98 protein-coding genes and 5 pseudogenes (2 of these 103 cut by a window edge) are annotated in these 115343 nt (G+C 60.9%); 60 read left to right on the forward strand and 43 right to left on the reverse strand.

The window, feature by feature from the left end; genetic code table 11:
* A protein-coding gene (locus E0F99_RS02240; RefSeq protein ID WP_083355613.1) for an O-acetylhomoserine aminocarboxypropyltransferase/cysteine synthase family protein crosses the window boundary here: on the forward strand, positions 1 to 130 show its 3' portion. 1148 nt of this gene lie to the left of the window's left edge; only the last 130 of its 1278 coding nucleotides appear in the window; its start codon lies off the left edge, out of view; it ends in the stop codon at positions 128 to 130.
* Here the strand turns inward: E0F99_RS02240 and E0F99_RS02245 are convergent.
* Both E0F99_RS02245 and E0F99_RS02250 read right to left on the reverse strand, forming a co-directional pair.
* On the reverse strand, positions 116 to 841 hold the full coding sequence (locus E0F99_RS02245; RefSeq protein WP_083355614.1) for a DUF4123 domain-containing protein: 726 nt from the start codon (positions 839 to 841) through the stop codon (positions 116 to 118). The genes E0F99_RS02240 and E0F99_RS02245 overlap by 15 nt on opposite strands.
* Before the next feature lie 15 nt (positions 842 to 856).
* Complete coding sequence (locus E0F99_RS02250; RefSeq protein WP_083355615.1) at positions 857 to 2875, reverse strand: type VI secretion system Vgr family protein; 2019 nt, start codon at positions 2873 to 2875, stop codon at positions 857 to 859.
* 139 nt (positions 2876 to 3014) lie between these two features.
* On the opposite strand from E0F99_RS02250, the pseudogene E0F99_RS02255 reads away from it, so the two are divergent.
* A pseudogene (locus E0F99_RS02255) lies at positions 3015 to 3224 on the forward strand (DUF2165 family protein); the annotation flags it as partial.
* Positions 3225 to 3306: 82 nt separating this feature from the next.
* Here E0F99_RS02255 and putP read toward each other — a convergent pair.
* Positions 3307 to 4791, reverse strand: coding sequence for a sodium/proline symporter PutP (gene putP, locus E0F99_RS02260; RefSeq protein WP_083355616.1), 1485 nt, complete (start codon positions 4789 to 4791; stop codon positions 3307 to 3309).
* Between the two features lie 460 nt (positions 4792 to 5251).
* Between putP and putA the strand changes: the two genes are divergently transcribed.
* Together putA and E0F99_RS02270 are read left to right on the forward strand one after the other, a co-directional pair.
* Positions 5252 to 9205, forward strand: a complete 3954-nt coding sequence (putA, locus tag E0F99_RS02265) for a trifunctional transcriptional regulator/proline dehydrogenase/L-glutamate gamma-semialdehyde dehydrogenase (RefSeq protein WP_083355617.1) — start codon at positions 5252 to 5254, stop codon at positions 9203 to 9205.
* 214 nt (positions 9206 to 9419) lie between these two features.
* Positions 9420 to 11222: an acyl-CoA dehydrogenase gene (locus E0F99_RS02270; protein ID WP_083355618.1), complete on the forward strand. Its 1803-nt coding sequence runs from the start codon at positions 9420 to 9422 to the stop codon at positions 11220 to 11222.
* Here E0F99_RS02270 and E0F99_RS02275 read toward each other — a convergent pair.
* Both E0F99_RS02275 and E0F99_RS02280 read right to left on the reverse strand, forming a co-directional pair.
* Entirely contained in the window at positions 11219 to 11512 is a 294-nt protein-coding gene (locus E0F99_RS02275; protein ID WP_083355619.1) for a cell division protein ZapA, read from the reverse strand. The genes E0F99_RS02270 and E0F99_RS02275 overlap by 4 nt on opposite strands.
* Positions 11509 to 11739, reverse strand: coding sequence for a hypothetical protein (locus E0F99_RS02280; protein WP_012721849.1), 231 nt, complete (start codon positions 11737 to 11739; stop codon positions 11509 to 11511). Before E0F99_RS02280 ends, E0F99_RS02275 begins: the two co-directional genes overlap by 4 nt.
* 293 nt (positions 11740 to 12032) lie before the next feature.
* Here E0F99_RS02280 and E0F99_RS31010 point away from each other — a divergent pair.
* The 5 genes and pseudogenes from E0F99_RS31010 to selO all read left to right on the forward strand — a co-directional run.
* Positions 12033 to 12788, forward strand: a pseudogene (locus E0F99_RS31010) (MCP four helix bundle domain-containing protein); the annotation flags it as partial.
* Positions 12780 to 13643 (forward strand): methyl-accepting chemotaxis protein, encoded by an 864-nt coding sequence (locus tag E0F99_RS31015; RefSeq protein ID WP_371923633.1) that lies wholly within the window; start codon positions 12780 to 12782, stop codon positions 13641 to 13643. The pseudogene E0F99_RS31010 and the gene E0F99_RS31015, both read left to right, overlap by 9 nt.
* Before the next feature lie 229 nt (positions 13644 to 13872).
* Positions 13873 to 15615 (forward strand): potassium/proton antiporter, encoded by a 1743-nt coding sequence (locus E0F99_RS02290; protein WP_130908691.1) that lies wholly within the window; start codon positions 13873 to 13875, stop codon positions 15613 to 15615.
* Positions 15616 to 15671: 56 nt separating this feature from the next.
* Entirely contained in the window at positions 15672 to 19010 is a 3339-nt protein-coding gene (gene mscK / locus E0F99_RS02295) for a mechanosensitive channel MscK (RefSeq protein ID WP_083355622.1), read from the forward strand.
* 48 nt (positions 19011 to 19058) lie between these two features.
* Positions 19059 to 20522 (forward strand): protein adenylyltransferase SelO, encoded by a 1464-nt coding sequence (selO, locus tag E0F99_RS02300; RefSeq protein ID WP_083355623.1) that lies wholly within the window; start codon positions 19059 to 19061, stop codon positions 20520 to 20522.
* Positions 20523 to 20527: 5 nt separating this feature from the next.
* On the opposite strand, the gene E0F99_RS02305 is transcribed toward selO, so the two are convergent.
* A complete protein-coding gene (locus E0F99_RS02305; RefSeq protein ID WP_083355624.1) occupies positions 20528 to 20929 on the reverse strand; it encodes a helix-turn-helix domain-containing protein in 402 nt (133 codons plus the stop codon).
* The gene (locus E0F99_RS02310; protein ID WP_083355625.1) at positions 20926 to 21222 is read right to left on the reverse strand and encodes a type II toxin-antitoxin system HigB family toxin; all 297 of its coding nucleotides are present in this window, start codon (positions 21220 to 21222) and stop codon (positions 20926 to 20928) included. Before E0F99_RS02310 ends, E0F99_RS02305 begins: the two co-directional genes overlap by 4 nt.
* A 235-nt stretch (positions 21223 to 21457) precedes the next feature.
* Here E0F99_RS02310 and trxC point away from each other — a divergent pair, with 235 nt between their 5' ends.
* Positions 21458 to 21892 (forward strand): thioredoxin TrxC, encoded by a 435-nt coding sequence (gene trxC, locus E0F99_RS02315; RefSeq protein ID WP_083355626.1) that lies wholly within the window; start codon positions 21458 to 21460, stop codon positions 21890 to 21892.
* A 137-nt stretch (positions 21893 to 22029) separates the two neighbouring features.
* Here trxC and E0F99_RS02320 read toward each other — a convergent pair whose 3' ends face one another.
* On the reverse strand, positions 22030 to 22800 hold the full coding sequence (locus E0F99_RS02320) for a ParA family protein (protein ID WP_083355627.1): 771 nt from the start codon (positions 22798 to 22800) through the stop codon (positions 22030 to 22032).
* A 348-nt stretch (positions 22801 to 23148) separates the two neighbouring features.
* Here E0F99_RS02320 and E0F99_RS02325 point away from each other — a divergent pair, with 348 nt between their 5' ends.
* The 20 genes from E0F99_RS02325 to E0F99_RS02420 are packed head-to-tail and all read left to right on the forward strand — an operon-like array spanning position 23149 to position 40439.
* On the forward strand, positions 23149 to 23868 hold the full coding sequence (locus tag E0F99_RS02325) for a beta-ketoacyl synthase chain length factor (RefSeq protein ID WP_083355628.1): 720 nt from the start codon (positions 23149 to 23151) through the stop codon (positions 23866 to 23868).
* A complete protein-coding gene (locus tag E0F99_RS02330; protein ID WP_083355629.1) occupies positions 23844 to 24656 on the forward strand; it encodes a lysophospholipid acyltransferase family protein in 813 nt (270 codons plus the stop codon). The genes E0F99_RS02325 and E0F99_RS02330 overlap by 25 nt, the downstream gene beginning before the upstream one ends.
* Positions 24634 to 24903 carry a phosphopantetheine-binding protein gene (locus E0F99_RS02335; RefSeq protein ID WP_083355630.1) on the forward strand — a complete coding sequence of 90 codons (270 nt, stop codon included), beginning with the start codon at positions 24634 to 24636 and terminating at the stop codon, positions 24901 to 24903. Before E0F99_RS02330 ends, E0F99_RS02335 begins: the two co-directional genes overlap by 23 nt.
* 9 nt (positions 24904 to 24912) lie before the next feature.
* A complete protein-coding gene (locus tag E0F99_RS02340) occupies positions 24913 to 25167 on the forward strand; it encodes an acyl carrier protein (RefSeq protein WP_003187949.1) in 255 nt (84 codons plus the stop codon).
* Positions 25164 to 25709: a COG4648 family protein gene (locus tag E0F99_RS02345; RefSeq protein ID WP_083355631.1), complete on the forward strand. Its 546-nt coding sequence runs from the start codon at positions 25164 to 25166 to the stop codon at positions 25707 to 25709. Before E0F99_RS02340 ends, E0F99_RS02345 begins: the two co-directional genes overlap by 4 nt.
* The gene (locus E0F99_RS02350; RefSeq protein WP_083355632.1) at positions 25706 to 27376 is read left to right on the forward strand and encodes an acyl-CoA synthetase family protein; all 1671 of its coding nucleotides are present in this window, start codon (positions 25706 to 25708) and stop codon (positions 27374 to 27376) included. Before E0F99_RS02345 ends, E0F99_RS02350 begins: the two co-directional genes overlap by 4 nt.
* Positions 27377 to 27401: 25 nt before the next feature.
* The gene (locus E0F99_RS02355; protein ID WP_083355633.1) at positions 27402 to 28136 is read left to right on the forward strand and encodes a glycosyltransferase family 2 protein; all 735 of its coding nucleotides are present in this window, start codon (positions 27402 to 27404) and stop codon (positions 28134 to 28136) included.
* On the forward strand, positions 28133 to 29068 hold the full coding sequence (locus E0F99_RS02360; RefSeq protein ID WP_083355634.1) for an LpxL/LpxP family acyltransferase: 936 nt from the start codon (positions 28133 to 28135) through the stop codon (positions 29066 to 29068). Before E0F99_RS02355 ends, E0F99_RS02360 begins: the two co-directional genes overlap by 4 nt.
* Positions 29052 to 30593: an HAL/PAL/TAL family ammonia-lyase gene (locus E0F99_RS02365; protein WP_083355635.1), complete on the forward strand. Its 1542-nt coding sequence runs from the start codon at positions 29052 to 29054 to the stop codon at positions 30591 to 30593. The genes E0F99_RS02360 and E0F99_RS02365 overlap by 17 nt, the downstream gene beginning before the upstream one ends.
* Positions 30586 to 31011, forward strand: coding sequence for an acyl-CoA thioesterase (locus E0F99_RS02370; RefSeq protein ID WP_083355636.1), 426 nt, complete (start codon positions 30586 to 30588; stop codon positions 31009 to 31011). The genes E0F99_RS02365 and E0F99_RS02370 overlap by 8 nt, the downstream gene beginning before the upstream one ends.
* Positions 31008 to 31598 (forward strand): outer membrane lipoprotein carrier protein LolA, encoded by a 591-nt coding sequence (locus tag E0F99_RS02375; protein ID WP_130908692.1) that lies wholly within the window; start codon positions 31008 to 31010, stop codon positions 31596 to 31598. Before E0F99_RS02370 ends, E0F99_RS02375 begins: the two co-directional genes overlap by 4 nt.
* Positions 31582 to 33900 carry an MMPL family transporter gene (locus E0F99_RS02380; RefSeq protein WP_083355637.1) on the forward strand — a complete coding sequence of 773 codons (2319 nt, stop codon included), beginning with the start codon at positions 31582 to 31584 and terminating at the stop codon, positions 33898 to 33900. The genes E0F99_RS02375 and E0F99_RS02380 overlap by 17 nt, the downstream gene beginning before the upstream one ends.
* A gap of 33 nt (positions 33901 to 33933) precedes the next feature.
* Complete coding sequence (locus tag E0F99_RS02385; protein WP_130908693.1) at positions 33934 to 35181, forward strand: NAD(P)/FAD-dependent oxidoreductase; 1248 nt, start codon at positions 33934 to 33936, stop codon at positions 35179 to 35181.
* Positions 35178 to 35912: a class I SAM-dependent methyltransferase gene (locus tag E0F99_RS02390; protein ID WP_083355639.1), complete on the forward strand. Its 735-nt coding sequence runs from the start codon at positions 35178 to 35180 to the stop codon at positions 35910 to 35912. The genes E0F99_RS02385 and E0F99_RS02390 overlap by 4 nt, the downstream gene beginning before the upstream one ends.
* Complete coding sequence (locus E0F99_RS02395; RefSeq protein ID WP_083355640.1) at positions 35909 to 36391, forward strand: hypothetical protein; 483 nt, start codon at positions 35909 to 35911, stop codon at positions 36389 to 36391. Before E0F99_RS02390 ends, E0F99_RS02395 begins: the two co-directional genes overlap by 4 nt.
* A complete protein-coding gene (locus E0F99_RS02400; protein ID WP_083355641.1) occupies positions 36388 to 37554 on the forward strand; it encodes a beta-ketoacyl-[acyl-carrier-protein] synthase family protein in 1167 nt (388 codons plus the stop codon). Before E0F99_RS02395 ends, E0F99_RS02400 begins: the two co-directional genes overlap by 4 nt.
* Complete coding sequence (locus E0F99_RS02405) at positions 37551 to 38012, forward strand: hotdog family protein (protein WP_083355642.1); 462 nt, start codon at positions 37551 to 37553, stop codon at positions 38010 to 38012. Before E0F99_RS02400 ends, E0F99_RS02405 begins: the two co-directional genes overlap by 4 nt.
* Positions 38009 to 38737: a 3-oxoacyl-ACP reductase FabG gene (gene fabG / locus E0F99_RS02410; RefSeq protein ID WP_083355643.1), complete on the forward strand. Its 729-nt coding sequence runs from the start codon at positions 38009 to 38011 to the stop codon at positions 38735 to 38737. Before E0F99_RS02405 ends, fabG begins: the two co-directional genes overlap by 4 nt.
* Positions 38737 to 39963, forward strand: coding sequence for a beta-ketoacyl-ACP synthase (locus tag E0F99_RS02415; protein ID WP_083355644.1), 1227 nt, complete (start codon positions 38737 to 38739; stop codon positions 39961 to 39963). Before fabG ends, E0F99_RS02415 begins: the two co-directional genes overlap by 1 nt.
* Before the next feature lie 26 nt (positions 39964 to 39989).
* Positions 39990 to 40439, forward strand: a complete 450-nt coding sequence (locus E0F99_RS02420; RefSeq protein ID WP_083355645.1) for a hypothetical protein — start codon at positions 39990 to 39992, stop codon at positions 40437 to 40439.
* Between the two features lie 794 nt (positions 40440 to 41233).
* Here E0F99_RS02420 and E0F99_RS02425 read toward each other — a convergent pair.
* Entirely contained in the window at positions 41234 to 42127 is an 894-nt protein-coding gene (locus E0F99_RS02425) for a LysR family transcriptional regulator (protein WP_130908694.1), read from the reverse strand.
* A 144-nt stretch (positions 42128 to 42271) separates the two neighbouring features.
* On the opposite strand from E0F99_RS02425, the gene E0F99_RS02430 reads away from it, so the two are divergent.
* Positions 42272 to 43519 (forward strand): MFS transporter, encoded by a 1248-nt coding sequence (locus E0F99_RS02430; protein WP_408003430.1) that lies wholly within the window; start codon positions 42272 to 42274, stop codon positions 43517 to 43519.
* 68 nt (positions 43520 to 43587) lie between these two features.
* On the opposite strand, the gene hemE is transcribed toward E0F99_RS02430, so the two are convergent.
* The 10 genes and pseudogenes from hemE to pilM form a co-directional block, all read right to left on the reverse strand.
* Positions 43588 to 44655, reverse strand: coding sequence for a uroporphyrinogen decarboxylase (hemE, locus tag E0F99_RS02435; protein ID WP_083355648.1), 1068 nt, complete (start codon positions 44653 to 44655; stop codon positions 43588 to 43590).
* Between the two features lie 242 nt (positions 44656 to 44897).
* Complete coding sequence (locus tag E0F99_RS02440; RefSeq protein WP_003187920.1) at positions 44898 to 46316, reverse strand: FAD-dependent oxidoreductase; 1419 nt, start codon at positions 46314 to 46316, stop codon at positions 44898 to 44900.
* A gap of 32 nt (positions 46317 to 46348) precedes the next feature.
* Entirely contained in the window at positions 46349 to 50794 is a 4446-nt protein-coding gene (gene gltB, locus E0F99_RS02445) for a glutamate synthase large subunit (protein WP_083355649.1), read from the reverse strand.
* A gap of 348 nt (positions 50795 to 51142) precedes the next feature.
* Positions 51143 to 52699 carry an SPOR domain-containing protein gene (locus E0F99_RS02455; RefSeq protein WP_083355650.1) on the reverse strand — a complete coding sequence of 519 codons (1557 nt, stop codon included), beginning with the start codon at positions 52697 to 52699 and terminating at the stop codon, positions 51143 to 51145.
* A gap of 10 nt (positions 52700 to 52709) precedes the next feature.
* Positions 52710 to 53810: a 3-dehydroquinate synthase gene (aroB, locus tag E0F99_RS02460; protein WP_083355651.1), complete on the reverse strand. Its 1101-nt coding sequence runs from the start codon at positions 53808 to 53810 to the stop codon at positions 52710 to 52712.
* A gap of 123 nt (positions 53811 to 53933) precedes the next feature.
* A complete protein-coding gene (gene aroK / locus E0F99_RS02465) occupies positions 53934 to 54452 on the reverse strand; it encodes a shikimate kinase AroK (protein ID WP_083355652.1) in 519 nt (172 codons plus the stop codon).
* Between the two features lie 4 nt (positions 54453 to 54456).
* A pseudogene (locus E0F99_RS02470) lies at positions 54457 to 55713 on the reverse strand (type IV pilus secretin PilQ); the annotation flags it as partial.
* A gap of 138 nt (positions 55714 to 55851) precedes the next feature.
* Positions 55852 to 56823, reverse strand: a complete 972-nt coding sequence (locus E0F99_RS02475; RefSeq protein WP_083355654.1) for a pilus assembly protein PilP — start codon at positions 56821 to 56823, stop codon at positions 55852 to 55854.
* On the reverse strand, positions 56820 to 57371 hold the full coding sequence (locus E0F99_RS02480; protein ID WP_083355655.1) for a PilN domain-containing protein: 552 nt from the start codon (positions 57369 to 57371) through the stop codon (positions 56820 to 56822). The genes E0F99_RS02475 and E0F99_RS02480 overlap by 4 nt, the downstream gene beginning before the upstream one ends.
* Positions 57368 to 58024 (reverse strand): type IV pilus assembly protein PilM, encoded by a 657-nt coding sequence (pilM, locus tag E0F99_RS02485; RefSeq protein ID WP_083360319.1) that lies wholly within the window; start codon positions 58022 to 58024, stop codon positions 57368 to 57370. Before pilM ends, E0F99_RS02480 begins: the two co-directional genes overlap by 4 nt.
* A 231-nt stretch (positions 58025 to 58255) precedes the next feature.
* On the opposite strand from pilM, the gene E0F99_RS02490 reads away from it, so the two are divergent.
* Positions 58256 to 60718, forward strand: a complete 2463-nt coding sequence (locus E0F99_RS02490) for a penicillin-binding protein 1A (RefSeq protein ID WP_407022267.1) — start codon at positions 58256 to 58258, stop codon at positions 60716 to 60718.
* An 87-nt stretch (positions 60719 to 60805) separates the two neighbouring features.
* Here the strand turns inward: E0F99_RS02490 and E0F99_RS02495 are convergent, their stop codons facing one another.
* From E0F99_RS02495 to rpmE, 3 genes and pseudogenes are all read right to left on the reverse strand, one after another.
* Positions 60806 to 62074 carry a malic enzyme-like NAD(P)-binding protein gene (locus tag E0F99_RS02495; RefSeq protein WP_083355657.1) on the reverse strand — a complete coding sequence of 423 codons (1269 nt, stop codon included), beginning with the start codon at positions 62072 to 62074 and terminating at the stop codon, positions 60806 to 60808.
* A gap of 187 nt (positions 62075 to 62261) precedes the next feature.
* A pseudogene (locus E0F99_RS31020) lies at positions 62262 to 62348 on the reverse strand (thermonuclease family protein); the annotation flags it as partial.
* Positions 62349 to 62362: 14 nt separating this feature from the next.
* Positions 62363 to 62593 (reverse strand): 50S ribosomal protein L31, encoded by a 231-nt coding sequence (rpmE, locus tag E0F99_RS02505; RefSeq protein WP_017738861.1) that lies wholly within the window; start codon positions 62591 to 62593, stop codon positions 62363 to 62365.
* A 230-nt stretch (positions 62594 to 62823) separates the two neighbouring features.
* Between rpmE and E0F99_RS02510 the strand changes: the two genes are divergently transcribed.
* The 10 genes from E0F99_RS02510 (at position 62824) to E0F99_RS02555 (ending at position 75756) form a co-directional block, all read left to right on the forward strand.
* Entirely contained in the window at positions 62824 to 65043 is a 2220-nt protein-coding gene (locus E0F99_RS02510; RefSeq protein ID WP_083355658.1) for a primosomal protein N', read from the forward strand.
* A 189-nt stretch (positions 65044 to 65232) separates the two neighbouring features.
* Positions 65233 to 66969, forward strand: a complete 1737-nt coding sequence (argS, locus tag E0F99_RS02515; protein WP_083355659.1) for an arginine--tRNA ligase — start codon at positions 65233 to 65235, stop codon at positions 66967 to 66969.
* Position 66970: 1 nt separating this feature from the next.
* Positions 66971 to 67672 (forward strand): SPOR domain-containing protein, encoded by a 702-nt coding sequence (locus E0F99_RS02520; protein WP_083355660.1) that lies wholly within the window; start codon positions 66971 to 66973, stop codon positions 67670 to 67672.
* Positions 67673 to 67929: 257 nt separating this feature from the next.
* Positions 67930 to 68460 carry an ATP-dependent protease subunit HslV gene (gene hslV / locus E0F99_RS02525; protein ID WP_064450299.1) on the forward strand — a complete coding sequence of 177 codons (531 nt, stop codon included), beginning with the start codon at positions 67930 to 67932 and terminating at the stop codon, positions 68458 to 68460.
* 37 nt (positions 68461 to 68497) lie between these two features.
* A complete protein-coding gene (hslU, locus tag E0F99_RS02530; protein WP_083355661.1) occupies positions 68498 to 69835 on the forward strand; it encodes an ATP-dependent protease ATPase subunit HslU in 1338 nt (445 codons plus the stop codon).
* Positions 69836 to 70021: 186 nt separating this feature from the next.
* Positions 70022 to 70399, forward strand: coding sequence for a gamma-butyrobetaine hydroxylase family protein (locus tag E0F99_RS02535; RefSeq protein WP_083355662.1), 378 nt, complete (start codon positions 70022 to 70024; stop codon positions 70397 to 70399).
* A gap of 249 nt (positions 70400 to 70648) precedes the next feature.
* Complete coding sequence (phaC, locus tag E0F99_RS02540) at positions 70649 to 72328, forward strand: class II poly(R)-hydroxyalkanoic acid synthase (RefSeq protein WP_083355663.1); 1680 nt, start codon at positions 70649 to 70651, stop codon at positions 72326 to 72328.
* A 163-nt stretch (positions 72329 to 72491) separates the two neighbouring features.
* Entirely contained in the window at positions 72492 to 73337 is an 846-nt protein-coding gene (phaZ, locus tag E0F99_RS02545; RefSeq protein WP_083355664.1) for a poly(3-hydroxyalkanoate) depolymerase, read from the forward strand.
* 88 nt (positions 73338 to 73425) lie between these two features.
* A complete protein-coding gene (phaC, locus tag E0F99_RS02550; protein WP_083355665.1) occupies positions 73426 to 75108 on the forward strand; it encodes a class II poly(R)-hydroxyalkanoic acid synthase in 1683 nt (560 codons plus the stop codon).
* A 27-nt stretch (positions 75109 to 75135) separates the two neighbouring features.
* The gene (locus tag E0F99_RS02555; protein ID WP_083355666.1) at positions 75136 to 75756 is read left to right on the forward strand and encodes a TetR/AcrR family transcriptional regulator; all 621 of its coding nucleotides are present in this window, start codon (positions 75136 to 75138) and stop codon (positions 75754 to 75756) included.
* Positions 75757 to 75759: 3 nt separating this feature from the next.
* On the opposite strand, the gene E0F99_RS02560 is transcribed toward E0F99_RS02555, so the two are convergent.
* On the reverse strand, positions 75760 to 76455 hold the full coding sequence (locus tag E0F99_RS02560) for a response regulator transcription factor (RefSeq protein WP_232000111.1): 696 nt from the start codon (positions 76453 to 76455) through the stop codon (positions 75760 to 75762).
* Between the two features lie 302 nt (positions 76456 to 76757).
* On the opposite strand from E0F99_RS02560, the gene E0F99_RS02565 reads away from it, so the two are divergent.
* The 6 genes from E0F99_RS02565 to E0F99_RS02590 all read left to right on the forward strand — a co-directional run bounded on the left by E0F99_RS02565 (position 76758) and on the right by E0F99_RS02590 (position 83238).
* Positions 76758 to 77336 (forward strand): fimbrial protein, encoded by a 579-nt coding sequence (locus tag E0F99_RS02565; protein ID WP_083355667.1) that lies wholly within the window; start codon positions 76758 to 76760, stop codon positions 77334 to 77336.
* Positions 77337 to 77414: 78 nt separating this feature from the next.
* Complete coding sequence (locus E0F99_RS02570) at positions 77415 to 78191, forward strand: fimbrial biogenesis chaperone (RefSeq protein ID WP_083355668.1); 777 nt, start codon at positions 77415 to 77417, stop codon at positions 78189 to 78191.
* Positions 78192 to 78199: 8 nt separating this feature from the next.
* The gene (locus E0F99_RS02575) at positions 78200 to 78967 is read left to right on the forward strand and encodes a fimbrial biogenesis chaperone (RefSeq protein ID WP_083355669.1); all 768 of its coding nucleotides are present in this window, start codon (positions 78200 to 78202) and stop codon (positions 78965 to 78967) included.
* Between the two features lie 146 nt (positions 78968 to 79113).
* Positions 79114 to 81735 carry a fimbria/pilus outer membrane usher protein gene (locus E0F99_RS02580; protein ID WP_083355670.1) on the forward strand — a complete coding sequence of 874 codons (2622 nt, stop codon included), beginning with the start codon at positions 79114 to 79116 and terminating at the stop codon, positions 81733 to 81735.
* A complete protein-coding gene (locus E0F99_RS02585) occupies positions 81735 to 82691 on the forward strand; it encodes a fimbrial protein (protein WP_083355671.1) in 957 nt (318 codons plus the stop codon). Before E0F99_RS02580 ends, E0F99_RS02585 begins: the two co-directional genes overlap by 1 nt.
* 19 nt (positions 82692 to 82710) lie before the next feature.
* Positions 82711 to 83238 carry a fimbrial protein gene (locus E0F99_RS02590; protein WP_083355672.1) on the forward strand — a complete coding sequence of 176 codons (528 nt, stop codon included), beginning with the start codon at positions 82711 to 82713 and terminating at the stop codon, positions 83236 to 83238.
* 71 nt (positions 83239 to 83309) lie between these two features.
* On the opposite strand, the gene E0F99_RS02595 is transcribed toward E0F99_RS02590, so the two are convergent.
* From E0F99_RS02595 to E0F99_RS02605, 3 genes are all read right to left on the reverse strand, one after another.
* Positions 83310 to 84251, reverse strand: coding sequence for a phasin family protein (locus E0F99_RS02595; RefSeq protein WP_083355673.1), 942 nt, complete (start codon positions 84249 to 84251; stop codon positions 83310 to 83312).
* A 12-nt stretch (positions 84252 to 84263) separates the two neighbouring features.
* Positions 84264 to 84686: a phasin family protein gene (locus E0F99_RS02600; RefSeq protein ID WP_083355674.1), complete on the reverse strand. Its 423-nt coding sequence runs from the start codon at positions 84684 to 84686 to the stop codon at positions 84264 to 84266.
* A gap of 105 nt (positions 84687 to 84791) precedes the next feature.
* Positions 84792 to 85067: a polyhydroxyalkanoic acid system family protein gene (locus tag E0F99_RS02605; RefSeq protein WP_083355675.1), complete on the reverse strand. Its 276-nt coding sequence runs from the start codon at positions 85065 to 85067 to the stop codon at positions 84792 to 84794.
* A gap of 144 nt (positions 85068 to 85211) precedes the next feature.
* On the opposite strand from E0F99_RS02605, the gene ubiE reads away from it, so the two are divergent.
* The 12 genes and pseudogenes from ubiE (at position 85212) to E0F99_RS02660 (ending at position 95295) form a co-directional block, all read left to right on the forward strand.
* Complete coding sequence (ubiE, locus tag E0F99_RS02610; protein ID WP_003171186.1) at positions 85212 to 85982, forward strand: bifunctional demethylmenaquinone methyltransferase/2-methoxy-6-polyprenyl-1,4-benzoquinol methylase UbiE; 771 nt, start codon at positions 85212 to 85214, stop codon at positions 85980 to 85982.
* Positions 85982 to 86605 carry a ubiquinone biosynthesis accessory factor UbiJ gene (locus E0F99_RS02615; RefSeq protein ID WP_083355676.1) on the forward strand — a complete coding sequence of 208 codons (624 nt, stop codon included), beginning with the start codon at positions 85982 to 85984 and terminating at the stop codon, positions 86603 to 86605. The genes ubiE and E0F99_RS02615 overlap by 1 nt, the downstream gene beginning before the upstream one ends.
* Positions 86602 to 88206, forward strand: a complete 1605-nt coding sequence (gene ubiB, locus E0F99_RS02620) for a ubiquinone biosynthesis regulatory protein kinase UbiB (protein ID WP_083355677.1) — start codon at positions 86602 to 86604, stop codon at positions 88204 to 88206. Before E0F99_RS02615 ends, ubiB begins: the two co-directional genes overlap by 4 nt.
* 41 nt (positions 88207 to 88247) lie before the next feature.
* Entirely contained in the window at positions 88248 to 88640 is a 393-nt protein-coding gene (gene hisI, locus E0F99_RS02625) for a phosphoribosyl-AMP cyclohydrolase (RefSeq protein WP_065899886.1), read from the forward strand.
* 2 nt (positions 88641 to 88642) lie between these two features.
* Positions 88643 to 88975: a phosphoribosyl-ATP diphosphatase gene (locus E0F99_RS02630; RefSeq protein ID WP_083355678.1), complete on the forward strand. Its 333-nt coding sequence runs from the start codon at positions 88643 to 88645 to the stop codon at positions 88973 to 88975.
* 25 nt (positions 88976 to 89000) lie between these two features.
* A complete protein-coding gene (locus tag E0F99_RS02635; RefSeq protein ID WP_003171180.1) occupies positions 89001 to 89279 on the forward strand; it encodes a twin-arginine translocase TatA/TatE family subunit in 279 nt (92 codons plus the stop codon).
* 10 nt (positions 89280 to 89289) lie between these two features.
* Positions 89290 to 89691 carry a Sec-independent protein translocase protein TatB gene (gene tatB, locus E0F99_RS02640; protein ID WP_083355679.1) on the forward strand — a complete coding sequence of 134 codons (402 nt, stop codon included), beginning with the start codon at positions 89290 to 89292 and terminating at the stop codon, positions 89689 to 89691.
* Entirely contained in the window at positions 89688 to 90479 is a 792-nt protein-coding gene (gene tatC, locus E0F99_RS02645; RefSeq protein ID WP_083355680.1) for a twin-arginine translocase subunit TatC, read from the forward strand. The genes tatB and tatC overlap by 4 nt, the downstream gene beginning before the upstream one ends.
* Positions 90476 to 91183 carry a 16S rRNA (uracil(1498)-N(3))-methyltransferase gene (locus E0F99_RS02650; RefSeq protein ID WP_083355681.1) on the forward strand — a complete coding sequence of 236 codons (708 nt, stop codon included), beginning with the start codon at positions 90476 to 90478 and terminating at the stop codon, positions 91181 to 91183. The genes tatC and E0F99_RS02650 overlap by 4 nt, the downstream gene beginning before the upstream one ends.
* A gap of 117 nt (positions 91184 to 91300) precedes the next feature.
* Positions 91301 to 92359: pseudogene (locus tag E0F99_RS31025) on the forward strand (methyl-accepting chemotaxis protein); the annotation flags it as partial.
* Between the two features lie 144 nt (positions 92360 to 92503).
* Positions 92504 to 93217 carry a methyl-accepting chemotaxis protein gene (locus E0F99_RS31030; protein ID WP_408003432.1) on the forward strand — a complete coding sequence of 238 codons (714 nt, stop codon included), beginning with the start codon at positions 92504 to 92506 and terminating at the stop codon, positions 93215 to 93217.
* Between the two features lie 170 nt (positions 93218 to 93387).
* Positions 93388 to 95295 carry a methyl-accepting chemotaxis protein gene (locus E0F99_RS02660; RefSeq protein WP_083355683.1) on the forward strand — a complete coding sequence of 636 codons (1908 nt, stop codon included), beginning with the start codon at positions 93388 to 93390 and terminating at the stop codon, positions 95293 to 95295.
* 4 nt (positions 95296 to 95299) lie between these two features.
* On the opposite strand, the gene E0F99_RS02665 is transcribed toward E0F99_RS02660, so the two are convergent.
* The 17 genes from E0F99_RS02665 to E0F99_RS02745 all read right to left on the reverse strand — a co-directional run.
* A complete protein-coding gene (locus tag E0F99_RS02665) occupies positions 95300 to 96034 on the reverse strand; it encodes an amino acid ABC transporter ATP-binding protein (protein WP_083355684.1) in 735 nt (244 codons plus the stop codon).
* The gene (locus E0F99_RS02670; protein WP_083355685.1) at positions 96027 to 96986 is read right to left on the reverse strand and encodes an amino acid ABC transporter permease; all 960 of its coding nucleotides are present in this window, start codon (positions 96984 to 96986) and stop codon (positions 96027 to 96029) included. The genes E0F99_RS02665 and E0F99_RS02670 overlap by 8 nt, the downstream gene beginning before the upstream one ends.
* Positions 96987 to 97059: 73 nt before the next feature.
* Complete coding sequence (locus E0F99_RS02675; RefSeq protein ID WP_083360321.1) at positions 97060 to 97857, reverse strand: transporter substrate-binding domain-containing protein; 798 nt, start codon at positions 97855 to 97857, stop codon at positions 97060 to 97062.
* Positions 97858 to 98076: 219 nt separating this feature from the next.
* On the reverse strand, positions 98077 to 98877 hold the full coding sequence (locus E0F99_RS02680; RefSeq protein WP_083355686.1) for a transporter substrate-binding domain-containing protein: 801 nt from the start codon (positions 98875 to 98877) through the stop codon (positions 98077 to 98079).
* Positions 98878 to 99062: 185 nt separating this feature from the next.
* Positions 99063 to 101633: a glucans biosynthesis glucosyltransferase MdoH gene (mdoH, locus tag E0F99_RS02685; protein ID WP_083355687.1), complete on the reverse strand. Its 2571-nt coding sequence runs from the start codon at positions 101631 to 101633 to the stop codon at positions 99063 to 99065.
* Complete coding sequence (locus E0F99_RS02690) at positions 101626 to 103392, reverse strand: glucan biosynthesis protein G (RefSeq protein ID WP_083360322.1); 1767 nt, start codon at positions 103390 to 103392, stop codon at positions 101626 to 101628. The genes mdoH and E0F99_RS02690 overlap by 8 nt, the downstream gene beginning before the upstream one ends.
* Positions 103393 to 103658: 266 nt before the next feature.
* Positions 103659 to 104096: a D-aminoacyl-tRNA deacylase gene (dtd, locus tag E0F99_RS02695; protein WP_083355688.1), complete on the reverse strand. Its 438-nt coding sequence runs from the start codon at positions 104094 to 104096 to the stop codon at positions 103659 to 103661.
* On the reverse strand, positions 104093 to 105064 hold the full coding sequence (gene pip, locus E0F99_RS02700; protein ID WP_083355689.1) for a prolyl aminopeptidase: 972 nt from the start codon (positions 105062 to 105064) through the stop codon (positions 104093 to 104095). The genes dtd and pip overlap by 4 nt, the downstream gene beginning before the upstream one ends.
* Before the next feature lie 104 nt (positions 105065 to 105168).
* Positions 105169 to 106098: an alpha/beta hydrolase gene (locus E0F99_RS02705; protein WP_083355690.1), complete on the reverse strand. Its 930-nt coding sequence runs from the start codon at positions 106096 to 106098 to the stop codon at positions 105169 to 105171.
* A 169-nt stretch (positions 106099 to 106267) separates the two neighbouring features.
* Positions 106268 to 107215 carry a choline ABC transporter substrate-binding protein gene (gene choX, locus E0F99_RS02710; RefSeq protein ID WP_083355691.1) on the reverse strand — a complete coding sequence of 316 codons (948 nt, stop codon included), beginning with the start codon at positions 107213 to 107215 and terminating at the stop codon, positions 106268 to 106270.
* A 137-nt stretch (positions 107216 to 107352) separates the two neighbouring features.
* Complete coding sequence (hutG, locus tag E0F99_RS02715; protein ID WP_083355692.1) at positions 107353 to 108153, reverse strand: N-formylglutamate deformylase; 801 nt, start codon at positions 108151 to 108153, stop codon at positions 107353 to 107355.
* A gap of 29 nt (positions 108154 to 108182) precedes the next feature.
* The gene (gene hutI / locus E0F99_RS02720) at positions 108183 to 109388 is read right to left on the reverse strand and encodes an imidazolonepropionase (RefSeq protein WP_083355693.1); all 1206 of its coding nucleotides are present in this window, start codon (positions 109386 to 109388) and stop codon (positions 108183 to 108185) included.
* A 15-nt stretch (positions 109389 to 109403) separates the two neighbouring features.
* Positions 109404 to 110813 (reverse strand): amino acid permease, encoded by a 1410-nt coding sequence (locus E0F99_RS02725; protein WP_083355694.1) that lies wholly within the window; start codon positions 110811 to 110813, stop codon positions 109404 to 109406.
* A 150-nt stretch (positions 110814 to 110963) separates the two neighbouring features.
* Positions 110964 to 112502 (reverse strand): histidine ammonia-lyase, encoded by a 1539-nt coding sequence (gene hutH, locus E0F99_RS02730; protein WP_130908695.1) that lies wholly within the window; start codon positions 112500 to 112502, stop codon positions 110964 to 110966.
* Between the two features lie 32 nt (positions 112503 to 112534).
* Complete coding sequence (locus E0F99_RS02735; protein ID WP_083360324.1) at positions 112535 to 114058, reverse strand: HAL/PAL/TAL family ammonia-lyase; 1524 nt, start codon at positions 114056 to 114058, stop codon at positions 112535 to 112537.
* Positions 114059 to 114194: 136 nt separating this feature from the next.
* On the reverse strand, positions 114195 to 115019 hold the full coding sequence (locus E0F99_RS02740; RefSeq protein WP_083355695.1) for a quaternary amine ABC transporter ATP-binding protein: 825 nt from the start codon (positions 115017 to 115019) through the stop codon (positions 114195 to 114197).
* Positions 115016 to 115343, reverse strand: partial view of an ABC transporter permease gene (locus tag E0F99_RS02745; RefSeq protein ID WP_083355696.1) — the final stretch only. 524 nt of this gene lie beyond the right edge of the window; only the last 328 of its 852 coding nucleotides appear in the window; its start codon lies off the right edge, out of view; its stop codon occupies positions 115016 to 115018. The genes E0F99_RS02740 and E0F99_RS02745 overlap by 4 nt, the downstream gene beginning before the upstream one ends.

The following is a 115343-nucleotide window of genomic DNA, read 5'->3' on the forward strand; positions in this document are numbered from 1 at the left end:
GCAGATGAATGAGCAGGAGCAGGCCAAGGCCGGCGTGAAGCCCGAAATGATTCGCCTGTCGGTGGGCATCGAGGCAATTGAAGACTTGATCGAGGATCTGCAGCAGGCGCTGGGTTCAACTCAACTCTGAGGTCAAATAGTCGGCCAGCGCCCCATGACTGACATCCGCCCCGCGCACGAAGTAGGCGACCTTGTGCTGCAAGGTCACAGGCTTGAAGGCGGTGTACAGGTCGGGGCGTTGTTCTTCGAGCCATTGCAGCAGGTTATTGATCAACACCTGGGGTGATTGCGCGGCCAGATGCTCCAACACCACGGCGGGCACGCGCCACCATGGGCTGGTTTTGGCGGCAGCCACCGGGCCTGTCGCAACCGTCAGCGGTTGGCGGTTGATCAGGTAACGCTGAAATACCGGCAACACCTTCCCCGCCTCGTCGCCCAATTTCTGCACAATCGGCAGAAATTGGCCGCCATCCCAAAAGCGCAAAAACACGTCCTGGCCCTCGGGCAGCAACACCTTGGTCAGGCTTTGCAGATGCGCGACCACTGTTTCCAGCGGGCTGGACGACACTGCCAACCACCCCCAATCCGTTGCTTCGGTGGTTGCGATCCAGTCGAGGAAGGGGCTGCCTGGCTCGATGATGCCAACGTAAGGCATCACCTCATTCCACTGCGCATAGGCCGTGCCTGCCCAGACTGGTTGGGGCGGCATTGCACCGGCCTTCGCTTGCCAAGCGGTAAACGGCTTGGCGTCGCTGGCACTGCCCAGCACGGCGAAAATCTGCTCATTGGCGAGCAAAGGGTATTGGTCCAGCCAGGCATGAGGTTCCAAAGGCTGAGGCATAAGGGTTAACTCCTTTTAAGGTCGAGCCTGGAGATGTTCGGCAATATCACACTGACCGTTCTTGCAGCGCTCACACTCTTCGCAAAACGGTGCACTGCGTTTCAGGCTGGCCACTTGCACGCGGCTGAGCGGGGCGGGAATAACCGCCAGCAGCTTTTCCTTGATGCCCGGCATTAAGGGCACAGCGGCGGCAGCCGGCGCGCCGCCCAGCTGAATCGGCACGCTGCTGAATATGCCGCCCGCCGAAAGCGTGATCGACTGCCCGCCCGCCTGGATCGTCACGCTGGCACCGGCGTCAATGACGATGCTTTGCCCTGCTCCGATCTGAATGGTTCGCCCCGCGCGCATATGCTGCGAACCACCGACCATCAGATGGTCATCCTGCTTGAGGTCGGTGAGGCGGTTGCCATGGGTGATGCGCTGTTCTTCGCCTTGCAGCTCATGGTGCGACTCGCCGCCCACCGTCACCCGGCGCTGGTTATCCACTTGCACCTGCTGGTCATGCAGGACGTGCTGGGTCCAATCCCGCTGAGCGCGCAGGTAGATTTCCTCGGCGCCCTTGCGGTCTTCAATGCGCAGCTCGTTGTAGCCGCCACCACCGGGGCTACTGTGGCTGCGCAAGATGCTGCGGGTCTTGTCCGCCGGCAGGTCGAGGGGCACGGGGTTGGCCGCGTTGGGCAGGCAGCCCATCACCAGCGGCATGTCCACGTCACCGTTGGCGAAGCCCACCAGGACTTCCATGCCGACTCTGGGAATCAGTACCGCACCATAACGGTCATGAGCCCAGGCACTGGCGACTCGCAGCCAGCAGCTGGAATGGTCGTTATGCTCGCCGTCGCGGTCCCAGGCCAGCTGTACCTTGACCCGGCCGTATTCGTCGCAGTGGATCTCACTGTCGGCGGGGCCTGTGACCACCGCGTTCTGGTAGCCGGATATCTGCGGCCGCGAGAGTAGTTGGGGCGATCGAAATGGCACCTCCCAAGGCGTTGCAAAAAAATCGTTGTCGTAGCCCTGAGTTAACATGTCTTCATATCTTTCTGGGGCAGACTCCTCCAGCACTTGAGGCTGATGCCCCACATGGTGCACATGGGTGACCAACCACAAATCATTCCATTGCTGACGTGGGTGCCCGGCCATCTTCAGGAACTGCCCAGTGACTAAGGCCGGTTGGTTGCTGGAACCGCTGGCCTGGCGATAATCGCTGCGATGCCGCTCCAACCGGCGCTGCGCCAGGTACTTGCCATGCTCACGATCCGTGAAGTGCCCGGGGTAGCGCTGCTCGCTCAGGGTGGGGCGCTGCCCACCGGAGACTGCGCTTTGCAATGCCAGGCTCGGTTTCTTGAAATCGTAGTCGCGCAGGTTCACACCCGTGGTACGGGTCTCCAACCGCAGGCTGAAGCGCTTGATCGCAGGCGTATCGGCCACCATCCCGGTGCCAGGCGAGTACGGGGTGGTTTGATCGTGCTGGGCAAACACGCTTTGATCATCGCCAAACACCAACAGGTGGCGCTCGGGGCTGTGCTGGAAGTGGTAATGAATGCCCGACTCGTCACATAAGCGCTGAATAAACTCCAGATCGTTTTCGCCGAACTGAACACAATATTCACGCTCGGGGTACTTGCCACTGAGTTGAAACGTGAAAGTGTCGGCGTGGATCGCCTGGGCTTCCAGCACCCGCGCAATGATCTGGGGCACGGTCTTTTTCTGGAAAATCCGCTGGTGCGTACTGTGGTGCAGATAAGCCAGCTGCGGCACCAGGCTGATCTGGTAACGGGTAAGACGCTTGCCCGCATCGCCCTGGGCCACTTGATAGACCAGGCCGTGAATACCATGGCCATTCGCGTCAAACGCCAGGAAAGCCTGCCGGTGCATCAGGCTTTCGAGGTCCAAGTCGGCCTGTTCGCTGACCAGTTCAAGGTCAAAGCGAAAAGGCAGGCTAATGAACTCATCACCTGTGAACCCGTGAACCTTGAGATCGCTGGGTTGCCCATCAAGGGTCAGGTTAAAAGCACTTTCGTTGGCAGGAGCGAACATCCGGTGTTTCTCTGCGAGGGGTGAGCGAGCGATTCTGCACCAGCTTTTTACCTTCCTGAGCACTACACGGCTGAATCAGTAAGTTCCTACACCAAGAGTGCCAAACTCTTCATGTTCCCCGCGTCGAAAGCCATGGCACGCTAGCAGTGTCGACTTTAACCGCGCCAAAGCACGCGCAACCACCGGCCTCGCCCTCGGCTTTTTGGTGTGGTTTTTTGGCTTTATGGTGGTGGGCGGGGAATGGTTTCTGATGTGGCAATCCCATCGGTGGAATGGCCAGGAAGCGGCGTTCAAGTTCTACATGGCGATTCTGGGTGTACTGATTTTTCTCAATCAGCCGGATACCGACCGAACCGGCCATAAAAAAGACCCGCCATCCTTAGGACGCGGGCCTTTTTTCTCAACTCAACGGGTGCTCAACACCCGACGAATTACTTGTTGAGGTTGTAGTCTTTTTCCGCAGCATCAAAGCGCTCGACCATGCTGGCAGTCGGTGCCCCCATCTTGCTGACGAAGTAGATCGCCAGGCTGGCAAAGATGAAGCCTGGGATGATTTCGTACAGGCCCAGCAACTCGAAATGCTTCCACACGATCACAGTGACTGCACCGACCAGGATGCCGGCCAGTGCGCCGTTGCGAGTCATGTGTTTCCAGATCACCGAAATCAGCACCACAGGACCAAACGCGGCGCCGAAACCGGCCCAGGCGTAGCTCACCAGGCCCAGCACGCGGTTGTTCGGGTTGGCCGCCATGGCAATAGCGATCAGGGCCACCAGAAACACCATCGCACGGCCGACCCACACCAGTTCAACCTGGGAGGCGTTTTTGCGCAGGAAGGTTTTGTAGAAGTCTTCGGTCAGCGCGCTGGAGCACACCAGCAGCTGGCAGCTCAGGGTGCTCATCACCGCCGCCAGGATCGCGGACAGCAACACGCCGGCAATCCACGGGTTGAACAGCAGCTTGGCCAGTTCGATGAACACACGCTCGTGGTTCTCATTGACCGGGCCGGCCACTTCCGGGTGCGCCGAAAAGTACGCGATGCCGAAGAAGCCCACAGCCACGGTGCCACCCAGGCACAGGATCATCCAGGTCATGGAGATACGACGTGCCTTGGCAATCGATTTCACCGAGTCCGCCGCCATGAAACGCGCGAGGATGTGCGGCTGGCCGAAGTAGCCCAGGCCCCAGCCCATCAGCGAGATGATGCCGATGAAGCTGGTGTTTTTCAGCATGTTGAAGTTGTCGGGGTTCTTGGCTTCAATCGCCAGGAAGGTGGTGTCAATGCCACCGGTGGCCAGCAGCACGATGATCGGCGTCAGGATGAGCGCGAAGATCATCAACGTGGCTTGTACGGTATCTGTCCAGCTGACTGCCAGGAAACCACCAACAAAGGTGTAGGCAATCGTCGCAGCAGCACCGGCCCACAGCGCGGTCTCGTAGGACATGCCGAAAGTACTTTCAAACAGACGGGCGCCAGCCACGATGCCGGAAGCGCAATAAATGGTGAAGAACACCAGAATCACCACCGCAGAGATAATCCGCAGCAGGCCGCTTTTATCTTCGAAGCGGCTGGAGAAGTAATCCGGCAGCGTCAGGGCGTCGCCGTTGTGCTCGGTCTGCACCCGCAGGCGGCCGGCCACGAACAACCAGTTCAGGTAGGCGCCGACGATCAGGCCGATGGCGATCCAGCTTTCCGACAGGCCGGACATGTAGATGGCGCCCGGCAGGCCCATCAGCAACCAGCCGCTCATGTCCGAAGCACCGGCCGACAAGGCGGTGACCACGCTACCGAGGCTGCGACCGCCGAGGATGTAATCGGAGAGGTTGTTGGTGGAGCGATAGGCCATTAAGCCGATCAGCACCATTGCTGCGATGTAGATCACAAACGTGATCAGGGTGGGATTGCTAACGCTCATAAGAGTGACGCCCTGGCATTGTTTTTATGTAGCGACGGTCTGTCAGACGGCCACCCGTGGATAACGGGTAGACGAAACGGCGTGCCGCGCATTTATGACTGACGTTTCCCCAGGAAAGCCGCCAGCCGATGAACCAAACCCTTCAGGTGGTTGCACCTTGGGCACGAATGCTATTCAACAAAGTAAATAAGGTGCAACCAGTTTCTGGAGAATAAGTTGTACCCGGGTGTGTTTTGACCAAAACAGTGGTTTTTTGCTCCTTTTCGGAGCAAGAACAGCCAATGTCAGAAGCAAATGCACCACGCTGAAGCGGATTTGGTCGAGGGCCGAATTTTTTCCCGATCACGATCGAAAATTTCCTGAACAATTTGGGTTGCACCCGGTTGCACCTCTGGATGCGCAAAGCTAATCTTGCCACCAGCAGATGCCACGCAGTAGTGGCACCCATGAGGATAAAAAGATGGCTACGACCACCCTTGGGGTCAAACTCGACGACCCAACCCGCGAACGCCTCAAGGCGGCCGCGACCTCCATTGATCGCACGCCGCACTGGCTGATCAAGCAGGCGATTTTTAATTACCTGGAGAAACTCGAGGGTGGTGCAACCCTGACCGAGCTCAATGGCTCGGGCAGCAAGGACGCTGAAGACGCAGGCGAAGTCCAGCCGGACCACGCACACCAGTGCTTCCTGGAGTTCGCCGAGAGCATCCTGCCGCAATCGGTACTGCGCGCCTCGATCACCGCCGCCTATCGCCGCCCGGAACCGGAAGTGGTGCCGATGCTGATCGAGCAGGCGCGCCTGCCGCAGCCAATGGCCGACGCCACCAATAAGCTGGCCGCTTCGATTGCCGAGAAGTTGCGCAATCAGAAGAGCGCCGGCGGCCGTGCCGGTATTGTTCAGGGCCTGCTGCAAGAATTTTCCCTGTCGTCTCAGGAAGGCGTGGCACTGATGTGCCTGGCCGAAGCATTGCTGCGTATCCCGGATAAGGGCACCCGCGATGCACTGATCCGCGACAAAATCAGCACCGGCAACTGGCAGCCGCACCTGGGCAACAGCCCTTCGCTGTTCGTCAACGCCGCCACCTGGGGCTTGCTGCTGACCGGCAAACTGGTCGCCACCCACAACGAAGCGGGCTTGACCTCGTCCCTGAGTCGCATCATCGGCAAGAGCGGTGAGCCGATGATCCGCAAGGGCGTCGACATGGCCATGCGCCTGATGGGCGAGCAGTTCGTCACCGGCGAGACCATCGCCGAAGCCCTGGCCAATGCGAGCAAGTTCGAAGCCAAGGGCTTCCGCTATTCCTACGACATGCTCGGTGAAGCCGCACTGACCGAACACGATGCCCAGAAGTACTTGGCCTCGTACGAGCAAGCCATTCATTCCATCGGCAAAGCCTCCCATGGCCGTGGGATTTATGAAGGCCCGGGCATTTCCATCAAGCTCTCGGCACTGCACCCGCGTTACAGCCGCGCCCAATACGAGCGCGTGATGGACGAGTTGTACCCACGCCTGCTGTCCCTGACTTTGCTGGCCAAGCACTACGACATCGGCCTGAACATCGACGCCGAAGAAGCCGACCGCCTGGAGCTGTCGCTCGACCTGCTCGAACGCCTGTGCTTCGAGCCGCAACTGACCGGCTGGAACGGCATCGGTTTCGTGATCCAGGCTTACCAGAAGCGTTGCCCGTATGTGATCGACTACGTCATCGACCTGGCACGCCGCAGCCGCCATCGCCTGATGATCCGCCTGGTAAAAGGCGCGTACTGGGACAGCGAAATCAAGCGCGCCCAGGTCGAAGGCCTGGAAGGCTACCCGGTCTACACCCGCAAGGTGTACACCGACGTTTCCTACATCGCCTGTGCACGCAAGCTGCTGTCGGTGCCGGAAGTCATCTACCCGCAGTTCGCCACGCACAACGCCCACACCCTGTCGGCCATTTACCATATCGCCGGCCAGAACTATTACCCCGGCCAGTATGAGTTCCAGTGCCTGCACGGCATGGGTGAACCGCTGTACGAGCAAGTTGTAGGCAAAGTTTCCGATGGCAAGCTGAACCGTCCATGCCGCGTGTACGCACCGGTCGGCACCCACGAAACACTGCTAGCTTATCTGGTGCGGCGCCTGCTGGAAAACGGCGCCAACACCTCGTTCGTCAACCGCATTGCCGACCACACCATCTCGATTCAGGAGCTGGTGGCCGACCCAGTGGCCAACATCGAGCAGATGGCGACGCAGGAAGGCGGCTTCGGCTTGCCGCACCCGCGTATTCCGCTGCCGCGTGACCTGTATGGCAGCGACCGCGCCAACTCGGCCGGTATCGACCTGGCGAACGAACACCGCTTGGCGTCGCTGTCCTGCGCCTTGCTGGCCACCGCCCATAACGACTGGAAAGCTGCGCCAATGCTGGGCTGCGCGTCCAGCAATGAAGCGGCTGCACCGGTGCTGAACCCGTCCGACCTGCGTGACGTGGTCGGCCACGTACAGGAAGCCACCGTCGAAGACGTCGACAATGCTATCCAGTGCGCCATCAACGCTGGCCCGATCTGGCAGGCCACCCCGCCCGCCGAGCGCGCCGCGATCCTGGAACGCGCTGCCGACTTGATGGAAGGCGAGATCCAGCCGCTGATGGGCCTGCTCGCTCGCGAAGCCGGCAAAACTTTCGCCAACGCCATCGCCGAAGTGCGTGAAGCTGTGGACTTCCTGCGCTACTACGCAGTACAGGCCCGTAACGATTTCACCAACGACGCCCACCGCCCACTGGGCCCAGTGGTGTGTATCAGCCCGTGGAACTTCCCGCTGGCGATTTTCAGCGGCCAAGTCGCTGCTGCACTGGCCGCCGGTAACCCGGTACTCGCCAAGCCTGCCGAACAAACTCCGCTGGTGGCCGCACAAGCCGTGCGTATTTTGCTCGAAGCCGGTATTCCGGAAGGCGTGCTGCAACTGCTGCCGGGTCAGGGTGAAAGCGTTGGCGCCCGTCTGGTGGGTGATGATCGCGTCAAAGGCGTGATGTTCACCGGCTCCACCGAAGTCGCGCGCCTCTTGCAACGCAATGTCGCCGGTCGCCTGGATGCTCAGGGCCGTCCGATTCCGCTGATCGCCGAGACCGGCGGCCAAAACGCGATGATCGTCGACTCTTCGGCGCTGACCGAACAAGTGGTGATCGACGTTGTATCGTCTGCCTTTGACAGCGCCGGCCAACGCTGCTCGGCCCTGCGCGTCCTGTGCCTGCAGGAAGATTCGGCAGACCGTGTGATCGAAATGCTCAAGGGTGCCATGGCTGAATGCCGTCTGGGCAACCCGGAGCGCCTGTCGGTGGACATCGGCCCGGTAATCGACGCCGAAGCCAAGGCCGGCATCGAGAAACACATCCAAGCCATGCGCGACAAAGGCCGCAATGTGTACCAAGTGGCAATTGCCGACGGCGAAGAGATCAAGCGCGGCACCTTCGTGATGCCAACCCTGATCGAGCTGGAAAGCTTCGACGAACTGCAACGCGAGATCTTCGGCCCGGTGCTGCACGTGGTGCGCTACAAGCGCAAAGAGATCGACCAGCTTATTTCGCAGATCAATGCTTCTGGCTACGGCCTGACCCTGGGCGTGCACACCCGCATCGATGAGACCATCGCCAAGGTGATCGACAACGTGCATGCCGGTAACGTCTATGTGAACCGCAACATCGTCGGCGCCGTGGTCGGCGTGCAGCCATTCGGCGGCGAAGGCCTGTCGGGCACTGGCCCGAAAGCCGGTGGGCCGCTGTACCTGTACCGTCTGCTGTCGACTCGTCCTACCGATGCGATCGAGCAATCCTTCGTACGTGGCGACAAGTTGGCCGCACCGGACGTGCGCCTGCGCGATGCCATGAGCCAACCGCTGACCGCCCTGAAAACCTGGGCCGACAGCAACAAGTTCAGCGACCTCAGCGCCCTGTGCAACCAGTTCGCCGCGCAATCGCAAAGCGGTATCACTCGCCAACTGGCCGGCCCGACCGGCGAGCGCAACAGCTACGCCATCCTGCCCCGCGAGCACGTGTTGTGCCTGGCGGAAGTAGAAGGCGACCTGCTGACGCAAATGGCTGCGGTATTGGCCGTCGGTGGTTCGGCGGTATGGCCGGAAACTGACCTGACGAAGGTGCTGTTCCCACGCCTGCCGAAGGACATTCAGGTGAAGATCAAGCGCGTGGCCGACTGGACCAAGGATGAGGTGGTGTTCGACGCCGTCTTGCACCACGGCGACTCCGACCAACTGCGTGCGGTGTGCCAGCAAGTGGCGCAGCGTGGTGGTGCGATTGTCGGGGTGCACGGTTTGTCGCAGGGTGAAACGGCGATTGCGCTGGAGCGTCTGGTGATCGAGCGTGCTTTGAGTGTTAACACCGCTGCGGCGGGGGGTAACGCCAGCCTGATGACCATTGGCTAACTAATGTGGGAGCGGGCTTGCTCGCGAAAGCGGAGTGTCAGTCGCCAGATGCATTGACTGATCCACCGCTTTCGCGAGCAAGCCCGCTCCCACATTTGACCGCATTTCAAATCCCCCGCCGCTGTTCTGCCCCTCCATCACGCAAATCAATCTTGCTATCCAGCCTCTATTCGCGCACTTAGACTCAGGCCATTCCCTTAGAAGGTAAGCCGCCATGTCCGAGACGCTGCTCAGTTCCCGCAATCTGTCTTTCGAGCTGTACGAAGTCCTCGATGCCGAGGGCCTGACCGAGCGCGAGCGGTTTGCCGAGCACAACCGCGAGACCTTCGATGCCGCCATCAGCACGGCCCGCAACATTGCCGAGAAGTACTTCGCGCCGCACAACCGCAAGAACGACGAAAACGAACCGCGCTATGAAGACGGCAAGGCGATCCTGATCCCGGAAGTGAAACCCGCCGTGGACGCGTTCCTCGAAGCAGGCTTCCTGAACGCCGCGCGCAGCTTCGAAGCGGGCGGCATGCAGTTGCCAACCTTGCTGTCCCAGGCTTGCTTTGCGCACTTCCAGTCGGCTAACGCGGCCTCAACCTCCTACCCATTCCTGACCATGGGCGCCGCCAACTTGATCGAAAGCTTCGGCACCGAGGCGCAAAAGCAGCGCTTCCTGCAGCCGATGATCGAGGGCCGCTTCTTCGGCACCATGGCCCTGACCGAGCCACATGCCGGCTCGTCGTTGTCGGATATTCGTACACGAGCAGAACCGGCGGCTGACGGCACCTATCGCCTCAAGGGCAACAAAATCTTCATCTCCGGTGGCGACCATCCGCTGTCGGAAAACATCGTGCACATGGTGCTGGCCAAGCTGCCGGATGCGCCTGCCGGGGTGAAGGGCATCTCGCTGTTTATCGTGCCCAAGTTCCTGGTCAATGACGATGGCAGCCTGGGCGCGCGCAACGACGTGCTGCTGGCCGGTCTGTTTCATAAGATGGGCTGGCGCGGCACCACGTCCACGGCGCTTAACTTCGGCGATAACGGCAACTGTGTCGGCTATCTGGTGGGCAAACCGCACCAGGGCCTGAGCTGCATGTTCCAGATGATGAACGAGGCACGCATCGGCGTCGGCATGGGCGCAGTCATGCTCGGTTATGCCGGCTACCTCTACTCACTGGAATACGCCCGCGAACGCCCGCAAGGCCGCCTGCCCGACAGCAAAGACCCGAGCACCGCACCGGTCTCGATCATCCAGCACGCCGACATCAAGCGCATGCTGCTGACGCAGAAAGCCTACGTGGAAGGCGCCTTCGACCTTGGCCTGTACGCCGCACGGCTGTTCGATGACACCACCACCTTGGAAACCGACGCCGAGCGCAAGCAAGCCCACGAACTGCTCGACTTGCTCACACCGATCGTCAAATCCTGGCCGTCGGAGTTCTGCCTCAAGGCCAACGAGCTGGCGATCCAGATTCTCGGCGGCCACGGCTACACCCGCGAATACCCGGTGGAGCAGTACTACCGCGACAACCGCCTGAACCCGATCCACGAAGGCACCCACGGCATTCAGTCCCTGGACTTGCTCGGGCGCAAGCTCGCGCAGAACGGCGGCGCAGGCCTTAAGCAACTGATCCGCCTAGTCGCCGAAACCGGCGCGCGGGCGCAGCAGTATCCGTCACTGACGGCTCTGCGCGAACCACTGGAGCAATTAGTGAGTCGCCTGCAAAGCGTCACCCTTGGCCTGTTGACCGATCTTGCCCAAGGCAAGGTCAACAGCAGCCTGGCGAATTCGGCGCTGTACTTGAAAGTATTCGGGCATACGGTGATTGGCTGGCGCTGGCTGGAACAGGCGATTCGCGCCGAGGAGGGCTTGGCCAAGGGCAATGCCGCGGACGCTGCCTTCTACAAAGGCAAGCTCCAGGCTGCTCGGTACTTCCTGACCTGGGAAGTGCCGAGCTGCCATCATGAACTGGCGATTCTGGAGGCACGCGATGACACGTGCCTGGGGATGCAGGATGAGTGGTTCTAAGGCGTTCCGATCGCCTTGGAAATCACGTCGACCGTGGCGCTGACTTGCTCTTGGTAACGGTCGAGTTCCTGCTGGTGGTGCTTTTGCATTTCGATCTGCTCGGCGCACAGGTTCAGCGCAGCCAGTACCAATAATTTGTCACCGATCAGCGTCGGGTACTTTTTCTTGGTGGTGGCCAGGGAGGCCTTGAGCATGGTCACAGCGTGCATCAGGGTTTGATCTTCCCCGTCCGGCGCCTTGATCGAGTAATCCTCTCCGAGAATCGAAACGACCTTTATCCCTTCATTCATGCGCTGACAGGACCTGCGCTCACACGCTCAACCAGTGCCTGGATGCGCGCGGCGGTGGCGCCGTGCTTTTCTTCCTGTTCCATCAGGTTCAATTGCAGGCTGTCGTTTTCATCCTTGGCGCGGGCCAGTTCTGCCTTGAGGGATTCGTTGCTGCCCAGCAGGTCCTGATTTTGCTGTACCAAGTCGCTGACCAGTTGTTCCAATTGGCTAAGGGATGCTTCTAACATTTTGATTTCTCGGGCTTTTTAAAAGGGCGGTGACGATAAAGAAAATTCACCTCGGATGCCAGGGTTATCCCAGGCCTGCAGCCCGATTTTTAAGGGCCGGGCCGCACTTTCGAGCCTTAGTGACTGCATTTACCCCATCTGGTTCCTGAATTCACCCAACCCCTCGTCAGATGCGACAAAAGCGCGCGCCTCCTTAAGACTTTAGTCGCATGGCCGATAGCAGATACACACCCCGTCTCATGGCCGCACGGATCGCGCTTCCCCACCAGGATTCCAGCATGTCTCTTCGTAATATGAATATCGCGCCGCGCGCCTTTCTTGGCTTTGCGTTTATTGGCGCGCTCATGTTGTTTCTCGGTGTGTTCGCCCTGAACCAAATGAGCAAGATCCGTGCTGCCACCGAAGACATCACCCTGTCCAGCGTGCCGAGCATTCGCGCCCTCGACGAATTTACTCAACTGACCCTGCGCCTGCGGGTGTTGTCGTACCGCCTGCTGACCAACCGCGAGCCGGACGTGCAGCAAAAGACCCTGGAAGCCTTTGAACTGCGCAACCAGCAGATCCGCACCGCGCAGGGCGTCTACGAAAAACTCATCGAGAGCAGCGAAGAACGCGCCGCCTACGACGAATACGTGCGCTTGCTCGGCCAGTACCACCAGATCGAAGAGCGTATGAAGAGCCTGTCTCGCGCCAACCAGATCGACGACCTGCGCACCTTGCTCAACACCGAATTGCTGAGCAACTCCGAGCAGGTCAACGCGGTGCTGACGCGCCTGCTGGACCTCAACAACACGATGGCCAACGCCACCAACCAGCAAGCCAAAGACCAATACGATATGGCGTTTAACATGGTGGTGGGCCTGCTGATCATTGCCACGGCGTTGACCCTGCTGTTCGCCTGGCTATTGACCCGCAGCATCACCTTGCCAATCGCCCAAGCTCTGGAAGCCGCCGAAGAAGTCGCCGAAGGCAACCTGACGCGCCCGATCAAGGTCGACGGCAACGACGAGGCCGGCCGCCTGTTGGCCGCCATGGCCAAGATGCAGGACAAGCTACGCGACACCCTGCAACGCATCGCCGGCTCCGCCACCCAATTGGCGTCCGCCGCCGAAGAGCTGAACGCCGTCACCGACGAGAGCGCCCGTGGCCTGACTCAGCAGAACAATGAAATCGAACAAGCCGCCACCGCCGTCAACGAGATGACCAGCGCCGTCGAAGAAGTTGCGCGCAATGCCGTGAGCACCTCCGAAGCCTCGCGCGCCGCCACCACCTCTGCCGGCGATGGCCGTGACTTGGTGCAGGAAACCGTCAGCGCCATCGAGCGCATGAGCGGCGACGTGCAAGCCACTGCCACGCTGATTGGCGACCTGGCGAATGAATCGCGCGACATCGGCAAGGTGTTGGACGTGATTCGTGGCTTGGCCGACCAGACCAACCTGTTGGCGCTGAACGCCGCGATTGAAGCGGCGCGCGCCGGTGAAGCCGGGCGTGGGTTTGCCGTGGTGGCCGATGAAGTACGGGCACTGGCCCATCGTACCCAGCAGTCGACCAGCGAGATCGAGCGGATGATCGGCAGCATTCAGACCGGCACTGAGCATGCAGTGGATTCGATGCGTAACAGCACCGAGCGCGCGGAATCGACGCTGAACATCGCCAAAGGCGCCGGGATGTCACTGGATACCATCAACACTGCGATTGTGGAGATCAACGAGCGCAACCTGGTCATCGCCAGCGCGGCGGAAGAGCAGGCGCAGGTCGCGCGGGAAGTGGACCGTAACCTGGTGAATATTCGTGACTTGTCGGTGCAGTCGGCGACCGGCGCCAGCCAGACCAGTGCGGCGAGCAGTGAGCTGTCGCGCCTGGCGGTGGATTTGAATGGGATGGTGGGGCGGTTCAGGCTTTAACTGATGCCGGTAATCCCTTGTGGGAGCTGGCTTGCCTGCGATAGCAATCTAACAGTCAATATTCCCATTGACTGATACACCGCAATCGCAGGCAAGCCAGCCCCCACATTGAGCAGCGTATTCCCACAAAAGCTTTTTGACAGCGCAGCAATTCAACAGGTTAGAATCGCTGGCACGCAGACTGCATGGTCAGTTTGCGCCCCGTCTTCCCAGCTCTGGAGTACTGCCTTTGAATGCGACGACCATCAACAGCCTGTTCTTGATCGGCGCGTTGCTGGTGGGTGCGAGCATTCTGGTGAGTTCTCTTTCGTCGCGACTGGGCATCCCGATTCTGGTGATTATCCTGGCCGTGGGCATGCTCGCCGGCGTTGATGGCGGCGGCATCATCTTCGATAACTACCCGACCGCCTACTTGGTGGGCAACCTCGCCCTGGCCGTGATCCTGCTCGACGGCGGTTTGCGCACACGGGTGGCGAGTTTCCGTGTGGCGCTGTGGCCGGCGTTGTCGCTGGCCACGGTGGGCGTGCTGATCACCACCGGCCTCACCGGCATGGCCGCCGCCTGGCTGTTCGACCTCAACATCATTCAGGGCTTGCTGATCGGCGCCATCGTTGGCTCGACCGACGCCGCTGCGGTGTTCTCGCTGCTCGGCGGCAAAGGCCTGAACGAACGGGTCACCGCAAGCCTGGAAATCGAATCCGGCAGCAACGACCCGATGGCGGTGTTTCTCACCGTCACCCTGATCGACATGCTCGCCAGCGGCCAGACCGGCCTGCACTGGAGCCTGCTGACCCACCTGATCCGCGAATTCGGCATCGGTGGAATCGTCGGCCTGGGCGGCGGCTGGCTGATGCTGCAGATGGTCAACCGCATCAACCTGGCCACCGGCCTGTACCCGATCCTCGTCATCGCTGGCGGCCTGCTGGTGTTCGCCCTGACCAATGCCCTGCACGGCAGCGGGTTCCTCGCCGCGTACCTGTGCGGTTTGGTGATCGGCAACCGCCCGGTGCGCAGCCGTCATGGCATTTTGCACATGCTCGACGGCATGGCCTGGCTGGCACAGATCGGTATGTTCTTGGTGCTGGGCCTGCTGGTCACGCCGCATGACTTGCTGCCAATCGCCCTCCCGGCCCTGGGCTTGGCGCTGTGGATGATCCTGTTTGCGCGGCCGTTGTCGGTGATGGTCGGCCTGCTGCCGTTCAAGGCGTTCCACGGTCGCGAAAAAGCCTTTATCGCCTGGGTCGGCCTGCGCGGCGCAGTACCGATCATCCTCGCGGTGTTCCCGTTGATGGCCGGCCTGCCTCACGCTCAGCTGTACTTTAACCTGGCGTTCTTTATCGTACTGGTCTCGCTGCTGGTGCAGGGCACGAGCCTACCGTGGGTGGCCAAGCTGCTGAAAGTGACCGTACCGCCAGACCCTGCGCCGATTTCCCGCGCGGCCTTGGAAGTGCACGTCACCAGCGAATGGGAGCTGTTCGTTTACCGCCTGGGTGTGGAGAAATGGTGCATTGGCGCAGCCCTGCGCGAGCTGAAAATGCCCGAAGGCACGCGGATCGCCGCGCTGTTCCGTGGTCAGCAACTGCTCCATCCGTCGGGCAGTACGGTGCTGGAAGTCGATGATTTGCTCTGCGTGATCGGCCACGAACACAACCTTCCGGCCCTGGGCAAACGGTTCAGCCAGGCCCCGCAACGCGGCCTTGACCTGCGCTTCTTCGGCGACTTTGTCCTTGAAGGCGACGCCCAGCTGGGCGCGGTGTCGGCCCTGTACGGGCTCAAGCTCGACGGTATCGACCCGGATATGCCATTGAGCCGCTTCATCACCCAGAAGGTCGGCGGTGCACCGGTTGTAGGTGACCAAGTGGAATGGAACAACACGCTGTGGACCGTCGCGGTCATGGACGGGAACAGAATCGGAAAAGTCGGCGTCAAATTCCCCGAAGGAAGTCGTCCAGGCCCTGGACTCTTCCTCTAAACTGCGGGGCTATGGCGCCACGCCCCCACCTTCTTCACCTTGCTCGACCGGTATCCATGACGACTCTGCGCACCTTTTTAGCCACTGCCCTGCTGGGCCTGACCCTTTGTGTCGGCAGCGTTTACGCCGCCGATCCGCCCAGCGCCGACGCCATCCAGCAAACTCTGGACAAGCTGCCCGACCGCAAGCTGCCCGACGCCGACATGAAGGCGCTGCAAACCATCTTGCAACAGACCCTGACCTACCTGGGCAACAAGCAAGATTACGAGCAGCGTCTGGCCGACCTCAAGCGCCAGTTGGAATACGCCCCGCGCCAGACAACCGACAACCAGCGCGAGCTGGTCCGGCTCAAGGCCACCAAAATCGTCCCGGTGATACAACGCTACTCCTCCTTGCCAGTGCCGCAGCTCGAGCAATTACTGGTGCAGCGCACGACGCAGCAAGGCGACCTGCAAAAAGACATGGCTGACGCCAATAGCATGTCCATTGCCGCCCAGACCCGTCCCGAGCGCGCCCAGACCGAAATCAGCAACAGCCAAAGCCGCATCCAGCAGATCAACGCCATCCTTAAAGCGGGCAAAGATAACGGTAAGCCCCTGACTGGCGACCAGCGCAACCTGCTGAACGCCGAGCTGGCCGCCCTCAATGCCTTGATTCCATTGCGCCGTCAGGAACTGGCAGGCAACAGCCAACTGCAAGACCTGGGCAATAGCCAGCGCGACCTGACGACAGAGAAAACCAACCGCCTGGAGCAGGAGATCCAGGACCTGCAAACCTTGATCAACCAAAAGCGCCTGGCGCAGTCCCAGCAGACCGTTACGCAACAATCCATCGAAGCGCAAAAAGCCGGTGGCAGCAGCCTGTTGGCCACCGAAAGCGCGGCCAACCTGAAGCTGTCCGACTACCTGCTCAGGAGCACCGACCGCCTCAACGACCTGACCCAGAAAAACCTGCAGACCAAGCAGCAACTGGACACCGTGACCCAAAGCGACTCGGCGCTGGACGAGCAGATCAACGTGCTCAAGGGCAGCCTGCTGCTCTCCAAGATTCTCTATAAGCAGAAACAAGCACTGCCAAGCCTCAGGGTCGATCGCGATCTGGCGGACGATATCGCCAACATTCGCCTGTACCAGTTCGAGATCAACCAGGAACGCGAGAAAATCAACACCCCCAGCGCCTATGTGGATAACTTGCTGGCCAATCAGCCACCGGATGACGTCACCCCGCAACTACGCCGCACCCTGCTGGAACTGGCGATCACCCGTAGCGACCTGTTGGAGCGCCTGAGCCGTGAACTGAGCGCGCTACTGAACGAATCCATCACCCTGCAACTGAACCAAAAACAACTGCTCAGCACCACCACCACCCTGCGCGCGACACTCGACGAGCAAATGTTCTGGATCCCCAGCAACAAGCCGTTGGACACCGAGTGGCTGGAAACCGTACCGGCGCACCTGAGCAAGCAAGTCACCACCCTGCCATGGGCCTCCAGCGTCAGCGAACTGTATGACGGCCTGACCCAGCGCCCGCTGCTGTTCCTGCCATTGCTGCTGTTGATCGGCGCCCTGTTGTGGCGGCGCAGAGCGCTGTACCAACGGCTGAACAAGGTCCATCTGGACATCGGCCACTTCAAGCGCGACAGCCAATGGCACACGCCGCAGGCGATCCTGATCAATATCTTGCTGGCGATGCCGGTATCCCTGGGCCTGGCGCTGTGCGGCTACGCGTTGCAAATCGACGCCCGTGGGCAAAACGCTAACCTGGGCTCGGCCCTGCTGCAAATCGCCCAAGCCTGGCTGGTGTTCTACACCGCTTACCGCATCCTCGCGCAGGGCGGCGTGGCGGAACTGCACTTTCGTTGGGAAAAAACCCAGGTCCAATTCCTCCAAGGCTGGGTGCGCAAGCTCGGGCTGGTAGTGCTGGCCCTGGTGGCCGTGGTGGCAATCGCCGAGCACCAACCGGCGGCACTGGCCGACGACGTGTTGGGCATCGCCGTGGTGCTGACCTGCTACGCGCTGATGGCCTGGCTGCTGGGCCGTTTGCTGCTGCACAGCCCGACCCACGAAAAAGCCTCTCTGTTTCGTAAAGCCATGGGCCTGGTGTTTACCGCCCTGCCCGTCGCCCTGTTTATCGCCGTGTGCTTTGGCTACTACTACACCGCGCTCAAACTCAGCGACCGTTTGATCAACACCCTGTACCTACTGATGTTCTGGCTGGTGATCGAAGCCACCTTCGTGCGCGGCCTTGGGGTTGCCGCACGCCGCCTGGCCTACGCACGTGCCCTGGCCAAACGCCAGGCGGCCAAGGAAGCCGGTGATGGCGAAGCGGTGATCGAAGAGCCGACCCTGGACATCGAACAGGTCAACGAACAGTCCATGCGCCTGATCCGCCTGGCCTTGCTCGGCGGTTTCATCGCGGCGCTGTATTGGGTGTGGAAAGACCTGATCACCGTGTTCTCCTACCTGGACAACATCACCCTTTACGAATACTCCAGCGGCACCGGCGCCAATATCAGCATGGTGCCGATCAGTATCGGCGACTTGCTGGGAGCGTCGATCATCGTCGGCATAACCGTTGCCCTGGCGCGCAACTTGCCCGGCTTGCTCGAAGTACTGGTGTTGTCCAAGCTGGATTTGGCCCAAGGCAGCGCGTATGCAACCACCACCTTGCTGTCGTACATGATTGCCGGCATCGGCTTCGTGTCCGCCTTGTCCACGCTCGGCGTGAGCTGGGACAAATTGCAATGGCTGGCGGCAGGCTTGACGGTGGGGTTGGGCTTCGGATTGCAGGAGATCTTCGCCAACTTTATCTCCGGCATCATGATCCTGTTCGAGCGCCCGGTGCGTATCGGCGACACCATCACCATCGGCAACTTGTCGGGCACGGTGAGCAAGATCCGCATCCGCGCCACCACCATCACCGACTTCGACCGCAAGGACATCATTGTCCCGAACAAGACCTTCATCACCGGCCAGTTGATCAACTGGTCGCTGACCGACACCATCACCCGCGTCACCCTGAAACTGGGCGTGGACTACGGCTCCGACCTGGACCTGGTGAGGGAACTGTTACTCAAGGCTGCGCGAGAGAACCCGCGCGTGCTGAAAGAGCCGGAACCTCACGTGTATTTCCTCAACTTTGGCGAAAGCACCCTCGACCACGAACTGCGCATGCACGTGCGCGACCTCGGTGACCGTAACCCGGTGATCGACGAGGTGAACCGCTTTATCAACCGCGAGTTCAAGACCCACCACATCAACATCTCGTTCCGCCAGATGGAGGTCTACCTCAAGAACCTCCACGGCCAGGAATACAAGCTGGTGGAAGTCGACCCGCCGACCAAACCCGCCAACGATGGCGGCGTGCAGGAACCGCCACCGAGCAAACTCGACTAACGCGCCTATCCCCAGCAGAATGCTCGGACATTCTGCTGGAGATGGCCGGTGAAAGCCCTCGACGAACTGACCTTCGACAACCGCTTCGCACGCCTGGGCGACGCGTTCTCAACCCACGTATTGCCTGAGCCACTCGACGAGCCGCGCCTGGTGGTGGTGAGTAATGCCGCCATGGCCCTGCTCGATCTCGACCCAGCGGCAGCCGAAACGCCGGTGTTCGCTGAGTTATTTGGCGGGCACAAGCTGTGGGCGCATGCGCAGCCGCGTGCAATGGTCTATTCCGGCCATCAATTCGGCGGCTACTCCCCGCAACTGGGCGATGGCCGTGGGTTGTTGCTGGGCGAGGTGTACAACGAGGCCGGCGAACATTGGGACCTGCACCTTAAGGGCGCCGGGCTGACGCCTTACTCGCGCATGGGCGATGGCCGCGCGGTGTTGCGCTCTTCGATCCGTGAGTTTCTCGCTTGCGAAGCTCTGCACGCCCTGGGCATCCCCAGCAGCCGCGCCTTGTGCGTGATCGGCTCCGACACGCCGGTTTGGCGTGAGAAACAGGAGCGTGGCGCCATGGTCTTGCGCCTGGCGCACAGCCATGTGCGCTTCGGGCATTTCGAGTATTTCTACTACACCAAGAAGCCAGAACAGCACAAAGAGCTAGCCGAACACGTGCTTTCGTTGCACTACCCCGAGTGCATGGAGCAGCCCGAACCCTACTTGGCAATGTTCCGCGAAATCGTCGAGCGCAATGCCGAAATGATCGCCAAATGGCAGGCCTATGGCTTCTGCCACGGCGTGATGAACACCGACAACATGTCCATCCTGGGCATCACCTTCGACTTCGGGCCGTTTGCGTTTCTCGATGACTTTGACGCGCACTTCATCTGCAACCATTCCGATCACGAAGGGCGCTACTCCTTCAGCAATCAAGTGCCGATTGGCCAGTGGAACCTGAGCGCGCTAGCCCAGGCGCTCACCCCGTTTATCAGCGTAGACGCCTTGAAGGAAGCACTCGGGCTCTACCTGCCGCTGTATCAGGCGCATTACCTCGACCTGATGCGCCGCCGGCTGGGGCTGACCACCGCCGAAGACGATGACCAAAAGTTGGTGGAGCAGTTGCTCAAGCTGATGCAGAACAGCGGCGTGGACTACACGCTGTTCTTCCGCCGCTTGGGCGATGAGTCGGCGGCGCTGGCCGTGACGCGGTTGCGCGATGACTTTGTCGACCTAGCCGGGTTTGATGCCTGGGCTGAGCAGTACAAGGCCCGCGTTGAACGGGACGGGGAGTGCAGCGAAGCACAGCGCCGCGAGCGCATGCACGCGGTAAACCCGCTGTACATCCTGCGCAACTACCTGGCACAAAACGCCATCGCCGCCGCCGAGTCAGGTGATTACAGCGAAGTACGGCGGCTGCATGAAGTGCTGAGCAAGCCGTTTGAAGAGCAGCTTGGGATGGAGCAGTACGCCCAGCGGCCACCGGATTGGGGCAAGCATTTGGAGATTAGTTGTTCTTCATAAAACCTTTAGATAAACGTTTCCACTGACACCCTGAAACGTTCCGCCAGCCAACGTATTTGCCGCACGTTGAGCTGGCGCTTTCCGCTCAGGATTTCTGAAACAACCGACTGTGTACCTACACCTGGCAGATCACTCTGGTTTAAACCGTGCTCGCGCATCATGTAGCGCAGCACGTCGACGCCACTGGCGACGGGCATTGGGCGATGCTCATGATCGTAGGCTTCGATCCAGTCACTGAGGATGTCCACGAGGCTCATTAGCGGACTGTCTTCGTTCTCGCCGACCAGGTTCAGTAATTCGTCCAAGCCACATACCAGCGCGTCGTAGTCCGCCTCGTTTTCTGGTTTGCGCATCACTGGCGAAACAAATTGCCAGTGTTCGGCCGCGACTCGCATAAGCGCGCTCATCTGATTTTTTCCTTCCATTTGTCTTTCTCATAATCGCGGTGATCAAGCAGGTGCTTGATGTAAACGCGCTGTGCCCGATACTCCACGCCAGCAATCAATCTCAGCTTGTTGCCACCAATATCGAATACGTGAAACGGCCCAACTTTATCCGTGGCAGGAAACATGGTTTTCATCGCCGCGAAGTCTTTGGGGTCATTGCGCTTCATTACCCGATACCACTGGTCCAAGGCGGTTGCTGAGCGTGGCCACTTTTCCTTTGCTTCCCAGATCCTTTTCTCGCTGATCACTCGCATGCAACATCCTTATCGCATCTTGCTATGAAGGTTAAACCCGATTTCGGACTATCGCAATTTGCTATAGCCGCAAACAGACAGATGGCGCAAAACAGAACAAGCTCCAACAGCCTAGATACGCTATCTCACATCAGCATGGGCAAACTGTGAGCGAATGAGTCACTTGCTCCACGCCTTGATAAAGCCTGAGCCTGACTCCAAATACAGTCCATTGGCCATACCCCAGGAGCCCACCATGTCCGAACCACTTGTAATCCCCTGCCCTCATTGCAACGGCCTCAACCGCATTCCCAGCGAACGTCTGGCTGATGCGCCTAAATGCGGGCGTTGCAAGCAGCCGGTGTTGCTGAACAAGCCCTTTGAGCTGAAGCAGGGCGACTACGCCAGCCAGATCAAGGGCGACCTGCCGTTGCTGGTGGATGTATGGGCCGAGTGGTGCGGGCCGTGCAAGTCGTTTGCGCCGGTGTTTGAGCAGGCGGCGGGGCAGCTTGAAGGTAAGTGCCGGCTGGCCAAGCTGGACAGCGAGGCCAATCAGCAACTGTCGGCGCAGTTGGGGATTCGCTCGATTCCCAGTTTGATTCTGTTCAAGAACGGCCGCGAAGTGGCGCGCCAGAGTGGGGCGTTTCCGTTGCCGCAGTTGATGAGTTGGTTGCGTAGCCAGGGCGTGTAACCCAACCCCAATATCAACTCGGTCAAATGTGGGAGCAGGCAAGCCTGCGATGGCATCACCTCTGTGTTACTGGCAGACCGAGTTGCCTGCATCGCAGGCAAGCCAGCTCCACAGTGTTATTGCGCTACCGGCAAGGGTCACGCGTTCTCCAGCAAGTTATGCAGCTCCACAAACTGCTGCGTCAGCTTATGCCGTGGGTCCAGGTGGATCAGCGGCTTGTTCTCTTGGTGCGACTCGCGCATGCGCACGGAGCTGGCCAGGTACACCGGCAGTACCGGCAACCCTTCAGCAATCAACTCATCGAGCATCTGTTGCGGCAGGCTCGCACGGGCCTGGAACTGGTTAACCACGATGCCTTCCACTTCCAGGCCTTCGTTGTGGTCTTCCTTCAATTCTTCGATTTCCGCCAGCAGGCCATACAGCGCCTGGCGCGAGAAGCTGTCGCAGTCGAACGGGATCAACACGCGATCAGCGGCAATCAACGCCGATACCGCATAGAAATTCAATGCCGGCGGCGTATCCAGATAAATTCGGTCGTAATCCTCGCTCAATTCATCCAGCAGCTTTCGCAGCTTGTTGATCTTGTGCTTGGCTTCAAGCTTGGGCTGCAGGTCTGCAAGCTCGGCGGTCGCGGTGATGACGTGCAGGTTGTCGAACGGCGTTTCGTAGATATCCACGCGGTTCTTCTTGGAAAACGGCCCGGAAGACAGGGTTTGCTTGAAGAACTCGGCAATGCCCATCGGAATATCGTCGCCGGTCAGCCCGGTGAGGTACTGAGTTGAGTTGGCCTGTGCATCGAGGTCCACCAACAGGGTTCTATAGCCTTCACTGACGCTGACCGCCGCCAGGTTGCAGGCAATGCTGGACTTGCCAACGCCGCCTTTCTGATTGAACACCACACTCCGCATGGAAAAACCTCCGTGTATCAATGAATGTCCGAGTGTAGAGGGCAAAAGCGCCTGTTAGCTACCTCGTTCATCCATGCACTGCTGCATCAAGCGTCCTGCTCGCTTCGACTGCCATACCTCGCCGACACACGAAAAAGAATAGTCCCACAACCTAGCTAGGCCTCAGGTAAAGGACAATCTGTAAATCTTTCCAACCAAATTGTAATCAGCCGTGAACATTTTTTTACCAATGTTTGCTAGAACCCCGCAGCACCGGGATAATGCGCGCCATTCGGCTATTGCTCCCTGTCCCGGTATTCGGGGCCAACGGCCGCACATGGAAGCCCGCAGGGGCGGGATAACTTCTCAGTGATCACTTTCAACATCGCCCAATGGCGCGCCTGGGCCCCTGGCCTGGAGAGTGCGCACGACTGGCACGCCTGGTGCCTGGCTCCAGTGGCGCTGCCTGCCAGCAATGTTTCGCCTGACGTATCCTTCCTGCCGGCCATGCAGCGTCGACGCCTAAGCCGTCTGGCGCGCATGGCGTTCAGCGTGGGTTGGCCGCTGGCCGAAGGCCTTGAAGACCTGCCACTCGTGTTTATATCCCGGCACGGCGAAACCCCGCGCACCCTCGACATCCTCAGCGACTTGGCCAATGACCAGCCGCTGTCGCCGACCCAGTTCAGCTTGTCGGTGCATAACGCGGTGATCGGCCTGTGGTCGATCCTGCGCAATGAAACCAGCGAAATGACCGCGCTCGCCGCCGCCGGCGATGGCCTGGAGCACGGCATGCTCGAAGCCGCCGCATTGCTCAACGAAGGCGCCCCGGCGGTATTGCTGGTGATCACCGAAGAACAGCCGCCCGAAGCCTACGCCAACTGGATCCATGACGTGCCCTTCCCTTACGCCCTCGGCCTGCTGCTGACACCGGGCGACGAGTGGCAATTGGAACTAAACAGCGGCGCTGTCCAACTCACTCAAACCCAGTGGCCCCATGCCCTGAACCTGCTGCGCACCCTGCTCACTGAACAGGTCGCCTGCCAACATGCCTGGAAGAACCGTGTATGGAACTGGCAACGCAAGCCCTGACCGACAAGCCACGGGACGCCTATTACTGGCGCCTGTTCGCCACCGCCGCCAGCTTCTTCATGTTTGGCGTGGGCGGGCTGTGCCTGCGCTTGCTGGTATTCCCGTTGCTCAGTTGCCTGCCGGGCAGTGCTGAAAAACACCAGCGCCGCGCTCGCCACACCATCAGCAAACTGTTTTGGTTCTTCATTCGCCTGATGCAACGCGCCGGTGTGCTGACCTACAGCGTCGAAGGCGCGGAAAAACTTGGCCGACCGGGCCAGATGATCATCGCCAACCACCCGTCGCTGATCGACGTGGTGTTCCTGATCGGCCTGATGCGCCAAACCAATTGCGTGGTCAAGCAAAGCCTGTTTCAAAACCCGTTCACCCGTGGGCCGGTGCGTGACGCGGGCTATATCAGCAATGACGGCAGCGCCGACATGCTCGACGCCGCCGCCCAGGCCCTGCGTGAGGGGCAAACGCTGATCATCTTTCCCGAGGGCACGCGCACCACACCGGGCGCGGCACCCGCCTTTCATCGCGGTGGCGCCGCCATTGCGTTGCGCGGTGCGACAATCATCACCCCAGTGGTGATCAAGGTCAGCCCCACCACCTTGACCAAGGCAGAACCCTGGTACCGCATACCTAAATGTCGATTTCATTTCAGTTTGCGCGTGGGTGCCGATATAGAACCACACGCCTTTGCTGCACTCGGGCCCGCGCCCCAGGCTTCACGCAAGCTCAACGATTACCTGCACCACTATTTTATTAAGGAGCTCGCCGAAGATGAGCGACCAACACCGCCTTGAGCACGACATAAAGGCGCTGATCATCGAGGCCCTGGGCCTGGAAGACATCAGCGTCGACGACATCGGCAGCGAGCAGACCCTGTTCGGCGAAGGCCTGGGCCTGGATTCGGTCGACGCCCTGGAATTGGGCCTGGCGATCCAGAAAAAGTACGGTATCAAGATCGATGCCGACGCCAAGGACACACGCAATCACTTCACCAACGTGGCCAGCCTTGCGGCGTTCGTCACGGCCAGACAGGTAGCTTGAGACCGGACCATGCAAACTCGTGACGATATTTTCAACACCCTGCGCGATGCCTTGGTGGAACTGTTTGAACTGCCACCGGAACGCGTCACCCTCGACGCCAACCTGTACCAGGACCTGGAGATCGACAGCATCGACGCCGTGGACCTGATCGACCATATCAAGCGCCAGACCGGCAAGAAGATCGCCGCCGAAGAGTTCAAGGCAGTGCGCACCGTAAACGATGTGGTTGAGGCCGTGTACCGTCTGGTCCAGCCTGCCGCATGAGCCGCGTGATCGGCCTTGGTCTGTTGCTGGCAGGGCTGCTGTACCCTTTTGCGGTGTATTACGGCACCGAGCATTTTGCGCCATGGCAATTCGGCCTCCTGCTGGGCAGCTTGTGGCTGTTGCGCGCGCTGACGGGCGCACGGCGACCCGGTAGCCGCTGGATGGCCGTAGCGGTGATTGTGTTTTGTTTGCTGCTGGCCTGGTTCGACAACCCGCAGTTACTGCGCTGGTACCCGAGCCTGGTCAGCGCGTTCATGCTGGCGCTGTTCGGCTTGAGCCTGAAATACGGCCCGCCAATGGTCGAGCGCCTGGCACGCATGAGCGACCCGCAACTGCCGCCCAGCGCGATTGTGTATACGCGCCAGGTCACCGTAGTGTGGAGTGTATTTTTTCTGTGTAATGGCCTGCTCGCGGCCGCCCTCACCCTATGGGCGCCGCTGAGCTGGTGGACGTTGTACAACGGCCTGATCGCCTACGGGCTGATGGGGTTGTTGTTTGCCGTGGAATGGCTGGTACGACAAAGGGTTCGAGGCCGCGTATGAAAGGGTTGAAACTTGAGCACCTGCTGCTTGAGCCGCTGCAACAGCGTTCGGTCACCACCGAGCCTGAAATGAACCATGCCCAACTGTGGGCGCAATCCCTGAGCCTGGCGGCGGGCCTGCAGGCGCGCGGCATCCAGCGTTTGGCGGTGCACCTGGAAGACGCGGGCCTGCTCGCGATTGCCTTGCTGGGCGCCTGGCGGGCCGGGGTCAGCGTGTTGCTGCCTGCCGACCTGCAACCCCAGACGCGCCAGCGCTGGGACGACGCCGTGGATGCCTGGCTGGTTGAGGCCGCCGATCTCGACGCGTTGTATCAGGCGCCGTTGAGCGCCGCCGCACTCGACCTGGATACCTGCCAACTGAGCCTGTGCACTTCGGGCTCCAGTGGCGAGCCCAAGCGTATCGACAAAACCCTGCGCCAACTGGCTAACGAAGTTCAGGCGCTGGAAGCCCTGTGGGGCGCGGACCTGAAAGACGCGTGCATCATCGGCAGCGTTGCCACCCAGCACATCTACGGTTTGCTGTTCCGGGTGTTGTGGCCGTTGTGCGCCGGTCGCGCTTTTGTGCGCAAACAACTGGCTTTCCCCGAAGACCTTCAGCGCGCCAGCCGCGAACACCCACAATTCGCCTGGGTCGCCAGCCCCGCGCTGCTCAAACGCATGGGCGACAACCTCGACTGGCCGGCGCTGAGCCAGGTGTCACGGGTGTTCTCCTCGGGCGGCGCATTGCCCATCGAGGCCGCCGGCAGCCTTTATGACCGTTTGCAGCAATGGCCGACGGAAATTCTCGGCAGCTCGGAAACCGGCGGCATCGCCTGGCGCCAGGGCGCGCAGCCGTGGCAGCCGTTCGCTGACGTAGCGCTGAGCCAGGATGCCGACGGCGCCCTGCGCATTGCTTCGCCTTACCTGCCCGAGGGGCATATCGAACAGACCGCCGATGCCGCCCGCATTCATTGCGATGGCCGCTTTGAGCTGCTGGGCCGCCTGGACCGCATCGTCAAGCTGGAAGAAAAACGCATCTCCCTGCCCATGTTGGAGCAGGCGCTGATGGCCCACACCTGGGTCGCGGAAACCCGCCTGGGCGTGGTGCAGGAAAACCGCGCCTCGCTCGGCGCGCTGGTGGTGCTGAGCGCCGATGGCCTGCATGCCCTGCGCAATCAAGGCCGGCGTACCGTCACCCAAACCCTGCGCCAACACCTGAGCCAACACTGCGAAGCACTGGCCCTGCCACGTCGCTGGCGGTTGCTGCGCCAGTTGCCACTGAACGCCCAAGGCAAACTGCCCCAGGCTGATGTGGCGGCGCTACTGCTGGCACCACGACCAAAGGCGCCCGACGTGCTGGAGCACGTCGAAGCCAACGGCGAATGGACCGTGCAACTGAGCATCCCGCCTGACCTGGCGTATTTCAGCGGCCACTTCCCCGTCACGCCGGTATTGCCGGGTGTAGTGCAGGTGGAATGGGCGTTCAACCTCGGCCAGCAATTGCTCGACCTGCCCGCAACCTTTGCGGGTATGGAAGTGCTCAAGTTCCAGCAACTGGTGCGTCCCGGCGATCAGGTTGAACTGCACCTGCGCTTCGACCAGGAGCGCGGCAAGCTGTACTTCGCCTACCGCAACGGCGTCGCGGCCTGCTCCAGTGGCCGGATCCAACTGGTAAACGCGCATGCATAAGCTTTTGTGGCAGGCGGGGTGACGCATGCATAACCCCTGCGCCCTGATCCCGGTTTACAACCATGAAGCCGCCGTGCCGGCTGTGGTCCACAGCCTGCTGAACAGCGGTTTGCCGTGCCTGCTGGTCGACGACGGCAGCAGCCCAGCCTGCGCGGCGGTCTTGGCGCAACTGGCGACACTCGAAAACGTCACGCTGCTGACCTTGCCCAGCAACCAAGGCAAAGGCGGCGCGGTCATGGCCGGCTTCCGCGAAGCCGCGCGTCTGGGCTTCACGCATGCCCTGCAAGTGGACGCCGACGGTCAGCACGACCTGCGTGAAGTCGAGTGTTTCCTCGACACCTCACGCAGGCACCCCGACGCGGTGATCTGCGGCTACCCCGAATACGACGACAGCGTGCCCAAGGGCCGCTTGTACGCCCGCTACCTGACCCACGTGTGGGTGTGGATCAACACCCTGTCGCTGCAGATCCGCGACTCGATGTGTGGCTTTCGCGTGTACCCGCTGGCACCCACGCTAGCCCTGATGAACTCTGCCTACATCGGCACGCGCATGGATTTCGACTCCGACATCCTGGTCCGCCTGGCCTGGCGTAACCAGCCGATGCGCTGGCTGCCGACCAAGGTGCATTACCCCGCCGACGGCTTGTCGCACTTCCGCCTGCTGCACGACAACGTGCGCATCTCAGCCATGCACACGCGGCTGTTCTTCGGTATGTTGGTGCGCGCCCCGATGATCCTGTGGCGACGGTGGCAAGCATGAGCGACAGCACCAAGCATTGGGCCGACCGCGAAGAGCGCGGCAGCTTCTGGCTGATGAAACTTACCGCTGTCGCCGCCAAAGTCCTTGGCCGTCGCCTGCTGAGCCCGCTGTTGTACGGCATCGTGTTGTACTTCTTCCTGTTCGGCCGCACCGCGCGCCACAGCGCCTGGGAATACCAGCAGCGCCTGGCCGACTGGAGCGGGCGCGATGAGCTGCGGCCCACGCATAAAAAAGTCTTCGGCCAGTTCATGGCGTTTGCCGACTCATTGCTCGACAAGCTCGACGTGTGGAACGGCAAGCTGCGCCTGGAGCAGATCGAAATCAACGACCCGGCGCAATTGCGTGGGCAACTGCGCGGCGAACGCGGGCAGATGCTGGTCGGCGCACATTTGGGCAACCTTGAAGTATGCCGCGCGCTGGCGGAGATGGGTGAACAAGTCACCATGAACGTGCTGGTGCACACCAAGCACGCCGAGCGTTTCAACCGCCTGCTGGGCGAAGCCGGGGCCACGCATCTGCGCTTGATCCAGGTCAGCGAATTGGACCCGGCGACCATGTTGCTGCTCAGCCAGCGCCTGGACGACGGCGAGTGGCTGGCAATTGCCGGTGACCGCGTGCCGCTGCACGGTGGGCGCAAGGTGCGTGTGGATTTCCTCGGCTTTGAGGCGGCATTCCCCCAAGGCCCGTGGCTGCTGGCCGGGTTGCTCAAATGCCCGGTCAACCTGCTGATGTGCCTGAAGCATCAGGGCCGCTATCGCCTGACCATCGAGCCGTTCGCCCAATTGATCGAATGGAAACGCAGCACCCGCGAGCAGGTCATCACCCTGTGGACCGCGCGCTACGCCGCACGCCTGGGCCAATTCTGCCTGGAAGCGCCCCAACAATGGTTCAACTTTTACCCTTTCTGGAAGACCGATGACGACGCACCTTGAGCCGGTAACTTTTGGCGAACGCGCTTTGCGCATTGAAGACGTGTTGGCCTTGGCCAACCGTCAGGCGCCCACGCAGTTACAGGGCGACGCGGCGTATCGCCAGCGCATTGCCAAAGGCGCGCAGTTCCTCGACTCGCTGCTGGACAAAGAAGGCGTGATCTACGGTGTAACCACCGGCTACGGCGACTCGTGCGTGGTGGCAGTGCCGTTGCAGCACGTCGAGGCGTTGCCGCGTCATCTGTACACCTTCCACGGCTGCGGGTTAGGCAAGTTGCTCGACGCCCAAGCCACCCGCGCCGTGCTGGCGGCGCGTTTGCAGTCGCTGTGCCACGGTGTTTCCGGGGTGCGTGTGGAACTGCTGGAGCGCCTGCATGCGTTTCTGGAACACGACGTGCTGCCGCTGATCCCGGAAGAAGGCTCGGTGGGCGCCAGCGGGGATTTGACGCCGCTGTCCTACGTGGCCGCGACCTTGTCCGGCGAGCGTGAAGTGATGTTCGGTGGCGAGCGTCGCCAGGCCATCGACGTGCACCGCGAGCTCGGTTGGGAGCCGCTGGTGCTGCGCCCCAAAGAAGCCCTGGCATTGATGAACGGCACCGCCGTGATGACCGGCCTCGCCTGCCTGGCCTTCGCCCGCGCCGACTACCTGCTGCAACTGGCCACGCGCATCACCGCGCTGAACGTGGTGGCGCTGCAAGGCAACCCGGAACACTTCGACGAACGCCTGTTCGCCGCCAAACCGCACCCGGGGCAGATGCAAGTCGCCGCATGGCTGCGCAAGGACCTGGCGATTGACGCGCCGACCGCGCCGCTGCACCGCCTGCAGGATCGCTATTCGCTGCGCTGTGCGCCCCACGTGCTCGGCGTGTTGGCCGACAGCCTGAACTGGCTGCGCACGTTTATCGAGATCGAACTGAACAGCGCCAACGACAACCCGATCATCGATGCCGAAGAGGAACGCGTGCTGCACGGCGGGCATTTCTACGGCGGGCACATCGCCTTCGCCATGGACAGCCTCAAGACCTTGGTGGCCAACGTCGCCGACCTGCTCGACCGCCAGCTCGCGCTGCTGGTGGACGTGCGCTACAACCACGGTTTGCCGAGCAATCTGTCCGGCGCGCCGGCCGACCGCGCAATGATCAACCATGGTTTCAAGGCGGTGCAGATCGGCACCAGCGCCTGGACCGCCGAAGCGTTGAAAAACACCATGCCGGCCAGCGTGTTCTCGCGCTCCACCGAGTGCCATAACCAGGACAAGGTGAGCATGGGCACCATCGCCGCCCGCGATGCGATCCGCGTGCTGGAACTGACCGAACAGGTGGCCGCCGCCACCCTGCTCGCGGCCAACCAAGGTGTGTGGCTGCGTGCCCAGGCTGAGGATGCGCGGCCACTGCCGCCGGCCTTGGCGGCCATGCATGAAGCACTCGCCAAAGACTTCCCGCCGGTCATCGAAGACCGTGCACTGGAAGGCGAACTGCGCCTGTGCCTCAAGCGTATCGCCGAGCAACACTGGAGGCTGCATGCGTAGCCAAGGCGTGTTGCATTGCGACACTGAAATCCGCGTGCCGTTTTTCGACATCGACACCATGAACGTGGTGTGGCACGGGCATTACGTGAAGTACCTGGAAGTGGCGCGCTGCGCGCTGCTGGACAAGCTCGGCCATAACTACACCGCGATGCTCGAATCCGGCTACGCCTGGCCGGTGATCGACATGCAGCTGCGCTACGTGCGCGGCGCCACCTTTGGCCAAACCATCAATGTGCGCGCCAGCCTGGTGGAATGGGAGAACCGTTTGAAGGTGAATTACCTGATCACCGATCTGGCCAGCGGCGAACGCCTGACCCGTGCCAGCACCGTGCAAGTGGCGGTAGCGATTGCCAGCCGCGAGATGCAGCTAGCCTCACCGAACGTATTCACCGACGCCGTCGAAAGGGCCTTGGCATGAGAGTCTTAATACTGTTTGCAAGCTTGATACTGAGCCTCAGCGCCCATGCTTTCGACCTGCAACAACTCAGCGATCAACTGGCAAAACCGTCCGTGATCCACGGCACCTTCACCCAGGAAAAACACCTGCGCGCTCTGCCACAACCCTTGGTCAGCAAAGGCACCTTCGTGCTCGCCAAAGACCGCGGCCTGCTGTGGCTGCTGAAAACCCCGTTGCAACAGGACTACCGCATCAGCACCCAAGGCATCGCGCGCCGCGACGCCAACGGCTGGCAACCGCTGCCGAACAAGAGCGCCGGTGCCGAGCAGAACCGTCTGTTCCTCGCCGTGCTCCAAGGCGACAGCAGCGGCCTGCAGCGCGACTTCGACCTGCAACTGCAAGGCGACGCCACGCAATGGAAGCTGACGCTCACACCACGCTCATTGCTGCTCAAGCAAGTCTTCACCCAGATCAATATCGACGGCGGCGAGCTGGTCCAAACCATCCAACTGCTGGAAACCCAAGGCGACAGCACCGTGCTGCGCATGCAGGACAGCACAGCCGGCCAACCGTTGAGCGAAGCGGAGCGTCATGACTTTGCCCAGTGAGCGCCTGTTACCGCGCCTGTTCCTGATCTTGCTGGTGGCCGTGCTGGCCCTGGCCGGTTGGCAGTGGCGCCATGGCGCGCCGCTGTCGGCCAACCTGATGGAGCTGGTGCCGGGCAGCACGCCGGATGCACTGGAGCTCAAAGCCGAGCAGCGCATGCAGGAACCGCTGAACCGCGAAATGCTGGTGCTGGTGGGGCATGCCGATCGGCAAACAGCCGTGGCCGTCGCGCAGCAATTGGGCGAGCGCTGGCAGGCCAGCGGGCTGTTTGAAAAAGTGCAGTGGAACCTGCAAGCCGACTTGCCGGCGTTGCGCGAGCAATTGCTGCGCGGGCGACTGGCGATGCTCTCGACCAAAGACCGCGAGCAACTGATCGAGCACCCTGACGCGTTCATCCAGCAGCGTGTACAAGCGCTGTTCGACCCGTTCACCGGGTTCAGCCTGGTGCCGAGCCAGGACGACTGGCTAGGCCTCACCGGACGTATCCAGAACAGCCAGCCGCAGCAGGGTTCGGTGCAACTGGATATCGGCAGCGGCGCGCTGATCGCCGATGCCGACGGCAAAAGCTGGGTGCTGTTGCGCGCGCGCACCACCGGCAACGCTTTCGATATGAAACTGCCGCTGCAAGTGGCGGATTTACTCCAGGCCAGCCGCACGCAGGCCAGCGAACAAGGCGCGCAATTGCTCGCCGCCAGCGGGTTGCTCTATGCCGCCAATGGGCAGCAGCAGGCCACCCGGGAAATCACCTGGGTCGGCGGCGGCGCGACCCTTGGCATTCTGCTGCTATTGCTTGTGGCGTTCCGCCGCTGGCGCGTGCTACTGGCCTTTGTGCCGGTGTTGGTGGGCGTGTTGTTTGGTGCGGTGGCCTGTGTGGCACTGTTCGGCCATATGCATGTGATGACACTGGTGCTGGGCTCCAGCCTGATCGGCGTGGCCGTGGATTACCCGCTGCACTACCTGTCGAAAAGCTGGAGCCTGCAGCCGTGGCGCAGTTGGCCGGCGTTGCGACTGACGCTGCCGGGGTTGAGCCTGAGCCTGGCGACCAGCTGCATCGGCTACCTGGCGTTGGCCTGGACGCCCTTTGCGGCGCTGACGCAAATCGCGGTGTTCTCCGCCGCCGGCTTAGTCGGTGCCTACCTGTCGGCCGTATGCTTGTTGCCCGCGCTGCTCAAAGGCGTGGAACTGCGCCCGGCGCAATGGCCGCTGCGCATCGCCGAATGCTTGTGGCTATTGCGCGCCTCTTTACTCAAACGTGTACCCAGCCCATTTCTGCTGGCGTGGGTGCTGTTGTTTTGTGCCGGTGGCCTGTGGCAACTGAACAGCAAAAACGATATTCGCCAATGGATCGGCGCCCCGCCGCAACTGCTGCAAGAAGCTCAGGCAGTGGCGCGCATCACCGGCTTCCAGCCCACTAGCCAGTTCTTTCTGGTGCGGGCCGACAATCAGCAGCAGTTGCTGGAACGTCAGGCGGCCTTGGGCCAACGTCTGGACTCACTGGTGAATATGGACAAGCTGCAGGGTTACCTGGCACTCAACCAACTGGTCAACCTGCCCGCCGAACAGCAACAGCTGCGCGATGCGCTGAACCAACTGCCGCAACACTGGCAGCCGCTGCTGGACCTTGGCGTGCCCGCCAGCGCCCTGCAAGCCGAAGTCGCGCAGCTGCAAGCCTTGCCCACCGAAGACATCGACGCTGCGCTGGTCGGCCCCTTGGCCGAGCCTTGGCGCACATTGTGGCTCGGCCCGGTAGACGGCGGCGTGGCAGCGATGGTCAGCCTGCAAGGCTTGAACAACCCGACATTGCTGCGGGTGCAGGCGCTGGACCTGCCCGGCGTGCAACTGGTCGATCGCCTGGGGGATTTAAACCGGGTATTCGCCGACACGCAGATCAGCGCGGCAGAATTAAAATTGATGTCGTGCGTGCTGATCGTGCTGCTACTGATCCTGCCGTTCGGCTTTGGCGGGGCCTTGCGCATCGTTGCTCTGCCGCTGCTGGCGGCGCTGTGCAGCCTGGCCAGCCTGGGTTGGCTGGGCCAGCCGCTGACCCTGTTCAGCCTGTTTGGCCTGCTGTTGGTCACGGCCATCAGCGTCGACTACGCGATCTTGATGCGCGAACAGATCGGCGGCGCCGCCGTGAGCCTTTTGGGTACGCTGCTGGCCGCGCTGACGACCTGGTTGTCATTTGGCCTGCTGGCGGTATCGAGTACGCCAGCTGTGAGCAATTTCGGCCTGTCGGTCAGCCTGGGTTTGGCGTTCAGCTTTATGCTGGCGCCTTGGGCCGGCCATCAGAAGCACGCCTTATGAATGTGATTATCGCCATAGCGGCAAGGAGCCCTCGTGCCCACAGTTGAAATGGAACGTCGCCAGGTGGTGGTGATTGGGGCCGGCCCGTCCGGGGCCATCGCCGCCGCGCTGTTAAAGCGCAACGGGCATGATGTATTGATTATCGAGCGCCAGCATTTCCCACGCTTCTCGATTGGCGAAAGCCTGCTGTCGCATTGCATCGACTTTATCGAAGAAGCCGGCATGCTTGAGGCCGTGCAGGCGGCGGGTTTCCAGGTAAAAACTGGCGCCGCGTTTGCCTGGGGCGAGCGCTACAGTGCGTTTGATTTTGGTGACACGTTCAGCAACGGTAAGCCCACCACCTTCCAGGTACAGCGCGGCGAGTTCGACAAATTGCTGGCTGACCAGGCTGCCTTGCAGGGCGTGGAAATTCGCTACGGCGAAACCATCGTCGGCGTGGACTTTGGAGGCGAAAGCCGTTATCTGCACGTGCACCGCGAGAACGGCAGCGAGTACCACCTCAAGGCCAAATTCGTGCTCGACGCCAGCGGCTACGGCCGCGTGCTGCCGCGTCTGCTGGACCTGGAGGCGCCATCGAATTTCCCGCTGCGCCAGGCGGTGTTCACCCACGTTGAAGACCGTATCGAATACCCAGGCTTTGACCGCACCAAGATCCTGATCACCACCCACCCCACCCTGCGTGACATCTGGTTCTGGACCATCCCATTCAGCAACGGTCGCTGCTCGGTGGGCGTGGTTGCGGCCAAGGAGCATTTCGACGGCCGCGACAGCGACCTTGATGCCTGCCTGCGCAGCTTTATCGCTGAAACCCCAAGCCTTGCCGGCGTGCTGCAAAACGCCGTGTGGGATACGCCTGCGCGCACCATCGGTGGCTACTCGGCCAACGTCAAAACCCTGCACGGCCCGGGCTTTGCGCTGCTGGGCAACGCGGCGGAATTCCTCGACCCGGTGTTTTCTTCCGGTGTGACCATCGCCATGCGTTCAGCGAGCATGGCCGCGGGGCTGCTGCATCGCCAACTCAAGGGCGAAACAGTGGATTGGCAAACCGAGTTTGCCGGGCCGTTGAAGCGCGGTGTCGACACCTTCCGTTGCTACGTCGAAGGCTGGTATGCCGGGACCTTTCAGGAGGTGATTTTCCACCCGGGCAGTTCGCCGGAGATTCGCCGGATGATCAGCTCGATCCTCGCCGGCTATGCGTGGGATGAGCGCAACCCATTTGTCAGCGAGCCCAAGCGGCGGTTGCGGATGTTGTCGGAGATTTGTGCAGGCGAAACAGTATGAGCACTCAATACCTGAGTAAAAACTACGTCGAAGAAACCAAGTTCGGCTTCTGGTTCCTGCGCAGCCACACCTGGCAGCACCACGTATTGCGCGTGGCGATCAACGACCTGCGCAGCTTGTTCAGCGAGCCGTTACCAGTGGCGCCGGTGTTGCTGGACGCCGGTTGTGGCCAAGGCAAGTCGTTCCAGTATTTGCAGCACGTATTCGCACCGCAGCGCCTGATCGGCCTGGACGCCGACCCCCACAGCCTGGAACTGAGCAAAACCGAGGCCGCGCGCCAAGGCCTGGCCATCGAGCTGATTGGCAGCGACTGCGCCACACTTGAGGTACCGGACGAAAGCGTCGATATCCTGTTCTGCCACCAGACCTTCCACCATCTGGTGGAACAGCATCGTGCCTTGAAAGAGTTCTACCGTGTACTCAAGCCGGGTGGCTACCTGCTGTTTGCCGAATCCACCGAAGCCTACATCGACACGTGGGTGATTCGCTGGCTGTTCCGCCACCCGATGCACGTGCAGAAAAGCGCCGAAGAATATTTGGAAATGCTGCGCGAACAGGGCTTTGAATTCGGCCCGCAGAACGTCTCGTACCCGTATTTGTGGTGGAGCCGTTCCAGCGATTTCGGCCTGCTCGAGCGCTGGGGCCTGCGTAACCCGCCACCGGTGGGCCAACGTGAAGAAACCTTGGTGAACTGCGTGGCGCGTAAACCTTTTGTGAGCGCCGCACCATGATCCGTCTACTGTTGATCGGCTGCCTGTTGCTGTTGAGCGCCTGCGCCAGCCAGCCGCCGCTGCCCGAGAAAACCCCGGCCCTGGCCTTGCCGATGCAATTGCACGTGCAGCGCCACGCAGGCGGCCAGAGCCAGGACTGGTTGCTGGTGATCCAGCGCGAAGGCGCTGCCATTCGCTGGTCGATGATGGACCCCTTGGGCATTCCCCTGGCCCGGCAAAAACTGATCAACGGCCAGTGGCAGGCCGATGGCTTGCTGCCGCCCAATCCTGCGGCACGCGAGCTGTTTGCCGCGCTATTGTTTGCCCTGACTTCATCGGATGACGTGCGCGCGCTTTACCCGAGTGCCCAAGCCATGGACCTCACACGTACGCTGCCGGGCCATTGGCAAATCGTCTATCAGTCGTCAGAGGTGTTCAGCGTGAACATGGCGGGTCAACCGTTGAGCTACCGCGTCACGCCGCTTGGGGCCGCCCGATGACGGCTTATCTGAATGCCCTGGGCGTGATCTGCGCCTTGGGCCGCGGCCAGGATGAAGTCAGCCGCAACCTGTTTGCCGGCGACTGCTGCGGCATGCGCGCCGAAAGTGGCTGGGTGCCGGAGCGTGTGTTACCAGTTGGCGGCGTGCGCACCGAGTTGGTGCCCCTGCCTGCTGAGCTGAACCAGCAAAGCAGCCGCAACAACCAGTTGCTGCTGGAAGCGGCGTTGCAGATCGAGGATCAGATCCGTCAGGCGATCCATACTTACGGCGCTTCGCGGGTCGCCATTGTGCTGGGCACCAGCACCTCGGGCATCGACGAGGCCAGCCGTGGCATCGCCAATTACCTGCGCGACAACCAGTTCCCCGGCGACTACGACTACCGCCAACAGGAACTCAGCGCCCCGGCAAACTTCCTCGCCGATTGGCTGCAACTGAGCGGCCCGGCCTATGTAATTTCCACCGCCTGCACCTCCAGCGCCCGCGCCTTGATGAGTGCCCAGCGCTTGCTGGACCTGGGCGTCTGCGACGCCGTGATCTGCGGCGGTGTCGACAGCCTGTGCAAGCTCACGCTTAACGGTTTTACCTCGCTGGAAGCCGTCTCCAGCGAGCGCTGCAATCCGTTCTCTGTAAACCGCAATGGCATCAATATCGGCGAAGCGGCCGTGCTGTTCTTGATGACTAAAGAGCGGGCACCGATTGCCTTGCTAGGCAGTGGCGCCAGTTGCGACGCGCACCATATCTCCGCGCCAGAGCCCACCGGCAAAGGCGCATTGCAGGCGATGCGCAAGGCCTTGGCCAGCGCAAAACTTGTGCCCGAGCAGATCGGTTACCTGAACTTGCACGGCACCGCCACCCAACACAACGACGCCATGGAAAGCCTGGCTGTCGCCAGCCTGTTTCCCCAAGGCGTGGCGTGCTCATCGACCAAGCCCATGACCGGCCACACCCTCGGTGCCGCCGGTGCGTTGGAGGCGGCGTTCTGCTGGCTGAGCCTGGCCCACGGCCGCGTGCCACCGCATGTGTGGGACGGCCACCCCGACCCGGCGCTGCCTGCCCTGCAATGGGCACAGACCGGCGACACCTTGAAAAAACGCTGCCTGATGAGCAATTCGTTTGCCTTTGGCGGTAACAACGTCAGCCTGATAATCGCAGAGGCCTTATGATCGATTGGCCACTCGCCGAACTGCTGCCCCACGCGGGTGACATGATCCTGATAGACCAGGTGTTGTCGTTCGATGAAGAGCAGATTCACACCCGCCTCACCGTCAAGCCCGGCGGTCTGTTCAACCGCGCGGACGGCAGCCTGCCGGCCTGGGTCGGCATCGAGCTGATGGCGCAAAGCGTCGCCGCCTATGCCGGGTGCCGCGCGCGCCAGAAAGGCGATGCGGTGGAATTGGGCTTCCTGCTCGGCACCCGCAAGTTTGAGTGCAACGTGGAACACTTCCCGGCAGGCGCCGAGTTGCGCATCCACGGCCTGCGCTCGCTGGAAGACGACAACGGCATGGGTGTGTTCGAATGCCACCTCACCGGCGACGGTATCCAGGCCAGCGCACGCTTGAACGTATTTCGACCGCCACAGGCGGCCAATTATTTAGATGAACCGAAGGACGAAACGCCATGACTGAATCCGTACTGGTCACCGGCTCCAGCCGTGGTATTGGCCGCGCCATCGCCCTGCGCCTGGCGCAGGCCGGGCATGACATCGTGCTGCATTGCCGCAGTGGTCGCGTTGAGGCCGACGCGGTGCAGGTCGAAATCCAAGCCTTGGGCCGCACGGCCCGCGTGCTGCAATTTGATGTGGCGGATCGCGCCAGCTGCAAGGCAATCCTTGAGGCCGACGTGGAGCAACATGGCGCCTATTACGGCGTAGTGCTCAACGCCGGCCTGACCCGCGACGGCGCGTTCCCGGCCTTGTCCGAAGACGATTGGGACGTGGTGATGCGCACCAACCTCGACGGTTTCTACAACGTGCTGCACCCGGTGATGATGCCGATGATTCGTCGTCGCGCCGCCGGCCGTATCGTGTGCATCACCTCGGTGTCGGGGCTGATCGGCAACCGTGGGCAAGTCAATTACAGCGCGTCTAAAGCTGGCCTGATTGGCGCCGCCAAGGCGCTGGCCATCGAGCTGGGTAAGCGCAAAATCACCGTCAACTGTGTGGCGCCCGGCTTGATCGACACGGCGATGCTGGATGAAAACGTGCCGGTGGAAGAGCTGATGAAGATGATCCCGGCGCAGCGCATGGGCACGCCTGAAGAAGTCGCCGGTGCGGTGAATTTCCTGATGTCGCCCGAGGCCGGTTACATCACGCGCCAGGTGTTGGCCGTGAACGGAGGCCTGTGCTGATGAAGCGCGTCGTCGTCACCGGCATGGCCGGCATGACCTCCTTGGGCTGTGACTGGGAGACCATCGCCGCCAACTTTCGCGCCAATCGCAGCGGCATTCGGCGCATGGACGAGTGGGACCGTTTCACCGAACTGAACACGCGCCTGGCCGGGCCGATCGACGATTTCGTGGTGCCTGCCCATTGGACGCGCAAGCAACTGCGCAGCATGGGCCGCGTCTCGCGCCTGGCCGTGTGGGCGGCGGAGCAGGCGTTGCAGGACGCCGGCTTACTCGGCGACGAGTCGATCAAGGACGGGCGCATGGGCGTGGCCTGTGGCTCGTCCACCGGCAGCACCGACGAGATCAAGGCGTTCGGCAATATGCTGCTGAACTCGGTGGCCGAGGGGCTGAATGCTAACTCCTATGTGCGCATGATGCCGCACACCACGGCGGCGAATATCAGCATCTTCTTTGGCCTCACCGGTCGGCTGATCCCGACGTCCAGCGCCTGCACCAGCGGCAGCCAGGGCATTGGCTATGCCTACGAGGCGATCAAGTTCGGTCGCCTGCCGTTGATGCTCGCCGGCGGCGCCGAAGAGCTGTGCCCCACCGAAGCGATGGTATTTGATGCGCTCTACGCCACCAGCCTGAAAAACGATGCGCCACAGACCAGCCCACGCCCTTACGACAGCGGCCGCGATGGCCTGGTGATCGGCGAAGGCGGCGGCATGTTGGTGCTCGAAGAACTCGAACACGCGTTGGCACGCGGGGCGCACATCCACGCCGAGCTGGTGGGTTTCGGCAGCAACGCCGACGGCCAGCACACCACCCGCCCGGAGCAGAAAACCATGCGCCGCGCGATGGAGCTGGCCCTGGAAGATGCAGGGCTTGAACCTTCGGCCATCGGCTACGTGAACGGTCATGGCACCGCCACCGACCAAGGCGATATCGCCGAGACCTTGGCCACCAGCAGCCTGTTCGGCAGCCGCATGCCCATCAGCTCGCAGAAAAGCTTCCTCGGCCACACCTTGGGCGCGTGCGGCGCGCTGGAGTCTTGGTTCAGCATCGAAATGATGAACCGCGACCAGTACGTGCACACCTTCAACCTCGATTCGGTTGACCCGCAATGCGGCGAGCTGGATTACCTGCAAGGTGGCTTTCGCGAAATGCACAACGATTACGTGATGAACAACAACTTTGCGTTTGGCGGCGTCAACACCTCGCTGATCTTCCGCCGCTGGTCCTGAATTTTTAATCGATTGGAGAAAACGGAATGTCTTCCTTGCTACGCGCCACCCTGATCACCCTGGCGTTGCTGACCACCGCCGGTTGCACCAACAAACCGGTGCTCAACACCCAGCACGCGCTGCCGGCCGACACCCAGGTCAGCGAAGACAAAATGAAGCAGGTCATCGTCAACGCCCTGCAAAAACGCGAGTGGACCGTGCAACGTCTGAGCCCGCAACTGGTGCAGGCTGAAATCACCGTGCGTAACCAGTACTTCGCTGCAATCGACATCCGCTACACCCGCAACAGCTACGCCATCACCTACCGCGACAGCCGCGACCTGGGCTATAAGGACGGCAAGATCCATCGCAACTACAACCGCTGGGTGAACAACTTGGACAGCGACATCATGGCGGGCTTGCGCAGCAATGGCGCGAATGAGGCGGGGTCGGCGGCGCAGTTGTTTGAGCAGACGGGGACGTCGAAGCAGAACTGAGGATCGCAGTCCGTCAGAAACGACAAAGGGCGCCTTTCGGCGCCCTCTTCACAAACACAGACCTTGAAAGGCATGGCTCTTACAGCGAGTCACTTTTTTACAAACGCCTAAAAAAGTAACCAAAAAACGCTTTGCCCTACCACTCGGTGCCTCGCCTAGGCTCGGCATGCCAGAACGAAGGCCATCGTGGTTAACGGGGCCTGTCAGATCAAGATCAAAATCTACAGCACGGCGGCCTAGTAGCCGACCTGAGTGGTTGAAGCAAAAGCACAGCAGAGCAGCACACTCTCTGTCTGATGTACTGAGATCCAACTGTGGGAGCTGGCTTGCCGGATCGCCGCACCGCTGCGATGCAGGCACCTCGGTGTTTCAGGTACACCAAGTTGATGCCATCGCAGGCAAGCCAGCTCCCACATTGGATTGAGTTCAGCTTCCACTATCAGGTCGGCTACTAGGCCGCCGTGCTCTTGATCTTAGGCGCCCCGTTAAACCACGCTGGCCGAACGCAGCTATTACGGAGTGTTGGGGCAAGAGCCCTTTGGTTACTTTGGGGCTTTTCCAAAGTGGCCCGCCGTAAGGGCGGAACCAATAGCGGCCATCACCCAAACAACGGATATGTACCCAGCGCCCCCCACGACAACCACAGCACTCAACCCATAAAAAGATGTGTAGATACCTATGTTCCTTGGGCTGATAGAGAAGTGCCATCCATATCACTCGCCTGAAAAAAACGATTCTGCGCAACTTTCGCGCGAATAACTAAGCCGGGGGCGTTACCTGATAGGCGACAGCGCCTACACCAGCGCCTTAAGCGTCAACAGCTCGACAAACGCCTCGGCCATCGGGGTTTGTGCGCCTTTGCGCTGCACCAGCCACACGGCCGTCAACGCTTCCTGATCGAGTAAGGTGCGATACACCACGCCATCAATGCGTATGCGCTGATAAGACGCCGGCAGCACCGATACACCCACACCTGCCGCCACCAACCCGATGATGGTCATCGCCTCCCCGGCTTCCTGGGCGAAGTGCGGGCTGAAGCCGGCGTCACGGGCCAGGTTGAGCAGTTGCGCATACAGGCCGCTGCCGTAGGTGCGAGGGAAGAATACAAACGGCTCCTGCGCCAGTTGCGCCAGGTGCAAACCGCGCTCGCTGCCTTCCACCAGCGGGTGGCCGGCATTCAGTACGGCGACCAGAGGCTCACGCATCAGTTCGATGACGCTAAGCGAGTCGGGCAACGGCAACGGCCGCATAAGCCCGACCTGGATCGACTCATCCACCAGCGACTCGGCCACTTCGGTGCTGCTCATCTCTTGCAGATTCAGGTGCACCGCCGGGAACGCCTGGCGAAACGCAAAGATCGCCTGCGGAATGCTGGAATTGAACGGCGCCGACGAGGTGAAGCCAATCTTCAACTCCCCCAGTTCGCCCAACTGCGCGCGCCGGGCTACGTCCGCCGCCTTGTCGACCTGCGCCAGCACCAATCGCGCCTCGTGGAGAAACAACCGCCCTGCCTCACTCAGCTCGACCCGACGATTGGTGCGCTCAAATAAGCGCGCGCCCACCTCTTGCTCCAGCGCCTGAATCTGCTGGCTCAGCGGCGGTTGCGAGATGCCCAGTACCTGCGCCGCACGGCCAAAATGCAGTTCTTCGGCGACGGCGATGAAGTACCGCAGGTGACGCAATTCCATGCAAACCTCATTAGGTCGTAAAAGCTATCAAACAGGTCGAACAATATATTGGAAAGAATCATTAGCCAGCTATATTCTTTTTTGCATTGCCAGTCTGGCAGGCTTTCCCTCGCCGAGGTCCCCGTGAAATCTGCTGTCGCTCCATTGGCTCAAGAAGCCCCGCCTACCGCCCTGGATGAGGTGGTGGCCCAGCTCAACGAGCAGTTCATCGAAAAAGGCACGCCGATGTTCATGCGCACCGCGCTGGCGCTGTTCTGCGGTGGGTTTGCGACCTTTGCGCTGCTGTATTGCGTGCAGCCGATGATGCCGGCGCTGTCCCACGAGTTTTCTATCAATGCCGCGCAAAGTAGCCTGATCCTCTCGGTTGCCACGGCGATGCTTGCCTTGGGATTGCTGATCACTGGGCCGATTTCCGACCGGCTGGGGCGCAAGCCCGTGATGGTGTCCGCGTTGTTCTGTGCCGCGCTGGCGACCATCGCCAGTGGCTTGATGCCGACGTGGGAAGGGATTCTGCTGATGCGCGCGTTGGTGGGTTTGTCATTGAGCGGTCTGGCCGCTGTAGCGATGACCTACCTGAGCGAAGAGATTCACCCGCAACACATCGGCCTGGCCATGGGGCTCTACATCGGCGGCAATGCGATTGGCGGCATGAGTGGGCGTTTGATCATGGGCGTGCTGATCGACTTCGTCAGTTGGCACACCGCCACGCTGATCATCGGCGCCCTGGCGCTGATCGCGGCCACGGTGTTCTGGAAAATCCTGCCTGAATCGCGCAACTTCCGCGCCAGCAGCCTCAAGCCGCGCAACTTGCTGGATGGTTTTGTCATGCACTTCAAGGACGCGGGCCTGCCCTGGTTGTTCCTTGAGGCGTTCCTGCTGATGGGCGCCTTTGTGACGATGTTCAACTACATCGGCTATCGCCTGCTGGCCTCGCCCTACGAGCTGAGCCAGGCCGTGGTCGGCCTGTTGTCGCTGGTGTACCTGTCGGGTATCTACAGCTCGGCAAAGATCGGCTCGCTGGCTGATCGGCTCGGCCGTCGTCGTGTGTTGTGGGGCACCATCGTGCTGATGCTTTCGGGGATGTTATTGACACTGTTCACCCCGCTATGGCTGGTGGTCTCGGGCATGCTGATCTTTACCTTCGGCTTCTTCGGCGCCCACTCGGTGGCCAGCAGCTGGATCGGCCGCCGCGCAGTCAAGGCCAAGGGGCAGGCTTCATCGCTGTACTTGTTCTGCTACTACGTGGGCTCGAGTATTGCCGGTACAGCGGGCGGGTTCTTCTGGCACTTTGCCGGGTGGAATGGGATTGGCGGGTTTATCGTGGCGCTGTTGATTGGCGCGCTATTGGTGGCGCTGAAGCTGGCGAAGCTGGCGCCGCTGGGGAATGTATAGGCAAGCCCGCTCCCGTATTTGTTTTGTGTACACCCTAATAAAAAGCCCGGCACTGCCGGGCTTTTTCATTACTCGTGGTACTGCGCCGACAGCTCATGCACCGCACGCAGGAACGCGCCAGCATGTTCCGGGTTCACTTCCGGCGTGATGCCATGCCCGAGGTTGAACACGTGCCCACTGCCCTTGCCGTAGCTGGCCAGGATGCGGCCGACTTCAGTGCGGATCGCTTCCGGCTTGGCGTACAGCACGGTCGGGTCCATGTTGCCTTGCAGCGCGACGCGGTTGCCCACGCGCTGACGGGCTTCGCCGAGGTCGCAGGTCCAGTCCAGGCCGAGTGCATCGGCACCGGCGTCGGCGATGCTTTCCAGCCACAGGCCGCCACCTTTGGTGAACATGATCACCGGCACTTTGCGGCCTTCGTGTTCGCGGATCAGGCCGCTGACGATTTTGCGCATGTAGGCCAGGGAGAACTCCTGGTACGCCGCCGACGACAGGTTGCCGCCCCAGGTATCGAAGATCTGCACCGCTTGCGCGCCGGCCATGATCTGGCCGTTGAGGTAGCTGGTGACCGACTGCGCCAGCTTGTCCAACAGCAGGTGCATGGCTTGCGGGTTGTCGTAGAGCATGGCCTTGGTCTTGCGGAAGTCTTTCGACGAGCCGCCTTCGACCATATAAGTAGCCAAGGTCCATGGGCTGCCGGAGAAGCCGATCAGCGGCACGCGGCCATTGAGCTCGCGGCGGATGGTGCTGACCGCATCCATCACGTAGCCGAGGTCTTTGTGCGGATCAGGAATCGGCAGGGCTTCGATGTCGGCCAGGGTGCTGACGACTTTCTTGAAACGCGGGCCTTCGCCGGTTTCGAAGTACAGGCCTTGGCCCATAGCGTCGGGGATGGTGAGGATATCGGAGAAGAGGATGGCCGCGTCCAGTTGTGGGTAGCGGTCCAGCGGCTGCATCGTGACTTCGCAGGCGAACTCCGGGTTCATGCACAGGCTCATGAAGTCGCCGGCGTGGGCGCGACTGGCGCGGTATTCCGGCAGGTAGCGACCGGCTTGACGCATCATCCACACGGGCGTGACGTCTACGGGTTGCTTGAGCAGGGCACGAAGAAAACGGTCGTTCTTGAGGGCAGTCATGTCGGCATCCGCAAAAAAAGTGCGGGCATTTTCTCAGAGCGCGACGCAAAAGGCACGGTATGAGCCGTGCCTTTTGTCTATCGGGTCAATTTGTCGCGGACATAAGAGCGCCGCAAAACACATGTGGGAGCGGGCTTGCTCGCGAAAACGGTGGGTCAGCCAATACATCTGGTGACTGATACACCGCATTCGCGAGCAAGCCCGCTCCCACATTTTGATCCCATTTCAACTGGGGATCGGAGTCAGACCTGCAGGTAATCCAGGATCCCTTCAGCGGCATTGCGGCCTTCGAAGATCGCGGTTACCACCAAGTCAGACCCGCGCACCATATCGCCACCGGCGAAGATTTTCGGGTTGCTGGTCTGGTGCTTGTACTGACCTTGCTCGGGGGCTACGACACGGCCCTGGCTGTCGGTCTGGATCTCGAACTGCTCGAACCACGGCGCCGGGCTCGGGCGGAAGCCGAAAGCGATGACCACGGCGTCGGCCGGGATGATCTCTTCGGAACCCGGGATCGGCTCAGGGCTGCGACGGCCACGGGCGTCCGGCTCGCCGAGACGGGTCTCGACCACCTTTACGCCTTCGACACGGTCTTCACCGACGATGGCGATCGGCTGGCGGTTGTAGAGGAACTTCACACCTTCTTCCTTGGCGTTCTTCACCTCTTTGCGCGAGCCGGGCATGTTGGCTTCGTCACGACGGTACGCACAGGTCACCGACTTGGCGCCCTGGCGGATCGAGGTGCGGTTGCAGTCCATCGCGGTGTCACCACCGCCGAGCACCACAACCTTCTTGCCTTTCATGTCGACGAAATCTTCCGGCGACTTTTCAAAGCCCAGGTTACGGTTAACGTTGGCGATCAGGAAGTCGAGCGCGTCGTACACGCCCGGCAGGTCCTCACCGGCAAAGCCGCCCTTCATGTAGGTGTAGGTGCCCATGCCCATGAACACCGCATCGTATTCGGCGAGCAGTTGCTCCATGGTGATGTCTTTACCGATTTCGGTATTGAGACGGAACTCGATACCCATGCCGGTGAACACTTCACGACGGTGGCTCAGTACGGTTTTTTCCAGCTTGAACTCGGGGATGCCGAAGGTCAGCAGGCCGCCGATTTCCGGGTTCTTGTCGAACACCACCGGGGTCACGCCTCCGCGCACCAGTACGTCGGCACAGCCCAGGCCCGCCGGGCCTGCGCCGATGATCGCGACACGCTTGCCGGTCGGCTTGACCTTGGACATGTCCGGGCGCCAGCCCATGGCGAACGCGGTGTCGGTGATGTACTTCTCAACCGAACCGATGGTCACCGCGCCGAAGCCATCGTTAAGGGTGCAGGCACCCTCGCACAGACGGTCTTGCGGGCACACCCGGCCGCAGACTTCCGGCAGGGTGTTGGTCTGGTGCGACAGCTCGGCGGCGGCGAGGATGTTGCCCTCGGCCACCAATTTGAGCCAGTTTGGAATGAAGTTGTGCACCGGGCACTTCCATTCGCAATACGGGTTACCGCAACCCAGGCAGCGGTGGGCCTGGTCGGCCGAGTGCTGGGGTTTGAAGGGCTCGTAGATTTCCACGAACTCTTTCTTGCGTTGACGCAACAGTTTCTTCTTCGGATCTTTGCGCCCGACATCGATGAACTGGAAGTCGTTATTCAGACGTTCAGCCATGTTAAAACCTCATCAAACTGTTCAGGCGCATATCACTGCGGGTTGGCACGAATGCTGGAAAGCAACGATTTCAGGTTGGCAGCCTTGGGCTTGACCAGCCAGAAACGACGCAGGTAATCATCGAGGTTTTCGGCGAGGTTACGCCCCCATTCGCTGCCGGTCTCCTCGACGTACTCGTCCAGCACGCGCTGCAAGTGGTTCCGGTAGGATTCCATGGCTTCGCCGCTGATCCGCTGGATCTCGACCAACTCGTGGTTGACCTTGTCGACGAAGGTGTTGTCCTGGTCGAGCACGTAGGCGAAACCACCCGTCATGCCTGAACCGAAGTTGTAACCGGTCTTGCCCAGTACCGCGACAAAGCCCCCGGTCATGTACTCGCAGCAGTGATCGCCAGTGCCTTCGACCACGGTGTGGGCACCGGAGTTACGCACGGCGAAACGCTCACCGGCAGTGCCGGCGGCGAACAGCTTGCCACCAGTAGCGCCGTACAAGCAGGTGTTGCCGATGATCGCGCTTTCCTGCGACTTGTAGACGCTGCCGATTGGCGGAACGATCACCAGCTTGCCGCCGGTCATGCCCTTGCCCACGTAGTCGTTGGCGTCACCTTCCAGGTACATGTGCAGGCCTCCGGCGTTCCACACGCCGAAGCTCTGGCCCGCTGTGCCGTTGAAGCGGAAGGTGATCGGCGCTTTCGCCATGCCTTGGTTGCCGTGCTTGCGCGCAATTTCGCCGGAGATGCGTGCGCCGATGGAACGGTCGCAGTTGCAGATATCCAAGGCGAATTCGCCACCGCTGGCGTCGTTGATCGAGGAACTGGCCATCTCGACCATCTTCTCGGCCAGCAGGCCTTTGTCGAACGGCGGGTTGCGGTCAACCTGGCAGAATTGCGGCTTGTCTGCCGGGATATGGTCGCTGCCCAACAGCGGCGTCAGGTCCAGGTGCTGTTGCTTGGCGGTCTGGCCTTCAAGGATTTCCAGCAGATCGGTACGCCCGATCAGCTCTTCCAGCGACCGCACGCCCAGCTTGGCCAGCCACTCACGGGTTTCTTCGGCGACGTAGGTGAAGAAATTCACCACCATATCGACGGTGCCGATGTAGTGATCCTTACGCAGCTTCTCGTTCTGAGTGGCGACGCCGGTGGCGCAGTTGTTCAGGTGGCAGATGCGCAGGTATTTGCAGCCCAGCGCGATCATCGGCGCAGTACCGAAGCCGAAGCTTTCGGCGCCGAGGATCGCGGCCTTGATCACGTCGAGGCCGGTTTTCAGGCCACCGTCGGTCTGCACCCGGACTTTGCCGCGCAGGTCGTTGCCGCGCAGGGTCTGGTGAGTTTCAGCCAGGCCCAGTTCCCATGGCGCGCCGGCGTACTTGATGGAGGTCAGCGGCGAAGCGCCGGTGCCGCCGTCGTAGCCGGAGATGGTGATCAGGTCGGCATAGGCCTTGGCCACACCGGCGGCGATGGTGCCCACGCCGGCTTCCGCGACCAGTTTCACCGAGACCAGCGCCTGCGGGTTGACTTGTTTCAAGTCGAAAATCAGCTGCGACAAGTCTTCAATCGAGTAGATGTCGTGGTGCGGCGGCGGCGAAATCAGGGTCACGCCCGGCACTGCGTAACGCAGCTTGGCGATCAGACCGTTGACCTTACCACCCGGCAGCTGGCCGCCCTCACCGGGCTTGGCGCCCTGGGCGACTTTGATCTGCAGCACTTCGGCGTTGACCAGGTATTCCGGGGTTACCCCGAAACGGCCAGTCGCGACCTGCTTAATTTTCGAGCTCTTGATGGTGCCGTAGCGCGCCGGGTCTTCGCCGCCTTCGCCGGAGTTGGAACGCGCACCCAGGCGGTTCATGGCTTCGGCCAGGGCTTCGTGGGCCTCAGGCGACAAAGCGCCGAGTGAAATACCCGCGGAGTCGAAACGCTTGAGGATCGATTCCAGTGGTTCGATCTCGCTGATGGCCAGCGGCGTGTCCAGGGTTTTCACCTTGAACAGGTCACGGATCATCGACACCGGGCGGTTATCCACCAGCGCGGTGTATTGCTTGAACTTGGCGTAGTCGCCCTGCTGCACAGCGGCTTGCAGGGTGCTGACCACGTCCGGGTTGTAGGCGTGGTATTCGCCACCGTGGACGAACTTGAGCAGGCCGCCTTGCTGGATCGGCTTGCGCGCACTCCAGGCTTCAGCTGCCAGGGCTTTCTGTTCGGCTTCGATGTCGACGAAACGCGCGCCCTTGATGCGGCTCGGCACACCACGGAAGCTCAGCTCGCAAACTTCTTCCGACAGGCCGATGGCTTCGAACAACTGCGCGCCACGGTACGAAGTGACAGTGGAGATACCCATCTTCGACAGGATCTTCAACAGGCCCTTGGTGATGCCTTTACGGTAGTTCTTGAACACCTCGTAGAGGTCGCCCAGCACTTCACCGGTACGGATCAAGTCACCGAGCACTTCGTACGCCAGGAACGGGTACACCGCCGAAGCGCCGAAGCCGATCAACACCGCAAAGTGGTGCGGGTCGCGGGCTGTGGCGGTTTCGACGAGGATATTGGAGTCGCAACGCAGACCTTTTTCGGTCAGGCGGTGGTGCACCGCGCCGGTGGCCAGGGACGCGTGGATCGGCAATTTGCCTGGAGCGATATGACGGTCGGTCAATACGATCTGGGTACGACCGGCGCGCACCGCTTCTTCAGCCTGATCAGCGACGTTACGCACAGCGGCTTCAAGGCCCAGGCTCTCATCGTAGTTCAGGTCGATGATCTGGCGGTCGAAGCCTGGACGCTCCAGGGTCATCAACGAGCGCCATTTGGCCGGGGAAACCACCGGCGAGCTGAGGATCACACGGGAGGCATGCTCAGGCGATTCCTGGAAGATGTTGCGCTCGGCACCGAGGCACACTTCCAGCGACATCACGATGGCTTCACGCAGCGGGTCGATCGGCGGGTTGGTTACCTGGGCGAACTGCTGGCGGAAATAGTCGTACGGCGTGCGCACACGCTGGGACAACACGGCCATCGGCGTGTCATCGCCCATCGAGCCGACCGCCTCGTAGCCTTGCTCGCCCAATGGGCGCAGCACCTGGTCACGTTCTTCGAACGTAACTTGGTACATCTTCATGTACTGCTTGAGCTGGTCGATGTCATAGAAAGCCGAGCCGTGGTCGTTGTCTTCCATGGTCGCCTGGATGCGCAGAGCGTTCTTGCGCAACCATTGCTTGTACGGGTGACGCGACTTCAAACGGTTGTCGATGGCATCAGTGTCGAGGATCTGCCCGGTTTCAGTGTCCACGGCCAGGATCTGGCCAGGGCCGACGCGGCCTTTGGCGATCACGTCTTCGGGTTTGTAGTCCCACACGCCGATTTCCGACGCGAGAGTGATGAAACCGTTGGTGGTGGTGACCCAACGCGCTGGGCGCAGACCGTTACGGTCGAGCAGGCACACCGCGTAGCGACCGTCGGTCATTACCACGCCGGCCGGGCCGTCCCACGGCTCCATGTGCATCGAGTTGTACTCGTAGAACGCACGCAGGTCCGGGTCCATGGTTTCGACGTTCTGCCACGCAGGCGGAATGATCATCCGCACGCCACGGAACAGGTCGATGCCGCCGGTGACCATCAACTCAAGCATGTTGTCCATGCTCGAGGAGTCGGAACCCACACGGTTGACCAGCGGGCCGAGCTCTTCGAGGTCCATCAAGTCGTTGGCGAACTTGGTGCGACGGGCCACGGCCCAGTTGCGGTTGCCGGTGATGGTGTTGATCTCGCCGTTGTGGGCGAGGAAGCGGAATGGCTGAGCCAGCGGCCATTTCGGCAAGGTGTTGGTGGAGAAGCGCTGGTGGAATACGCAGATAGCGGTTTGCAGGCGCTCGTCGCTCAGGTCTGGATAGAAGGCGGTCAAATCCGCCGGCATCATCAGGCCTTTATAAATGATGGTCTTGTGCGAAAAGCTGCAGATGTAGTGGTCGGTGTCGGCGGCGTTGGACACCGACGAACGACGACGCGAGGTAAACAGCTTGATCGCCATGTCCTGGTCGCTCAGGCCGTCACCTGCGATGAACACTTGTTCGATCTGCGGCAGGCGCTCCAGGGCCAGGCGGCCGAGCACGCTGGTGTCGATCGGCACTTTGCGCCAGCCGACCAGTTGCAGGCCGGCAGCGACGATCTCGTGGTTCATGTTTTCGCGCGCGGCTTCGGCTTTGACCGGGTCCTGGTTGAAAAACACCATGCCCACGGCGTACTGCTTGGGCAGGTCGACCGCGAATTGCTCTTTGGCGACAGCGCGCAGGAACTGGTCGGGCTTTTGAATCAGCAAGCCGCAACCGTCACCGGTTTTGCCGTCGGCGTTGATCCCACCACGGTGGGTCATGCAGGTCAGGGCCTCGATGGCCGTTTGCAATAGGGTATGACTGGGCTCGCCCTGCATGTGGGCTATCAGGCCGAAACCACAGTTATCCTTGAATTCATCGGGTTGGTACAGACCTGCTTTCATAGACACTTTCTCACCAGGCTGCCTCTTATATCGAGGCAAATTTCTTTTCAATTCAACCGGTTACCTTCCACGCCGAACGTACGCCGGCTTAGCGGGGGCAAAAGGGAGGTCATTGTACACACCGACACGAACGCTCACAAATTTAGCGACGAAATGTCGCAAATCTATGTCGCATTTATGAAAGGTTTAAAGCGATATGCTGTGCTAGTCAAAACTTTTTTAATTCTGACCGCTACGACTCAAAAGCTACGTGCGCAGACACCACAAAGCGCGCGGCCTTCAGGGCTGCACGCTGTTGTAGTTTTTTGAGGTGCCGGGAGAGGCGGCCTGGGTAAGGCCGCCGAATCTTCAGCGAGTTGTTGCGAGTTCTTGTTGAACGCTGGCAACAGTGCGTGGCCAAGGTTTACCAGCCTGAACCTTCGCTGGCAAGGCCTTGATAGCGGATTCAGCTGCTGCACGGCTGGAGAAGTTGCCGTAAGTGACCACATAGAGAGGCTTGCCGTTGAGCAATTTTTTGAAATAACGGTACTCGCCGCCCTGCTCTTTCACGAACGCCTGAGCGTTGGATTCGGAGCTGGTGCCGAGGATCTGCACCACGAAGTTGCCGGTCGGCTGGCTGGTGTACCAACTGCTGCCGGCGGCACCTGCTTTGGCGGCAGTGGCGGCGGTTTTTTCAGCAGGCTTGGCAGCCGGTTTGGCGGCTGGAGCAGGTGCGACAGGTTTGGTAACCGGCGCTGGTTTGGCGGTGGCAACGGTCGGTGCCGGGGTCGGCTTGGCAACCGGAGCAGCTGGCTGGCCGGCCGGTACGCCCGCAGGTGGCGCGGTAGTGGTCACGGTCGGTGGCGTGGCGCTGGAGCCCTCCACCGGCACGCCGTCGTCGCCTTCGGAGATACCACCGGCTTCTTCGGCGAGCGGGCCGCGCATCACCGGCTGGCCAACCATCGGCAGGTTGGTCGGTTGGCCGGAGTTGGCGAATTCGACATTTGGCGTGGGCTTGCCCAGCGGCAACTGCGCCTGTTCGGTTGGCGCGCCGGCGGTGGCGGGTGCTTTGCTGCGACCTGGGATCAACCAGGCGGCGGCAACAGCGACCACGACAACGGCGGAAATCGCCAATACGTGCTTCTTAGGCATAGTAAACCCCATCTTTGGACGCTTAACCGCAGAGCGGCTTGCAATCATGGCTTCGATCAAGGCATCCCGGGCAACCTGGTTGATGGTGCCAGGCCAGCCGTCGGAGCTTTCGTGAATATCAGAGATCTGCGCAGCGGAGAAAAGTTCGATACCCGCCCCGGCACCTTCGAGGCGTTGAGCCAGGTATTCGCGGGTCTCTTCCTCTTCGTAAGGCTGCAATTCGATGACGTGGAACAGCTCCTGGTCGCCACTGATCTGCTCCAGATCAGCGATCAACGAAGACTCGCCAAACAGGAACACGTGCGGGCGACCTTCGGGCGTGCCCGCCGCCAGCGCCAGCAGCGCTTCCAAGGCTGATTCGTCGAGTTGTTCTGCGTCATCTACCAGCAAATACACTTCTTGCCCGGTGAGGCCCAGTTGCACCACTTGCTTGAGAATCGCGTTTGGCTCGGCATTGGAAACGTTCAGCGCCTGGGCCACTTGGCGCAACACGCCCGCCGCATCACCGGCGCCACGCGCCGACACCACCACGCTCTGTACCGATTGCTTGTTGGTGCTGGCGACCAGCGCCTGGCGCAGCAAAGTCTTGCCGCTGCCTAACGGGCCAGTGACTACCAGCAGCAGCTGGCTGTAGCGCGCCAGATGGTGCAGTTGGCCAAGCACGGGCTTGCGCTGAGCAGGGAAAAATTTAAAGCCAGGCACCCGTGGAGCAAAAGGGTCATGGCTTAACTGGTAATGGCCGAGGAACGCCTCGTCGGCATGCAAACTAGTCATCGGGATCTTATTAACCTTTAAGCTGGGCCAGGGCGCGGTAATCCGCTCCCAGCGTGGCCTGTAAAATCTCTTTCGGATAATCGTCGGTCACTACCGCTTCGCCCATGTGGCGCAGCAGCACCAGTCGCAGGCGACCGTCGATCACTTTCTTGTCTATTGCCATATGTTCGAGGAAATCCGCCTCGGTCATCTCCAAAGGTGGAACGACCGGTAAACCGGCGCGCTGGAACAGGCGGATACCACGATCCCGCTCCTGGGCGCTGATCCAGCCCAGGCGTTGTGACATTTCCAATGCCATCACTGTGCCAGCCGCTACCGCCTCCCCATGCAACCACACACCATAGCCCATGTGCGTTTCAATCGCATGGCCGAAGGTGTGACCAAGGTTCAGGGTGGCGCGTACACCGGACTCGCGCTCGTCGGCATTCACCACCAGCGCCTTGGCGGCGCAGGAGCGGGAAATCGCTTCGGTGAGTGCAACCTGGTCCAGAGCGCGCAGGGCGTCCATTTGTTCTTCAAGCCAGGTCAGAAATGGCTCGTCGCAGATCAGCCCGTACTTGATGACTTCCGCCAAACCCGCCGACAGCTCGCGCGGTGGCAGCGTATTGAGGGTCGCGGTGTCGATCAGCACGGCTTGAGGCTGATAAAACGCACCAACCATGTTCTTGCCCAGCGGGTGGTTGATACCGGTCTTGCCGCCCACCGACGAATCGACCTGGGACAACAAGGTGGTCGGCACCTGGATAAAGTCCACGCCACGCTGATAGCAGGCCGCCGCAAAGCCAGCCATGTCGCCGATCACACCGCCGCCCAGGGCAACCACGGTGGTACGCCGGTCATGGCGCGCAGTCAGCAGGCCATCAAAGATCAGTTGCAGGGTTTCCCAGTTCTTGTGGGCCTCGCCGTCAGGCAAGATCACCGAAATCACCGAGTACGCCGCAAGGCTGCGGCTCAGACGCTCAAGATACAGCGGCGCGACCGTTTCGTTGGAGATGATCGCCACTTGCCGCCCAGCAATATGCGGAGCAAGCAACTCCGGCAGGTCCAACAAACCTTCGCCAATATGGATTGGGTAGCTGCGCTCGCCTAGATCGACCTTAAGTGTCTGCATGTGTCCCCGCGTGAAGATAAATGTACGATCAGCAACGCTCAGATCTGCCGTCGCCTGATGGCTCTACGCCACACCCCAAGGTGTGTAGCGCGCCGCCGAGAATAGCGCATTTCGGGCTTGGCTTTAACGGGGCGGCAACCGTTGCAAGCGCTCGAGAATGTCGAGAACGACCATTCGTGGCGGCCGTTCATCGGTTTCCACCACCAGGTCGGCGATTTCCCGATAGAGCGGATCGCGCAACGTCAGCAGATCCCTCAGGGTCTTGGCCGGGTCGGCGGTGCGTAACAATGGGCGATTGCGATCCCGCGCAGTACGGCCCACTTGCTGCTCGACCGACGCATGCAGGTACACGACGCGGCCACCGGCATACAGCGCCCGGCGGTTTTCATCGCGCATGACTGCGCCGCCGCCGGTGGCCAATACCACGCCATCGCAGCCGCACAGTTCGGCAATCATCGCCTGCTCGCGGTCGCGAAAGCCCAGCTCGCCTTCCTTATCGAAGATCCATGGGATATTGGCACCCGTGCGCAATTCAATTTCCTTGTCGGAATCTTTGAACGGCAGGCGCAGCTCTTTGGCCAGCAAACGGCCGATGGTGCTTTTTCCAGCCCCCATCGGTCCTACAAGAATCAAATTTCGCACAGAATCAACGACTCACAGCAATCGCCTGGTTATTCATAATACGCGGAGTCAGGAATACCAGCAGCTCGGATTTTCTTTGCGCCAACACATCGCGCCGGAAAAGGCGGCCAAGATACGGCACATCGCCCAAAAATGGCACTTTATCTACCACTTTGCTTTGGGTATTAGAGAAAACGCCACCGATGACGATGGTCTCGCCATCCTTGACCAGCACCTTGGCGTTGACCTCGTTTTTCTTGATCGGCGGCACGTCGTTGAGTTTGTTGAGATAGTCGGGCTCATCCTTGGTGACCTTGACCTCCATGATGACCCAGCCGTCAGGGGTGATCTGCGGGGTCACCTCCAGCGACAGCGAGGCTTCCTTGAAGGACACCGAAGTGGCGCCACGCGAGGTGGATTCCTGGTAGGGAATCTCGGTGCCCTTGAGGATACGCGCGGTCTCCTTGTCGGAAGTGACCACCTTGGGCTGCGAGACGATTTCGCCGTTGCCGGTTTTTTCCATGGCGTTCAGCTCCAGGTCCAACAGCAGGTTGTCGGTGATATAGGCGATGCCCAGGCCCGAGGTCCCCGTGAGTGCACCCAGGTCGACAAAGGGTGAACTGGGAGGGTTTGCTGGTGGTTCAACCCCCTCGGCCAACGGTTTGCTAATGCCGCCTGCGGCCCAGTTGCCACGATTAAGGCGCCCACCCCAGCGCACACCCAAGCTTTTGTCGTAGTCGACATTGGCTTCGACGATCCGCGCTTCGATCATCACCTGGCGCACTGGAATATCCAGTTGCGCCACGATCCGTCGCAGCTCTTCAAGCCGCTCGCCGGTCTGGTAGGCGATGATGTTATTGGTGCGGTCATCCACCGCTACCGAACCACGCTCATCGGGGATGCCATCAAGGCCCGTCACCGACTGAAACAACTTGGCCAAGTCAGCCGCCTTGGCGTAATTGACCTGCAACAGCTCTCTGCGCAAGGGCGCCAACTCAGCCATCTGCTTGCGTGACTCCAGCACCAGCAGCTCACGGGCGGCCAACTCTTCGGCGGGTGCCACCAGCAAAACGCCGGCTTTCACGCGCTTGTCCAACCCTTTGGTTTGTAACACCAGGTCCAGCGCCTGATCCCAGGGCACATCCTTGAGTCGCAGGGTGATCGAGCCGTGCACCTCGTCGCTGGTCACCAGATTAAGCCCGGCGACATCCGCAATTTGCTGCAATACCGCGCGCACATCGATGTTCTGGAAGTTGAGGTTCAGTTTGTCACCGTTATAGGCGCTTAGCGCCGCGCTGCCAGGTGGCGGCAGCTGGATCAGATCCACACGGTTGGGCACAGCAGATGCCATCGGTGCCGTGAACGCTATCCATAGCGCCACACCGAAGGACGAAAAAGTCCTTTTCATTGTTTGATTCCGTTATGAGTTGACGTTTAACACGAGGGTTCGCGAACGCTCCAGCCATGCGCCCTGTTCATCCGGGAACAGTTCGGCCAGTTCGATGTGGCTAGCATGAATGGCCGTTATCCGGCCGTAGTCAGGTCCCAGATAGTCGCCGACTGCAAGGCGATGCACTGTCGACGCCGCACGCAGCAAGACATAGGCCTGCAAGCCACTGGACAAGGTGCCGACCATTTCGACCTGGTCGACGGCCAAGCCTTCCAGGGCTCCGCGCACTCGGGTGAGGTCCGGCGCATGCGCCGGCCGGCCAAGCACGTGAGCAACCTGCTGGGTGGACGGCTGGAAGGGATCACGCAGGGAGCCTGCACCGTAGACAAATCGAGGCCGCTGCTCGGCTGCCAGCGCCGACTTGCCACGCGGCGCGGTGCTCCGATAAGTCTTGGCCAGCAGGTCAAGACGCAACCACGCCCCCTCAGACCTGAGCACAACATCATGCACTGTGACGACTCGCGGCAAGCCACCCAAGGCGCTCACAAACATCGCCAGGTCGTGGTAGGTGCCTAAAACACCGACCTGCACGGGCTGCTCGATGTAAAGCGGCTGAGGTTGCTCGTCCAACACCGTGACACCCTCGACCACCAAGCCGTTGGCGACCGCCAACCGGGCTATGTCTTCCAACCAGCCGGGCATATCGGAGTCGCCGGGTAACTGCCGCAAAAGCCCGGAGACCTTGTCTTGCATGGCCTGGGCCCGACGGGTACGACCCTCAAGGCTGGCCGCCAAACCGGTTTTTTGCGCAAGCGACTGTTGCAGGGCTACTTCCTGCGCCTCCAACGCGTACTGCCGCTCACGGGCCGGAGCCAGCAGCAGACTATCGCCCACCAACAGCACCAGGCCTGCCAGCGCGCAGCCCAACAGAGCCTTGCCCGGCAAAGGCCATTTAGCAGCGTTGTGAGAAAGCGTGGAGAAGTTGAGCCTGGGCAGGCTCAAGGCTGAGCCTCGGCGGATTCCCCTTGGCGCACCATCAGTTGAAATTCATTGCTGCCGCGCTCGCCGTCTGCACGCACATGCTGCAATCGCGTGGCATGAGCACCTTCAGACGCCTGCAGGCGGCGCATCAGTTGGGCAATATCCTGGCTCGACTCCGCGCTGCCGCTGATACTCACCGTATCGCCCTTGGCAACCACCTCATGCAGGTGCACGCCATCCGGTACCGCACGGGCCAACTGGTCCAAGAGCTGCGTGCTGGCTGAGCGGGCTTCGTGCAGGTCCTGCACAACCTTCATACGTTGCGCCAACTGCTGGCTTTGCTCCTGAAGGTCATCGATGGTCTTGAAGCGCGAATCCTGAACAGAAACTTCCTTGCTCAAGTGGTTATTTCGCGCCGCTTGCCGGTCAATCGCCCGGTCGATCACCCGATCCGCCAGCCACACCGCCGCGAACGCTACACAGGCGAATGCGAGCAAAAATGCCAGGAAGTATTTGCGCCGCCGCTCTGCCAGCGCCTGACGCCATGACAAAAGATTGATTCGTGTCATCCAGCGAAACTCCTTAGGGCCAACCCGCAAGCAATTCCCATCCCGTGAGCATCCACGGCCCATTGTGCGCGATCCACTCGATGGCCCGGCGTGAAGCTGGCGAAATCCTGACTGCAAGCGCGCTCCAATGCAAATTCTTCGACATCGACTACCCGCGCGACCAACCCGGCCAAGGCCAAAACCGCTTCGCGGGCCTCTACCTGCTGCTTCAGACACGCGGCCAGTAATACCTCGACCCGGGCTGGGTCCTGGGGTGATGGGCCACGCACTTGAAAATCGATGGCGACATCATCCAATGGGTAAGGAATGTACTGATCGGCTTCCATCTGGATCTTCCAGACCATCTCCTCATCACTGAGCCCCGCCTGCATTTCTAGCACCCGAGTGATCACCGAAGGGCCGGCCACAGCCACAGCCGCCTGCCGGGCCGAGGTATGCAGCTCAGATAACGCCTGCTGCAGCACCTGCCCTATCGCCTCAAGGTGCAATAGCGTGCCATCGACTACCGCATGGGTGGGCAACTGCTGCGTGACATAACCCTGAACGCTGTAACCGGTGGCGGAACGGCCCAACTCAATCAGCTTGATGCCCGTATCATTGATATCGACGCCCAGTACGGTGTCGACTTTTCGCCTGAAAAATCCCTTTCTCATAAAACTCCCCAAAACTTTCCCTGTCATATCGGCGGTCATACCGCCTGATTGCCACCGGGCATCGTGCATTCGGTCGACTTGTTTGAGTGGTGCGAATGACGCCCCAGGCCGAAAATGCTTTAATGCCCAGCGTTTTTTCCCGCTTTTTTCTGCTGCTCGGGTCGATCCATCGTTTGTTATGCATGCCCCGACGCGTAACTCATTCTTTTCTCTGGAAATCCAAAAGCCTTGATTCGTCTGCTGAAGTTTTTCGGGTACTCCATTGTCGCGATCGTCTGCGGGCTGCTGCTCGTACTCAGCGGGGCCTACCTCTACCTTAGTCCGGGTTTGCCCTCTGTAGAGGCACTCAGAAGTATCCAGTTGCAGATTCCTTTGCGGGTCTACAGCAGCGATGAAAAACTGATCGCGGAGTTCGGCGAAATGCGCCGCACCCCGATCCGTTTCGCCGACATTCCGCCCAACTTCATCAACGCCCTGCTGTCGGCTGAAGACGATAATTTCGCCAACCACTACGGTGTCGACCCCGGCAGCCTGGTGCGTGCGGCTACGCAATTGGTAAAAAGCGGACACATTCAATCCGGTGGCAGCACCATCACCATGCAAGTGGCGAAGAACTTCTTCCTCACCAGCGAGCGCAGTTTTTCGCGCAAAGCCACGGAAATCCTGTTGGCATTGCAGATTGAACGTCAGCTGACCAAGGACGAGATCCTTGAGCTGTACGTGAACAAGATCTACCTGGGCAACCGCGCCTACGGGATCGAGGCGGCGTCCCAGGTCTACTATGGCAAGTCGATTCGTGATGCCAGCCTGGCACAAATGGCAATGATTGCCGGCCTGCCAAAGGCCCCTTCGCGCTTTAACCCGCTGGCCAACCCGGCGCGCAGCAAAGAGCGTCGCGACTGGATCCTGGGGCGCATGTACAAGCTGGGCAAGATCGACCAGGCCGCCTATGAAAGCGCGGTGGCAGAGCCGTTAAATGCCAGCTACCACGTACCGACGCCGGAAGTGAACGCACCGTACATCGCTGAAATGGTGCGCGCCGAGATGGTCGGCCGTTATGGCAGCGAGGCCTACACAGAAGGCTTCCGCGTGACCACGACCATTCCGAGCAACCTGCAGGAAATCGCCAACAACTCGGTACGCGACGGCCTCGTCACTTATGACCAGCGCCATGGCTACCGCGGCCCGGAATCACGCCTGCCAGGCAAGACCCTGAGCGCCTGGACCACCGAATTGGGCAAACAGCGCCCGATCAGCGGCCTGGAGCCGGCCATCGTCACCCAGGTGAAGAAAGATGGCGTGCAGGTGCTGACACGCACCGGCGAAGGCCATGTTTCGTGGGACAGCATGAAGTGGGCGCGCCCGTTCCTGAACACCAACAGCATGGGCCCGGTGCCCAAGCAGCCGTCTGACGTAGCGCAAGTGGGTGATTTGATCCGCGTGCAACGCCAGAAAGACGACAGCCTGAAATTCAGCCAAGTGCCTGTCGCTCAAGGCGCCCTAGTGTCACTGGACCCGCAGAACGGTGCGATCCGCGCCCTGGTCGGCGGTTTTTCCTTCGAGCAAAGCAACTACAACCGCGCCACCCAGGCCAAGCGCCAACCGGGTTCGAGCTTCAAGCCGTTCGTCTACAGTGCTGCACTGGATAACGGCTACACCGCCGCCAGCCTGGTCAACGACGCACCGATCGTGTTCGTCGACGAGTATCTGGATAAGGTCTGGCGCCCGAAGAACGACAACAACACCTTCCTTGGCCCGATCCGTGTCCGCGAGGCGCTGTACAAGTCGCGCAACCTGGTGTCGATCCGCTTGCTGCAGGCAATGGGCGTCGGCAAGACCATCGACTACATGACACGCTTTGGCTTCAACAAGTCGGACCTGCCGCCAAACCTGTCCCTGGCGCTGGGCACCGCAACCCTCACGCCGATGGAAATCGCCACCGGCTGGAGCACCTTTGCCAACGGCGGCTACAAGATCACGCCGTACCTGATCGACAAGATCGAAAGCCGCAATGGCGACACCCTGTTCACCGCCAACCCGCCACGCGTGCCGGGTGACGTGGTCAACGGCGTGGCGGCGCCGGATGGCATCGCGGCACCGAGCAACGGCGGTATCACCATTGAGCCGACCCCAGGCGCAGCGCCTGCCGCAAACGCCACCGCACCTGCCGAGCCACAAGCGCCTGCGGTAGCTCAACGCATTGTGGATGGCCGTACCACGTATATCCTCAACAGCATTCTGGAAGACGTAATCAAGAAGGGCACCGGGCGTCGCGCCCTGGCCTTGGGCCGCGCAGATATCGCCGGCAAGACCGGTACGACCAACGAGTCCAAGGACGCCTGGTTCTCCGGCTACAACGCTGACTACGTGACCACCGTGTGGACCGGCTACGACCAACCGGAAAGCCTCGGCCGCCGCGAGTTTGGCGGCACCGTGGCACTGCCGATCTGGATGAGCTACATGGGCGCAGCCCTGAAGGACAAGCCGCTGCACACCCAGCCTGAGCCGGAAGGCATTCTCAGCCTGCGGATCGACCCGATCAGCGGGCGTGCGGCTTCGCCAAGCACGCCGAACGCTTACTTCGAGCTGTTCAAGAGCGAAGACACGCCGCCGTCGGTCAACGAACTGGGTAACGGCACTGCGCCGGGCAGCCCACTGCCAGCGGATGAAGCGGCGCCGATCGATTTGTTCTAACCCGATCTGTGGCTGAAGTGAATCGCCAGCCACAAAAAAGCCCCGACTCGTAAGAGCCGGGGCTTTTTGTTGGTGCGCTACAACGACTTAGCCGTTGAACACATCATCCACGCTTTGCAGCGGGTAGTGCTTCGGATACGGCAGGGTGGCCACACCGGTCTCGATGGCGGCTTTGGCCACGGCATCGGAGATCAGGGTGATCAGGCGCTTATCCATTGGTTTCGGAATGATGTACTCACGACCGAATTCCAATTTGATACCACCGTAGGCGTCGCAGACTTCCTGAGGCACCGGCAGTTTGGCCAGTTCGCGCAGGGCGTTGGCGGCAGCCACTTTCATCTCTTCGTTGATGCGCTTGGCGCGAACGTCCAAGGCACCCCGGAAGATGAACGGGAAGCCCAGTACGTTGTTGACCTGGTTCGGGTAGTCCGAACGGCCGGTAGCCATGATTACGTCGTCACGGGTGGCGTGCGCCAGTTCCGGGGCGATTTCCGGGTCCGGGTTGGAGCAGGCGAACACGATCGGGTTGGCCGCCATGGACTTCAGGCCTTCGGCGCTCAACAGGTTCGGGCCGGACAGGCCAACGAACACGTCTGCACCGTTGAGGGCGTCAGCCAGGGTGCGCTTGTCGGTCGCATGGGCAAACATCGCCTTGTACTGGTTCAGGTCGGTACGCTCGGACTGAACAACGCCCTTGCTGTCGACCATGAAGATGTTTTCAAGCCGGGCGCCCATGCTCACCAGCAACTTCATGCAGGAGATGGCCGCAGCGCCGGCGCCCAAGCAGACGATTTGCGCGTCAGCCAAGGTTTTGCCCGCGATTTCCAGGGCGTTGATCATGCCGGCCGCGGTAACGATCGCGGTGCCGTGCTGGTCATCGTGGAATACCGGGATGTCGCACTGTTCGATCAGCGCCTTTTCGATCTCGAAGCACTCAGGAGACTTGATGTCTTCCAGGTTGATGCCACCGAACGTGATGGAAATGCGCCTTACGGTGTCGATGAAGGCTTGCGGGCTTTCGGAGTTGACTTCGATATCGAAAACGTCGATGCCGGCAAAGCGCTTGAATAGCACGCCTTTACCTTCCATGACTGGCTTGGAAGCCAATGGGCCGAGGTTGCCCAGGCCGAGAATCGCGGTGCCATCGGAAATCACTGCAACCAGGTTGCCTTTGCCGGTGTACTTGTACGCCAGTTGAGGGTCGCGGGCGATTTCACGTACGGGCTCGGCAACGCCAGGGCTGTAGGCCAGCGACAGGTCGCGGGCGGTGGCAGTGGCTTTGGTGAGCTCTACACTCAGCTTTCCTGGACGAGGATGGGCATGATATTCGAGAGCGGCAGTTTTCAAATCAGACATATCGGCATTCCGCTTTTACTGTTGGTCGACGGACCGCCGAGGATACGCGTGTCGTAAAGTCCCCACAAGACTGGGCAGTCACAGGTGTCAAGGGCCTTGCGCTACGACTTTTGGCCAAGAGCCACGGGACACAAGGGCTCAACTGTTCACAATTGAATTAAAATATGTCTACAATTTTATCTCAAATATCGGGTTTAGCGACGTATCGCCAAATCACAGGCACAAAAAAGGCGCCCACAAGGGACGCCTTTTTCAACAGCTGGCAAAAGCCCAAAAGGCTCTTGAGGCTTACTCTGCTGGAGTAGCAGCCTTCTTGCCGAAAGCACCAAAGCGATCTGCGAAGCGCTGTACACGGCCGCCGGTGTCCAGAGTTTTCTGCTTACCGGTGTAGAACGGGTGGCACTCATTGCATACGTCAGTACCCAGTGGCTTGCACAGGTTCGAACGCGTTTCGAACTTGTTGCCGCAGCTGCAGGTTACTTCAATGGTTTCGTACGCTGGATGGATATCGGCTTTCATGGTGACTTCCTCGGGCTAGCGTGCCGCCACTCGACACTATTGTCGAATACCGCACGTAATTAGGCCGCGGATTCTACCAGACCTTTTTAAACGCGCAAGCTCCGCCTCCCGCCGTTTCCCTACATAAAAGCGCCTTTCATCAGAAAACTATCGGCTACCCCAAGCCTTCCCCTGTCTGCTAGGCTCCCGCCCCTGCGCCACCGCCTGCCCTTATAGATGAGACCCCTCGCGTGCCCGACGCCATTCTGCGCCTAGCCCTGCCCTCGCCCCTGCGTCGCCTGTTCGACTACCGAGCTCCGGCCGGCGTGCTGCGGGCGCAGCTACAGCCAGGTATGCGGGTGCGCGTGCCATTTGGCCGCCGAGAAATGATCGGCGTCCTGGTCGAGGTTGCCGATCACAGCGAAGTGCCCGCTGAGAAACTCAAGCCCGCCATAGCGATCCTCGACACCACTGCGCCGCTACCGCCAGCCTTGTTCAAGCTGTGCCTGTGGACCGCGCAGTATTACCAGCATAGCCTCGGCGACACCTTGAGCTGGGCGCTGCCGGTGCTGTTGCGTCAGGGCGAATTGGCCGAAGCCCGCCAGGAACGCTTCTGGTCGATGGTGCCCGGCGCGTGCCTCGACGACCCGCGCATTGCCCGCGCACCGCGCCAGCGTGAAGCCCTGGCGACCTTGGCGCAGCATCCACACGGCGTGGCTCATCAGCTACTAAGCAAGCTGATGCTGAGCAAAGACAGCCTCGACCTGCTGCTGGCCAAAGGTTTGGTACAAGTGGAAATCCGCAAGCACGCCCCGGACCCACGCCACGAACACTGGCTGGCCCAGCCCGAACTGCCACTGAACCCCGAACAACGTGCCGCTTATGAAGCCATCCGCGCAGGCGCAGACAGCTTCCACGCATTCCTGCTGGCAGGCGTGACCGGCAGCGGCAAGACCGAAGTCTATCTGCAACTCATCCGCGAAACCCTGCAGGCCGGCAAACAGGCACTGGTGCTGATCCCCGAGATTAACCTGGGCCCGCAAACCCTGGCGCGTTTCGAGCAGCGCTTCAACGCGCGCATCGCCCTGGTGCATTCGGCGGTCAACGACCGCGAACGCCTGGAGTCCTGGCTGGCGGCTCGGGACGGTGAGGCCGACATTATTATCGGCACCCGTTCGGCGCTGTTCACGCCAATGAAAAACCCCGGGCTGATCATCATCGACGAGGAGCACGACGGCTCCTATAAACAGCAGGAAGGCCTGCGCTACCACGCCCGTGACCTGGCGTTGGTACGCGCACGCCAGGAAGACATCCCGATCGTGCTGGGCTCGGCCACGCCTTCCCTGGAAAGCCTGCACAACGCCTACACCGGCCGTTACGGGCTCCTACGCCTGAATGAGCGCGCAGGTGGCGCCAAACAACCGCGCTTCCTGCGCCTGGACGTCAAAAGCCGTCCGCTGGACAGCGGCATTTCCGGGCCAATGCAACAGGCCATCGGCCAGACCCTCGCCGCTGGCCAGCAAGTGCTGGTGTTTCTCAACCGCCGGGGCTTTGCGCCGACGCTGCTGTGCCATGACTGCGGCTGGATGTCGGAGTGCGAGCGCTGCGATGCGCGCATGACCGTGCACCAGCGCCATGGCGAATTGCGCTGCCACCACTGCGGGCATGTGGAGCGGGTGCCACGCCACTGCCCGCAATGCGGCAAAGTCGATTTGCGCCCGGTGGGTGCCGGCACCGAGCGCGCCGAAGAGCGCCTGGGCATTCTGTTCCCGGATTACCCGGTGCTGCGCGTCGACCGCGACAGCACCTCGCGCAAAGACGCGATGAACCAGCTGTTCGCGACCATTCAGAAAGGCCAGCCGTGCATCCTGATCGGCACGCAGATGCTTGCCAAAGGGCACCACTTTCCACGGGTGACGCTGGTGTCGATCCTGGATGCCGACGGCGGCCTGTTTTCCGGTGACTTCCGCGCCAGCGAGCGCATGGCGCAGTTGATCGTGCAGGTGGCAGGCCGTGCGGGGCGTGCTGAAGAGCCGGGCCGAGTGATTATCCAGACGCACCTGGCCGATCATCCGCTGCTGATCCAGCTGACAGAACAGGGCTACTTTGCCTTCGCCGAACAAGCCCTGAGCGAACGCCGCGCCGCCGGCCTGCCGCCCTTTTCCCATTTGGCCTTGCTGCGCGCCGAAGCCCACAAACCGGGGCAGGCAGAAAGTTTCCTGGATGAGGCGTGCAGCGCCGCCGAACGTTTGCTCGGCGAACTGGGTCTGACCGGCATCGAATTGCTCGGCCCGGTGCCCGCGCCCATGGAACGCCGTGCCGGGCGTTATCGCGCTCAGTTACTCTTGCAGGCAACCTCCCGCGCACCGCTGCATCGGCTATTAAGTAGCTGGTTGCTTGCCCTGGAGCAAATGCCCAGCGGCCGCCAAGTGCGATGGTCGCTGGATGTGGACCCGGTCGATTTGTATTGATAGCAGGCAAGCCAGCGCCCACATTTTGAAATGTGAACACCTTTAAATGTGGGGCGGGCTTGCCCGCGATGAGGCCCGCAGGTCTGCCATCTGGTCTGAACGGTTGGCAAGCCCGCCCTCGCCACGGATAATGCCCAGTTTTTCCACCTGCGCATCGCGCGCCGCCGCTTGCGGTCGAAAGAGAACACCATGAAAGACACCATTCGCCAGCTGATCCAACAAGCCCTCACCCAACTCGTCAACGAAGGTGTGTTGCCTGAAGGCCTGACGCCGGCGATCCAGGTGGAAAACACCCGCGACAAGACCCACGGCGACTTCGCCAGCAACATCGCGATGATGCTGGCCAAGCCTGCGGGCCTGAAGCCGCGCGACCTGGCGGAAAAAATCATCGCCGCCCTGCCAGCCGACGAGAGTGTCACCAAGGCTGAAATCGCCGGCCCGGGCTTTATCAACTTTTTCCAGAACACCCAGGCCCTGGCTTCGCGCCTGGACGCCGCCCTGGCCGACGCCAGCATTGGCGTGCGCAAGGCCGGCCCGTTGCAGCGCGTGGCCATCGACCTGTCGGCACCGAACCTGGCCAAAGAGATGCACGTCGGCCACTTGCGCTCGACCATCATTGGCGACGGCGTGGCGCGGGTGCTGGAGTTCCTGGGCGACGACGTGATCCGCCAGAACCACGTGGGCGACTGGGGCACGCAGTTCGGCATGCTGATGGCGTACCTGCAGGAAAACCCGATCACCAGCAACGAGCTGGCCGACCTCGAAAATTTCTACCGCGCAGCCAAAAAGCGTTTTGACGAGTCCGAAGAGTTCGCCGACCGCGCCCGTGGCCTGGTGGTCAAGCTGCAAGCCGGTGACAAGGAATGCCTGGAACTGTGGGGCCGCTTCCGTGAGATATCGCTGTCGCACTGCCAGGAAATCTACGAGCTGCTCAACGTGAAGCTGACCATGGCCGACGTGATGGGCGAGAGCGCCTACAACGACGACTTGATCAACGTGGTCAACGACCTCAAGGCCAAAGGCCTGCTGGTCGAGAGTAACGGCGCGCAGTGCGTGTTCCTCGAAGAGTTCAAGACCGCCGAAGGCGAGCCGCTGCCGGTGATCATCGTCAAGGCCGATGGCGGCTACCTCTACGCTACCACCGACCTGGCGGCCGTGCGTTACCGCAGCGGTGTGCTGAAAGCCGACCGCGCGCTGTATTTCGTCGACCAGCGCCAAGCCCTGCACTTTCAGCAGGTGTTTGAAGTGGCACGCCGTGCAGGTTTCGTGACCCACCCGATGCACATGGAACACATGGGCTTCGGCACCATGAACGGCGCCGACGGCCGCCCGTTCAAGACCCGCGACGGCGGCACCGTGAAGCTGATCGACCTGCTGAACGAAGCCCAGGAGCGTGCCTACAACCTGGTGAAGGAAAAGAACCCGGAGCTGGCCGAAGCCGACCTGCGCAACATCGCACGCGTGGTGGGCATTGGCGCGGTGAAATACGCCGACCTGTCCAAGCACCGCACCAGCGACTACAGCTTCAACTTCGAACTGATGCTCAACTTCGAAGGCAACACCGCGCCGTACCTGCTGTACGCCTACACCCGCGTGGCCGGTGTGTTCCGCAAGCTGGGCAAGGACTTCAGCGAAGTTGAAGGCCAAATCGTGCTCGATGCTCCTCACGAACAGGAACTGGCGGCCAAACTGGCGCAATTCGGCGAAGTGCTGAACAGCGTCGGTGAGAAAGGCACGCCGCATATCCTCTGCACCTATTTGTATGAAGTCGCCGGTCTGTTCTCCAGCTTCTACGAGCACTGCCCGATCCTCACCGCCGACGACGAAGCCCAGAAGCAAAGTCGCCTGCGCCTCGCCGCACTGGCTGGACGGACCCTCAAGCAAGGCCTGGAATTGTTAGGCCTGGAAACCCTGGAGCGTATGTAAGTTGGCTGCCAAGAAAAAACCTGCACCCAAGCGCGGCGCCAGCCGCTACCAGGCACCTGCGAAGAAGCCTATTCCAGGCTGGTTGTGGATGGCCATCGGCCTGACGGTCGGCGCGTTTGTCGTGTTCCTGATGAAGCTGGACCCGGGCAAGGGCGATGACGTCAAACGGGTCAAGCAAGAGCAGCAGAGGGCCACGAAAATGGCCGAAGCCAACAAGACCGCGCCTAGCCCTACCGCGCCGGTGAAGCCGAAGTACGACTTCTATACGCTGCTGCCCGAATCGGAAGTGATCGTGCCGCCCGACGCCGTGCCGGAGAAAACCCTGCCGACGCCGCAAGTGCCGACCACACCGGTGACGCCTGCGGAAGCGGCGAAAATCGACACCGCACGCGCTCAAGCGGCGCTGGCCGGGATCACCCCGCCGCCGCCGCCGCCGGTTGCGCAGACCAAAGCGGCACCGGTGACCAAGTTCTTCCTGCAGGCGGGCTCGTTCCCGAAACAGGCGGATGCGGATCGCGTGCGGGCGCAGATCATTTTGCTGGGCCAGACGGTGACGGTGGAGTCCGGCACGGTGAAGGACGCGACCTGGTATCGCGTGCTGGTGGGGCCGTTCAGCAACCGTGAACAGCTGACCGTGGCACAGAAACAATTGGCCGGTGCCGGGTTTAGCAACCTGTTGTTACAACAACGCCAGAGCCGCTGATTCATAGCCAACTCGGTATACATGTGGGAGCTGGCTTGCCTGCGATGGCGGTGTAACAGTCATTATTTTCAGTGACTGACACACCGCCATCGCAGGCAAGCCAGCTCCCACAGTTGGTTTTGGGACGCTCCCAAAAATGTGTCAGACCAATAAACACCACTCGTCCGCCACACCCCCCTACGGTTGAAATCCCCCTCACCACCCCCATATGAGATTCCATCAGGGCATTTTCGCCCCGCTGCGTGGAGACTCTCCCCTTGACCACCATCGTTTCAGTACGTCGCCACGGCAAAGTCGTCATGGGCGGCGACGGCCAGGTTTCCCTTGGCAACACCGTGATGAAAGGCAACGCCAAAAAAGTGCGTCGCCTGTACCACGGCCAGGTTCTCGCGGGCTTTGCCGGCGCTACCGCCGACGCCTTCACCCTCTTCGAGCGTTTCGAAGGCCAGCTGGAAAAACACCAGGGCCACCTCGTACGCGCCGCTGTCGAACTCGCCAAAGAATGGCGCACCGACCGTACCCTCAGCCGCCTGGAAGCCATGCTGGCCGTTGCCAACAAAGACGCGTCCTTGATCATCACTGGTAACGGCGATGTGGTTGAGCCTGAACATGGCCTGATCGCTATGGGTTCCGGCGGTGGCTACGCCCAAGCGGCCGCCAGCGCATTGCTGAAGAAAACTGACCTGTCGGCCCGTGAAATCGTCGAGACTGCCTTGGGCATTGCCGGCGACATCTGCGTGTTCACCAACCACAACTTCACCATTGAGGAGCAGGACCTCGCCGAATAAGCCGTAGGCTTATTCCCGCTTGAGGCCGCCAAACACTATGTCCATGACTCCCCGCGAAATCGTCCATGAACTTAATCGCCATATCATCGGCCAGGACGATGCCAAGCGCGCCGTTGCTATTGCGCTGCGTAACCGCTGGCGCCGGATGCAACTGCCCGAAGAATTGCGCGTTGAAGTAACCCCGAAGAACATCCTGATGATCGGCCCTACCGGCGTCGGTAAAACCGAGATCGCACGGCGCCTGGCCAAGCTGGCCAACGCCCCGTTCATCAAGGTCGAAGCCACCAAGTTCACCGAAGTGGGCTATGTGGGCCGTGACGTCGAGTCGATCATCCGTGACCTGGCCGACGCCGCCCTGAAGTTGCTGCGCGAACAGGAAATGACCAAGGTCAGCCACCGCGCCGAAGACGCGGCCGAAGAGCGCATTCTTGACGCCCTGCTGCCACCGGCACGCATGGGCTTCAACGAAGATGCCGCGCCGTCGTCCGACTCCAACACCCGCCAGCTGTTCCGCAAGCGCCTGCGTGAAGGCCAGCTGGATGACAAGGAAATCGAGATCGAAGTCGCCGAAGTCTCCGGCGTCGATATCTCGGCACCGCCTGGCATGGAAGAAATGACCAGCCAACTGCAGAACCTGTTCGCCAACATGGGCAAGGGCAAGAAGAAAAGCCGCAAGCTCAAGGTCAAGGAAGCGCTGAAACTGGTGCGCGACGAAGAGGCCGGGCGCCTGGTGAATGAGGAAGAACTCAAGGCCAAGGCCCTGGAAGCGGTCGAGCAACACGGCATCGTGTTTATCGACGAGATCGACAAGGTGGCCAAGCGCGGTAACTCCGGTGGCGTCGATGTGTCCCGCGAAGGCGTGCAGCGCGACCTGCTGCCGCTAATCGAAGGCTGCACCGTGAACACCAAGCTGGGCATGGTCAAGACTGACCACATCCTGTTTATTGCTTCGGGTGCATTCCACCTGAGCAAGCCAAGCGACCTGGTGCCGGAGCTGCAAGGCCGTCTGCCGATTCGCGTGGAACTCAAAGCGCTGACCCCGGGCGACTTCGAGCGCATTCTCAGCGAGCCGCACGCGTCGCTCACCGAGCAATACCGCGAGCTGTTGAAAACCGAGGGCTTAGGGATTGAGTTCCTGCCGGACGGTATCAAACGCCTTGCGGAGATTGCCTGGCAGGTCAACGAGAAGACCGAGAACATCGGTGCGCGTCGCCTGCACACCTTGCTTGAGCGCCTGTTGGAAGAAGTGTCCTTCAGCGCCGGCGACATGGCCGGCTCGCAGAATGGCGAAGCGATCAAGATCGATGCTGACTACGTGAATAGCCACCTGGGCGAATTGGCGCAGAACGAAGACCTGTCTCGTTATATCCTGTAAGCCTCACAGGAAATGGTTTGTGTAGGAGCCAGGCTTGTGTGGGAGCTGGCTTGCCTGCGATAGCATCACCTCAGTGTTCCTGAAACACCGAGGTGCCTGCATCGCGGGCAAGCCCGGTGCCCACACAAGCCTGCTCCCACATTAAGCCGGTTCCTTCAGGAGGATCATCTCTGAGCGAACCCCCAAATGACCCAATTCCCTACTGCTGTAAACCTGCACAAAACCTCCAACACCCTCGGCCTCACCTACGGGCCCGACGAGGTGTACCAGCTCTCTGCTGAACTGCTGCGCACCCACTCGCCTTCCGCCGAGGTCCAGGGCCACGGCAAACCGATCCTGCAATTCGGCAAGCTCAACGTCCGGCTGATCAAGATAGAACCGGCCGGTCAGTACGCACTGAAATTGACCTTCGACGACGGGCATGACAGCGGACTGTTCACCTGGGACTACCTCTACCAGTTGGCCGTGCGTCAGGACGCGCTGTGGGCCGACTATCTTGCTGAACTCAAAGCGGCCGGCAAAACCCGCGACCCGAGTCATTCGGTCGTGCGGCTGATGCTCTAACTCAGGCGTCTTGCTCTTTAGAGGGCATTTTCTAATTTCATCTGCTTGAATGCCCTGTCGCGTGGTCAACGATTGGCCCGCTTGCGAAAAAAATTAAACTCGGGTAACCAATGGAACTGGCAAGTTCCCTGCATTTGACGATGCGGTATTTACGGTCACCCGAGTCGCAGTACCAGGCTGGTGTCGTGTATCGAAATTAGGTGCGCAGCAATCGCCGGTACTCGTCTTTCGGACAATGGAGCGTCGTAGATGAGTAACAAGAATAACGATGACTTGAAACGCCAGGCCTCGGAAAACACCCTGGGGCTGAACCCGATCATCGCGTTACGAAAAAAGGACTTATTAGCCTCGGCGAAGATGGTGCTGACCCAAGCGATCAAGCAACCGTTGCACAGCGTCAAGCACGTCGCCCATTTTGGCGTCGAATTGAAGAACGTGATGTTTGGCAAATCCGCGCTGGTGCCCGAAGGCGATGACCGTCGCTTCAACGACCCTGCCTGGAGCCAGAACCCGCTCTACAAACGTTACCTGCAAACTTACCTGGCGTGGCGCAAGGAACTGCACGACTGGATCGGCGACAGTAACCTGTCAGAGCAGGACATCAGCCGTGGCCACTTCGTGATCAACCTGATGACCGAAGCCATGGCCCCCACCAACAGCGCGGCCAACCCGGCGGCGGTCAAACGCTTCTTTGAAACCGGCGGCAAAAGCCTGCTCGATGGCTTGTCCCACTTGGCCAAGGACATGGTGCACAACGGCGGTATGCCGAGCCAGGTCAACATGGGCGCCTTTGAAGTCGGCAAGAGCCTGGGCACCACCGAAGGCGCCGTGGTCTTTCGCAACGACGTACTGGAGCTGATCCAGTACAAGCCGATCACCGAACAGGTGCACGAGCGCCCATTGTTGGTGGTGCCGCCGCAGATCAACAAATTTTATGTATTCGACCTGAGCCCGGAAAAGAGCCTGGCGCGCTTCTGCCTGCGTAATGGTTTGCAGACGTTTATCATCAGTTGGCGCAACCCCACCAAGGCCCAGCGCGAGTGGGGCCTGTCGACCTATATCGAGGCGCTCAAGGAAGCGGTCGATGTGGTCACGGCGATTACCGGCAGCAAAGACATCAACATGCTCGGCGCCTGCTCCGGCGGTATCACCTGCACCGCGCTGCTGGGCCACTACGCGGCGCTGGGTGAAAAGAAGGTCAACGCCCTGACCCTGCTGGTGAGCGTGCTCGACACCACGCTGGATACCCAGGTGGCGTTATTTGTCGACGAACAGACCCTGGAAGCGGCCAAGCGCCATTCCTACCAGGCTGGCGTGCTGGAAGGCCGCGACATGGCCAAGGTGTTTGCCTGGATGCGCCCCAATGATTTGATCTGGAACTACTGGGTCAATAACTACCTGCTCGGCAACGAGCCGCCGGTGTTCGACATCCTGTTCTGGAACAACGACACCACGCGCCTGCCCGCAGCCTTCCACGGCGACCTGATCGAACTGTTCAAGAACAACCCGCTGGTGCGCGCCAATGCCTTGGAGGTGTGCGGCACGCCGATCGACCTCAAGCAGGTCACCGCCGATATCTATTCCCTGGCCGGCACCAACGACCACATCACACCGTGGCAGTCTTGCTACAAGTCGGCGCAACTGTTTGGTGGCAAGGTCGAGTTTGTGTTGTCCAGCAGCGGGCATATCCAGAGCATCCTCAACCCGCCAGGCAACCCCAAGGCGCGCTACCAGACCAGTGATGGTCTGGCGGGCAAGGCGCTGGAGTGGCAGGAGAATGCAACCAAGCATACTGACTCGTGGTGGCTGCATTGGCAGGCCTGGCAAGCGGAGCGGGCGGGAAAATTGAAGAAAGCACCTACAAGCCTGGGTAACAAAACTTATGCCGCAGCTGAGGCTGCGCCGGGTACTTATGTGCATGAAAGATAACAACACACATATTTGGGATTGAAATGGGATCAAACGTGGGAGCGGGCTTGCTCGCGAATGCGGTGTGCCAGCCAGCACATCTGATACTGATACACCGCTTTCGCGAGCAAGCCCGCTCCCACAATGACTGCATTCCAGCTGTAACACTCCACAGGGCTTGAGCATGCCGCAACCGTTCATCTTCCGTACCATCGACCTGGATGGCCAGACCCTCCGTACGGCGGTACGCCCGGGCAAGCCTCACTTGACGCCGCTGCTGATCTTCAACGGCATCGGCGCCAACCTTGAGCTGGTGTTTCCGTTCGTCCAGGCGCTGGACCCGGACTTGGAAGTGATCGCCTTCGATGTACCGGGCGTGGGCGGTTCCTCGACGCCCAATCGACCCTATCGCTTTCCCGGCCTGGCCAAACTCACCGCGCGCATGCTCGATTATCTCGACTATGGCCAAGTGAATGCCGTGGGAGTGTCCTGGGGCGGTGCGCTGGCGCAACAGTTCGCCTATGACTACCCGGAGCGCTGCAAAAAACTGATTCTCGCCGCCACCGCTGCAGGTGCGTTTATGGTGCCGGGCAAACCCAAAGTGCTGTGGCTGATGGCAAGCCCCCGGCGCTATATCCAACCGTCCCACGTGGTGCGCATCGCACCGATGATTTATGGCGGCTCGTTCCGCCGCGATGCAAAGCTTGCCGCCGAGCACGCCAGCAAAGTGCGTTCGGCCGGCAAGCTCGGTTACTACTGGCAGCTGTTTGCGGGGCTGGGCTGGACCAGCATTCATTGGCTGCACAAGATCCGCCAACCGACCCTGGTGCTGGCGGGCGATGACGACCCGCTGATCCCGTTGATCAATATGCGCATGCTGGCTTGGCGCATTCCGAATGCGCAGTTGCACATCATCGATGACGGCCACCTGTTCCTGATTACCCGGGCGGAAGCCGTGGCGCCGATCATCATGAAGTTTCTCGAAGAGGAGCGCCTGCGGGCGGTGATTCACCCGCGACCGGCGGTGTAAGGACTACACCGCCGCGCAACTTGCCGAGAACCGACTATGGTTCTCAGTTGGCGTGCCTGTTGTTGCCTTGACGAAGGAGTGTTGGCTCATGCGAGAAAGACCCGTGACGAACCCGGCGCCCACCCCTGCCGTGTTCATCAATGCGCAAAATGCGATCACCGGCCTGCGTGGTCGAGACTTGCTGACAACCCTGCGCAGCGTCGCCGCCCACGGTTTGCGCAACCCTATGCACACCGCGCGTCACGCTCTGGCGCTGGGCGGCCAGCTCGGCCGTGTGTTGCTCGGTGAAACCGTGCATGAGCCCAACCCCAACGACGTGCGCTTCATCGACCCTACCTGGAAGCTCAACCCCCTGTACCGGCGTAGCCTGCAAGCCTATTTGAGCTGGCAAAAACAAACCCGTCACTGGATTGACGACAGCTCCCTCAACGCGGATGACCGCGCCCGCGCACACTTCGCGTTCTCCCTGCTCAATGACGCGGTGTCGCCCTCCAACACCTTGCTCAACCCGCTGGCCGTCAAAGAGCTGCTCAACTCCGGCGGCAACAGCGTGGTGCGCGGTGTGAGCAACCTGTTTGATGATTTGCTGCATAACAACGGCCTGCCCCGTCAGGTCAGCAAACACGCCTTCGAGGTCGGCAAGACCGTGGCGACCACGCCCGGCTCGGTGGTGTTTCGCAACGAGCTGCTGGAGCTGATCCAGTACAAGCCCATGAGCGAAAAACAGTACGCCAAGCCGCTGCTGATCGTGCCGCCGCAAATCAACAAGTACTATATTTTCGACCTCAGCCCGGCCAACAGCTTTGTGCAGTACGCGCTGAAAAATGGCCTGCAAACGTTTATGGTCAGCTGGCGCAACCCGGATGTGCGTCATCGCGAATGGGGGCTTTCAACCTACGTCGCTGCGCTGGAAGAAGCGCTCAACGTGTGCCGGGCGATTACCGGTGCCCGCGAGGTCAACCTGATGGGCGCCTGCGCCGGTGGCTTGACCATTGCCGCGCTGCAGGGCCACCTGCAAGCCAAGCGCCAGCTGCGACGCATCTCCAGCGCCAGCTACCTGGTGAGCCTGCTGGACAGCCAGATCGACAGCCCCGCTACCCTGTTCGCCGATGAACAAACACTGGAAGCTGCCAAGCGCCGTTCCTACCAGCAAGGCGTGCTGGACGGCCGCGACATGGCCAAGGTGTTTGCCTGGATGCGCCCCAACGACTTGATCTGGAACTACTGGATCAACAATTACCTGCTGGGCAAGGAGCCGCCGGCCTTCGACATCCTGTATTGGAACAACGACAACACGCGCCTGCCCGCCGCGCTGCATGGCGACCTGCTGGATTTTTTCAAGCACAACCCGTTAAGCCATCCCGGTGGCCTGGAAGTGTGCGGCACGCCCATCGACTTGCAAAAAGTCACGGTGGACAGCTTCAGCGTGGCCGGCATCAACGACCACATCACGCCGTGGGACGCGGTGTATCGCTCCACGCAATTGCTTGGCGGTGAGCGGCGCTTCGTGCTGTCCAACAGCGGGCATGTACAGAGCATCCTCAACCCGCCAGGCAACCCCAAGGCCAATTACGTCGAAAACCCCAAGCTGAGCAGCGACCCGCGCGCCTGGTACTACGACGCCAACCATGTCGAAGGCAGCTGGTGGCCGCAGTGGCTGGAATGGATTCAACAACGCTGCGGCGTGCAGCGCGAAACCCTGACTGCCCTGGGCAACCAGAATTACCCACCGATGGAAGCGGCGCCGGGCACTTACGTGCACGTGCGTTGAGCTCAACGATCAGATTAAGAAGACTGGATGAAGACCCGCGACCGTATCCTTGAATGTGCCCTGCAGTTGTTCAACCACAAGGGCGAGCCGAACGTGTCGACCATGGAGGTGGCCAATGAAATGGGGATCAGCCCCGGCAACCTCTACTACCACTTCCATGGCAAGGAACCGTTGGTGCTCGGGCTGTTCGAGCGCTTTCAAAATGAACTGGCACCGCTGCTCGACCCACCCGCACACGCGCAGCTCAGCGCCGAGGATTACTGGCTGTTCCTGCACTTGATCGTCGAGCGCATGGCCCATTACCGGTTTCTATTTCAGGATTTGTCGAACCTGGCAGGGCGCCTGCCGAAGCTGGCCAAAGGCATTCGCAACTTGCTGACTGCCCTGAAGCGAACACTGGCTTCGCTACTGGCACGACTCAAGACGGCAGGACAACTGGTCAGTGATACCCAGGCGCTGGGGCAATTGGTGGAGCAGATCACCATGACGCTGCTGTTTTCGCTGGACTACCAGCGAATCCTCGACCGTGAAGGCGAGGTACGCGTGGTGGTGTACCAGATCATGATGCTGGTGGCGCCGCACTTGTTGTTACCGGCGCGGCAGGCGACGGAGCGGCTGGCGCTGCGTTATCTGGACGATCCGGATTAATACTCAGCCAAGTTCGCCAAACTGCTGATTAAACTTGAACAGCTCGCTGTCATTCTTGATGCCTAGCTTTCGATAGGCCGATTGTTTTTGCGTACTGATGGTACTTGCACTGCGCGAAAACTTTGCCGCAATAAAACTTACTGACATGCCATCAAGCACACAACGCAACACTTCCTGTTCCTTAGGCGTAAGGCAGGCATTTACACGCAACGGTGATGCAAAGTCACTCTGCGACTTGATCAGCGTGCCATCCAGCATCGATTGCATACCCTGTAAGGCCGGCACCATACAGGGCTGCAGATAAATCCGTCCGTGAGCCACCGTTCGAATGGCCGTGATCAACTCGGCCAAGTTCTGGGTTTTGCCGAGTATTCCCCAACACCCGGCCTTCAAGGACAACGAAACGGTGGCGGGCGTGTAGTGTGAACACACAATCAAAGGCCTGCAGGCGCTGAAACGTCTGTTCAGCGCCTGCAGCAGGCTGAGGCCATCGATTTCCGAGGGTGCCAGGATGAAGTCCATCACCACCACATCCGCCAGCCGCCGAGCCAAGGCTTCGAGCAATTCCCTGCCTGTACCGAAGGAGCCTATGACCACGAGGTCGGCCTCTTTGCTCAAACACAGCTCGATACCCTGGCGAACCATCGCATGGTTATCTAACAGCATCACGGTATACGGATTGGAAATTGAAGTAGGCATTGATCGGCTCGCCTAAGTAAATGCAGCACCACACACACTCTTTCACTGTTGCGAGTCCGGTATAGCCCAGCCAAACAGGGTGATCAATACGGCACGTCCATCTGCTTTGCATTGCCTTACAGTAATACCTGACAGCCTGTTCCTACCCGCCTTTATAAACTCCCTTCGCGCGCCCGAAAAAACCTTAATCAAAACAGTACACTTTCGAACATTCTCGAGCTAGAACTCGTGACTTCTCTATAGAGCCCATTAACGTTTAGATACAAATTAAGCGGCACAGGTAACTCACCACTGGGAATGTCATGAAAGCCAATGTTTTATCCCCGCTTGCAGCCGCTCTGGCCTTGACCGCTGCGCTCTCGCAGCCTGCCGATGCAACGGACGGCACTATCAATTTCAGCGGCTTGGTTACGGATGTGACCTGCACGGTCGAAGGTGCAGCACCGGGCACCGGCGCAGTGGTCAAGGACGTCAACTTGGGCGGTGTCTCTGCCGCACGCCTGGCAAGCGCGGGCAGCCGAGCCAACCTGACCGGCTTCACCATTCGTGTCGGAGCGCCAGGCGAAGGCAGTTGCACCAACGGGCGCACCGCGATGGTTGCCTTTGATCCGACCAGCCCGGCCATTGATGTGGCCAGCGGGCGCTTGAATATCGACGGCCACGATGACCCATCCGACACCACCACAGCGAAGAACGTACAAGTCGAGGTGACTAATCGTGATGGCTCACCCATTCACGTCTACACCGAAAAATCCGCAGGCGTGGTGATCGCCGACAACCAGGCGGTTATCCCGTTGGCTGCGCAAATGTACGCCAGCGCACCCGCCAACGAAGGCACGGTCAAGACCCGCGTTGGTTTTCTGATCGAGTACGCCGAATAGGGTTGCCGCAACCTTTTATACAACGGGCCTGCGGCTGCACCGCTGGCCCCTTTGCCGATTCGAAGAGCGCTTCTGACTATGAACAAAATGACCCGCTTGGTGCTTGCCACCTGTGCGTGCGGATTGTTATCGCTGCTGGCCCCGCCCGCCCATGCAGGCGTGATTATTCATGGCACACGCGTGATCTACCCCGCGCAACAACAAGAGGTCGCGGTACGCCTGGAGAATAAGGGGCCGCGGCCTGCGCTGGTGCAAGCCTGGCTGGACAATGGCGACCGCCACTCCACGCCAGCGACGGCGCAAACGCCGTTCAACGTTTCACCACCGATCTTGCGTATTGAGCCTCACCAGCAACAGGCGCTACGCCTGCGTTATTTCGGCGAGGCATTGCCCACCGATCGCGAAAGCCTGTTTTGGCTGAACGTTCTGGAAGTGCCACCGCTCGCGACCGATACCGCGCAGAAAAATCAGATTGAGCTGTCGTTTCGTACGCGCTTGCGCGTATTTCTAAGACCGCAGGCGTTGCCCTATCCGGTCGGCAGCGCCCCGGCAAAACTGCAATGGAAACTGGTAGCCCACGAACAGGGCCTCGCCCTGCAGGCGACCAACCCCACGCCGTACCATATTTCCCTCGCTTCAATTGACTTGCTGAGCGATGGCAAGCGATTCAGCAAAGCGGCGAACAAAGGCGCTAATGACAGCCTGTTAATGCCGGGCGGTGACGTGAAACTGTTTGTGTTGCCCCTGCTGCGCAATCGCCCCAGCAGCGCGAGCACAGTCGAGTTCACCACCGTCAGCGATTTTGGCGCCCGCGTGCGTCATTCCGCTGGCCTCAGCCCTTCATCCGCAGGATGACCTTTTGCATGAATGCGTCTTTCATTTCCTACCTGCCTGCCAAGCTCATGGCGATGGTATTTATGCTGTTCGCTACCAGCGTCGCCCAGGCGAGCGTGGTCATCCACAACACCCGGATTATTTACCCACAGGACGACAAGGAGGTCACGCTCAGGCTTGAAAGCAAAAACCAGGCACCGGTACTGGTCCAGACGTGGATAGACAGCGGCGATGAACACTCAACACCGGAGCTGGCAGGCATACCCTTTGTGGTCACGCCGCCGATTTTTCGCATGGAGCCTGGCAAACAACAGGTTGTGCGCCTGGCGTATACGGGCGAAACCTTGCCGGCGTCCCAGGAAAGCCTGTTCTGGTTCAACCTGCTGGAGGTGCCTTCCCAGTCGCAAGAGCCCGGGCAGAGCAATCAGTTGCAGTTGGCCTTTCGCTCGCGGATCAAGCTGTTTTACCGTCCGTCAAACCTGCCTTACGACGTCAATGCCGCGCCTGCAAAACTGCAGTGGCGCCGCGTCTCGACCGAGCATGGCCTGGCATTGGAAGTTCACAACCCAAGCCCTTATCACGTGACGTTCGATCAGATCACAGTACTGGCAGCGGGGCAGCGTCATGTACGCGAACCGGCTGCCTCGGGCGCTGAAAACATGGTGATCCCCGGTGGCCGTACTCGCTTTGAGTTACCTGGCCTCAAAATGCTGCCCAGTACTGCGGCGTCCGTCGAGTTCCAGGCGCTCGACGACTTTGGCGTAAAGGTCCCTCACAGCGCCGAGGTCTCGCCCTGACGGTCAAGACACGCGGCGTGCCGCCGCCGTAGTTTCCCGGCACTTCACCTAAGCCTCATCCCACACCTTTGGTCGATGCCCTTTTATCAGGGCAGGGACTCCCTATGCCGAAATTTGCATAGGCCCTATTTTTGAGAACGGTAAACATGCGTTTTAATCCGCCAGCCAGCGTAAGAAACCGCACCCTGCCACGTCATCGTTTGAAGCTTGCGGTGCCTGGCCTGCTGCTGGTGAGTGGCACTCACGCCATTGGCGCTGAACACGCCGAGTTCAACCCAGCGTTCTTTACGGGCCGAGCGGCCGGTATGCACGTCGATATTTCAAAGTTCAGCCAAGGCAACGTCGTGCTGCCCGGCAGCTACCGGACCGAGGTCCACCTCAATGGCCAGTGGACAGGCCGTGAAACCTTGACCTTCGTCGCGGTCGAGGGGCACAAGAGTGCACAGGTGTGCCTGGAGCCTGAGGCGCTGCAAAGGTTGGGTATTAACGTGGAACCGGTAGAGCCGCCGCCCAACGAAACGGCAAGTGCACCGGCGTCGCCGTTCGCCCGCTGCGCCGATATTGCAAGCTACCTGCCAGGGGCCAGCAGCCAATTTGACTCAGGCGAAAACCGCCTGGACCTGCAGGTGCCGCAGATCTACCTGGCGCGCAAGGCGCGGGGCTACGTTGACCCGCAGCATTGGGACGGCGGTATCGACGCCGCCTTTGTACGCTACAACGCCAATACCTTTGCGACCCAGGCCAATGGCCATTCGCTCAGCTCCAATTACCTGGGCCTCAACACCGGGCTCAATCTGGGTGACTGGCATTGGCGCCACAACGGCAACTATAACCATTCAGCTAGCGGCTCGGCTTATCAAAGCAGCGCCACCTATGTGCAGCGCGAGTTGAGCACGTTGCAATCCCAACTGATGGCGGGCGAAATCTACACCCCGGGCGAACTGTTCGACAGTGTTCGTCTGCGCGGCGCCAGCCTGTTCAGCGATGATCGGATGCTGCCCGATTCGCAGACCGGTTTTGCCCCGGTAGTGCGCGGTGTCGCCCAGACCAACGCCCGTGTCAGCGTGCGCCAGCGCGGCGTGCTATTGGATGAAGTGTCGGTAGCGCCCGGCCCATTCGTGCTCAACGATTTGTTCCCCACCGGCTATGGCGGCGACCTCACCGTTACGGTCATCGAGGCCGACGGTCGCCAGCGTGAGTTCATCGTACCGTTCGCCGCCAACGCCAACCTGCTGCGACCTGGCTATCACCGTTACTCGTTAAGTGTCGGCCAACTGGACGAGATCGGCCTGCATCACCCTCCCACGCTCACTCAGGCCACTTACCAGCACGGCCTGAGTAATGTACTGACCGGCTACACCGGCGCGGTGTTCTGCGACGACTACCAGTCGCAGTTGCTGGGGGCGGCCTTCAACACCGCAGTCGGTGCGCTGTCTTTTGACCTGACCCACTCGAACGCCCATCTGCCAGGCAACCCTTCACGGGAAGGGCAAAGCGTGCACTTGCGCTACAGCAAGAACTTTGCAGACACCGGCACCCACTTTGCCCTCGGCGCGTACCGCTACTCCACTGAAGGTTTCCTGAATGTGGCCGACGCCGCACGCGTTCGCGACCTCGCCATCGACGGGCTGAACCTGGACAAGGTGCCGCACCTGCGCGACAGGATGGACATCAGCCTCAATCAGAGCCTGGGCAACGGTTCGGTGTACCTCACCGGCTCTTCGCAGAACCACTGGAATCACGCCAATGGCAGCCTGACCTTCAGCGCAGGTTACAGCAGCAGTTGGAAAGGCCTGCATTACACCCTCAGCGCACAACGCAACCGCGATCTGTTGAGTGACCGAGTCGACAAGCAAGTTGATCTCACCGTGAGCCTGCCGCTGGGCAGCGGCGCACGTTCGCCGACCCTGACCACCACGGTGTACCACGGCGATCAAAGCAGCGGCGAGCGCGCCACCCTGGGTGGCAGCCTTGGCGAACGCAGCGAATTCAGCTACGGCGTGGGCGCCAGCCGCACGCACGGCAGTGGCAACACAACCAGTGCAGACGTGAGGTACCAGGCAAGCCATGCCGCGCTGTCTGCCGGTTATGGGCAGAGCAGTGCTTACCGCTCGGCCTCGATCGGGGTGACGGGGGGCATGGTCGCTCACGCCGGCGGCGTGACCTTCGCCCCGGAGCTCGGCGATACCCTGGGCATCGTGCAAGCGCCCGACGCCCAAGGGGCTCGGATCAATGGCAGCCACAGCGCACAAGTCGCCAAGAGCGGCTACGCCGTGGTGCCGCACCTCACGCCCTACCGCCAGAACGTGGTCGAGTTGGACCCCAAGGACCTGTCCGTCGACGTGGAGCTCAAGACTGCCTCCAAAAACGTGGCGCCACGCGCAGGTTCAGTCGTCAAGTTGCAGTTCGAGACCGTCAGCGGCCAGGCCTTGTTGATCACGGCATTGCGCGAGGATGGCAGCCCGCTGCCGTTCGGTGCGGACGTGTTCGATGAGGACGGCGCAAGCGTGGGCATTGTCGGCCAGGGCGGTAAAGCGTTTGTCCGCGTATCGCGTGCACAGGGGCAACTGACCGTGCAGTGGAGCTCACAGGCCAATGCCAGCTGCCGGCTCCGCTACGACTCAGGCAAACAACCCGGCGGCGACCGCTTGCGTCATCTGGATGCAGGCCATTGCCAGGGCGCCGAGCCCATTGTTGCGCAGGCGCGGTCCGCAGGGCCTGCCGTGCGCCTTGTCGAAAAACGCCAAATGACAGTAAGGGGTTCGTGATGAAGCACTCGACGCTATTCATCTCATCACTGGTGGTGTTTGGCTTGCCGATCGCTGCGCAAGCGGAGTGTGAGAGCTATATGAACTCTGAACATGGCCTCTCCCTTGCGGCCACTGTCACCGTACCGGCCAACCTGCCAGTGGGAAGCATCATCACCCAGCAGCCCTTCAGCGGCGTCGCACCTGGCCGGTTCATGAATTGCCGCAGCATGACGCTGGTACAGATCATCGCGCGCTACAACACGCCCCCACTGCCAAACCTTATCCAACCCACCGAGGCGCCAGGCGTCGGCATCCGCATCAAAATCACCGATGCGCGCCCGTGGACCGGCTTTTATGCCTTAAAAAGCGGCACCACGCACCTGCGCAGCGGCAACCATCCTGTCTTCACCAATGCCGAGGCGATCTTCTACAAGACCGGGCCGATAACCAACGGGGTAGTGCCGGCAGGAAGCATCTTCACCTACAACATGATGACCTCGGTGGGGCAGCGCCTGGGCCGCTTTGAGCTCAAGCTCAACAACTCGGTAGCGTTCGTCAGCCCTGCGGCCACCTGCGACCTCGCGACCGGCGACGTCAACCGCACCATCAAGCTCCCCGTCATACACGTCGGTGCTTTGAAGGACGCCGCCTACACGGGCACGGCAAATTTCGAACTGAGCGCCCATTGCACCGATGCATCGAGCATCACCTTCCGCTTCTCCGGCACGCCCGCTGCCGGCAATAACCAGCTCTTTGCCAATACGGGCACGGCCGGCGGCGTAGCGCTGTGGCTGTATTCGCGCATTGGTGGAGCGAACCAGACCATTGACGCCAATGGCACCAGCAACACCCGCACGGTGGAGGTATCCGGCAATCGCGCGGTCTTGCCGCTGACCGCGGCCTATCACAAAAACGGCGCAGTCAGCCAAGGCACGCTCGCCAGTACCGCCACCGTCAACATTACCTATAACTGAAACCCCTGAGGAATAACTGATGTACATCCGAACACTGCCCCTGCTGTTGGCAATCACTGCAGGTCTGAGCGCCAACGCCGCCGAAGCCGCCACAACGGGCACGTTGAATTTTGCCGGGCAGGTCAATGCCGGCACATGCAACTTGGCCGCAGGTGACTTGAATCGCACCATTAAGCTGCCCACTACCAAGATTTCAGACTTTGACGCGAGCGCCACGGCGGGATCGCATGATTTCGAGCTTTCCGCGGACTGCGAGTCGGACATAAGCGACGTCACGTTCCTGTTCTCCGGTACGGCATCCACCGGTAACGCCAAGCTGTTTGCCAACACGGGAACGTCGGAAGGCACGGCCCTTTCGCTGGTACACCGTGCGGCGCCGCTGTACACCATTCCTGCCAACGGCACCCCCGCCCAGCGCAGCCGCAAGGTGGCGACAAGCGCCAAAAAGGCCGTGATACCGCTCACGGCCGCCTACCATAAAACCGGCGTAGCGATCACCCAAGGTACCCTGGCCAGCGCCGTGACGGTGTCGATCACTTACAACTAACCGGCACGTTATAAACGCGCAAAAAAACGCCCGACCTTCGCAGGCCGGGCGTTTTTTGTGCCCTGAAAAAATCAGGACTGACTGGATGGCGTCGGGATTACCGGCGATGCAGTCGGGGTAGCCGCGTGCGTCGGTGCGGACACCGAGTTGGCTGTCGACGCAGTTGGCGCTGGGGTTGCAGGTTTGGCCGCAACGGCAGGCTTTGCTGCTGGCCTTTTCGCCACAGCGGGCTTCTTGGCGGCGGCCGGTTTTGCCGCAGGTTTGGCAGCCACAGGTTTTGCCGCAGCTGGCTTGGCGGCAGGCTTAGCGACAGGCTTGGCAGCGGCGGTTTTAGCCGCGGGTTTGGCGGCTGCCTTGACGGCCGATTTAGCGGCAGGCTTTACAGCTGCTTTAGCGGCCACCGGCTTAGCGGCGGACTTGGCAGCCGGTTTAGCAGCGGCCGTTTTAGCGACAGGTTTGGATGCTGCTTTAGCCGGGGCCTTAGCCGCAGCTTTGGCAGCCGGCTTGGCCGCAGCTTTAACCAGAGGCTTGGCCGCAGATTTCGCTGCCGGTTTTGCAGCAGCGGTTTTAGCGGCAGGCTTGGCAGCGGGTTTAGCCGCTGCGGGTTTAGCCGGGGCCACTTTGGCGCCCGTGAGTTTTTCGATTTGCTTGGTCAGGGTATCGACCTTGCTGTGCAGCGTCTTCAATTCCGCTTTGCTGGGCACGCCCAGTCGCGAAATGGCGCTGTTGAGGCGTTTGTCGAAAGTCTCTTCCAACTTGCCCCATGTATCCGAAATGCTCGACTTGGCAGAACCTGCGCTCGCCTTTGCCGCCTCGACTTTTTTACCCACTGTGGTCTTGGTCAACTTCTCGGCCTTCTCGCCGTCCTTGACCAAAGTCTCGAAGTACTTACCGCCGTCACTGCTAACCTTCGAGTACACGCCTAAACCAGCAAGCCAGATCTTCCGGGAATATTTTTCAACTTCCCCGATCCACGAGCTGCCTTCTTTTTGAGTCGTTTTTTTAACAGCCATCCCGATGTCTCCTTAGTGTTTACGCGCGACACGTTCTAGCAATGCCGTCAGCTCTTCGAGCTTAGCAGAGAGTGTCTCAACGTCATGTTTAGACGCAATGCCGATCCGATTCAAGGCACTTGCAACACGCGTGTCAAAAGCTTTTTCAACTTTATCCAGTTGAACTTCAACCAAACCTTTGACGCTTGAGACATTACCCTTTACTTGGTCAATCTGACTGTTGGCGGCGTCAAGTTGTTCAACCACAACTTTTTTGCCTTTACTTTCAACATGTTGACCGGTCTTAACCAACTCTTTGAAGTACTCGCTGCCTTCGCTGCCGACCTTGGCATAGGCACCAAGGCCTGCCAGCCAGATCTTGCGGGCATAGCTTTTAACGTCACTCAGGGCGGTGGTCTGAACGTCGATTTTTTTCTGCAAAATAACTTTGGCCATGGTGCACCTCACGCAATTTAGGGTTGAGGAACGGCCCACAGGAGTTGAGGGCTTGGGCACAAAGTAGGGCGAAAAATTAGAATCGGCACCCTAAGCGCACTCAGGTCAGGCCAGTGCCTTATCCAAGGCCTTCTCGATTTCGGACTTGATCGTGCCACTCATGGCCGACATCAACAGGCCCAGCTCCACATCGATACGCAGCGAATCATCCGCCACTAATACTGTGCCTTTAACCCCCGACCGTTTGAGGTTCAGGGTGTCGCCGGACCAGGATGGCTCCAGGCCATATTGCGCTTGGAGTTTGTGCGCCAACTTCTCGGCCTTCGCCCGCGCGCCTTCTTTACCCAGGGAATGTGCACGCTCAACGGTAATACGGGCCATTGCGATGACTCCTCTTTATAACGACTGGTACATCTGCCATGCGGCAAAAGGTCTCGGTGAGCACCTATCTTACCTTCAGCCTTGCCAAGACAAAGCAAGCCTTGGGGATTATCATGTCCCGCATTCTCTTTTGGTGACAGCGATATGACTGATCAGCGCAAAGGCAGCGATGCCGAACCCACCACTCACTTCGGCTTCAAGAACGTTCCGGAAAGCCAGAAAGCGGAAAAAGTCGCTGAGGTGTTCCACTCCGTCGCCGCCAAGTACGACCTGATGAACGACGTGCTGTCGGGCGGCATGCACCGCCTGTGGAAGCGCTTCACCATCGAGTTGTCGGGCGTACGCACCGGCAACCGCGTGCTGGACATCGCCGGCGGTACGGGCGACCTGGCGGCCAAGTTCTCCAAGCTCGTCGGCCCTACCGGCCAGGTCGTGCTGGCAGACATCAACGGCTCGATGCTCAAGGTCGGCCGTGATCGCCTGCTGGACAAAGGCGTGGCCGGCAATATCGAGTTCGTGCAGGCCGACGCGGAAAAGCTGCCGTTCCCGGATAACCATTTCGACTGCGTGACCATCGCTTTCGGCCTGCGCAACGTCACCCATAAAGAAGACGCGATCCGCTCAATGCTGCGCGTGCTCAAGCCGGGTGGCCGCCTGTTGGTACTGGAGTTCTCCAAGCCGACCAACGCGCTGATGTCCAAGGTCTACGACACCTACTCGTTCGCCTTCATGCCGTTGATGGGCAAGCTGATCACCAATGACGCCGAGAGCTACCGCTACCTGGCCGAATCGATCCGCATGCACCCAGACCAGGAAACCCTAAAGTCGATGATGGTGGAGGCCGGTTTCGACCGCGTGACCTACCACAACATGACTTCGGGTATCGTCGCCCTGCACCGCGGTATCAAGCCCTGATGCTGCTCAAAGGTCTTCTCGCCAGCGTTGAACACGGCCTCAACCGTGTCCTGCGCCTGGACAGCACCGCCCTGGCGCGGCTCGCGCACTTGAACGGCAAGGTCATTGCTGTTGACTGCACGAGCCCCACCTTGCAGCTGTTTATCCTGCCCAGCGATGAAGGCCTGCTGCTCGCGACCCAATGGGCCGCCGAAGCCGACTGCACGCTGCGTGCACCGGCGTCGAGCCTGTTGCACTTGGCCCTGAGCCGCAACAAGACCGCCATCCTCCACGGCCCTGAAGTGGAATTGGAAGGCGACAGCGCGGTGCTGATGGACCTGGCCGCCGTGCTGCAAGACCTGGCGCTGGACTGGGAATACGAGCTGTCACGCTGGATCGGCCCCGTGGCCACCCAGTTGATCAGCGGGCACCTGCGCAGCCGTTCGCGCTGGTACCAGCAAGGCTTCGCCAGCCTCAACCAGAACCTTGCCGAATACCTGAGCGAAGAATCGCGCACCCTGGTCGGAGAACGCGAAGCGCAAGCGCGCTTTCGCGAACTCGACAAGGCCAAAATCGACCTGGAACGCCTCGAGGCACGCTTCGAGCGCCTGAGCCGTTCCCTTGATCCAAGCGATAACGCATGAAGCTGCTCGCCGTCCGCCGTTTGTTTCGTATCCAGCGCGTCGTAATCCGCTACCGCCTCGATGACCTGCTGTTCGCCCTGCCCTTGCCGTGGTTCCTGCTGGCGGTGCGCTATGTGCTGCCGTGGCGCTGGTTCCCGCGCAAGCCGCTGGAGCTGAGCCGCGGGGCGCGCCTGCGCCTGGCGTTGCAGGATCTGGGGCCGATCTTTATCAAGTTCGGGCAGATCCTCTCCACGCGTCGCGACCTGTTGCCCGAAGACATCGCCGACGAGCTGATGCTGCTGCAGGACCGCGTACCGCCATTTGATTCCCAGCAGTCGATGAAGCTGATCGAAGAGCAACTGGGCAAGAAGATCAGTGAGGTATTCAGCCGTTTCGACGTCGACCCGCTGGCCTCGGCCTCGGTGGCGCAAGTGCACGCGGCGCAGCTCAAGACCGGCGAAGAAGTGGTGGTGAAAGTGATTCGCCCCGGCCTCAAGCCGATCATCGGCCAGGACCTGGCGTGGTTGTTCATCCTCGCCCGTGCTGCCGAGCGGTTCTCTGCCGATGCGCGCCTGCTGCACCCGGTGGACGTGGTCGCCGACTACGAAAAAACCATCTACGACGAACTCGACCTGCTACGCGAAGCCGCCAACGCCAGCCAGCTCAAGCGCAACTTCGAAGGTTCATCGCTGCTGTACGTGCCGCAAGTGTATTGGGACTGGTGCCGCCCCAAAGTGCTGGTGATGGAGCGCATCTACGGCGTGCAAGTCACCGACCTCGCGACCCTGGCCGACCAGCGCACCGACATGAAGATGCTCGCCGAACGCGGTGTGGAGATTTTCTTCACCCAGGTGTTCCGCGACAGTTTCTTCCACGCCGACATGCACCCGGGCAACATCTTCGTCAGCACCGTGAACCCGTGGAGCCCGCAGTACATCGCGATCGACTGCGGCATCGTCGGCAGCCTGACCCCGGAAGACCAGGATTATCTGGCGCGCAACCTGTTTGCCTTTTTCAAGCGTGACTACCGCCGCGTGGCGCAGTTGCACATCGATTCAGGCTGGGTGCCGGCGGAAACCAAGCTCAACGAATTCGAAGCGGCGATCCGCACTGTGTGCGAGCCGATCTTCGAAAAGCCGTTAAAAGATATTTCATTCGGCCAAGTGCTGATGCGCCTGTTCCAGACTGCGCGGCGCTTCAATATGGAAGTGCAGCCGCAGTTGGTCCTGTTGCAAAAAACCTTGCTGAACATCGAAGGCCTGGGCCGTCAGTTGTACCCGGACCTCGACCTGTGGAACACCGCACAGCCGTTCCTGGAACGCTGGATGCGCGAGCGTGTCAGCCCGAAAACGTTGCTGGGCAACCTGCAAAGCCAAGTCGAGCAACTGCCGCATCTGGCCAACATGACCCGCGACCTGCTGGAGCGCATGTCCCAGCCACACGCCAAAGACCCCGCGCCGCCCTGGCAGAAACGCAAGGACGACTGGTTCCTGCGCCTGCTGGGCGCCGCGCACTTGGTCGGCGGCGTGATGCTTGCCATCGGTGGGCCGCTGAACCAACTGGGCCATTGGCCGGCCGGCATCATGGTCGCCGTGGGTATTTATCTGATCGTGCGTCGATAGCCGATCCGGTTATACACTGTCGCAAATTGCCGGAGCGGAACATGAAAGACTGGCTGGACGAGATCAAGTGGGACAGTGACGGCCTGGTGCCGGCCATTGCCCAGGACTACAAGACCGGGCGCGTGCTGATGATGGCCTGGATGAACCGCGAGGCCTTGAGCCTCACCGCCGCTGAGCAGCGCGCCATTTATTGGTCACGTTCGCGTGGCAAACTGTGGCGCAAGGGCGAAGAGTCCGGGCACGTGCAAACCCTGCACGAGATGCGCATCGACTGTGACGCCGACGTGGTGATCCTGATGGTCGAGCAGATCGGCGACATCGCCTGCCACACCGGCCGTCACAGCTGCTTCTATCGCGTGTTCGAGAACGGCGAATGGAAGGTGGTCGAACCGGTGCTCAAAGACCCGCACGCCATCTATTCGGCAGGACACTGAACATGACTGACACCCTGAACCGCCTGGCCCAGGTGCTGGAAGATCGCAAAGCCGCAACCGCCGAGGGCTCCTATGTCGCCAGCCTGTATGAAAAGGGCTTGAACAAGATCCTGGAAAAGCTTGGCGAAGAATCCATCGAGACCATCATTGCGGCCAAAGACGCACAAATCAGCGGTGATTGCAGCGACGTGATCTACGAAACCGCCGACCTGTGGTTTCATAGCATGATCATGCTCGCCCAGCTGGGGCTGCATCCACAGGCTGTACTTGATGAACTGGACCGTCGCCATGGCTTGTCCGGGCACGCCGAAAAGGCCTCGCGCCCGTCCGCCTGAATAACTTTTACAGAGGAATTGCAGCATGGGCATTTTTGACTGGAAACACTGGATCGTCATTCTGGTGGTCGTGGTACTGGTGTTCGGCACCAAAAAACTCAAAAACCTGGGCACCGACGTGGGCGAGTCGATCAAGGGCTTTCGTAAAGCCATGAACGACGACGAAAAGCCTGCTGACCCTGCGGCTAACCCGGTTCCGCCGGCCCAGCCTGTGCACCCGCAGGCGACCCAGCCGATCACTGAGCGTCGTACCTTCGACGTACAGGCTGAAAAAGTCGAAGAGCCGACCCGCAAAGACTCGTGAGCACTGACTAATGTTTGGTATCAGCTTCTCTGAACTGCTCCTCGTCGGCCTCGTTGCCTTGTTGGTTCTGGGGCCGGAACGCCTGCCCGGTGCCGCGCGCACGGCCGGCCTTTGGATCGGGCGCCTGAAACGCAGTTTCAACGCCATCAAACAGGAAGTTGAACGGGAAATCGGCGCCGACGAAATCCGCCGGCAACTGCACAACGAACATATTCTGTCGTTGGAGCAGGAAGCGCGCAAAATCCTGTCGCCGGTGAATGAACCGAGCAAGCCGGCAGAGCCCGTGGCCGAACACAGCATCGGACCCGTTGCGCAAGCGACGCCGACCGCGCCCACCACGACCGAGCCAGCGCCGACGCCCGTTGCGTCGCCCGCTCCCCATGACCCTACATTGCCGCCGCGAGCCCCATGAGCGCTGATAAACCGGAAAACGACCAGCACATGCCACTGGTCTCGCACCTCACCGAGTTGCGTACCCGCCTGCTGCGGTGCGTAGCGGCCATCTTCATTATCTTTGCCGGGCTGTTCGCCTTCACCCAGCAGATCTACACCTTCGTTTCGACGCCGCTGCGCCAGTACCTGCCAGCCGGTGCGACGATGATCGCCACCGACGTGTCGTCGCCGTTCCTCACGCCGCTGAAGCTGACCATGATGGTCTCGCTGTTCCTGGCGATCCCGGTGATCCTGCATCAGATCTGGGGCTTTATCGCACCGGGCCTGTACAAGCATGAGAAGCGCATCGCGGTGCCGTTGCTGGTATCGAGCATCCTGCTGTTCTACACCGGCATGGCCTTCGCCTATTTCCTGGTGTTCCCACTGATCTTCAAGTTCTTCGCCTCCGCCACCCCGGCCGGCGTAGAAATGATGACCGACATCACCAGCTACCTCGACTTCGTGATGACGCTGTTCTTCGCCTTTGGCGTGGCCTTCGAAATCCCGGTGGCCGTGGTGCTGCTGGTGTGGATCGGCGTGGTCGACGTCAAATACCTGAAGAAAGTCCGCCCGTACGTGATCATCGGCTGCTTTGTCGTCGGCATGATCCTGACCCCGCCGGACATCTTCTCGCAGACCCTGCTGGCCGTGCCGATGTGGATGCTGTTCGAGGTCGGCATCCTGTTCAGCAGCTTGATCACCAAGCGTGGCGAGCACCCGGATGACCAACCTGCCGACGACGACCAGCCGCCAGCGACTCAGCCGTGAACCTGCTGTTGCTTGAAGAGGCCGACTTTATCGCGGCCGACCGGGTGATCCTGCGTGATCGGCGCCTGGTGCATATGCAGGAAGTCCACCGTGCGGTGGTGGGCGACAACCTGCGGGTGGGGCGCATCGGCGGTCTGATGGGCAATGCGCACCTGCTGCGCCTGGAGGCCAGTGAAGCCGAGCTGCAAGTGAGCTTCGACTTGCCGCCGCCGGCCAAACTGCCACTGACCTTGCTGCTGGCCCTGCCGCGCCCGAAGATGCTGCGTCGGGTGCTGCAAACCGTGGCAGCCATGGGCGTGCCCAAGGTGGTGCTGGTCAACAGCTACCGCGTGGAGAAGAGCTTCTGGCAAACGCCGTTCCTGGAGCCTGAGGCAATTCGCGAGCAGCTTATCCTCGGCCTGGAACAGGCGCGCGACACGATGCTGCCCGAGATCGTCATCGAAAAACGCTTCAAGCCGTTCGTCGAAGACCGCCTGCCGGCCATGACCGAAGGCACCCTCGGCCTGATCGGCCATCCCGGCGATTACCCGGCCTGCCCACGTGGGCTGGATGAGCCTGTGACCCTGGCTATCGGCCCGGAAGGCGGCTGGATACCTTACGAAGTGGACCTGCTGACCAAGGCTGGCTTGCAGCCGGTACAGCTGGGCGCACGCATCCTGCGTGTAGAAACCGCCGTGACCGCCCTGCTCGCCCGCCTGTTCTGACTCTACCCCGATCGTTTCCACGCAGAGCGCGGGAACGATCATCGCGCCTACAGAATCTTCCTACGCTGCCGATAGCCTCTGAATAAGTCCAAGCCTTGTTCAAGGGGAGTTCGCAGTATGTATCGTTGGTTAGCCGAAAAACTGGGGAATGTGAGCGTCAACCGCAAGTTAAGCATTGGGTTTGGCTTGGTATTGATCCTGACGCTGTTGATCACCTTCACCGGCTGGACCGGCCTGGGCGATGTGATCAATCGCGGTGACAAGTTAGGCTTTATCTCCAGCCTCAACGGCCTGACCAAAGACCTGCGCCTGGCGCGCCTGGACTTCGAAATGCGTCGCGGCGAACAAGGCGCGGACGCGGTCAACGGCCTGCTCACAGAGCTGGACAACGGCCTGCAAACCGCCAAATCTCTGATCGAACAACCCAACGACAAGGCCTTGGTCGAGCAACAGCTCGATGCTTTAGGCCAATACAAAAAGGCCTTCGACACCATGGTCCAGGCCGGTCTCAAGCGTGAAGACGCGCGCAGCAAGCTCGGCGATACCGCAGACAACGCCGTGGCCAAGATCAACGAAATCGAAAAAAGCCTGCTGCAAGGTGACAGCGTCACCCAGTTCAACAGCGTGGTCGACCTGAGCAAGCTGATTCAGCAATCGCGCTTCCAAGTGCGCGGCTACACCTACAGCGCCAAGACGGAGGCCGAGCAGCCGGCCCTGGATGCCATCGACAACGCCCTGAAGAAAATCACCGAACGCCAAGGCCAACTGCCAGAGCAATACCAGGCCAACCTGCAAGCAGCCGGCGCGTCGCTGCAAGCCTATCGTGCCGCCGTCAGCCAGTATCGCGACTCCCAGGTCGCCAGCGCTGCAGCACTGAAAATCATGACCGCCCAAGGCGATATCCTGCTGGGCCACAGCGAAAAACTCACCACGTCGCAAACCGCCGTGCGCGACGCCGATGCTGCACACGCCAAGCAATTGTTGCTGCTGGCCACCGTGCTGGCGCTGATCTTCGGCGTGGTCGCTGCCTGGGCCATCACCCGTCAGATCGTCATTCCGCTGAACCAGACCCTCAAAGTCGCTGAGCGCGTGGCCTCCGGCGACCTGAGCCACAACCTCAACTCCGCGCGCCAGGACGAACTGGGCCAACTGCAGCGCGCCATGCAAAGCATGACCATCGGCCTGCGCGAGCTGATCGGTGGCATCAGCGACGGTGTCACCCAGATCGCCAGCGCCGCCGAACAACTGTCGTCCGTGACTGAGCAGACCAGCGCCGGGGTCAACAGCCAGAAAGTCGAGACCGACCAGGTCGCCACCGCTATGAATGAGATGGCCGCCACCGTGCAGGAAGTGGCGCGCAACGCCGAGGAAGCGTCTGAAGCCGCCGTGGCCGCTGACCAGCAGGCCCGCGAGGGTGACAAGGTGGTCGGTGAGGCCATCGCCCAGATCGAGCGCCTGGCCACCGAGGTCGGCAACTCCACCGAGGCCATGGGCCATCTCAAGCGCGAAAGCGACAAGATCGGCAGTGTGCTCGACGTGATTAAGTCTGTTGCTCAGCAAACCAACCTGCTGGCACTCAACGCGGCCATTGAGGCCGCGCGTGCCGGTGAAGCCGGGCGTGGCTTTGCCGTGGTGGCCGACGAGGTGCGCAGCCTGGCCCAGCGCACCCAGAAGTCCACCGAAGAGATCGAAGAGCTGATCGTCGGCCTGCAAAGCGGCACCCAGCAGGTGGCGAGCATCATGGACAACAGCCGTGGCCTGACTGAAAGCAGCGTCGAACTGACCCGCCGTGCCGGTAACGCGCTGGCCAATATCACGCGCACAGTGTCGACCATTCAGGCAATGAACTCGCAAATTGCTACCGCCGCCGAGCAACAAAGTGCGGTGGCCGAAGAGATCAACCGCAGCGTGCTTAACGTGCGTGATGTGTCTGAACAGACCTCCTCGGCCAGTGAAGAGACCGCTGCGTCCAGCGCGGAACTGGCGCGCCTGGGCATTTACCTGCAAACCCTGGTAGGCCGCTTCAAGGTTTGAGCCCCTCGCGACGGCCATCATGGCCGTCGCCCTCACAAGTTGTGAAATTTCCTACGCGTTTTTCAGGTCGTGGATTACACACCTGGCGCCGAATAAAAGTAGCGTTTCAACTCCCCTGACCGTGTCAGCCGGACTGTCGAAACGCTTCCTTTACTCGTAGGAGGTTCACCATGTTTGGCCCACTGACCCGCGCACTCGGCAACGCCAGTGTCACCCTCAAACTCTGCCTTGGCTTCGGCCTGGTCTTGACGCTCAGCCTGGCTATCGCCCTGACAGGCTGGCAAGCCTTGAACACCTCACTGTTTCGCTCGCAGTCGTTGACCATTCTTTCGCAATTGGCGGTGGTCGGCGAAGAACTGCGGGCTGACCGCATTGTGTATCGCACCCTGAATGACCCGGCCAGCCTGACCAAGGTCGGCCTGCACATGGAAAAAATCGACCGCTACCTGATAGAAATGTCTGCCCGCTTGGTCCATCCGGCGAGCTTGCAACAAGTACAAGACGCGACGCGCCTGACCGCCAGCTTCAAGACGGCGCTGGGCGGCCTGGCCAACCTGATCGAACAACGCGAAAACGCGCGCGAAGGGCTCAAGAAAAGCGCCGTCCAAGCCAGCGACACCCTCGCCCAGCTGTCCAGTGACTTACCCAATCAAGACGACGAAAAGGCCTTGGACACCGTGGAACTCATGCGTCAGTCCCTGGAGAAAGCCGAAGACAGTGCACAGGCCGCGGCCTGGGCAGCCACCTCGCTGGAGGCCTATGCACAAAACTTCACGGACGCGCTTCAGGCCCTCGACGGCGCACAAGCCTCCGTGGCCAAGCTGCCGGTGGACGCGACTGCACTGGCTGGCACCCTGCGCGACTATCGCACCCAGCTGAACCGCCTCAAGGACGCCCAAGTCACCACCGAAACCACCCAGAACCAACTGGAGCAATGGTTGGATGAACTGCTCAAGCAAAGCGACCTGTTGAGCCAGTACCAGACCGAGCAGCGAGATAAAGAAGCCGATCAGGCCCGCAGTTTACTGATCAATGTCACCGCTGCCGCACTGCTGCTGGGTGCCTTGGCGGCCTGGCTGATTGCCGGGCAGATCGTCAACCCCCTGCGCCGGGCACTGGTGGTGGCGAACCGGGTGGCCGAGGGTGACTTGAGCCACGATATACAGACCACCCGCCGCGACGAACTGGGCCAACTGCAGCGCAGCATCGGGCAAATGACGGTCAACCTGCGCGGCTTGATCGGTGGTATCGGTGACAACGCACGCCAGATAGCCAGCGCCGCCGAGCAATTGTCTTGCGGCACCGAGCAATCCCGCGCTGGCATTGACGAGCAAAGACAGGAAACCGAACAGGTGGCCACGGCGATGAATGAAATGCTCGCCACCTCCCAGGAAGTCGCACGCCACGCCGAGCAAGCCTCGAACGCTGCCACCGAAGCCGATCAACAGGCAAGCGCGGGCGACCAGGTGGTGGCCGAGGCGATCGCTCATATCGAGCACCTGGCCCAGGAGATGGCCCACTCAAGCCACGCCATGCAAGGGTTGCGGCAGGAAAGCCAGAAGATCGGCAGTGTGCTGGAGGTGATCAAGTCGGTTTCGGAGCAAACCAACTTGCTGGCCCTCAACGCCGCTATTGAAGCCGCGCGCGCCGGTGAAGCCGGCCGTGGCTTTGCGGTCGTGGCAGACGAGGTACGCAGCCTGGCGCAACGCACCCAGCAATCAGCCGAGGAAATTGAAGAGCTGATCGGTAGCCTGCAACGGGGTACACAGCAGGTCGCCGACAGCATGAACAACAGCCGCAGCCTGACCGACAACAGCGTGCAACTGACCCGCCGCGCGGGCGATGCCTTAGCCAACATCACCCGCACGGTCTCAGTGATCCAGGAAATGAACCCTCAGATTGCCGCCGCTGCCGAGGAGCAAACAGCGGTTGCCGAAGAGATCAATCGCAGCGTGCTGAAGGTCAAGGACGTGTCGGAACAGACCTCCGCCGCGAGCCAGGAGACTGCGGCGGCCAGTGTCGAACTGGCGCGCCTGGGCGCGGATTTGCAGCGCTGGGTGGGCAAGTTCAAGGTGTGAGCCGTTACAACACCTGACGCAGGAAGGCCTGGGCGCGTGGGTCTTTGGGTGCATCAAAGAACTCGGCCGGGGCCGCGTCTTCCAGCAGCTTGCCATGGTCGAAGAACAGCACCCGGTCGGCCACTTCGCGGGCAAAGCCCATCTCGTGGGTGACGCAGACCATGGTCATGCCTTCCAGGGCCAGGGTCTTCATCACATCCAGCACTTCGCCGACCATTTCCGGGTCCAGCGCCGAGGTGGGCTCGTCAAACAGCATCACCTTGGGTTCCATCGCCAGCGCTCGGGCGATCGCCACGCGCTGTTGCTGACCGCCAGACAGGCGTGATGGAAACTCGTTGGCTTTTTGCGCAATACCGACTTTTTCCAGCAGCGCCAGGGCCTTGGCCTCGCGCTCTTGCTTGCCGCGCTTGCGCACGACTTTTTGCGCCAGGCACAGGTTTTCCAGCACGGTCATGTGCGGGAACAGGTTGAAGTGCTGGAACACCATGCCGACTTCGCGGCGATAGGCGTTCACGTCGGTCTTCGGGTCGGCCAGTTGCAGGCCATCGATGCTGACCGAGCCAGAATCGAATTCTTCCAGGCCATTCAGGCAGCGCAGAAAAGTGGACTTGCCCGAACCCGAGGGGCCGATCACCACCAGCACTTCGCCCTTGGCGACATGGGTGCTGACGTGGTCCACCGCGCGTACCACTTGGCCACGGGTGTCGAAAACTTTTACCAGATCGCGGACTTCAATCACTTTGCGCGAGCCTCCGCTCAAGCCGGCTGGCCATTTTCGACAGCGGCAGGTTGATCAGCAAGTACAGGCCTGCCACACAAAACAGGATTTCAAACGGCGAGAACGAGGTGGTGATCACCTCGCGGCCACTTTTGAGCAGTTCAGTAATCGCGATCACCGACACCAGGGAGGTGTCCTTCACCAGGCTGATAAATTGCCCGGCCAGCGGCGGTAGCACGCGTTTGAAGGCTTGCGGCAGCACCACATGGCGCATCGACTGGCTGGCACTCAAACCCAGGGACCGCGCGGCTTCGTTCTGGCCACGAGTGATGGACTGCACACCGGCGCGGACGATTTCCGCCACATAGGCGCCGGTGAACAGCGACAGCGCTGCGATCCCGGCGAATTCGCGCGACAAGTTGAGTACCGTGCCGATAAAAAAGTAAAAAATGAAGATCTGTACCAACAGCGGCGTACCGCGTACCAGTTCGACGTAGATCGTCGACAGATCGCGCAGGGTCGGGTTGCTGGACAAGCGGCACAAGCCGGTGGCCAAACCGATTGCCAGGCCAAGAATGCCGGACACCACCGACAGCCACAATGTGGTCCACAAGCCCCACATCAGTGGCCCGAGCGCCCAATGCCGGGTCACGCCCACCACATCGCCTTCGGCCACGTCGTCACCACGCGACACTTGCAGGCTGTTGTCGGCCACGGTGAGCGTTTGCTCCGCGCCGGCGTCGTTGCGCAGGGTGACTTCGGCTACGTCACCTTTGCGCACCAGTTCAACCACGGTGGATATGTCGGCGGCGCGCTGGGACGTCTCGGCCTGATAGGCGAAGTACTGCGGCACACGGTTCCAGCGCCACTCGTAGGACATCAGCGAAGTGGCGTAGTACAAGGCGCCAGCCAGGCCAACGAGCACGACCACGGTCAGCAGGTGCCAGGGCCATTGGGCTTTTTTCTGTTTCATTACTCAACATCCATCAGGGTGGGGTTGTACCCCATTTGTGGCGAGGGAGCTTGCCCCCTCGCCACAACAGCGCTTATTCCATGTCCTTGAGCCACTCAGAGCTCTTGAACCACTTGTCATGGATGCGATCGTAGGTGCCGTCGTTGCGGATCTGGTGCAGGAAGTTGTTGATGTAGTTGAGGCTGTCGTAATCGCCTTTTTTCAGGCCAAACGCCAACGGCTCGAACGTGAAGGGTTCTTCCAGGAATACCAGCTTGCCGCTACCGACCTTTTTCTCGGCAACCACGTTGTACGGTGCGTCATACACAAAGGCATCGGCCTTGCCGTTGACCACGTCCAGCACGCCTTCCTGCTCGTTGTCATAGCCGTGGTACTTGGCTTTGGAGATCAGCTTTTTCGCGACCATCTCACCGGTGGTGCCAAGCTTGGAGGTCAGGCGGTATTTCTCGTCATTCAGGTCTTTGTAGGACTTGATGGTGCCTTCCAGGTCTTTACGAATCAGCAGGGTTTGGCCGACCACGATGAAGGGTTCGCTGAAGTTCAGCCGCAGGTTGCGCTCCTGAGTCAGGGTCATGCCGCTGCCGATCATGTCGAACTTGCCGGTCAGGAAGGCCGGAATGATGCCGTCGTAACCGGTAGACACCAACTCCAGCTTGACGCCCATGGACTTGGCCATGGCCTTGAGGATGTCGACTTCAAAACCGATGATTTCACCGCGTTTGTCTGTCATTTCGAACGGCATGTAGGTCGGGTCCATGCCGACTTTCAGCGTGCCGCGCTTGACCGCATCGTCGATGGCGCCGGCATGCGCCGCAGTGGCCGCAACCAGCACAGTGACGCCGAGCATCAGCCTCGAAAGATACTTTTTCATCATCAAGTCCCCAGAACGATTCTTGTAAGGTCGGCGCGCAAAAGGGCGGCACCCATTCGGGGTGCGATCCTAACCCACTCGCTGCCCGTCACAAAGGTTTCACGGGTAATAGTTAACGGCGCATATCGGAAAAGCCCAACGACGGTGCAGCCAGGCGCAGTGATAGACAGATCAGCACGAGCGAGCACCAATAGATTGATATGTAAGTAGTTATGACGATCAGTCGACTTCAGCCATCCAGTCGGTGTCCTTGAACCACTTGTCGTGCAGGCGATCGTAGGTCCCGTCCTGGGCCACCTGACTGAGGAAATGATTGATCCAGTTGAGGCTGTCGTAATCACCTTTTTTCAAGCCAAAGGCCAGGGGCTCAAAGGTAAACGGCTGCTCAAGTACCAACAGTGTGTGATTCTCCGGCCGGGCAATCGCAACCAGGTTGTAGGGCGCGTCATGGATAAAAGCATCGGCCTTGCCCTCAACCACCTGCCGTACGCCTTCCTCCGGTGTGGCGAAACGGCTCAACCGAGCCGCCCCCAAAAAGCGTTGTGCCGCGGCCTCTGCGGTGGTGCCCTCGGTAGCCGCAATCCGGTAACTCGCCTCGTCCAGGTCTTCGATACTGAAAATCTTGCCGGCCAGGCTCGGATGCAGCAGTACGGTTTGGCCAACCACGATAAAAGAGTCGCTGAAGTTGAGCTTCAGATTGCGCTCCTGGGTGACGGTCATGCCGCTGCCAATCAGATCGAATTTCTTCGCCATCAGCCCCGGTACCAAGTCGGTATAGGGCACGGCGACCAGCTCAAGTTCGACGCCAAGGGCGCGACTCATTGCCTGGAGCAAGTCGATCTCGAAGCCGACGATGCGCCCTTGTTTGTCCGTCATTTCGAAGGGTACATACGTGGGCGTGGTGCCAACTCGCAGCACACCACGTCGAACGGCATCATCCAGTGCACCGGCCGACACCCCGCCCGCGTAAATGAAAGCGGCAACGCCGATCAGCCATGCCGAACAATACCTTTTGAACATGAATCCCCCTGTGACCTCGTCAATGTGGGGGCGATGCTAACTCAGCCACAGGCACGGCAATACGCCTCGAACAAAGGTCTTTTGTTTCGAAATAACAAGGCGTTAGGGCTTAAAGTAAAAAGCGTGAAGCGCTGTAGGATCAGTGCTTCGAACGCCCCCGAGGTGAGCCCTCGGGGGCGCCTGAATCAGGCCAGCTGGGCCTGCGAAGATAGCGGTTGCAACGGCAGCAAAGGCGCGTGCGGGTCAGCCTTGATCGAAGCACGCCAAGCGTCGAGCCACTCGGCGTGACCTTCACTCCACACCTGCTGGTGCAGACGTGCCAAGGCGACCGGGTCGCTGAGCAACGCCAGGCGCTCGCCGTTGTTGAGGCCGGCAGGGCCGACTTTCAACGCATGGCGCACACGCTCCTGGCGCAAGTGCTCGATCGGCTCCGCCTCACGGTGACGCGAGGTCGCCAGGGCACAGGCCAGGGCGTTCTGCTGCGGGTCGACGACCGAACGCACAAACCCGTCATTCAGGGCGTGCCAACGGTTCTCGTGGGTGTACTTCTCAGTCGACAGCAGGGCTTGCGGCGGATTGTATTCCTCAGGAATCAGGAACAGGCTCTCATCGCGAGACTTGAGGCCCAACTTGACCCGGCTGGAAATTACCGACACCGGGATCGACAACATCAGCGAGCCGACGATCGGGGTCAGCCACCACAGGAAGCTTGGGTTCAACCACACCACCAACAGCGCCCACAGGAAGCCAAGCAAGGTTTGTGGGCCGTGGCGCTTGACCGCCTCGCCCCATGGCGTGGAGTCGTCGTCACGCTGCGGCGAATTCCAGGTCGCCGCCCAGCCGAGGAACGCGGCCAGGACAAAGCGGGTGTGGAAGATCATTCGCACCGGTGCCAGCAACATGGAGAACAGCATCTCCAGCAGCATCGACAACGTCACTTTAAACTTGCCACCAAACTCTTTCGCGCCCTTGGCCCAGATCAGGATGATGCTCAGCAATTTCGGCAGGAACAGCAGCACGATGGTGGTGGAGAACAGCGCCACCGCCTTGTCAGGGTGCCATTGCGGCCACAAGGGGTACAGCTGGCGTGGCGCCATGAAGTACTGCGGTTCCATCAAAGTGTTCACCGCCAGCAACGCCGTCGACAGCACCAGGAAGAAGAACCACAACGGCGCCGACAGGTAGGACATCACGCCGGTCAGGAACACCGCGCGGTGCACCGGGTGCATGCCTTTAACCAGGAACAGGCGGAAGTTCATCAGGTTACCGTGGCACCAGCGGCGGTCACGCTTGAGTTCGTCCAGCAGGTTCGGCGGCAGTTCTTCGTAGCTGCCTGGCAAGTCGTAGGCAATCCATACGCCCCAGCCGGCACGGCGCATCAGCGCGGCTTCAACGAAGTCGTGGGAGAGGATCGCACCGGCAAACGCGCCTTTACCCGGCAACGGCGCCAGGGCGCAGTGCTCGATAAACGGTTTCATGCGGATGATCGCGTTGTGACCCCAGTAGTGGGATTCACCCAGCTGCCAGAAGTGCAGGCCGGCGGTAAACAGCGGGCCGTACACGCGGGTGGCGAACTGCTGCATGCGCGCATACAGGGTGTCCATGCCCGACGCCCGTGGCGCGGTCTGGATAATCCCGGCATCCGGCGTGGCTTCCATCAAGCGCACCAGGCTGGTCAGGCATTCGCCGCTCATCACGCTGTCGGCGTCGAGCACCACCATGTACTTATAGTCACCGCCCCAACGACGGCAAAAGTCGTCGAGGTTGCCGCTTTTGCGCTTGACGCGACGACGGCGGCGGCGATAGAAGATCTTGCCGAAACCACCGGCTTCACGGCACACGTCGAGCCAGGCTTGTTGTTCGGCGATGCAGATATCGGCTTCGTTACTGTCACTGAGCACGAAGAAATCGAAGCGGTCCAGATCGCCCGTGGCGGCTACCGATTCGAAGGTGGCGCGCAGACCGGCGAATACCCGGGGCACGTCTTCGTTGCAAATCGGCATCACCAGCGCGGTACGGGCCTCTTTCGGGATCGGCTCGTCGCCGGCACTTTTACCGGAGATGCGGTATTTATCGTGACCGGTGAGCAGTTCCAGGAAGCCCATCAGCGCGGTCCAGAAACCGGCCGACACCCAGCAGAACAAGATCCCGAACATGATCAGGATGCTGGTTTGCAGGGCGTAAGGCAGTACTTGGGTCGCGGTCTGAAGCAGGGTCTGGTTGCGGATCTCGTCGAAGTCGACCAGCGACCAGCCCTGGTACGGCATGATGCCTTTCATGTACCAGCCGGCAACGATGGTCTGGCCGAGCATCAATATCAGCAAGATGTAGCGACGAATCGAACCCACGGTACGCCAGCGCGCAGCCGGCAGCACCCGCTCGTCTTTCGGCGGCGCTGGAGGATTGGTGCGACCGGTCATCCGGCGCCAACCGCGCACCAGGATGTTGGTGCGCCAAGGCTCAGGCACGACTTTGGTTCGACGAATCGGCGGCGTGGCCTTCAGGCAAACCCGGCCGCTGGCGTCGAGCGCGAGCATTTGCGCGTCTTGCAGCGCTTCGGCCGTGTTGAGGGTCAGCCGACGGCCGACCGACGCTTGGGCAGCGTCGGTTGGTGCGTCGAAAGTCGCGGACGACAGCCGCTCGTGCAGCTCACTGAAGGAGGTGCAGCCCGCCAGCTCGGCGCGCTGCTCTGCGGTCATCGGGAGATGCGTCAGGTACTCGGACAGCGTCTCGGGCGTGGTTTGAGAATTACTCATCGGCAGGCAACTGATAGCTCCAGGTTTCGGTCAGGACGTGTTCTGTCTTGGCCGGCTCCGGATTAGAGAGTGGCGTGGCCGGGGCAGCTTCTGGCTGCTTGGCTTCCTTGTCTTTGGCTTCTTTAGCCTCTTTAGCTTCTTTCTTGGCCTGTTTCTCGTGTTGCTTGGCCAGCAGCTTGTCGGCCTTGATCACTTGGGTCGAAGGCTTTTCAGGCTCAGGCTGCGGAATGTCCTCGACCAGGGCTGCCCGCATTTCGGTCGGTTTGCCTGCGTCTTTGATCTTCATCCGCAGGGTCAAGCGCCAGCCTTTGGTGTGCTCGTTGTAACGCACACTGTTTTCAACGATTTCAGCGTTGTCGCCAACACTCACCTGGCTGCGCACCGGAGCGTCCGCCGGCAGCGCTTTGAGGGACGGGCCCTCGAAGTCAACGAGGTAAGCCACGCTGCCGTCTGGCTGACGGATCAGGTTGGACTGCTTCACGTCACCCGTGGAGCGCAGGGTCTGCTTAACCCAGGCGCTGTCGGCCGGGTGCAGGGCTTTTTCGTCCATGGTCCAGTGCATGCGGTAGCTGATGTCCAGCGGCTCGCCGACTTTCGGCAGCTCGGCCGGGCTCCAGAAAGCAACGATGTTGTCGTTGGTTTCATCAGCGGTCGGAATCTCGACCAGGTCGACGGAACCCTTGCCCCAGTCGCCCTCAGGCTCGATCCAGGCGCTTGGGCGCTTATCGTAGTTGTCGTCCAGGTCTTCGTAGTGGCTGAAGTCACGGCCGCGTTGTAGCAGGCCGAAACCACGCGGGTTTTCGATGGTGAAGTTGCTGACCGACAGATGTTTAGGGTTATTCAGTGGGCGCCAGATCCACTCGCCGTTGCCGGCATGGATCGAAAGACCGCTGGAATCGTGCAGTTCACGACGGTAGTTGAGCACCTTCGACGGCTGGTTCGCGCCGAACAGGAACATGCTGGTCAACGGGGCAACGCCCAGCTTGGTGACCTTGTCACGCAAGAACATCTGGGATTTGACGTCGACAATGGTGTCGGTGCCAGGACGCAGGATCAGGCGATAGGCGCCGGTTGCGCGTGGTGAGTCCAGCAGGGCGTAGATCACCAGCTGCTTTTCACCCGGTTTTGGACGCTCGACCCAGAATTCGGTAAAGCGTGGGAATTCCTCACCGGACGGCAATGCAGTGTCGATCGCCATGCCACGGGCAGACAGGCCATACGACTGGCCTTTGCCGACGACGCGGAAGTAGCTGGCGCCGAGCATGGTCATGATTTCGTCTTGCTTGTCATCTTTGTTGATCGGGTACAGCACACGGAAACCGGCATAACCCAGTTGTTCGGTGGACTTGGGATCATATTTCACGTCGCCGAAATCGAAACGCGTCGGGTCGTATTTGATTTCATGAACGCTGTCGGCGGTCACTTCGTTGATTTTCACCGGCGTGTCGAAATGCATGCCCTGGTGATAGAAGGACAGCTTGAATGGCGTGTTCTGATCGGCCCACTCGGCTTTTTCGTTGCGGAAACGAATCTTCTGATAGTCGGCGAATTTCATTTCGCGAAATTCGTTCGGCAGATTGCTGCGCGGAGCTTCGTATTTCTGCCCGGCCAGCTCTTTTGCCTTGGCCGACACATCATCCAGACTGAATGCCCACAGTTGACCCGCGCCGAACAGGCAAAACAGGGCTGAGCCCGTTACCAGTACGTTTCGTAACCGTTTGGCAGACAATTTTGGTGCATTACAGGGACTAACAATCACGAGCAACCCTCGCCGAAAACAGATCAAAAAACCAACGGCCAGCTATCTATATGCCAGGTTGGCGAGCATTGTTCCGACTCCCCTGGGTCAAAATGATTCCCCAATGGCCGTCGGACAAGTCTCTACCTAAGTCAAAAATGGACCAAACAACGCTGATCCCCGTAGCGCGCGATTATCTAGTAGCCCGCGAAACAACGCATCAGGGACAACGAAGTATTTGTAGCGAAACCCTGCGTTTTTAGGCATTAAAGTCGTTTTTAATACATTCATGTCTGTAAGAGGAAGGTCACAGGGCCATCATTGACCAAATGCACCTGCATGTCAGCGCCAAAACGCCCTGACGCCACCTTGCCATGCAATTGTTGTGCTTGTAACAACAAGTGATCAAAAAGCGCCGCTCCCAGGGCTGGAGGGGCTGCCGTGGAGAAGCTCGGCCGCAGCCCGCTTTTTGTATCCGCCGCCAGAGTGAACTGCGACACCAGCAGCAAACCGCCGCCGATGTCCTTCAAGGACAAGTTCATCTTGCCCTCGTCGTCGCTGAATACCCGGTAGTTAAGCAGCTTGTGCAGCAGTTTGTCGGCACTCTGCGGCGTATCTGAAGGCTCGACGGCCACCAGCACGAGCAAACCCTGGTCAATCGCCCCAACAATTTCGCCCGCCACTTCGACGCGGGCGCCACGCACCCGCTGCAACAGGCCCTTCATGCTTCTTCTGGCGGCAGATCAAGCAGGCGGCGTGCCATCTCGCCGGTTGCGCGCACCAACGCATCGGTAATACCCGGCTCGGACGCGGCATGGCCCGCCTCGCGAATCACCTGCAGCTCGCTGTTAGGCCAGGCCTGATGCAACGCCCAGGCGTTATCCAATGGGCAGATCATATCGTAGCGCCCATGGATGATTACGCCAGGCAGATGGGCGATCTTGTGCATGTCGCGAATCAGTTGGTCGGGCTCCAGGAAGGAGTTATTGGTGAAGTAGTGGCATTCGATACGCGCAATCGACAGCGCGCGCTGCGGCTCGGAAAACCGCTCTACATGCTGCGGGCTCGGGCACAGGCCCAGCATGCGGCCTTCCCAGCCGGACCAGGCTTTGGCCGCGTGCATCTGGGCGATCTGGTCGTTGCCGGTGAGGCGCTTGTGGTAAGCCGCGATCAGATCATGGCGCTCGTCCGCTGGGATCGGTGCGAGGTAGTCCTGCCAGTAGTCCGGGAACATGCGGCTCGCGCCGTCCTGGTAGAACCAGTGAATGTCCTGCGGGCGCGCCAGGAAAATACCGCGCAGGATCAGGCCAAGCACGCGCTCAGGGTGGGTTTGCGCGTAGGCCAGGGACAGGGTCGAACCCCAGGAACCGCCGAACAGCACCCACTTTTCGATGCCCAGGTGTTCGCGGATGCGCTCAAGGTCGGCGACCAGATCCCAGGTGGTATTGTTTTCCAGGCTGGCGCGCGGGGTGGAGCGCCCGCAACCGCGCTGGTCGAAGGTGACAATGCGGTACAGGTTCGGATCGAAGTAGCAGCGGCTCTGGGCGTCGCAACCGGAGCCTGGGCCACCGTGGATAAAGACAACAGGCAAGCCTTCGGGGGAGCCACTTTCATCGACGTACAGCGTGTGGGTGTCATCGACTGCCAGATCGTGCCGGGCGTAGGGTTTGATCTGCGGGTACCAAGTCTGCATTGCGCGCTCCGTAGGGTGTCGGGTCCATCCCTGAGGGGACGTCTATTATTTTTGCCGTCTGGCATCATAAACCCGAATTGTGCAATGAGCATGTCCTTGAGTACCTAGACCTGTGTCAGCCATCCACGCCTTAGGTAACCCAGCATATAGTCGTACAGCTGATCCACCTCCGGTGCCTGGCCGCGCGCGCGCAAACAGCCGTGCACCAGGCCTTTGCCGGGATACAGCACGGCCTCGACGCCCGCCGCTTGCAGCCGCTCGGCATACACCATGCCGTCATCACGCAGCGGGTCGAACTGGGCCACGGCGATCAATGCCTTGGGCAAATCGCTGAAACGCTCGGCCAATAAAGGCATGGCATAGGCCGAAGGCTTGCCCGCGCCGCGCAGGTACAACGCCAGGTAGCAGTCGGTGTCGGCAGTGCTGAGCAGCGGCGCATGCCTGCAGTCGCGGCGCGAGGGCAAATCGGCCGCGCCGCCCAAACCGGGATAAATAAGTACCTGGGCTTGAGGCAACGGCAAGCCGTCGTCACGCAGGCCCAGGCACAGAGCCGCCGCCAGATTGCCGCCCGCGCTGTCGCCCATGACCACCAGACGCTGCCGGTTGATGGTGTGCGGCCCCTGCCCGGCCTGGATCGCCTGCCACACGGCGCGACAATCCTCGTAAGCCGCCGGGAACGGATGCTCAGGCGCCAGGCGGTAGTCGATGGCGATTATCAGTACTTGCAGCGCGTTGGCGAGTTCAAAGCAAATGAAGTCATGGGAGTCCAACCCGCCCACAGCCCAGCCGCCGCCGTGCATATAAAGAAGGCATGGCCAGCCTTGGGACGGAGTGGGGGCTGAAGGCAGATAACTGCGTACGCCTACTGCGCCAAGGAAAAAGTCCGAGACTTGCAGCGCCTCAGGCTGTGGCGGGGTGAACGCCCGGCACATGCGATCGTAGTTCTGGCGTAACCCTGTCACCGTTGAGTCGTCACTGGTGAAGGATTCGGTCTTGGCGACGAAGGCCGCAAGCTGCAAAGAAATGGGGTACATGCACAAACTTCCCTAATCAATGGAGATCAAGTGTGGGAGCTGGCTTGTCGAATCGTCGCACCGCTGCGATAGCGGTGTGTCAGCCACCTATTGATTACCTGATACACCGCCATCGCGGGCAAGTCTGCTCCCGCATTTGCCCTGTGCTGTTTGATCTACCGCGCCCGGCTTAGGGCTTGAGGCTGGCCTGCACGGCCGCAACGCCATCGCCGCCATCAAACGCCGTAACCCCCGCCAACCAACGCTGCAAATCCTCGGGGTGATCACGCAGCCATTGCTTGGCCACATCCTGTGGCGACTGACGCGCCATGATCGGCACCATCAACTGGCTTTCCTGGGCCGCGGTGAAGGTCAGGTTTTCCAGCAGGCGGTTGGCGTTCGGGCAACGCTCGGGGAAATCCGGCGCGGTAACCGTAGAAACCGTGGCGCGACCTTCGTCGGCACCGAACACGTCTTCACTGCCGGTGAGGTAGGCCATTTTCATGTTGATGTTCATCGGGTGCGGCGTCCAACCGACAAACACCACGAACGCCTTGCGATTCACCGCGCGCTGCACCGCTGCCAGCATGCCCGCTTCGCCGGAGGCGACCAACTTGAAGCCGCCAAGGCCGAACTGGTTGGTGTCGATCATTTTCTGAATATCGGTGTTAGCGCCACTGCCGGGCTCGATGCCATAGAGCTTGCCGCCCAGTTTGTCCTTGAAGCGGGCAATGTCAGCAAAGGTTTTCAACCCGGCGTCGGCCACGTATTGCGGCACGGCCAGGGTGGCTTGGGCGTCAGAGAGGCTGGGCGTAGCGAAGACCTTGACCTGCTTGGCGGCCAGGAATGGCGCGATGTTGTTGTCCATCGCCGGTTTCCAGTAGCCGAGGAAGATATCCAGGCGCTTGTCGCGAATGCCCGCAAAGATGATCTGCTGCACGGCGCTGGTCTGCTTGCTCTCGTAGCCCAGGCCGTTGAGCAGCACGTCGGCCATGCCGGAAGTGGCGACCACGTCCGTCCAACTGACCACGCCCATGCGCACGGTTTTGCACGAGGCCGGTTCGGCGGCCATGGCGTGCGCACTGAGCAGCGCGGCGGCGGTGAGGGGCAACAGGTAACGGTTGAACAGTCTGTTCATCAAAGAGTCTCACTCGGCAGCTTTTATTGTGGGGAGTGGCGTCTGACGCGCCCTACCCACAACCTTACCCAGCGGGACGGTGGTTGAAACGACCTACGGCGACCGGCAGTTGCACTGGGGCGACTGCGATAGCGATATCAGCCGTAACGCTTTTGTCCCCACCTCAACACCCCTTCCAGCAGTTGCGTCAACACCACCCGCGTCGGCTCGGCCAGATCCGACCGATAACGAAACGGCTCAAACTCCTCCATGTAAGCGCTCTGACACAATTCCAGCTGCACGGCGTGGATGTCCTGCGTCGGGTCGCCGTAATGCCGGGTGATATGCCCGCCCTTAAAGCGCCCGTTGAGTACGTGGGTGTACTGCGGATGCGTGGCGCAGATGGCTTCCAATTGGCTCGCCAGCTCAGGGTCGCAGGCGGCGCCGTTGAAGGTGCCGAGGTTGAAGTCGGGCAGCTTGCCGTCGAACAGGTGCGGGATCACCGAGCGGATCGAGTGCGCATCGAACAACAATGCGTAGCCAAACTCAGCCTTGAGCCGCGCCAGTTCCTCTTGCAGGGCGCGGTGGTACGGCCCCCAAATCTTTTGCAGGTAGGTCGCGCGCTCCTCTGCCGACGGCTCCAGACCCTCGCGGAACAGTGGCACGCCGTCGAACAGCGTCGCCGGGTACAGGCCGGTGGTGGCGCCGACATACAGCGGCGTGTCGTCCGAAGGCCGGTTCAGGTCGATGACAAACCGTGAATATTCAGCCGACAAGGTGCTGGCGCCCAGCGCCTCGGCAAAGTCATACAGCGTAGGAATATGCCAGTCGGTGTCCGGCAGGCTTTGCGCCTCAGGGATCAACCCGGCCTCGACCGCAGGCGTCAGGCGTAGGCCCGCATGGGGCATGCTGATCAGCAGCGGCACGCGGCCTTGTTTGAAGTTCAGAACCTTATCCACAGCGGTACTCCTCGTTCACAAAGGCAGCCTTAAACAGTGACATCGACGCCGTGGCGCACGACGCGTTTATCCAACTCGCCGCCCAGCCAGTAGGCGAGATCAGCGGGACGATCGATCTGCCAGGCGACAAAGTCGGCGACTTTGCCCACTTCCAGTGAGCCGTGGGTGTCGCCCATGCCCAGCGCGGTAGCCGCGTGTTGCGTAGCGCCGGCCAAGGCTTCTTCCGGGGTCATGCGGAACAGGGTACAGGCCATGTTCAGCATCAGGCGCACCGACAACGCGGGCGAGGTACCGGGGTTGAGGTCGCTGGCGATGGCGATTTTCACGCCATGCTTGCGCAGGGCTTCCATCGGCGGCAGCTGGGTTTCACGCAAGAAGTAGAAGGCACCCGGCAGTAATACGGCGACAGTGCCGGAGGCAGCCATGGCGATGGCGTCTTCTTCGGTCATGAACTCCAAGTGGTCCGCCGACAACGCGTGATACCGCGCCGCCAGGCTGGAGCCGTGCAGTGCCGACAGCTGTTCGGCGTGCAGCTTCACCGGCAAGCCGAGTTGCTGGGCAACCTTGAACACGCGCTCGACCTGTTCCGGGGAAAACGCCAGGTATTCACAGAACGCATCCACCGCATCCACCAGCCCTTCTGCCGCCAGGGCCGGCAGCATCTCGGAGCAGATGTGGTCGATGTAATCATCCGCGCGATCCTTGTACTCCGGTGGCAAGGCATGAGCCGCCAGGCAGGTGGCGCACACGCTGACCGGCAGCGCTTCGCCGAGGCGACGAATCACCCGCAGCAACTTGCGCTCGCTGGCCAGGTCCAGGCCGTAGCCGGATTTGATCTCAACCGTAGTTACACCGTCGCGCAGCAAACTGCGCAGGCGCTTGTGAGCGCTGGCAAACAGTTCATCTTCAGTGGCGGCGCGGGTGGCGCGTACGGTGCTGGCAATACCGCCGCCCTGGGCCGCGATTTCGGCGTAGCTCACGCCCTCTAGGCGCTGCTCGAATTCGCCGCTGCGATTGCCGCCGAACACCGTGTGGGTGTGGCAGTCGATCAGCCCGGGGGTGACCCACGCGCCTTGCAGGTCATGCGCCTGGGCGTAATTCGCCGGTGGCACTTGGCTGCGGGGGCCGACCCACTCGATGAGCGAACCGGCAGTGACCATCGCGGCATCCTCGATGATCGAGTATTTGCCGCCTGCCATGGTTGCGACGTGGCAGTGTTGCCAAAGCGTTTTCATCAACGCCTCCCTAAGTTAACGATGAGACAAAGCCGAGTCGTAATGGACCTTGGCCGCTTGCCCGGCAGCGGGTTTGACCCACAGCAGGTAGGCCAGAACCAGCAGCACGATCCACACGGCGCCGACCAGCAAGGCCGCCTGGGTGTCCGGGAAGTAACCCAGCACGCCAAACACGAACAGCATGAACACGATGGCCGCCGCGGGCGCATACGGCCAGAACGGCACCGGGAATTTCAGCTCGGCGACCTGTTCGCTGGTCATCGAGCGACGCATCGCGACCTGGGTGAACAGAATCATCAGCCACACCCACACGGTGGCGAAGGTGGCAATCGAGGCGATCAGCAGGAACACGTTTTCCGGGATCAGGTAGTTGAGCACCACGCCGCCCAGCAGCGCCGCGCCCATCACCACCACGGTCATCCACGGCACGCCTTGCTTGGACAACTGGGCAAAGCCCTTGGGCGCCTGCCCTTGCTGAGCCAGGCCATACATCATGCGGCCGGCGCCGAAGATGTCGCTGTTGATGGCCGAGACGGCCGCCGAGATCACCACGATGTTGAGGATGGTCGCCGCCGAACTAATGCCCAGGTTGCTGAAGATCTGCACGAACGGGCTGCCTTGGCTGCCGATCTGCGGCCACGGGTAAATCGCCATCAGCACGAACAGCGTCAGCACGTAGAACAACAGGATGCGTAGCGGCACCGCGTTGATCGCCTTGGGGATCACGCGCTGCGGGTCTTTGGCTTCACCGGCGGTGATGCCGATGATTTCGATGCCGCCGAAGGCAAACATCACCACCGCGAACGAAGCGATCAAGCCGCCGATGCCATTAGGCATGAAACCGCCGTGGGCCCATAGGTTGCTGAGCCCGCTGGCCTGGGTTTCACCGGCCGAATGGATGCCGAACAGCATGATGCCGAAGCCGCCGAGGATCATCGCCACAATGGCGCCGACCTTGAGCAGCGACAGCCAGAATTCCATCTCGCCAAACACCTTGACGCTGCACAGGTTCAGGCCGCCGATCAAAAACACGATGCCGAGCACCCACACCCAACGCGCGACCTCGGGAAACCAGAAGCCCATGTAAATGCCAAAGGCGGTGACGTCGGCCAGGCAGACGATGATCATTTCAAACGCGTAGGTCCAGCCGAGGATAAACCCGGCCATGGGGCCCAGGTAGGTGCTGGCGTACTGGCCAAAGGAGCCGGATACGGGGTTGTGCACAGCCATTTCACCCAGGGCGCGCATCACCATGAATACGGCGGCGCCGCCGATCAGGTAGGCCAGCAGCACGGCCGGCCCGGCCATTTGGATGGCGGAGGCGGAGCCGTAGAACAGCCCGGTGCCGATCGCGGAACCGAGTGCCATGAAGCGAATATGTCGGGCGCTGAGCCCGCGTTTCAAACCCTTTTCTTGCTGGTGCATTTCTCGTCCCTAATTATTCTTATGAGGAGAAGATCGTTCCCACGCTCTGCGTGGGAATGCCGCCTTGGACGCTCTGCGTCCGCTTTAGGAGCCGTGACGCGGAGCGTCACAGGAGGCGTTCCCACGCAGAGCATGGGAACGATCAGCGTGTTAGAGACTTGGCAACAACTTGGCCGGCACCAACTCATTCAGGCAGCGGCTGGCGAGCAATTCGCTGGCGGCATTGATGTCCGGGGCGAAGAAGCGGTCCTTATCGTAGAAACCCACTTTGGCGCGCAAGAGGCCACGGGCTTTTTCCAGCTTCGGCGAGGTCTTCAGGCCGTCACGCAGGTCCAGGCCCTGGCACGCCGCCAGCCACTCGACAGCCAAAATGCCACGGGTGTTCTCAGCCATTTCCCACAGACGCTTGCCTGCTGCCGGCGCCATCGACACGTGGTCTTCCTGGTTGGCCGAGGTCGGCAAACTGTCGACGCTGTGCGGATGGGACAGTGCCTTGTTTTCGCTGGCGAGCGCGGCGGCGGTCACCTGGGCAATCATAAAGCCGGAGTTGACCCCGCCATTGCCCACCAGGAACGGCGGCAGTTGCGACATGTGCTTGTCCATCATCAGCGAGATACGGCGCTCACTCAGGGAGCCGATTTCGGCGATGGCCAGTGCCATGTTGTCGGCGGCCATGGCCACCGGCTCGGCGTGGAAGTTACCGCCGGAAATCACGTCGCCTTCGGCTGCAAACACCAGCGGGTTATCCGACACGGCGTTGGCTTCCACCACCAGCACTTCGGCAGCCTGGCGGAACTGGGTCAGGCAGGCGCCCATGACTTGCGGCTGGCAGCGCAGGGAGTACGGGTCTTGGACTTTGTCGCAGTTCTGGTGCGACTGGGACACCTCGCTGCTTTCACCGAGCAGGTCGCGATAGGCCGCAGCCGAGTCGATCTGCCCACGCTGGCCACGTGCGGCGTGGATACGCGCGTCAAACGGCGAGCGTGAGCCGAGTACCGCTTCCACGGTCAGGCCGCCGCAGGCCAGCGCGCCGGAGAACAGGTCTTCGCCTTCGAACAGGCCACGCAAGGCGTAGGCGGTGGACACTTGGGTGCCGTTGAGCAGCGCCAGGCCTTCTTTGGCGGCGAGGGTCAGCGGCGTCAAGCCGGCGACTTTCAGTGCTTCGGTGGCTTGCAGCCATTCGCCCTTGTAGCGCGCCTTGCCTTCGCCCAGCAGTACCAACGACATGTGCGCCAACGGCGCCAGGTCGCCGGAGGCACCGACCGAACCTTTGAGCGGGATGTGCGGGTACACCTCGGCGTTGATCAGCGCGATCAATGCGTCGATGACCTGGCGGCGGATCCCGGAGAACCCACGGCTGAGGCTGTTGACCTTGAGCACCATGACCAGCCGCACCAGCGCGTCGCTGATCGGCTCACCGACACCGGCGGCGTGGGACAGCACCAGCGAACGCTGGAGGTTTTCCAGGTCTTCGCTGGCGATGCGGGTCGAGGCCAGCAGGCCGAAACCGGTGTTGATGCCGTAGGCGGTGCGGTTCTCGGCGAGAATCTGCTCCACACAGGCAACACTGGCTTCGATCTGCGCCGAGGCGCTGTCATCCAGGCTGAGGGTTACCGGCTGCTGGTAGATGGCCCGCAGTTGGGCAAGGCTCAGTTGGCCTGGAATCAGATTTAGCGCAGTCACATTCATACTCCTTGTGAATTATTCTTTTGAAAAAGTGTTCAGTGCAAATTCGGTAATACGTGGCACAGCAAAGCGGTGTCGTTGAGCAGCGCGGTGGCGCTCGCGATGTCCGGCGCCAGCCAGCGGTCCTGCTCGTAGGCCGGGACTTTTTCACGCAACAAGCGCCAGGCGCTGTCGGTGCCCGCGCCGAAACGCTGGTCCTTGAGAAACTCGAAGGCCTGGGCCGCCAGCAGGTACTCGATAGCGAGGATCTGAGTGACGTTGGCCAACAGCTGGTGCAGCTTGAGCGCGGCGTTGGTGCCCATGCTCAGATGGTCTTCCTGCAACCCCGAGGTAACGAAGTTGTCGAGCACCGCCGGTTGCGCCAACTGACGGTTTTGCCCGCACAGCGAGGCAGCGACGTACTGCACGATCATCATCCCGGAGTTAACCCCAGGGTTGCTGACCAGGAACGCCGGCAAGCCGCTGACGTGCGGGTTAATCAGGCGGTCCAAACGGCGTTCGGCCACCGAGCCGATTTCGGCCATGGCAATCGCCAGCATGTCCGCCGCCAATGCCACCGACTGCCCGTGCGGGTTGGCCTGGGACACCACGCGGTAGGTGTCCGGCGTGCCGAGCACCAGCGGGTTGTCCGTGGCGCTATTGAGTTCGGTCTCGATCTGGCGGGTGGCGTGCTCGACTTGATCACGCGCGGCGCCGTGAATCTGCGGGATCGAGCGGATGCTCAAGGCGTCTTGAGTACGAATGCCTTTGCTGCTGGCGATCACTTCACTGCCATCGAGCAAGGCGCGCAGGTTGATGCCGACTTGCTGCATGCCCGGGTGCGGCTTGAGGGCGATGATGGCTTCGTCGAAAGCGTCGATCTGGCCGCGCTGGGCCTCAAAACTCATGGCGCCGATTACGTCGGCCCATTGCAGCAAATGATGCGCATCGGCCAGGGCCAGGCAGCTCAGGCCGGTCATGCACGGCGTGCCGTTGACCAGGCACAGGCCGTCTTTGGCACCGAGTACGACTGGCTGCAAGCCTTCTGCTTGGAGTGCTTCTTGCGCTGTCACGATCTGGCCGCGATAGCTCACGTTGCCGACACCGAGCAACGCCACACCGACATGGGCCATATGGGTCAGGTAACCCACCGAACCCTGGGACGGCACTTGCGGCGTGATGCCGTGATTAAGCAGCGCCAGCAACGAATGCACCACCTGCGGGTGCAGGCCGGATTTGCCGTGGCTGTAGTTGATGATTGCCGCGCAAATGATCGCACGGGTTTGCTCATCGCTGAGCACCGGGCCGACACCACAGGCGTGACTCAGCAGGGTATTGCGCGACAGCTGGCTGAGTTGCTCGCCCTTGAGCGACACATTGCACAGCGCGCCCAGGCCGGTGTTCACGCCATAAGCGCGTTCACCGCGGGTGACGATGCGCTGCACGATCGCCTGGGCATTGTCGATCCGCGCCCAGGCCTGGCCCGAGAGTTCAAGCACGGCGCCGAAGCGGGCGACGGCGACCACGTCCTGCCAGCGCATGGGGGCGTCGGCGATGATGACTTTTGCTGCCTGGGACATCTTCATACCTTCTTCAATTCTTGTGCAGCCTTACCGGCCTCTTCGCGGGCAAGCCCGCTCCCACAGGGGAACGCATTCCAAATGTGGGAGCGGGCTTGCTCGCGAAGAGGCCAGCCGGCTCAACTCAAAATCCGGATCAGACCACCGCCGCCCGCCGCTGAACAAACCGGTCCACATACTCATCCGCCGGCGAATGCAGGATCTCGCGCGGCGTGCCGACCTGGATCAGCTTGCCGTCCTTGAGGATCGCAATGCGGTTGCCGATACGCACGGCCTCGTCGAGGTCGTGGGTGATGAACACGATGGTTTTGTGCAGAGTCTTTTGCAGCTCGAGCAACTGGTCCTGCATCTCGGCGCGGATCAGCGGGTCGAGGGCGCTGAAGGCTTCGTCCATCAAGATGATGTCGGTATCCGCCGCCAAGGCGCGGGCCAGGCCCACACGCTGGCGCATGCCGCCGGACAGCTGGTGCGGGTATTTATTTTCGTAGCCTTTGAGGCCCACGGTTTCGATCCAGTGCAACGCGCGTTCGGCGCAGACCTGCTTGGTTTCGCCACGCACTTTCAGGCCGTAGGCGACGTTGTCGAGCACGCTCTTGTGGGGCAGCAGGCCGAAGCTCTGGAACACCATGCTGATCTTGTGCCGACGAAATTGGCGCAGGGCTTCCATGTCCAGTTTGAGGATGTCTTCGCCGTCCACCAGGATCGCGCCGCTGGTAGGGTCGATCAGGCGATTGAAGTGACGCACCAACGTCGACTTGCCGGAGCCCGACAAGCCCATGATCACAAAGATCTCGCCGGTGCCGATGCTCAGGGACAAGTCGTTCACGCCGACCACGCAACCGGTCTCGGCCAGCACCTGGTCCTTGGTCTTGCCTTGGCCAACCATGGCCAGGGCGTCCTTGGAGCGGTTGCCGAAAATCTTGAAGACGTTCTTAACTTCAATTTTGCTGACGGTAGTCATTTGCTCGCCTCATGCCGTGGACGACCATAGGCCTGGGTAATGCGGTCGATGACCACTGCAAGAATCACAATCGCCAGGCCCGCTTCGAGGCCACGGCCGACGTTGAGGGTCTGGATGCCGACGAGCACGTCTTCACCCAAGCCACGGGCACCGATCATCGAGGCAATCACCACCATCGACAGCGCCATCATGGTGGTCTGGTTGATCCCGGCCATGATGCTCGGCAGCGCCAGTGGCAGTTGCACACCGAACAGTTGCTGCCAACGGTTGGCACCAAAGGCATTGATAGCTTCCATGACTTCGCCGTCGACTTGGCGAATGCCC

Origin of the sequence: Pseudomonas antarctica (genome assembly GCF_900624995.1) — a bacterium.
Taxonomy (GTDB): Bacteria; Pseudomonadota; Gammaproteobacteria; order Pseudomonadales; family Pseudomonadaceae; genus Aquipseudomonas; species Aquipseudomonas antarctica.

Coding starts and splice junctions, on each gene's coding strand:
- E0F99_RS02245 (WP_083355614.1), bottom strand. CDS start 841: ATGCCTCAGCCTTTGGAACCTCATGCCTGGCTGGACCAATACCCTTTG.
- E0F99_RS02250 (WP_083355615.1), bottom strand. CDS start 2,875: ATGTTCGCTCCTGCCAACGAAAGTGCTTTTAACCTGACCCTTGATGGG.
- putP (WP_083355616.1), bottom strand. CDS start 4,791: ATGAGCGTTAGCAATCCCACCCTGATCACGTTTGTGATCTACATCGCA.
- putA (WP_083355617.1), top strand. CDS start 5,252: ATGGCTACGACCACCCTTGGGGTCAAACTCGACGACCCAACCCGCGAA.
- E0F99_RS02270 (WP_083355618.1), top strand. CDS start 9,420: ATGTCCGAGACGCTGCTCAGTTCCCGCAATCTGTCTTTCGAGCTGTAC.
- E0F99_RS02275 (WP_083355619.1), bottom strand. CDS start 11,512: ATGAATGAAGGGATAAAGGTCGTTTCGATTCTCGGAGAGGATTACTCG.
- E0F99_RS02280 (WP_012721849.1), bottom strand. CDS start 11,739: ATGTTAGAAGCATCCCTTAGCCAATTGGAACAACTGGTCAGCGACTTG.
- E0F99_RS31015 (WP_371923633.1), top strand. CDS start 12,780: ATGCAGGACAAGCTACGCGACACCCTGCAACGCATCGCCGGCTCCGCC.
- mscK (WP_083355622.1), top strand. CDS start 15,672: ATGACGACTCTGCGCACCTTTTTAGCCACTGCCCTGCTGGGCCTGACC.
- E0F99_RS02305 (WP_083355624.1), bottom strand. CDS start 20,929: ATGAGCGCGCTTATGCGAGTCGCGGCCGAACACTGGCAATTTGTTTCG.
- E0F99_RS02310 (WP_083355625.1), bottom strand. CDS start 21,222: ATGCGAGTGATCAGCGAGAAAAGGATCTGGGAAGCAAAGGAAAAGTGG.
- trxC (WP_083355626.1), top strand. CDS start 21,458: ATGTCCGAACCACTTGTAATCCCCTGCCCTCATTGCAACGGCCTCAAC.
- E0F99_RS02320 (WP_083355627.1), bottom strand. CDS start 22,800: ATGCGGAGTGTGGTGTTCAATCAGAAAGGCGGCGTTGGCAAGTCCAGC.
- E0F99_RS02330 (WP_083355629.1), top strand. CDS start 23,844: ATGGAACTGGCAACGCAAGCCCTGACCGACAAGCCACGGGACGCCTAT.
- E0F99_RS02335 (WP_083355630.1), top strand. CDS start 24,634: ATGAGCGACCAACACCGCCTTGAGCACGACATAAAGGCGCTGATCATC.
- E0F99_RS02340 (WP_003187949.1), top strand. CDS start 24,913: ATGCAAACTCGTGACGATATTTTCAACACCCTGCGCGATGCCTTGGTG.
- E0F99_RS02345 (WP_083355631.1), top strand. CDS start 25,164: ATGAGCCGCGTGATCGGCCTTGGTCTGTTGCTGGCAGGGCTGCTGTAC.
- E0F99_RS02350 (WP_083355632.1), top strand. CDS start 25,706: ATGAAAGGGTTGAAACTTGAGCACCTGCTGCTTGAGCCGCTGCAACAG.
- E0F99_RS02355 (WP_083355633.1), top strand. CDS start 27,402: ATGCATAACCCCTGCGCCCTGATCCCGGTTTACAACCATGAAGCCGCC.
- E0F99_RS02360 (WP_083355634.1), top strand. CDS start 28,133: ATGAGCGACAGCACCAAGCATTGGGCCGACCGCGAAGAGCGCGGCAGC.
- E0F99_RS02365 (WP_083355635.1), top strand. CDS start 29,052: ATGACGACGCACCTTGAGCCGGTAACTTTTGGCGAACGCGCTTTGCGC.
- E0F99_RS02370 (WP_083355636.1), top strand. CDS start 30,586: ATGCGTAGCCAAGGCGTGTTGCATTGCGACACTGAAATCCGCGTGCCG.
- E0F99_RS02375 (WP_130908692.1), top strand. CDS start 31,008: ATGAGAGTCTTAATACTGTTTGCAAGCTTGATACTGAGCCTCAGCGCC.
- E0F99_RS02380 (WP_083355637.1), top strand. CDS start 31,582: ATGACTTTGCCCAGTGAGCGCCTGTTACCGCGCCTGTTCCTGATCTTG.
- E0F99_RS02390 (WP_083355639.1), top strand. CDS start 35,178: ATGAGCACTCAATACCTGAGTAAAAACTACGTCGAAGAAACCAAGTTC.
- E0F99_RS02395 (WP_083355640.1), top strand. CDS start 35,909: ATGATCCGTCTACTGTTGATCGGCTGCCTGTTGCTGTTGAGCGCCTGC.
- E0F99_RS02400 (WP_083355641.1), top strand. CDS start 36,388: ATGACGGCTTATCTGAATGCCCTGGGCGTGATCTGCGCCTTGGGCCGC.
- E0F99_RS02405 (WP_083355642.1), top strand. CDS start 37,551: ATGATCGATTGGCCACTCGCCGAACTGCTGCCCCACGCGGGTGACATG.
- fabG (WP_083355643.1), top strand. CDS start 38,009: ATGACTGAATCCGTACTGGTCACCGGCTCCAGCCGTGGTATTGGCCGC.
- E0F99_RS02415 (WP_083355644.1), top strand. CDS start 38,737: ATGAAGCGCGTCGTCGTCACCGGCATGGCCGGCATGACCTCCTTGGGC.
- E0F99_RS02420 (WP_083355645.1), top strand. CDS start 39,990: ATGTCTTCCTTGCTACGCGCCACCCTGATCACCCTGGCGTTGCTGACC.
- E0F99_RS02425 (WP_130908694.1), bottom strand. CDS start 42,127: ATGGAATTGCGTCACCTGCGGTACTTCATCGCCGTCGCCGAAGAACTG.
- hemE (WP_083355648.1), bottom strand. CDS start 44,655: ATGACTGCCCTCAAGAACGACCGTTTTCTTCGTGCCCTGCTCAAGCAA.
- E0F99_RS02440 (WP_003187920.1), bottom strand. CDS start 46,316: ATGGCTGAACGTCTGAATAACGACTTCCAGTTCATCGATGTCGGGCGC.
- gltB (WP_083355649.1), bottom strand. CDS start 50,794: ATGAAAGCAGGTCTGTACCAACCCGATGAATTCAAGGATAACTGTGGT.
- E0F99_RS02455 (WP_083355650.1), bottom strand. CDS start 52,699: ATGACTAGTTTGCATGCCGACGAGGCGTTCCTCGGCCATTACCAGTTA.
- aroB (WP_083355651.1), bottom strand. CDS start 53,810: ATGCAGACACTTAAGGTCGATCTAGGCGAGCGCAGCTACCCAATCCAT.
- E0F99_RS02480 (WP_083355655.1), bottom strand. CDS start 57,371: ATGACACGAATCAATCTTTTGTCATGGCGTCAGGCGCTGGCAGAGCGG.
- pilM (WP_083360319.1), bottom strand. CDS start 58,024: ATGAGAAAGGGATTTTTCAGGCGAAAAGTCGACACCGTACTGGGCGTC.
- E0F99_RS02495 (WP_083355657.1), bottom strand. CDS start 62,074: ATGTCTGATTTGAAAACTGCCGCTCTCGAATATCATGCCCATCCTCGT.
- rpmE (WP_017738861.1), bottom strand. CDS start 62,593: ATGAAAGCCGATATCCATCCAGCGTACGAAACCATTGAAGTAACCTGC.
- argS (WP_083355659.1), top strand. CDS start 65,233: ATGAAAGACACCATTCGCCAGCTGATCCAACAAGCCCTCACCCAACTC.
- hslU (WP_083355661.1), top strand. CDS start 68,498: ATGTCCATGACTCCCCGCGAAATCGTCCATGAACTTAATCGCCATATC.
- E0F99_RS02535 (WP_083355662.1), top strand. CDS start 70,022: ATGACCCAATTCCCTACTGCTGTAAACCTGCACAAAACCTCCAACACC.
- phaC (WP_083355663.1), top strand. CDS start 70,649: ATGAGTAACAAGAATAACGATGACTTGAAACGCCAGGCCTCGGAAAAC.
- phaZ (WP_083355664.1), top strand. CDS start 72,492: ATGCCGCAACCGTTCATCTTCCGTACCATCGACCTGGATGGCCAGACC.
- phaC (WP_083355665.1), top strand. CDS start 73,426: ATGCGAGAAAGACCCGTGACGAACCCGGCGCCCACCCCTGCCGTGTTC.
- E0F99_RS02555 (WP_083355666.1), top strand. CDS start 75,136: ATGAAGACCCGCGACCGTATCCTTGAATGTGCCCTGCAGTTGTTCAAC.
- E0F99_RS02560 (WP_232000111.1), bottom strand. CDS start 76,455: ATGCCTACTTCAATTTCCAATCCGTATACCGTGATGCTGTTAGATAAC.
- E0F99_RS02565 (WP_083355667.1), top strand. CDS start 76,758: ATGAAAGCCAATGTTTTATCCCCGCTTGCAGCCGCTCTGGCCTTGACC.
- E0F99_RS02570 (WP_083355668.1), top strand. CDS start 77,415: ATGAACAAAATGACCCGCTTGGTGCTTGCCACCTGTGCGTGCGGATTG.
- E0F99_RS02575 (WP_083355669.1), top strand. CDS start 78,200: ATGAATGCGTCTTTCATTTCCTACCTGCCTGCCAAGCTCATGGCGATG.
- E0F99_RS02580 (WP_083355670.1), top strand. CDS start 79,114: ATGCGTTTTAATCCGCCAGCCAGCGTAAGAAACCGCACCCTGCCACGT.
- E0F99_RS02585 (WP_083355671.1), top strand. CDS start 81,735: ATGAAGCACTCGACGCTATTCATCTCATCACTGGTGGTGTTTGGCTTG.
- E0F99_RS02590 (WP_083355672.1), top strand. CDS start 82,711: ATGTACATCCGAACACTGCCCCTGCTGTTGGCAATCACTGCAGGTCTG.
- E0F99_RS02595 (WP_083355673.1), bottom strand. CDS start 84,251: ATGGCTGTTAAAAAAACGACTCAAAAAGAAGGCAGCTCGTGGATCGGG.
- E0F99_RS02600 (WP_083355674.1), bottom strand. CDS start 84,686: ATGGCCAAAGTTATTTTGCAGAAAAAAATCGACGTTCAGACCACCGCC.
- E0F99_RS02605 (WP_083355675.1), bottom strand. CDS start 85,067: ATGGCCCGTATTACCGTTGAGCGTGCACATTCCCTGGGTAAAGAAGGC.
- ubiE (WP_003171186.1), top strand. CDS start 85,212: ATGACTGATCAGCGCAAAGGCAGCGATGCCGAACCCACCACTCACTTC.
- E0F99_RS02615 (WP_083355676.1), top strand. CDS start 85,982: ATGCTGCTCAAAGGTCTTCTCGCCAGCGTTGAACACGGCCTCAACCGT.
- ubiB (WP_083355677.1), top strand. CDS start 86,602: ATGAAGCTGCTCGCCGTCCGCCGTTTGTTTCGTATCCAGCGCGTCGTA.
- hisI (WP_065899886.1), top strand. CDS start 88,248: ATGAAAGACTGGCTGGACGAGATCAAGTGGGACAGTGACGGCCTGGTG.
- E0F99_RS02630 (WP_083355678.1), top strand. CDS start 88,643: ATGACTGACACCCTGAACCGCCTGGCCCAGGTGCTGGAAGATCGCAAA.
- E0F99_RS02635 (WP_003171180.1), top strand. CDS start 89,001: ATGGGCATTTTTGACTGGAAACACTGGATCGTCATTCTGGTGGTCGTG.
- tatB (WP_083355679.1), top strand. CDS start 89,290: ATGTTTGGTATCAGCTTCTCTGAACTGCTCCTCGTCGGCCTCGTTGCC.
- tatC (WP_083355680.1), top strand. CDS start 89,688: ATGAGCGCTGATAAACCGGAAAACGACCAGCACATGCCACTGGTCTCG.
- E0F99_RS31030 (WP_408003432.1), top strand. CDS start 92,504: ATGAATGAGATGGCCGCCACCGTGCAGGAAGTGGCGCGCAACGCCGAG.
- E0F99_RS02660 (WP_083355683.1), top strand. CDS start 93,388: ATGTTTGGCCCACTGACCCGCGCACTCGGCAACGCCAGTGTCACCCTC.
- E0F99_RS02670 (WP_083355685.1), bottom strand. CDS start 96,986: ATGAAACAGAAAAAAGCCCAATGGCCCTGGCACCTGCTGACCGTGGTC.
- E0F99_RS02675 (WP_083360321.1), bottom strand. CDS start 97,857: ATGAAAAAGTATCTTTCGAGGCTGATGCTCGGCGTCACTGTGCTGGTT.
- E0F99_RS02680 (WP_083355686.1), bottom strand. CDS start 98,877: ATGTTCAAAAGGTATTGTTCGGCATGGCTGATCGGCGTTGCCGCTTTC.
- mdoH (WP_083355687.1), bottom strand. CDS start 101,633: ATGAGTAATTCTCAAACCACGCCCGAGACGCTGTCCGAGTACCTGACG.
- dtd (WP_083355688.1), bottom strand. CDS start 104,096: ATGAAGGGCCTGTTGCAGCGGGTGCGTGGCGCCCGCGTCGAAGTGGCG.
- pip (WP_083355689.1), bottom strand. CDS start 105,064: ATGCAGACTTGGTACCCGCAGATCAAACCCTACGCCCGGCACGATCTG.
- E0F99_RS02705 (WP_083355690.1), bottom strand. CDS start 106,098: ATGTACCCCATTTCTTTGCAGCTTGCGGCCTTCGTCGCCAAGACCGAA.
- choX (WP_083355691.1), bottom strand. CDS start 107,215: ATGAACAGACTGTTCAACCGTTACCTGTTGCCCCTCACCGCCGCCGCG.
- hutI (WP_083355693.1), bottom strand. CDS start 109,388: ATGAAAACGCTTTGGCAACACTGCCACGTCGCAACCATGGCAGGCGGC.
- E0F99_RS02725 (WP_083355694.1), bottom strand. CDS start 110,813: ATGCACCAGCAAGAAAAGGGTTTGAAACGCGGGCTCAGCGCCCGACAT.
- hutH (WP_130908695.1), bottom strand. CDS start 112,502: ATGAATGTGACTGCGCTAAATCTGATTCCAGGCCAACTGAGCCTTGCC.
- E0F99_RS02735 (WP_083360324.1), bottom strand. CDS start 114,058: ATGTCCCAGGCAGCAAAAGTCATCATCGCCGACGCCCCCATGCGCTGG.
- E0F99_RS02740 (WP_083355695.1), bottom strand. CDS start 115,019: ATGACTACCGTCAGCAAAATTGAAGTTAAGAACGTCTTCAAGATTTTC.